This window comes from Rhizobacter sp. OV335 (assembly GCF_900142965.1).
Taxonomy (GTDB): Bacteria; Pseudomonadota; Gammaproteobacteria; order Burkholderiales; family Burkholderiaceae_C; genus Rhizobacter.
Genome location: NZ_FRCQ01000001.1, coordinates 55,321 through 165,856, shown reverse-complemented (window position 1 = coordinate 165,856; position 110,536 = coordinate 55,321). Strand labels below are relative to the sequence as shown.

Here is a 110,536-nt window from a genome sequence, read left to right as displayed (position 1 = left end):
CACACGGCCGTCCATCAGGCGCTCGAGCTCCTGGCGGGCTTCGGAGCCGATGCGCTTCAGGCGTTCGCCGTCGGCGCCGATCACCATGCCCTTGTGCGCATCGCGCTCGACGATGATGGTCGCCGCGATGCGGCGCAGCGCACCCTCTTCCTCGAACTTGTCGATCACGACGGTCGAGGTGTAGGGCAGTTCGTCGCCGGTCAGGCGGAACAGCTTCTCGCGGATGATCTCGCTGGCGAGGAACCTGTCGCTGCGATCGGTCAGCGCATCTTCTTCGTAGAACCACGGCTGCTGCGGCAAGTAGGGCTTCACGATGCCCAGCAGGCGTTGCACGTCGCTGTCTTTCTTGGCGGTCAGCGGCACGAATTCGGCGAACGCGTGGCGGTCCTGCATGCCCTTGAGCCAGGGCACGAGGTCGGCGCGGCGGTGCACCGCATCGAGCTTGTTGGCGATCAGCATCACCGGCTTGCCGGCCGGCATCAGCGCCAGCACCTTCGCGTCGTCGAGCCCGAAGCGGCCGGCCTCGACGACGAACAGCACCAGGTCGACGTCGCCGAGCACGCCGTGCACCGTGCGGTTCAGCGTGCGGTTCAGCGGCGCGCTGTGGCGCGTCTGGAAGCCGGGCGTGTCGACGAACACGAACTGCGTGTCGTCGACGGTGCGGATGCCGGTGATGCGGTGGCGCGTCGTCTGCGCCTTGCTGGACGTGATGCTGACCTTCTGGCCGACCAGCGCATTCAGCAGCGTCGACTTGCCGACGTTCGGGCGGCCGACGATCGCGATCAGCCCGCAGCGGGTGGTCACGGCTTCAGCGGGCGCGGCGGCGTCGCCAGTGCCGGTATCGCCGTCGTCGTCGGCAGGTGTTTCGGGGATGTCGGTCATGCGGGGGGAACCAGGAGGGTCGTCGGGGGCGTCAGGAGCGCAGCGCACTGCCGGGCTTGTCATTCGCCTTCAGCGCGACCAGCATGCCGCGCGCTGCTTCTTGCTCGGCGGAACGGCGCGAACGGCCCTCGCCGGTTTCGGTGAGGCCGAGCGCCGGGACGGCGCATTCGACCTCGAAGGTCTGTGCATGCGCCTGCCCGCGGGTGGTGACGATGCGGTACGCCGGCACCGGCAGGCGGCGCGCCTGCAGCCATTCCTGCAGCTCGGTCTTGGCGTCCTTTGCCCAGCTGTCGAGATCGGTCGTCTCGATGACCTCGCCGAACAGCCGTTGCACCAGCGCCTGCGCCGCTTCGAAGCCGCCGTCGCGGTAGGCCGCGCCGATCACGGCTTCGAGCGCATCGGCCAGGATCGACGGCCGCTGCGCACCGCCGCCGCGGGCTTCGCCTTCGCTCAGGCGCAGCACCTCGGGCAGGCCGATCAGCAGCGCGACCTTGTGCAGGCTGTCCTCGCGCACCAGGTGCGCTCGCACGCGGGTCAGGTCGCCCTCGTCGGAGCCGGCGAAGCGCTCGAACAGCAGGTCGCTGATCGCCAGGCTCAGCACCACGTCGCCGAGGAATTCGAGCCGCTCGTTGTGGTCGACCCCGAAGCTGCGGTGCGTGACGGCGCGTGTCAGCAGGTCCGGCTGGGTGAAGCGGTATCCCAGGCGGTGCTGCAGGGCGGTCAGTCGGGCATCCACGCGCAGGGCCGGTTGATGACGAGAAAGCACGAGCCGGGGCGAACCCTCAGCGCGAACGTCCTTCGTACTTGAGCAGCAAGTAGACCGGCGCCACCAGCTCGATCTCCTTGTTGTAGGCGAAAGAGATCACGACCTTGTCGTTGACCTTCGTGATCATCAGGTCCTTGCTGGTGATCGAGACGATCGAATACTCGACATCCGTCTGTCGGTCGAAGGCGGTGCGGATTTCAGGCACGGTGGAGGCGCCGCTCGTCGCGATCTTCTCGACCGCGCGCTTGATCGTGAAGTACTCGTTGAGGGTCGGCAGCACCTTCAGGCCGATGAGCGAGACGACGCCGATCAGGATGGCCCAGAACATCAGGCCGAACAACGTGACGCCACGCTGCGATCCGCGCCGGTGTGCGAGCTGCCCTGCGTGGCCGCGAGATTCGATCGTCCGTAGTTCCATCGTCATGTACCTGTTGCTCCCGCTCAATTGAACGAACCGATGCGCTTGAGACTGCCGAAATTCATCCAGACAAAGAAGGCCTTGCCGACGATGTTCTGGTCGGGCACGAAGCCCCAGAAGCGCGAGTCCTGCGAGTTGTCGCGGTTGTCGCCCATCATGAAGTAATGGCCGGCCGGCACCTTGCAGCGCACGCCTTCCGCACTGTAGCGGCAGTTTTCCTTGAAGGGAAACTCGAACAGCGGCGCCGCCGAGCTCGGCAGCTTGGTCTCGACCAGGATCCGGTGCGTGGCCGTGCCGAGCTTCTCGGTGTATTGCGGCGCGAAGCGCACGGCATCTTCGTCGTAGAACGGCTCCAGCGGCTGCGTGTCGGCGAGCTTGCCGTTCACGTACAGGTGCTGGTTCAGGTAGTCGATCTGGTCACCCGGCACGCCGACGACACGCTTGATGTAGTCGATGCTCGGATTGGCCGGGTAGCGGAACACCATCACGTCGCCGCGCTGCGGATCGTTGATCTGGATGATCTTCTTGTTGATCACCGGCAAGCGGATGCCGTAGTGGTACTTGTTCACCAGGATCAGGTCGCCGATCAGCAACGTCGGCACCATCGAGCCCGACGGGATCTTGAAGGGCTCGAACAGGAACGAGCGCAGCAGGAACACGACGAGGATCACCGGGAACAGGCCGGCGGTCCAGTCGAGCCACCACGGCTGCATCAGCAAGGTGTCGCGGGCCTGGGCGACGTTGTCGTCGACCTTCGCAATGCCCTGCGAGGCCAGGCGCTCGCGGCGTTCGGCGTCCTGGCGATCGAGCGTGGCGGCGGCCGCCGCGCGGCGCGGCGCGAAGTGGAAGCGCTCGGCCAGCCAGTAGGCCAGCGTCGCGACCGTGAGGATGAACAGCAGCAGCGAGAAGTTGCCTGTCCACTTGCCGAGGTACCAGCCGCCCAGATACACCACCAGGGCGCCATAGAGCACGCCGGTCAGAGAACCCATCAGTGAGCCCATCAATCGTCCACTTGGAGGATGGCGAGAAACGCTTCCTGGGGCACCTCGACGGAGCCGATCTGCTTCATGCGTTTCTTGCCGGCCTTTTGTTTTTCGAGAAGCTTGCGCTTGCGCGAGATGTCGCCGCCGTAACACTTGGCGAGAACGTTCTTGCGCAGCGCCTTGATTGTCTCACGCGCAATGATGTTGGCCCCGATGGCGGCCTGGATCGCCACGTCGTACATCTGGCGCGAGATCAGCTCGCGCATCTTGGCCACCACCGCGCGGCTGCGGTATGCGCTCTGGGTGCGGTGCACGATGATCGACAGCGCATCGACCTTGTCGCCGTTGAGCAGGATGTCGACCTTGACGACGTCGGCCGCGCGGTACTCCTTGAACTCGTAGTCCATCGACGCATAGCCGCGCGACACCGACTTCAGCTTGTCGAAGAAATCCAGCACGATCTCGGCCAGCGGCATCTCGTAGGTCAGCATGACCTGGCGACCGTGGTAGGCCATGTTGATCTGGTTGCCGCGCTTCAGGTTGGCCAGCGTCATCACCGGGCCGACGTAGTCTTGCGGCATGTAGAGATGCACGGTCACGATCGGCTCGCGGATCTCGTTGATGCGGCCGAGGTCGGGCATCTTCGACGGGTTCTCGACCTGGATCACGGTCTGGTCGCCGAGCTCGACCTGGTAGACCACGCTCGGCGCGGTGGTGATGAGGTCCTGGTCGAACTCACGCTCGAGCCGCTCCTGGACGATTTCCATGTGCAGCAGCCCGAGGAAGCCGCAGCGGAAACCGAAACCGAGCGCCTGGCTGACCTCGGGCTCGTAGCGCAGCGACGAATCGTTCAGCTTGAGCTTCTCGAGCGCGTCGCGCAGCTGGTCGTATTCGCTGGCTTCGGTCGGGTACAGACCGGCGAAGACCTGCGGCTGGATTTCCTTGAAGCCCGGCAAGGCCTGGCTGGCCGGGCCCGCGTTGTTCGGCAGCTTCTTCTCGAGCGTGATGGTGTCGCCGACCTTGGCGGCCTGCAGCTCCTTGATGCCGGCGATCACGAACCCGACCTCGCCGGCGCGCAGCGCATCGCGCGACAGCGCCTTGGGCGTGAACACCCCCATCTGCTCGGCGGCGTAGGCGGCCTCGGTGGCCATCATCTTGAAGCGCTCGCCCTTCTTCAGCTCGCCGTCGACCACGCGCACCAGCATCACCACGCCGACGTAGTTGTCGAACCACGAGTCGATGATCATCGCGCGCAGCGGCGCGTCGGGGTTGCCCTGGGGCGGCGGCATGCGGGTGATCACCGCCTCGAGGATGTCGTCGATGCCTTCGCCGGTCTTCGCGCTGCACGGGATCGCGTCGGTCGCATCGATGCCGATCACGTCCTCGATCTCGTCCTTTGCGCGCTGCGGATCGGCCTGCGGCAGGTCCATCTTGTTCAGCACCGGGATCACGTGCACACCGAGTTCGATCGCGGTGTAGCAGTTGGCGACCGTCTGCGCCTCGACGCCCTGGCTCGCGTCCACCACCAGCAGCGCACCTTCGCAGGCCGACAGCGAGCGGCTCACTTCATACGAGAAGTCGACGTGCCCCGGCGTGTCGATCAGGTTCAGCTGGTAGGTCTGGCCGTTGCGCGCCTGGTAGGTGAGCGCCGCGGTCTGCGCCTTGATCGTGATGCCGCGCTCGCGCTCGATGTCCATCGAGTCGAGCACCTGCGCTTCCATCTCGCGATCGCTCAGCCCGCCGCAACGCTGGATGAGCCGGTCGGCCAGCGTCGACTTGCCGTGGTCGATGTGGGCAATGATGGAAAAATTTCGGATGTGATCCATTGAACGATTCCACTGCGTCGCTGTTCGACGCTGCAGCGACTGCGCCGCTGCGTTGATGGCTCATGCCGTGTGCGCTGTCGCGTGACAACGCGCGCTCGACATGATGGGTCGAAGACCCGGGCCGTGAACAAAAAAAAGGCACGTCGAAGAACTGACGCGCCTTCCAACAAAACGTATGGCAACTGCTTGTTGGGCCTTCATTGTAGCCAAAAGCACCCCGCCGGAAACCGCGCCATTGCTTGATTTCTTGTCGTTGCGGGTCACCAACAGCAAAATCTTTCCACAACTTATCCACAAAGCCTTGTGGGTAGCTTGGGGATAGTTTCAGACGCCCCTACTCGTTGACCGGATTGGCAATAAAGCCGATGCGCGACCCCTGAATTGTAGTCAAAAGCACGCTGAATTCGAGTTCCGCAACCGACGAATGCGTGCGCACACTCACTTTTTACCAATTCGATCAAAATCGCCGGGCCGGAAGTTCCTGCCGCAGATTCCACATGGCGGAAGAAGTGTGGCAATCCCTGGGCCGGCACTCGGATATCGGGCCTCTTACTTGATCACCGGGATCCGCAGGAACTGCGCCCAGTCGCCCCGCAGCACCGTGACCGGCAGCGACTTGTTCTTGTCGAGCTTGGCCACCACCGCCTCGAACTGCTTCACGTCGGTGACGTCGGACGTGCCGACCGCCACGATCACATCGCCGGCGCGCAGACCGGCCGCTTCGGCGCCGCCAGTCACCGCGCTCACGCGCACACCGTTCGCACCGCGCAGCGACTGACGCTCCGCATCGGTGAGGTTCGCGACGCTCAAGCCCCACACCTTCGCAGCACCCGCTGCGCGCGGCTCGACCGGCGCCTCCGGCCGCTCCGCCGCCGCAGCAGCGACCTGCGGGTTCAACTCGGCGAGACTCGCCTTGAAATCGAGCAGCTTGCCGCGCCGGTTGCATTGCAGCGTGATCGCGGTGCCCGGCTTCAGCGCGCCCAGCGTGCGCCGCAGGTCGACGGCACCATCGACCGGCTTGCCGTTCACGCTGATCACGACGTCGCCCGGCTGGATGCCCGCCTTGTCGGCCGGCGTGCCGCTGACGACCTGGCGCACGAACGCGCCCTTGGCCTTGCCCTTCGCGAGCCCGTATTCCTCGGCCAGTTCGCGCGGCACGTCGATCGGCTGGATGCCGAGGTAGCCGCGCACGACGCGACCGGTGGCCTTCAACTGGTCGGCCACTCGCATCGCCTCGTCGATCGGGATCGCGAACGAGATGCCGACGAAGCTGCCGACCGGGCTGAGGATCTGCGAGTTGATGCCGACAGCCTCGCCGCGGATGTTCAGCAGCGGCCCGCCGGAGTTGCCCGGGTTCACCGCGACGTCGGTCTGGATGAACGGCACGTCGGAGCCGGTCTCGCGCTGCTTGGCGCTGACGATGCCGGCCGTCACCGTGCTCTCGAGCCCGAACGGCGAGCCGATCGCGAGCACCCATTCGCCGACGCGCAACCGCCCCGCATCGCCGATCTTCAGCGACGGCAGCCCGGTGGCATCGATCTTCACCAGCGCAACATCGGTGCGCTCGTCGGCCCCGATGATCCTCGCCTTGAACTCGCGCTTGTCGGTCAGCGTGACGTAGACCTCGGTCGCACCCTCGACCACGTGGGCGTTGGTCATCACGTAGCCGTCAGCGCTGAGGATGAAGCCAGAGCCCTCGCCGCGCGGCACCTCTTCGCCGGGTTGCTGCGGCGCGGTCGGCGCACGGCGGCGGAACGGCCCGCGCGGCGAGTCGGTCGCGCGCTCGGTGGTGCGGATGTTGACGACGGCCGGGCTGGCGCGCTCGACCAGGTCGGCAAAGTCGGGCAGCAACTGCGTCGGTGCCAGGGGTTGTGCCGGTGCCGATGCTTGCGCCTGGCTTGATGCAGGGTTCGGTGCCTGCGTCTGCGCATCGGCAGGCTGCGCCAGCCACAAGGCCGCGCCCAGCCCCACCGCGGCGGCACGGATGCGCATCGCGCGGCGATCGCGCAGCGTGTTCTCCGGTGCACACCGGCCTGGATCGATCACAGCTTGCATGCCGAGCACTCCCTCGAGACACCTACACGGGCCGCCGCGTGCAGCCGCACGCCGGCAGGCTACTTCTTGCGCTCCAGTCCCGCCGCGAACGCACGCAGCGTCGCCGTGGGCACGTCACCCATCACGGTCACCCACCAGTCGCCCTGACGGCGCATCATCGTCTGCGTCGCACCGATCACGGTCGACATCGGACGCTGGTGGCGCTCGGCGTTGTAGGGCTCGATGAAGACCGACACGAAGGTCAGGCCGTCGGAATAGACCGCCTGCAACACCGGCTCGGTGGAGCCGCGGATCCGCAGCGCACCATCGAACGGCCGCTTGACGCAGCTGACCTGCGTGAAGCCGGGAATGTCGTGCTTCAAGGACCACCCCTCGGATTCGAGCGTGGCCGGCGTGACGGGCGGCCGCACGATGCGGTAGCCGTCGAGCTTGCGCAGCGGCTGCGTGATCAGGTCCGCCTGCGGCTTGACGTTGATGTTGACGTCGGAAAACGCCGACGACTCCAGCACCTCGGCATGCTCGCCCATCACTTCGGTGCGCAGCAGCAGGCCGGTGCTCTTCTCGGCCCACAGGCGGTAGCCGAAGCGGTGCGCATCCTTGGCACGCAGCTGCAGCACGTTGGCCTCGTGGCCGGCCACCCGCTCGACGCCCATCGGCTTGAGTTCGTAGAAGTCGGTCACGTGCTGCGCACCGGCCTGCAGCAGCGCGGGGAACGAGCTCATCGAATCGCGCTGCTCGACCATCGCGACGCGGCTTTGCGGCCACACCGTGTGGACGACGTCGTTCTGCCGCAGCACGTTGCGCATCTGGCCTTCGAGCGAGTCGATGCGCTCGTACTGGTTGCGGCCGTCGCAGAAATGCGCGATGCGCGAACTCGCCACCGTGCCGCCCGCGCTGACGACCACCGTGCCCTGGAAGTTGCGCTTGTTCGCTGCGTCGGTGATGCGGGTGAGCCAGGCCTGGGTCTCGCGCGCCTCGATCAGCGGATCGCCGCTGACCAGCGCGCCTTGCGCCCGGCTGGCCGGGGCAAAGGCGACGAACGCACAACTCACCATCAACGCGGAAAGGCGCAGCAGCATGGGTGGGCGGATCCGGGTCAGCGGGCGGGGGCTTCGGCTGCGGCGTTGCGCAGGAAGCCCGACGGCACACCAGGGGCGGAACTGCCGCCGAACTTCTTGTGCACCGACAGGTACTCGTCGAGGCGCGCATCGCGGATCAGCTGGCCATTCAGCCGCACCGGCTCGGTGTCTTGCGCGACGCTGACGGCGCGCAGTGGCGAGGGGGCCGTCGCCACGGCGGCATTGCCGGTCTGTGCGACGGTCGCCGGGCTGCCGCCGAACGGCAACGAGCCGGGCACCGAGGTGGCCACCAACGCGCCAGCAACGACCACGAACCCGGCGGCTACGGCCACCGGGGTGCGCCAGGCGCGGCGCGCACCGCCCATGGCCGCGACGGCGGCCGGGGCCAGCGGCAGTTCGACCGGTGCCGGCAACTCGGCCGGGGCCAGCACCACCGGCTCATCGGCCAAGCGCGCGCGCAGGCGGGCGAGGAAGGCGCAATCACGATCGACGGGCGAGGCCAGGTCGTCGGAGCGCATCACGTCGCCGATCAACGCATAGGCGTGCCAAGTGGCGCGGGCCTGCGGATCCTCTCGCCACTGCGCGCACACGCGTGCGCCGGCGTCGGATCCGAGTTCCCCGTCGACCAGGGCCGACAGACCCTCCATCGACGCACTGCCTTCAGACGACTGTGACATTTCCAGCTCCAGCATTCATGTTCAGCAAGTGGCTCGACCGCATCACCAGCGGTCGCCTTCCCGGGTATCCAGCAAGGGACGCAGTTTCAGCGCAATCGCCTCGCGCGCACGGAAAATGCGCGATCTGACGGTGCCGATCGGGCAATTCATCACTTCGGCGATCTCTTCGTAGCTCAAGCCCTCGATTTCGCGCAGCGTGATCGCCTGGCGAAGATCTTCAGACAGCGCATCGATCGAAGCGTTCACTGTGGCCGCGATTTCTTTCGAGGCCAGCAGGGCTTCGGGCGTTTCGCCGTCCGTTAGTTCATTTTCGACGCGGGAAGTTTCGTCGTCATCGTCCCGCGAGGCGCGTGCGGATTCCGTCACGATCGGGTCGCGCTTCATCTCGACCAGCGCCTTCTTGGCGGCATTGACCGCAATCCGGTACAGCCAGGTGTAGAACGCGCTCTCGCCGCGGAACTGCGGAATCGCCCGGTAGGCCCGGATGAAGGTCTCCTGGGCGATGTCCTGCACCAGGTCGGTGTCCCGCACCATGCGGCCGATCAGCCGTTCGATGCGGCGCTGGTACTTGACGACCAGCATCTCGAACGCCTTCACATCGCCGCGCTTGATGCGTTCGATCAGCGGCGCGTCTGCGTCCGGGGTGGTCATGCTCATGGCCGACCGTCCTGGCCGAAGGTCTCAGGCATCGCCGCGGGCCGCGCCGTGAACACGGTGCTGCGCAGGTGGTGCCAGTCGTGCTCGAGTCCCGACCGCTGCACCGGCAACCAGCATGCAGCCGACGGATGGTGCGCCACATGATCCGGCACGAAATGCAGCAGCAGCCAGTGGCCGCTGTCGATGGCAACCTGCAAGGACCCGGGCGAGGGTTCCCCGCCGGCATGGCTCAGGTGCCACTGGCCGCCATCCCAGCGCAGCACGAAGCCCGGCAGCCGTGCAAGGGAAAGCAGCGACGCCGTGGCCGCCACGCAGGCCAGCAGCAGAAAGCCGGCGGCCACCGACAGCAGCGGCCGCTCGGTGGTCATCCACCACGCGAGCGCACTGCCCCAGACGACCATCCCCGACACGGCGAGGCCGCCGCGCCAGGCGCCGAAGCGGGAGACGGTGAGCTGGAACTCGGCTGGCGCGTGCATGCCGGGCGCGGATCGGGCCGGTCAGACGCGCTTGAAGACCAAGGTGCCGTTCGTGCCGCCGAATCCGAAGTTGTTCTTCACCGCGTACTCCATCTTCAGGTCGCGCGCCGTGTTGGCGCAGTAGTCCAGGTCGCACTCGGGATCCTGGTTGAAGATGTTGATCGTCGGCGGCACCACCTGGTGGTGCAACGCGAGCGTCGTGAACACCGACTCGATGCCGCCGGCGCCGCCCAGCAGGTGGCCGGTCATCGACTTCGTCGAGCTGACGACCATCTTCTTCGCATGGTCGCCGTAGGCCAGCTTGATCGCGTTGCTCTCGTTCACGTCGCCGAGCGGCGTGGACGTGCCGTGCGCGTTCAGGTACTGGATCTGGTCGGCATTGAGGCCGGCATTGCGCAGCGCCGCCTTCATCGAGCGCTTGGGCCCATCGACGTTCGGCGCCGTCATGTGGAAGGCGTCCGCGCCCATCCCGAAGCCGACCAGTTCGGCGTAGATCTTCGCGCCGCGCTTCTTCGCATGCTCGTATTCCTCGAGCACCACGACACCCGCGCCTTCGCCGAGCACGAAGCCGTCGCGGTCCCTGTCCCAGGGACGCGAGGCCGTGGCCGGATCGTCGTTGCGCGTCGACAGCGCACGCGCCGCCGCGAACCCGCCGATGCCCAGCGGCGACACCGTCGATTCGGCGCCGCCGGCAACCATCACGTCGGCATCGCCGTACTCGATCATGCGACCGGCTTCGCCGATGCAGTGCAAGCCGGTGGTGCAGGCGGTGACGATCGCGAGGTTCGGCCCCTGGAAGCCGAACTTGATCGACACATGGCCCGAGATCATGTTGATGATCGACGCCGGCACGAAGAACGGCGACACGCGGCGCGGACCGCGTTCGACCAGCTCGGCATGGGTTTCCTCGATCATCGGCAAGCCGCCGATGCCCGAGCCGACCAGGCAGCCGATGCGCTCGGCTTCATCTTCGCTCAGCGCGTCGCCGGTGGGCAGGCCCGAATCCTTCACCGCCTGCATCGATGCAGCCAGGCCGTAATGGATGAAGGTGTCCATGTGCCGGGCTTCCTTGGCGGGGAAGTAATCCTCCACCTTGAAGCCCTTCACTTCGCCTGCGAAATGGCAGGCGAACGGCGACGCATCGAACTTGGTGATGGTCGCGATGCCGGAACGCCCGGCCACGATGTTGGCCCACCCCTCGGCCACCGTGTTACCCACGGGACTGATGAGGCCGAGCCCGGTGACGACGACGCGGCGACGGCTCATGCGATGCTGCTCAGTTGGGAACGAAGGCTCAGGCCTTCTGGTGCTTGACGGCGTAGTCGATCGCCAGCTGCACGGTGGTGATCTTCTCGGCTTCTTCGTCGGGGATCTCGATGCCGAACTCGTCTTCGAGGGCCATCACCAGTTCCACGGTGTCGAGCGAATCAGCGCCCAGGTCTGCCACGAAAGCCTTCTCGTTGGACACATCGGCTTCCGGAACGCCCAGTTGTTCGGCGATGATTTTCTTCACACGTGCTTCGATATCGCTCATGACTCCTCCAGGAGGGTTTGCTGAAACAGCCCGAGATTCTAAGGCTTGCAGGGTGTCGGCTCTAAGTCAGGCCTACACGCTGAAATCCAGGTTCCGGTCGGGCCCTTCCGGTCTGTGGGGTAACGCGTTCGACGCAGTTCGGCGTCGTTGGCGTCAATTCATGAACATGCCGCCATTGACATGCAACTCCGCGCCGGTGATGTAGCCGGCCTGGGCCGACGCCAGGAAGGTCACCGCATGCGCAATGTCGCTTGCCTGGCCGAGTCGGCCAAGCGGAATCTGTGCCATCAGCGCGCTGGTCTGCTGTTCGGAGAGCTCGCTGGTCATGTCGGTCTGGATGAAGCCCGGCGCGACGCAGTTGACGGTGATGCCGCGGCTGCCGAGCTCGCGCGCCAGCGCGCGCGTCATGCCGGCGACGCCGGCCTTCGAGGCCGCGTAGTTGGCCTGGCCGGCGTTGCCGCTCGCGCCGACGACCGACGTGATGTTGATGATGCGACCGAAGCGCTGCTTCATCATCGGGCGGATGACCGCGCGGCTGACGCGGAACACCGCCTTCAGGTTGGTGTCGATCACCGCATCCCAGTCGTCGTCCTTCATGCGCATCGACAAGGTGTCGCGCGTGATGCCGGCGTTGTTGACGAGGATCTGCAGCCCGCCGTGTTCCTTGACGATGGCGTCGATCGCCGTCTCGATGCCGGGGCCGTCGTTGACGTTCAGGCACAGGCCGCGGCTGCCGGGGAAGGCGGCCAGCGCCGCGCCGATCGCGTCGGCGCCGGCCTGGGTCGTCGCGGTGCCGATCACCTTGGCACCTTGGGTTGCCAGCGACAGCGCGATGGCGCGACCGATGCCGCGCGACGCGCCGGTCACCAGAGCGACCTGGCCCGCCAGCGTCGAACCGTTGTGGGATTCACTCATGCCAACAGGCCTTTCGCTTCCAGCAGCGTGGCCGGATCGTGGATCGCGGCCGTGACCGCATCGGCGTCGATGCGGCGGATCGTGCTGGCCAGGACCTTGCCCGGCCCGCACTCGAAGATGTGGCGGATGCCGCGCGTGCGAATCGCCTGCACCACCTCGACCCAGCGCACCGGCCCGAAGGCCTGGCGCACCAGCGCGTCGCGGATGGCGTCGGGATCGTCCTGCACCGCGACATCGATGTTGTTGACGAGCGGGATGCGCGGTGCGTTCAGCGTCACGCCGGCCAGGCGCGTCTTCAGCTGCTCGGCCGCCGGGCGCATCAGGCTCGAATGGAAAGGCGCCGACACCGACAACTGCAGCGCCCGCTTGGCGCCCTTGTCCTTCAGCAGGCTGCACGCGAATTCGACACCGGCCTTGGTGCCGGCGATCACGGTCTGCTTCGGGTCGTTGAAGTTGGCCGCCTCGACAATCTCGCCGGACGCCGCCGCGGCTTCGGCACAACCGGCGCGCACGACATCGGCATCGAGCCCGAGGATGGCTGCCATGCCGCCGGCACCGACCGGCACCGCCTGCTGCATGGCCTGCGCGCGAAAGCGCACCAGCGGCAGCGCATCGGACAGGCTGATGACGCCGGCCGCGACCAGCGCCGCGTACTCGCCCAGCGAGTGACCGGCCACCACCGCCGGCTGCAGCCCGGTCTCGGCGAGCCAGGCGCGCAGGCAGGCGACGCCCGCGGTCAGCATCACCGGCTGGGTGTTCTCGGTCAGGTCGAGCGCGTCCTTCGGGCCGGTGTGGATCAGTTGGCCCACGTCGATGCCGAGGGCGGTCGACGCCTCGGCCAGCGTGTCGCGCACGGCCGCGTGGTCGCCCCAGGCGTCGAGCATGCCGACGGCTTGTGAACCCTGGCCGGGAAAGACGAATGCGAACGGAGTCATGTCAGCGCCTTGTAGTCGCGGCAACGCAGAGAAGAGGGGAGAGATCGCGGACGGGCTGCTGGGCGCGTGCTCAGTAGTCGAACAGCACCGCGCCCCAGGTGAAGCCGCCGCCGACGCCTTCGAGCATCACGGTGTCGCCGCGCTTCACCGTGCCGGCGCGCACCGCGACGTCGAGTGCCAGCGGGATCGAGGCGGCGGACGTGTTGCCGTGTTCGTCCACCGTTGCGATCAGCTTGTCCAGCGGCAGCTTCAGCTTCTTGGCCGTGCCCTGCATGATGCGGATGTTGGCCTGGTGCGGGATCAGCCAGTCGATGTCGGATTCGGTGCGGCCGGCCTTCGCGAGCACCGAGCGCGCGACGTCTTCGAGCACGCCGACCGCCAGCTTGAAGACCGCCGGGCCGTCCATCTTCAACAGCGGGTCGCCGGTGATCTTGCCGCCGGACACCGAGCCCGGCGTGCAGAGGATGTCGACATGGCGGCCATCCGCATGCAACTCGCTCGCGAGGATGCCGGGCGTGTCGCTCGCCTCCAGCACCACGGCGCCGGCACCGTCGCCGAACAGCACGCAGGTGGTGCGGTCGTTGAAATCGAGCAGGCGCGAGAAGATCTCGGCACCGATCACCAGCGCCTTGCTGGCCGCACCGGTGCGGATCATCGAATCGGCCACCGTCAGCGCATAGACGAAGCCGGAGCACACCGCCTGCACATCGAAGGCCGCGCAGCCGGCGACGCCGAGCTTGCGCTGCACGATGGTGGCGGTCGACGGAAACACCATGTCAGGCGTCGAGGTGGCGACGATGATCAGGTCGATCTGCGACGCGGCGACACCGGCCGCTTCGAGGGCACGCTGCGCGGCCGGCAGGGCCAGGTCGCTGCACGGCACGTCGGGCTCGGCAAAGTGGCGCGCGCGGATGCCGGTGCGCGCGACGATCCACTCATCGGAAGTCTCGACACCCTTGGCGGCCAGTTCGACGGCCAGGGCTTCGTTGGTCAGGCGCTTCGGCGGCAGGTAACTGCCGGTGCCGGTGATGCGCGAATAGCGGGTCGCAGAGGGTTGGGTCATGCAGCGAGGGCGGCACCGTCGGGCGTTGCACCGCTTGCACTTGCAGGGGTGGGCAAGGCATGCAGCGAATCGCGAATCCGGTCGTGCACCCGATCCAGCAAGTGATTGCGGGCCGCATCATAAGCCCGATTCAAGGCCTGCTCGAACGCATAGGCATCGGACGATCCGTGCGCCTTGAACACCAGGCCGCGCAGGCCGAGCAGCGCGCCGCCGCTGTAGCGGCGGTGGTCGACACGGTGCTTGAAGTGGTTCAGCACCGGCAGCGCCACCAGCGCGGCCATCTTCGTGAAGATGTTGCGCGTGAATTCCTGCTTGATGAAGCTCGACAGCATCGACGCGAGGCCTTCGGCGGTCTTCAGCGCGACATTGCCGACGAAGCCGTCGCAGACGACGATGTCGGTCGTGCCCTTGAAGATGTCGTTGCCTTCGACATTGCCGTGGAAGTTGACGTGGCCGCCTTCGGCCGCGGCGCGCAGCAACTCGCCGGCGCGCTTGATCGTCTCGTTGCCCTTGATGACTTCCTCGCCGATGTTCAGCAGGCCGACGCTCGGGTTCTCCTTGCCGTCGACCGCCGCGACCAGCGCACTGCCCATCACCGCGAACTGCAGCAGGTGTTCCGCGCTGCAGTCCACATTGGCACCGAGATCGAGCACGGTCGTGTAGCCGTCTTTCTGGTTGGGCATCACCGCGGCGATGGCGGGGCGGTCGATGCCCTCGAGCGTCTTCAGCAGGTAGCGCGCGACCGCCATCAGCGCACCGGTGTTGCCGGCGGACACACAGGCATGCGCGCGCGGCGCCTGACCGTCAGCGCCGGCCTTCAGCTGCATCAGTGCCACACGCAGCGACGAATCTTTCTTGCGGCGCAGCGCCACCTCGACCGCGTCATCCATCTCGACGACCTCGGTGGCTGCCACCAGATGGCAGCGCTCCCAGCCAGCGGCCGGCGCGAGCGCCTCGGCACGACCGACCATCACCACCTCGGCCAGCGGGTGGGCGGCCAGAAAGGCGCGGCAGGCGGGCAGCGTGACGGAGGGACCGTGATCGCCGCCCATGCAGTCGACAGACAGGCGAATGACATCGGTCGCGGCGGGCGGCGACATCGGGTTCATGGACACAGGAGCGGCAGCGAACTCAGGCAGCAGCCGCCGAAGCAGCCACCGCCAGAAAGACAAACACCCGGCACTGCGGCGGGCCGCAGGCCGGGTCGGGGCAAGGTCTCGCAGGGTTCACGCATCATGCCTTGGCCGCGACAGGGCGCGGACCGGCGGAAGTGCGCGACAACCGACTCAGGCGTCAGCCTTGGTCTTCAGCACCTTGCGCCCACGGTAGAAACCGGTGGGGCTGATGTGGTGACGCAGGTGCGATTCGCCCGTGGTCGGCTCGATCGCGGTGCCCGGCGTGGCCAGGGCATTGTGCGCACGGTGCATGCCGCGCTTCGAGGGCGACTTCTTGTTTTGCTGAACGGCCATGAAAATTCTCCTTGAGCCTGAGGCTCTGTACACGTCGCGATGCCACATCCCGACACGCTCTCTCAGGAGCCAGGCGGGGCGCGCTGAGGTCTCCAGAGATCTTCCGGGGACGCAATCAACGCTTTGACGAAAAAGCCTACGATTCTAGCATGTGCTCCCAGCCCCGGATCAATTGGGAAGCTGGCCGCGCTTCAAGGCAGCGAGTGCCGCGAACGGGTGAGCCTCTTTCTCAGCCGCCACCTCCTCCTCGGAGACCGGCACCGCCAGCGGCTGCGGGCAGTGCTCGTGGCGCGGCACGATCGGCAGCGCCAGCAGCAACTCGTCTTCCACCAGCGTGAGCAGGTCCAGCTCGCGGGTCAGCGCCAGCACGTCGTGCTCGCTGTCAGCATCGAGCGCCGCGGCCGCGTCTTCGCCGGCCACGAACTGGAATGAACTCTCGATGGCCAGCGGGGCCGTCATCGCCGACAGGCAGCGCTGGCATTGCAAGGTCACCGAGGTTTCGGCTGTCAGATGCAGCCAGTTCTCGGCGGCGCCGCCGCGCGCTTCGCGGCTCTCGCCCTGGACCACCCAGGCGACATCGGCCCGGCTTTCGGGCAAGGTGCTTTGCTTCAGGCGAAGCAGCTCGTCTTGCGGCCAGTGGCCTTCGAGCCGGACGGATTCCTGGGCGAATGCCTCGACTTCCAGGTGGCGGGGATCGGTGACTCGGGACTTCATCCGCCCAGTGTACGGGCGCGCGCGATGGGAGAATCCGCGGCATGACCCCACGCCCCTCGCTGATCCTCGGCTCGACCTCGCGCTACCGGCGGGAACTCCTCGAGCGCCTGCGGCTGCCGTTCGAGGTGCGCGCGCCCGACGTCGACGAAACGCCGCGGGACGGTGAAGCCCCGGCCGCGCTGGCGCTGCGGCTGGCCCTCGCGAAGGCCCACGCCGTCGCGGCCCAGGCGCCGAACGCGGTCGTGATCGGCTCCGACCAGGTGGCCGACCTCGACGGCACGCCGGTCGGCAAGCCCGGCAACCACGAGCGCGCGGTCGCGCAGCTGCGGTCGATGCGCGGCAAGTCGATCGTGTTCCAGACCGCCGTCGCCGTGGTGCATCGGCAGGCCGGCTTCGAGGCCTCGGCGCTGGTGCCGGTGCGGGTGCGCTTCCGCGCGCTGTCGGATGACGAGATCGAGCACTACCTGCGCGCCGAGCAACCCTACGACTGCGCCGGCAGCGCCAAGTCCGAAGGCCTGGGCATCACGCTGCTGACCGCGATCGAATCCGACGACCCGACGGCCCTGATCGGCCTGCCGCTGATCCGTACCGGCGAGTTGCTGCGCCAGGCCGGCATCGACCCGCTGGCCGCCTGATCGATGGCGACGCCCGGTCAGCTTTTCCTGGTGCCCAACACGCTGGATTTCGGCGTGTCGGCCGACTGCGACCTGCGCGAGGTGCTGCCTGCCGGTGTGTTGCGCACGGCTGCGGTCCTGACCCACTGGGTCGCGGAGAACGCGAAAACGACACGCGCCTTCCTGAAGCGGGTGGATGCGATCCAGCCGCTTGCGCGGCCGCTGCAGGAGATCTCGATCGTCGAACTGCCGAGGCCGCCGAAGGGCCGCGACGCCGGCCCGCCGCCCGACCTGAAGTCGCTGCTCGCGCCGGCGATCGACGGACACGACATCGGGTTGATCTCGGAGGCCGGGCTGCCGGCCATTGCCGATCCGGGGTCCGACCTGGTGAGCGCCGCGCATGCGCTGGCTATCCGCGTCGTGCCGCTGTCCGGCCCGAGTTCGCTGCTGATGGCGCTGGGCGCGAGCGGGCTGAATGGGCAGAGCTTCGCGTTCGTCGGCTACGTGCCGGTGGATGCGGCGCAGCGCACGAGCCGCTTGCGCGAGCTGGAAGCGCTGTCGCGCAAGTTCCGGCAGACCCAGCTGATGATCGAGACGCCGTACCGGAATGCGTCGCTGCTGGCAGCCCTGCTCGCCACGCTGAACCCGGACACCCGCCTGTCGGTCAGCTGCGGGTTGACGCTGGCCGGCGCCTGGACGCGCAGCGACACGGTGGCCCGCTGGCGCAGCCAGCCGGCCGAGTTGCCGAACGACGTGCCGGCCGTGTTCTCGCTGCTGGCCGGTTGACCGGCCTTCAGGCCTGCGGCGGCGTGACCTTGGCGCCGAACAGCGCCGCGACCTTCTTCTTCGGCTTGATGTTCGGCGACAGCCGGCCACCGGAGGTCGTCGGCGCGGCCGCAGTCTTGCTCTCCCAGGCCGCCTCGCCGGTGGCGGTGGGCTCGTAGGGCTTGTCGAAGAACGGATCGGCCGGCGGGCGCGGCGGCGCGTAGCTTCGCTGCGGGCGGGCTTCGCGCGGCTCGCGGGATTCGCGCGGTTCGACGGCCTCTCGCGATTCGGCCGGTGCATCGTCCCAGCTGCGGCGCGGCCGCTCGGCGCGGTCGGCCACGCGCGGGCGCGCATCATCCAGCTCGATCGGCTCGATCTCGATCTTCTTCTTGATCAACTTCTCGATGTCGGAGACCAGGCGGGTGTCATCGCGGGTGACGAGCGTCACGGCCAGGCCGGACGCGCCGGCTCGACCCGTGCGGCCGATGCGGTGCACGTAGTCCTCGGCGTTGAACGGCACGTCGAAATTGAACACGGCCGGCAGGTCGGCGATGTCGAGGCCGCGGGCAGCCACGTCGGTGCAGACCAGCACATCGACCTCGCCACGCTTGAAGGCCTCGAGGGCCTTCAGGCGCTCGTCCTGCGACTTGTCGCCGTGCAGCGCGTTGGTCTTCAGGCCTTCACGCTCGAGCGAGCGCGCGAGGCGGGCGCAGCCGAGCTTGGAGTTGACGAACACGATCGCCTGCTTCAGCGCGCGCTCGGTCAGGATCTTGCGGATGGCGGCGCGCTTGTCGTCGGACGACACGCTGTAGAAGCGCTGCTCCACGTTCGTCGCCGTCGCGTTCGGGCGGGCCACCTCGACGAGGATCGGATCCTGCAGGTAGCTCTCGGCCAGCTTCTTGATCTCGGTCGAGAAGGTCGCCGAGAACAGCAGCGTCTGGCGCTGTTTCGGCAGGTAGCTCAGGATGCGCTGCAGGTCGGGCAGGAAGCCGATGTCGAGCATGCGGTCGGCCTCGTCGAGCACGACGTATTCGACCTGGTTCAGCACCGCGTTCTTCGCCTCGATGTGGTCGAGCAGGCGCCCCGGCGTGGCGATCAGCACCTCGACGCCGGCCTTCAGCTCGAGCGTCTGCGGCTTCATGTCGATGCCGCCGAAGACGACCGCCGCACGCAGCTTGGTGTGCTTGGAATACGTCTTGATGTTCTTCGCGACCTGGTCGGCCAGTTCGCGGGTGGGCGCGAGAACCAGCGCACGCACCGGGTGCCGCGCCGGCGACATGCTGGCGTTCTCGTGGCGCAGCATCTTGTGCAGCAGCGGCAGCGAGAAGGCGGCTGTCTTGCCGGTGCCGGTCTGGGCGGCGCCCATCACGTCGCGGCCGGCCAGCACGATCGGGATCGCCTTGGCCTGGATGGGGGTCATCTGCGTGTAGCCCGACTCGGCAATGGCTTTTTCAAGCACTGGCGCCAGACCCAGGGCCGAGAATTCCATCACTGCCGGTACGGCTGCAGGGTCGGCAGCGGTGGATTCGAGGTCGGTGATGGACACGTCAGCTGGGGAAGAGATCATCCACGGATTATCCTCCGGACTGCGTGCAGCCCTTTCCCGAGAAATTCAGGGGTCGCAAAAGCCCTGCGATCAGGCATATAGAATCTGCGTTCAACCCATGAACGCACCCCCTCCCCCTTCCGATCTCGATGCCGGCACGCAGCAAGGGCACATGGAGCTGCTGCGCCTGCTCGAAAGCCATCCGGACTTCTCGCAGCGCCAGTTGGCAGCGGCGATGGGCGTGAGCGTGGGAAAGACCCACTACCTGCTCAAGGCCCTGCTGAAAAAAGGGTGGGTGAAGGCCAAGAACTTCCAACGCAGCGACCACAAGCTCGGCTACCTGTACGTCCTCACACCCAGCGGCGTGAACAGCCGGCTGCAGCTGACACGCTCGTTCCTGGCTCACAAGGAAGCCGAGTACGAAGCGTTGCGCATGCAGATCAAGCTCTTGCGCGACGAACTCACCGCGCAGGCGGACGCCGAGGGGGCCCAACCTCAATCTCGCAAAAGCACAGGAGCACATCCTTGAAGGCAGTCATCCTCGCCGGCGGACTCGGAACGCGCATTTCGGAAGAAACGCACTTGAAGCCCAAGCCCATGGTGGAGGTCGGCGGCAAGCCGATCCTGTGGCACATCATGAAGATCTACTCGGCACACGGCATCAATGACTTCGTCATCTGCTGCGGCTACAAGGGCTACGTCATCAAGGAGTACTTCGCCAACTACTTCCTGCACATGTCCGACGTCACGTTCGACATGGAGAAGAACACGATGCACGTGCACCAGCGCAAGGCCGAGCCGTGGCGCGTGACGCTGGTCGACACCGGCGACGAGACGATGACTGGTGGCCGACTGGGCCGCGTCGCCGAGCATGTGCGCGATGAAGAGGCGTTCTGCTTCACCTATGGCGACGGTGTGGCCGACATCGATATCGGCAAACTGGTGGCCTTCCATCGCACGCACGGCAAGCAGGCGACGGTCACGGCGGTCCAGCCGGCGGGTCGGTACGGTGCGCTCTCGATGGAAGGGTCCACCGTCCGAGGCTTCGTCGAGAAGCCGCGCGGCGACGGTGGGTGGATCAACGGCGGCTTCTTCGTGTTGTCCCCCTCATGCATCGAGCACGTCGCCGGCGACGATACCGTGTGGGAGTCCGAGCCGCTCACACACCTTGCTGAAAGCGGCCAACTGAAGGCCTTCGAGCACAGCGGTTTCTGGCAGCCGATGGACACGCTGCGCGACAAGACCCACCTCGAGCAGCTCTGGGCCACCGGCAATGCCCCCTGGAAGGTGTGGAAGTGAATCCCTCGTTCTGGCGCGACCGGTCGGTCTTCCTGACCGGGCACACGGGTTTCAAGGGCGGTTGGCTGGCCCTGTGGCTGACCAGCCTGGGCGCCCGGGTGCATGGCTTTGCATTGCAGCCGCCGACCGATCCCGATTTCTTCAGCGTGGCACGTGTGGCCGACGGTTTGGCCAGCCACACCATTGGCGACATCCGCGACGCCGACACGCTCGCGAAGGCGTTGCGCAATGCCGAGCCGGACATCGTGCTGCACCTGGCCGCCCAACCGCTCGTGCGCGCGTCCTACCGCGAACCGGTCGAGACCTATGCGGTCAACGTGATGGGCACCGTCCACCTGCTGGAGGCCGTGCGCTCCTGCAAGACCGTGAAAGCGGTGGTCAACGTGACGACCGACAAGTGCTACGAAAACAAGGAGTGGGTCTGGGGCTACCGCGAGTCGGAACCGATGGGCGGCCATGACCCCTACTCCAACAGCAAGGGGTGCGCCGAACTCGTCACCTCTGCCTATCGCGCCTCCTTCCTAGCGAATGCTGGGGTGGCGCTCGGCAGTGCGCGCGCCGGCAACGTGATCGGCGGCGGCGACTGGGCTGGCGATCGCCTGATCCCGGACTTCTTCCGTTCCGCCCAGGCCGGCCGCGCGCTCGAGGTGCGCTTTCCCGACGCGACCCGGCCCTGGCAGCACGTGCTCGAACCGTTGTCGGGCTACCTCGCATTGGCAGAGCACTTGATCACGCACGGCCAGGCGTTCGCCGAGCCCTGGAACTTCGGCCCGGGCGAGGAAGATGCAAAGCCGGTGCGCTGGCTGCTCGACCATCTGACCGCGCAGATGCCCGGTACACACTGGCACCAGCCGGGCGGCGAGCAACTGCACGAGGCAGGCTTCCTGAAGCTAGACAGCAGCAAGGCGCGCGCGCGGCTGCAATGGGCCCCGCGCTGGACATTGCCCGAAGCGCTGCGCCGGACGGTGGACTGGCATCTTGCGTGGACGGCTGGCCGCGACATGCGAGGCTTCAGCCTCGAACAGATCGCCGAGCACCAGGCGCACCCGCCGTCCTGAGACCTGCGCATGCCGAGATTCATGTTCACCCACACGCCGCTGGCGGGCCTGGTGCTCGTCGAGCGGCAGCGTGCGCAAGATGCGCGCGGCTTCTTCAGCCGCTTCTTCTGTGCCGACGAGCTGGCCGAGGCAGGCTTCAGGATGCCGATCGCGCAGATCAACCACACGTTCACGGCTCGCAAAGGCGCGGTACGTGGCCTGCACTTCCAGCACCCGCCACACGCCGAGGACAAGTTCATCAGCTGCCTGCGTGGCGAGATCTTCGACGTCGCGGTCGACCTGCGCCGCGGCTCGCCGACCTTCCTGCAGTGGCACGCCGAGATCCTGTCGGCCGGCAACGCGCACAGCCTGCTGGTACCACAGGGCTTCGCACATGGTTTCCAGACCCTGAGCGACGACTGCGAGCTGATCTACCTGCACTCCCGGCCCTACGCCGCGGCTGCGGAGGCCGCGTTGAACGTTCGCGATCCTCGGCTCGCGATCGATTGGCCGCTGCCGTTCACGGACCTGTCCGATCGCGACGCCAACCACCCGCTCATCACCTCCGAATTCACCGGGATCTGACGATGAAATGCCGCCATTGCCAAGCAGCCGTCACGCTGCAGTTCATTGACCTCGAGACCTCGCCACCGTCGAACTCGTACGTCACCGCGGCCGCCCTGCGCGGCCCCGAGAAGTGGTATCCGCTGCGCGTGTACACCTGCACCAATTGCTGGCTGGTGCAGACCGAGGACTATGCCCACTTCTCCGAGATGTTTTCGAGCGACTATGCGTACTTCAGCTCGTTCTCGACCAGCTGGCTCAAGCATGCCGACGAGTACGTCTCTGCCATGGCACAGCGTTTCGAACTCGGTGCGCAATCGCACGTGATCGAGGTCGCCTCCAACGACGGCTACCTGCTGCAGTACGTGAAGCAGCGCGGCATTCCCTGCCTCGGCGTCGAACCGACCGCGAGCACGGCGGCCGCGGCACGCGAGAAGGGCATCGAGGTGCTGGAAGAATTCTTCGGCGTCGCGCTCGCCGACCGGCTCGTCGCGCAGAGTCGCTCGGCCGACCTCACGGCGGCGAACAACGTCCTGGCCCACGTGCCGGACATCAACGACTTCGTGGCGGGCTTCGCTCGCGTGCTGAAGGCCGACGGGGTGTCGACCTTCGAATTCCCGCACCTGATGCGGCTGGTCGAGCAGTGCCAGTTCGACACGATCTATCACGAGCACTTCTCCTACCTCTCGTTGACGGCCGTCGACACCATCTTCGCCAGAAACGGGCTGCAGGTGTTCGACGTACAGGAACTGCCGACGCACGGCGGCAGCCTGCGAGTGTTTGCACAGCGGGCCGACACCGGCCGCCGCGAACGCACGGCGGCGCTGGCAGCACTGCTGGAACGCGAGAGCGGCGCGGGTGTGGCATCCGCCGGGTACTACGCTGGCTTCCAGGAACGGGCCAACACGATCAAGGACGAGCTGATGAGCTTCCTGATCCAGGCCAAGCGCGACGGCAAGCGCGTCGGTGCGTACGGCGCCGCCGCGAAGGGCAACACGCTGCTGAACTATGCCGGCGTGCGTTCCAACCTGCTGCCCTGGGTCGTCGACCGCAATCCGGCCAAGCAGGACAAGTACCTGCCCGGCTGCCGCATTCCGATCGTCGACGAGGCGCATCTGAAGCAGACCCGGCCCGACTACGTCGTGATCCTGCCGTGGAACCTGCGCACCGAAGTCACTGCCCAGCTTTCTTATATCCGCGACTGGGGCGGCAAGTTTGTCACCGCAGTCCCCCATCTGGAGATCTCATGAGCCGCATCTACTACACGAAGCCTTCGATCACCGAACTGGAAGTCGGCTATGCGACCGATGCCGCCCGCCATGGCTGGGGCGAACGTTGCTATGAGTACATCGGCCGGTTCGAAAACGCGTTCCGCCAGCATCTGGGTGTCAAGCATGCCATTGCCACGTCGAGCTGCACCGGCGCCCTGCACATGGGCTTGGCAGCCATCGGCGTGGGCGCAGGCGACGAGGTGATCATGGGCGACATCAACTGGATCGCATCGGCCGCGCCGATCACGTACCTGGGCGCATCGCCGGTGTTCGTCGACGTTCTGCCCGACAGCTGGTGCCTGGATCCGGCGAAGGTCGAAGCGGCGATCACGCCGCGAACGAAGGCCATCATTGCCGTACACCTCTACGGCAATGTGTGCGACATGGCAGCGCTGCAGGACATTGCGGACCGCCACGGCCTGGCGTTGATTGAAGATGCAGCCGAGGCACTGGGCTCCTCCTGGCACGGGCAGCGCGCCGGGTCGATGGGTGCGTTCGGCGTCTTCTCGTTCCATGGCACGAAGACCTTGACGACCGGCGAAGGTGGCATGCTCGTCACCCAGGACGAGAAGCTGTTCGAGAAACTCGCGGGGTTGAGCAACCACGGCCGAGTCCGCGGCCAATCACGCCAGTTCTGGCCCGACCTCATCGGCTTCAAGTACAAGATGTCCAACCTGCAGGCTGCCGTGGGTTGCGCACAAGTCGAACGCATCGACGAATTGATCGAGGCGAAGCGCCGCATCTTCGACGCGTATGCGGAGCGACTGCAGGATCTGCCGTTGACCATGAATCCGCAGCCCGCGGGCGTCGTGAACGGATACTGGATGCCCACCATCGTGGTCAATGAAGGCGTCGAGTTCGATCGGCAGGCGCTGCTGGATGCGTTCGCGACCGAACAGATCGACGGCCGAGTCTTCTTCTGGCCGCTCAGTTCGCTGCCGATGTTCCAACCTGTTCCTGGCAACACGGTCAGCTACGGGCTGTACGCACGCGCCTGCAACTTGCCCAGCTATCACGATCTGACGACCAGCGAGATCGACCGCGTCTGCGGTGTCGTGCGACGTTTTGTCAAATGAACCAGCGCCGGCCCATCATCTTCTGGGGAGCGACAGGACAGGCCAGGGTCCTGCATGAACTGATTCGCGACAGCGCCTGGCAATTGGTGGCCCTCGTCGACAACCGCGTGATCACGAGCCCGTTTCCGGGCATCGAAGTGCTGGCGGGCGAGAACGGGCTGGACGAGTGGCTGAGCCGCGCGCCGATCACAGTGCCGCTTGTCGGCACCGTGGCGGTGGGGGGGCAGCGCGGCGCGGATCGACTTCAGCTCATGGGCACGTTGCAGGAGCGTGGCATCGCACCGACCACATTGATCCACGCGAGCGCATTCGTGGCCGCCGACAGCGTCGTGGGTCCGGGGTGCCAGATTCTGGCCCAGGCCGCCGTCTGCAGCCACGCGAGATTGGGCACCGGGGTCATCATCAATACCGGCGCATCGGTGGATCACGATGGGGAGATCAGTGACGGCGTGCACATTGCGCCGGGCGCCCGCCTGGCTGGCGAGGTGAAAGTCGGCCGCTGCGCATTCGTCGGCACGGGCGCCGTGATACTTCCGCACGTCACGATCGGCGAAGGCGCCATCGTGGGCGCTGGTGCGGTCGTGATCCACGACGTCTCCAGCCACACCACGGTGGTGGGGAATCCCGCCCGGGAGTTGCGGAGGCCGCATGCTTGATGCCGAGTTCGCTGCCTTCCTGCGGAAATATGTGGGCCTGCAGCTTCAGGCCGTCGCACCTTCGCTGAGCGGCGTATCGGACATTGACGAGACCTGCCTGCGCGTCGCCATCGAGAGGACGAATCACTGCACATCCAGGATCAAGGGATTCGAGGGGCCTCGCTTCAACCACCTCAATTCCGGCCAGTACGCGACCTTCCTGTATTACCTGGCACATCAGCTTGGCGCGAGCGCAGACAAGACCGATGCTGCCCGGGTGTTCCTGCTGAACAAGGCACTCAACGGCATCGACCTGTACTACGAGGTTCAGATGCCCGACGTGTTCCTGATCGGACATACGGTCGGGATGGTGTTCGCGAAAGCGGCGTACGGCAGTGGATGCATCTTCCATCAAGGCTGCACGGTCGGGCGCAACCAGAACGATCGTCCATTGCTCGGCCCGGGAATCATCATGTACCCCCATTCGTCGATCATCGGCAGGTGCCATGTCCGCGAGAACACAGTCCTGTCGCCGGGCGTCCAGCTGATCAACACCGACACGCCGGGCGATTGCCTGGTGTTTCCGGGAGAGGCCGGCCGCCCCGTGTTCAAGCCGATCTCCGAGTACTACGCAGACCGGTACCTGAAGCGCTAGCCGCTCGCACCACCCCATCGCCCGGCTCGGCCTCATTCCACATGTCGGCAGTCAATCGAAACCTGTTCGCCAACTACGTCGGCCAAGGCTGGACCGCGCTCATCAACCTCGCGATCATCCCGGTCTACATCGCCTTGCTCGGCATGGAGTCCTATGGCCTGGTGGGAATCTTTGCGATCGTGCAAACCTGCTTCGCCGCGCTCGATGCCGGCATGACGCCGACTCTCAATCGGGAGATGGCCCGCTACGCAGCAGGCAGCCACACCGCGCAGTCCATCACGGACCTGGTGCGCAGCATCGAGGTGCTCTGCGGAGTGCTGCTGCTGGCCCTCATCTGCTTCGGCCTGCTGAGCGCGGATTGGATCGCCCGGCATGGGATCGGCACGAACTCCCTCCCACATGGGACCGTTGCCAATGCGCTGCGGCTGATCGCAGTGGTCGCCGCACTGCGGATGGCCGAAGGCATCTACAGGGGGGCGATCCTGGGGCTTCAGCGCCAAGTGTGGCTGAACGCATCGACCGCCGGCCTGGCAACACTGCGTGCCGCCGGCGCTGTTGCGATCCTCAAGTGGGTCGAACCCTCCGTGGGCGCGTTCTTCGCTTGGCAGGCGATCGTGTCGCTGCTGGCGGTTGTCGTCTTCGCACGCACCACCCACCAAGCCCTTCCGCGAGCCAAGGCGCGCTTCAGCTTGCCGGCCCTGTCTGGGGTGAAGGGGTTCGCGGGGGGAATCGTCGGTACCTCGCTGTTGGCGCTCGCGCTGTCCCAGTTCGACAAACTGTTGCTCGCCAGGCTGCTGCCGCTGGAGTCCTTCGCGCGCTACTCGCTGGCCGCGACAGTTGCCAACTCGCTCTATCAGCTGGTCAATCCGGTTGCACAAGCCTACTACCCCAGGCTGACCGAACTCGCCACGCTGGAAGACCGCAGCGGGCTCGCATCGAGCTACCACACCGGGGCGCAGTTGCTTGCAGTGGCCGTGCTGCCAGCCGCGATGCTGCTGATCGTGATGGGCGAGCCCATCCTGAAACTGTGGACCGCCGATTCCACACTGAGCACCTCGACGGCGCCGCTTCTCGCATTGCTTGCCGCCGGCTGCCTGTTCAATGGCGTGATGCACATGCCGTACATGCTGCAACTGGCGCACGGTTGGTCCTCGTTCGCGTTTCGCACCAACCTGATCAGCGCCGTCATCTACGTCCCGGCGCTGCTGCTTGCCACACGGCACCATGGAGCGATCGGAGCTGCATCCTGTTGGCTGGCGCTCAATCTTCTGGTCGTGCTCATCTCCGTTCCATTCATGCATCGCCGCCTGCTGCCCCTTGAGATGGGCCGTTGGTACACGCAGGATTTGCTGCTGCCGCTTGCCTGCGTGGCCGTGACGGTGGTGTCGCTCGGGCGGATCGGGCTCACCGGCATGACAGAATCCTTGCAGGCCGCCTACCTTGTGACGATCGGTGCCATGGCAATGGCAGTTTGCGTTCTGGCAAGTTCCCGGCTGCGCCACGGGATGGCACTCCGCCTCAGGCGCCTTGTTCAAAGGCCCTGAAAGATGGCCAATATCGTCAACCCGCTCCCTGCAAAACCCTGATGACCAAGTTCACAGTCATGATTCCCACTCGGGAGCGATGCGAGACTCTGCAGCACACGCTGGCTTCGTGCGTTGCCCAGGACTACCCCGAGTTCGAGATCATCGTTTCGGACAACGCCAGCACTGACAACACCCGTGCCGTCGTTGCAGCGTTCGACGATCCGCGCATCCGCTATATCGAAACGGGCCGCCGCCTGAGCATGGCAGGCAATTTCGAGTTCGCGTTGAACCACGCGACAGGCGACTACATGATGTTCCTGGGTGACGACGATGGCTTGGCGCCGGGTGCGTTACAGCGCGTAGCCCATCTCGTCCGCGAGACACGACAGCAGGCGATCATCTCCAGCCAGGCCCTCTACTACTGGCCGAACGCACTCGACGAAAGCACTCGACATCGCCTTGTCTTTTCTGCGCGCGAAGGCTACGAAATCCGGGTATCGCACGAGATGATCCAGCGAGTTCTCGACTTCCAGGTGGCCTACACGGAACTGCCCGGCCTGTATGTCGGATTCGTCAGCCGCCACATTGTCGAGTCTGCACGTCATGGAGGCGTCTATTTCCACTCGGTGACTCCGGATGCGTACTCCGGGTTCGTCAATGCCGCGGTGCTGGACAGCTACGCCTACGTGCACACGCCGTTCTCGCTGGCAGGTATCTCTGGACGCAGCAACGGAGCCGCACACCTCGGACCCAGACGATCCAACGAGGCCAACCTGTTCGAGGCAGAGAACGATCTTCAATGCCACGCGGCCTTGGTGACAAGCCCATCGTACGAGATCATCACCGCCGAGGCTTTCCTGACCGGTCGCGACCATGTACCGGCGTTGAGCGGATTCGAGCTCGACATCAAGCGGCTTTGCGACATGGCCTTGCTTGAAGCGCCAACTTGGAACTACAACAAGATCGAGGAAACGGTTCGCGAGATCAGGGCGAAACACGGCCTGCAGCACGCCGGCTCGGCGACGGGCGGCAAACCCAAGAGCCTGCAACGCCGCGCGTCGCTCAGGCGTGTACTGCGCGGTACTCGCCGTATGCGCAACGCATACCGCAACATCGACTGCCGCGACTTCCACGTAAGCGATGTCAAGGCGGCTGGCGAACTGGTCTCGATCCTGGCCGCCTACGAGCAACGCGGATATGGCAGCCGACTCAAAGGTCTGGAGCGATGGCTCGCCCGCTTTTAGGCAGCGCCGCATTGGCAATGCGCAAGCCGAGCGCACTGCCGTGGCCGCCCATCGCTTGGTTCCTCGTGGCCCTGCCGCATTTCGCGATCCCACTCTGGGGCCCATATCGTCCGCCCGGCGCGAGCCTGTTCCTGCTGCTGTGGGCCGGCATCGCATGCTGCATGCCGGCCACCCTGCGCCTGCCAGTGACCGACGGCACCGGGCTGCGTTGGAAGCTGCTCGCTTTCCTCTGCTATGGCCTGCTGTCATCGGCATATGGCTATTGGGAATTGTCACGCATGCACCAGCTGACGCTTCACCTGAGCACCGGCGATGTCGGCTATGAAGGCGTCGCCGGGCAGCGCCTCTTCCAGCTGGTGCTGGCCATTCTTGCCTTCGAAGTGGTTCGCCTGAGTCGAACGCCGCCGGTGCGACTGATGCTCTGGTGGCTCACCGGAATGGCGGTTGCGGTCGCGCTGCAGGTGTTCACTTACATGGCCTCGTCCGATTCGCTGGTACAGCGCGCCGGCATCTTCACCGAAGGCAACCAGGGCGGCCTGTACTACCTGCTGTCGGTTTTCGTCGCGCTGGAATACCGTCGCCGTGGTCGTCCGCGTGCAGGGCTGGCCTTCACCGGCCTGGCCACCGCCGGGATCTTGCTGGCCGGCAGCTCGGCGGCCATCCTCGTGCTTGCACTCACGCTCAGCCTCGCCTACGTGCTCAGCGGACACGGCATGGGCGCCAAGCTCCGGCGCACGCTGCTGACCATCGGTACGGTCGCCTCGATCGCCGCATTGATGTACGGGACGGGGTCAGACTTCGGCATCGCCGAGAAACTCTTCGAGGAGGAGGTCACCTCCAAGTCGTTCTCGCGCATTGATCGGCTCGCATCGATCGACACCGCGATCGACCTGTTTCTGCAGTCCCCGTGGCTGGGACACGGCCTGCAGACCTACGGATTCCTGTCCAACGACTACCTGGACGGCCCGTTGCTGGCGATGTACGACGAAAGCTTCCGCCGTATCCCGAACAACATCTACGCAGAGCTGGCATCCGAGATGGGCGTCGTCGGTTTCCTGCTGTTCGGCCTCTTCATGGCCTCGCTGGTGCGCCGCATCGCCACCCATCCTGCCGATAAGGGCAGGAACCTGCTGGCGGCAGTGCTGGCCGTGTTGTGCTACTGGCTGGCATTCCCGACTTACAGCGTGGTGTTCATCTGGGCCTTTTTTGGCTTGGCACTGGTCACGCTGCGCGCCGGTCCCACACCGCAATAGTTCATGAGCCGCATCTTCATCAACGGAAAGTTCACAGCGCAACGTACCACCGGCGTACAGCGGCTCGCTCTCGGCCTGGTCGAAGCACTCGACAACGCGCTCGCGACCCACGGAACGCCGGACCAGTGGGTCCTGCTGTGCCCGCAGGGCGCCAGGCCGCCGGCGTTGCGATGCATCTCGGTCCAGACCTGCGGGCCTCGTCGTTTCGGGTTGCATTTCTGGGAGCAGTTGGTGCTGCCGTGGGCGAGCCGCCATGGTCGCCTGCTGAATCTGTCGGGACCGGCACCGCTGGCAAAGCGTGGACAGGTGTGCATGGTCCCGGATGCGGCAGTCTTCGACCAGCCGGCCGCCTACACAAAGGCATTCGGCACGTGGTACCGGTTCCTCTTCAGGCGCATGGCCACGTCGGCGGCGCTGCTGCTGACGATCTCGCGCTTCTCCCAATCGCGGCTGGTGCAACGGCTCGGCATCGCGCCGGACCGGATGAAGGTGGTTCCGTGCGCTGCGACGCACATGCAGTCCATTGTCCAGGACGACGCCGCACTGCAACGCCTCGACCTTGCCGGGGCGCGGTACCTGCTCGCCGTCGGCAGCGCGAATCCCACCAAGAACCTGTCGGCGCTGATCGAGGCCTTCGCGCGCTTGCCGCATCCGGACCTGCGGCTGGTGCTGGTCGGTGGAACGAACACTGCCGTGTTCGCCGGCGGGGCTGCGCCGCACGAAGATGCGCGCATCGTGCGCACCGGCCCGGTCAGCGACGGGCAACTGAAATCGCTGTATGCAAACGCGCTGGCTTTCGTCTTCCCTTCGCTGTACGAAGGCTTCGGCTTGCCGCCGCTGGAAGCGATGTCGCTGGGCTGTCCTGTCGTGGCTTCCAACGCCGCCTCCGTCCCCGAGGTGTGCGGGGATGCTGCGCTCTACTTCGATCCGTCATCGGTCGCGGAGATGGCGACGGCCATGACCCGTGTCGTTGACGATGCCGGCCTGCGGGGCGACCTCAGCCGGAGAGGCACGCAACGATTCGCCACATTCACCTGGGAGGCTGCTGCACAGTTGCTGCTGCGTCACCTTGAACATGCCGGCCTCGCCGGCCGGAGTCACGCATGAAAATCCTGCAGTTCAGCAAGTTCTACCCCCCCGTGATAGGTGGCATCGAGTCCGTCGCCTTCGAGCTGACGGAGGGAATGAACAAGCAGGGCGTCGAGACCGACGTGCTGTGCGCGCACACCGGCCTCGGCACGCAGCGCGAGCGCAGCGCCGCCGGCTACCGCATCGTGCGAGCCGGCTCGCTGGGCAAGCTGCTGTCGACATCGATGTCGCCGGCGTTGCTGCTGGAGACGCGGCGCATGTGTGGCGACTACGACGTCATCCATGTGCAGATGCCCGATCCGATGGCGGCACTCGCGTTGTGGTTCGCCCGCCCGCGGGCCAAGATCGTGCTGCATTGGCAAAGCGACGTGATCAATCAGCGACGTGCGTTGAAGCTGTACGAGCCGCTGCAGAGTTGGCTGCTGCGCCGCGCCGACGCGATCATTGCGACCACGCCGCCGTACGCCGAGGCCTCGCCCGCGCTGCAGGCCTGGAAATCCAAGGTCGAAGTCATCCCGCTGGGCATCACGCCCATCGACAGTCGTGGCGCGGCGGACAAGGCAGGCGCCCTGCGCCAGCGCTTCGGAGGGCGCAAGATCGTTTTCTCGCTCGGCCGCATGATCTACTACAAGGGCTTCGACGTGCTGATCGACGCCGCGCGCCTGCTGCCAGCCGATGCAGTGGTCGTGGTCGGCGGTGGCGGCGAGCTGTTGCAGACCTACCGCGATCGCGTCGCCGCCGAGGGACTGGCCGGACGCATCGAGTTCGTCGGCCGCATTCCCGACGAGGACATCCCCGGCTATTTCGAGGCCGCATCGGTGTTCTGCCTCAGCTCGATCGTGCGCGCCGAGGCCTATGGCGTGGTGCTGCTCGAAGCCATGGCGATGGGCAAGCCGATCGTGACGACCGACATTCCCGGGTCCGGCGTTCCCTGGGTCAACCAGCACGAGGTCACAGGCCTCAACGTGCCGGTGAGCGACGGCCGCGCGATGGCCGCTGCGCTGACCCGCATCCTGCAGGACGATGCCTTGGCCGCGCGCTTCGGGGCAGCCGGAAAGGACCGCTTCCTGACGCAGCTGACGGCCGAGTCGATGGTGTCGCGCACGCTGTCGCTGTACCGGCGCCTGCTGGCCGGCGCGGTGGAACCACGCGTCTCCCCAAACCTATAATCCTGGCCTCTTGCCTGCTCCGGTCCTTCGATCCTTCGAAACATCCCCATGACACGTACCGCCTTCATCACCGGAATCACAGGCCAGGATGGCGCCTATCTGGCAGAACTCCTGCTGTCCAAGGGCTACCGCGTGTTCGGCGCCTACCGCCGCACCAGCTCGGTCAATTTCTGGCGCCTGAACGAATTGGGCATTGGCAGCCACGCGAACCTGAAGCTGGTCGAGTTCGACCTGACCGATCCTGGTGTCTGCACCTCGCTGATCCAGCGCATCCAGCCTGACGAGGTCTACAACCTGGCGGCGCAGAGCTTCGTCGGCGTGTCGTTCGAGCAGCCCACGACCACCGCGCAGATCACCGGCGTCGGCGCGCTGCACCTGCTCGAGGCGATCCGGCTCGTCAACCCGAAGATCCGCTTCTACCAAGCCTCTACCTCCGAAATGTTCGGCAAGGTGCAGGCGATTCCGCAGTCCGAATCCACCGCGTTCTATCCGCGCAGCCCGTATGGCGTCGCCAAGCTGTACGCGCACTGGATGACGGTGAATTACCGCGAAGCCCATGGCATCTTCGGTTCCAGCGGCATCCTCTTCAACCATGAGTCCCCGCTGCGTGGCCGCGAGTTCGTGACCCGCAAGATCACCGATGCGTTCGCGCGCATCCGCGCCGGCGAACTCGACACGCTCGAGCTGGGCAACCTGGACGCCAAGCGTGACTGGGGCTATGCGCGCGAGTACGTCGAAGGCATGTGGCTGATGCTGCAGGCCGACCATCCCGACACCTACGTGCTCGCCACCAACCGGACCGAGACGGTGCGCGACTTCGTGCGCATGGCCGCCAAGGCGGCCGGCTACGAGTTGCGCTTCGAAGGAGAGGCCGAACGCGAGGTGGCCATCGACGAGGCAAGCGGCCGCACGCTGGTGCGCGTGAACCCGGAGTTCTACCGGCCGGCCGAGGTCGAGTTGCTGATCGGCGATCCGGGCAAGGCCGAGCGCGAGCTGGGCTGGAAGGCGAAGACGACGCTCGAGGAGCTGTGCGCCAAGATGGTCCAGGAAGACATCCGCCGGGTCGAGCGCGGCGTGTCGTTCTGAGATGTCCGCCAACGCGCCGCGAGTCCTGGTCACGGGGCTGAACGGGTTCACCGGACAGCACTTGGCCAGCGTGCTGCAGCGCGCTGGTTACGAGGTCCACGGCACGATCCGCAGCGACGAGGCTCCCGACGCCACCCACCACGTCGCCGACCTGTCGGACATGACTGCCCTGCGCGCGGTGATCGACCGCGTGGCACCTCGCCACGTGGTGCACCTGGCGGCGATCTCGTTCGTCGCACATGACGATGCCGATGCCATCTACCGGACCAACATCGTCGGCACCCGCAACCTGCTGCGCGCACTGTCGGACTCCGGCGCTGTCGCCGCGGGGCTCGGCACCGTGCTGCTGGCCAGCAGCGCCAACATCTACGGCAACGCCCTGGTCGATCCGATCACCGAAGAGCAGCCGGCACAGCCGGCCAACGACTATGCCGTCAGCAAGTCGGCGATGGAGCAGATGGCTGCGCTGTGGACCGGCAAGCTGCCGATCACGGTGGTGCGCCCGTTCAACTACACCGGCGCCGGCCAGTCGAAGCAGTTCCTGATCCCGAAGATCGTCGACGCCTTCGCGCGCCGGGCTGAATCGCTCGAACTGGGAAACCTCGACGTCGATCGCGACTTTTCCGATGTTCGCGATGTCGTCGAGGCTTATGGCCGCCTGCTCGAGGCCTCGCCTCGCGGCACCTTCAACGTTTGCTCCGAGCGCGGCTGCAGCCTGCGTGAGGTCCTTCGCCTCGTGTCCGACCTGTCGGGGCACGAGATCGACGTTCGCGTCAACCCGGCCTTCGTGCGCGCCAACGAGGTCAAAAGCCTGCGTGGCAGCGCCGCGCGGCTGCGTGCACTGCTGCCCGACTGGCAGTCACGCCCATTGCGCGACACGTTGGACTGGATGCTGCAGCAAGCGCCCCCCTGATCGACTCGCGTCGGCGGACCGCACCGGCCGGGCCGGCCCCCGTCACCGAACGACGCCCTTCCAGACACGACTCCATGATCTACTTCGCCAGCTGTTTCCTGGTCGGCCTGCTCGCCACCTTGCTCATCATGCGGTCGTCGATGCGGCATGGCCACCTGTCGGCCGACTACGACCTGAGCGGGCCGCAGAAATTCCATGCCCGCGTGGTGCCGCGTGTCGGCGGTGCGGGCGTGATGGCCGCCGTGCTGGCGGGCGCGGGCATCGCGCAATGGCGCGATGCGGCGGTCGCACCCTGGCTGTGGCTGTTGATCCTCTGCAGCCTTCCCGCGTTCATCGCAGGCATCACCGAGGACCTGACGAAGAACGTCTCGCCGCGTCGCCGCCTGTTGGCGGCAGCCGTCTCGTCTGCCCTCGGCATCTGGCTGCTCGATGCAGCGATCGGCCGCACCGACATCCCCGGCATCGACACGGCGATCCGCTGGCTGCCATTCGCGTGGCTGCTGACCGTCTTCGTCGTGACGGGCGTCTCCAATGCCATCAACATCATCGACGGCTTCAACGGCCTGGCCTCGATGTGCGTGCTGATGATGGTGCTGGCGCTGGCCTACGTGTCGTTCCAGGTCGGCGACACCTTCGTCTTCACGGCCGCGTTGATCACAGCCGGGGCCGTGCTGGGCTTCTTCGTCTGGAACTTCCCGGCCGGCCTCATCTTCCTCGGGGACGGCGGCGCCTATCTGCTCGGTTTCCTGCTGGCCGAGCTGAGCATCCTGCTGGTCCATCGCAATCCCGGCGTGTCGCCGATGTTCCCGCTGCTGCTGTGCGCGTACCCGGTGTTCGAGACGATCTTCACGATGTACCGGCGCAAGTTCGTGCGCGGGGTTGCCACCGGTGCGCCCGACGGCATCCACCTGCACACGCTGATCCACCGCCGCCTGATCCGCTGGACGCTCGAGAACAACCTCGAGCGCCGGCGGCTGACACGGCGCAACTCGATGACCTCGCCCTACCTGTGGCTGCTGTGCCTGCTGTCCATCATCCCGAGCGTGCTGTGGTGGAACAGCAGCGCCATCCTCGCCTGGTTCCTGCTGGTTTTCGTGGTCGTGTACGTGTGGCTGTACTCGCGCATCGTGCGCTTCAAGACGCCACGCTGGATGGTGTTCCGCCGCACGCGATGACCGGCGATGACCGGCTCGCCTCAGTCGGCAAGCCGGAAGATGTCGATGTTCTCGGTGATCGTCGCAAACGCCTTCGGCACCTCGCCCGCCACGATCAGCGGCACCTTGTCGTCGACCATGCTCGGCGGCACCGGGCAACCGCCCTGACGGTACTGGCTGAAGCCGCACCACAGAGCAGGACGCAGCGGGTGGTCCGAGAACACGACGATCGTGAAGCGCCGTTGCGGCTCGCGCGCCGCACGGGCCGCGATGCGATCGATCAGCCGCACCGCACGCGCCAGGTTAGCCTCGTAGTGACTGGCCAGCGTACCCTGCCCGAGTCCGGGGGGATGGGGCAGAGGCACGTGCGCATACAGGAAGCCGCCCTGCTCCCACAACGGAGCACGTTCGATCGCCTGCTCGACGCCCGTCACGAGATCGGACCAGGTGCCACCACCCACCACGCCGCACTGCCGCTCGAAATCGGGACCGACCCAACCGGCCAGCAGCGTCGAGCGGCGCCATATTGCGCAACGCCAGCGCGCCGCATCGAAGAGCGGTGACGCGGGCGACAGGCGCTCGCAGCTGCGCAGGCCCCTGATCGCACAGTACGGCTCGAAGAAGCCGACCACGTCGACGTCGGGCCGGCTGGCGACCACCTTCGAGAAGGCCAGTACCTCGGTGCCGCTGCATATCGTCGCCAGGCCGCAAGGCTTGGCATCGGGAAAGCGCCGGCCGGAAAACATGGCCGGCACCACCTTCGCCGTCCCGTCGCCGACCGGCCGCAATGTCTTCATCACCACCCCACGTCCCGCCTTCGCGAGGGCATCGGCCACCGGTCCGGCCGCGCTCGCATTCAGCTCGTCGAGCAGCAGGAACACCGTGACGTCACGCCCATTCGACGGGCTGCTGTGCGCCTGCGGCCACGAGATCGTCGGTGCGCCGATCGCTGCAACCACCGGCTGGCTGGCGACGAACAGAAACGCGACCGTACTGAGCGCGCGCCGCCATGCCGACCAGCGCCTGTCGTCCGTGCCCAGCACGATCAACGCGCCAATGGCGAACAGCGCGAAAAGGAGACCGTGAACCAGGGTCCGATGGCCTCCGGCCACCGCCATCAGCCAGGCCACCGCCACATCGCCGACACGATCGAGCCACACCGCGAGAGCGATGAAGACGGCAACGCGACCGGCCAGCCGGTGCCGCGCCGGATCGATGTACCGGCCGACCAGGAACAGCACCAGCAGCAGGCTGCTCCAGATCAGGGCCAGGATCAGCGCCCGCGGCAGTTCGGTGAACAGGCGGTAGTACAGCTCCCGCAGGGCGAGCTCGACGGCCACCGATGACAGCACCACCGAGGCGGCAATGACATCCTTGGGGTCGATTCGGGAATGCCGGGAGGTCGTCATTCAGCACCTCGGCGCAGCAAGGCCAGCGTGCGGCCGGCCGGCGCCAGGTCGACTTCCGCCTCGATCCGCAACCCCGCGGCGCGGAACGCGGCACGCTGCCGGTCGACGGAAAACTCTTCCGGCCGGCGCTGGCGCTGGTTGCACAGCGACACCAGCTGCGGATCGGACGCATCGATCAACTCGACGATCAGCGCGTCCCGCGTGCAGCCGGCCGCGAAACGCGCCACCTCCTCCAGCGGCACCGCCGCGCCGATCGCGAGGTGATGCACCAGGGCCAGCATCATCACCAGGTCGAAACGGCCGGCCAGCCGCTGCGCCAGGCCCGGGTGCTCGCCGCCGGCCCAGCCGCGCCCGGCACCGATGTCATCCAGTCGCGCGACGAGCGGGTACAGGCGCGTGCCGGCGGGCGTCTCGCGGTACAGGCGTTCGATGCTGTCGTGATCGGCGTCCAGCGCCACGACCTGCGCTCCGTGCTGCACGGCCATGCGCGAAAACTCGCCGGTGTTGCAGCCCATGTCCAGCACCCAGGCAGGCGCCACGCGCGACAGCCAGTCGGCGACCGTGGCGCGCTTGCGCTGCAGGCTGTCGCCGCCGTAGTGCGGGCGGTCCTGCTCGTAGCCGGCCCAGCCGGCCGCGGCAGCGTCGCGCAACGGCCTTGGCGCGACACCGGCCAGCATCCATTCGAGTGCCGAATGGAGTCCATTGCGGAACGACACGGTGCCGGCAAGTGCTTGTGCGTCCGGCTGCGGCGCGTCGGCCAGTGCCGAATGCCGAGTCGCACCCGAGCCGGATTCACCCAGCAGCAGCGAGCCATAGCGCGTCATGTACAGGCCGCGGCCGAACAGGCGGCGCGCCGTCGGTGCGGCCATGCCGTCGCGCCACATCGTGAACACCTCGTGCGCGCGCAAGCCGCGGCGCCGCGAGGCCAGCAGCGGAAACAGGAAGTGCCGCGCGTACTGGCCCATGGCCCACCACTTGCGCTCGGCCAGCGGCACGAACGACAGCAGGTCGCAGAAGATCGGCTGGCAGCCGTCGAAAAGCACATTCCACGCCGACGCATCCTTCAGGTCGAAGCCTGCGGACACGGCCTCGCGTTGCATCGCCAGCGTCAGCGCCGCCGCATCATGCAATTGCGCATCGCACCATTCGGTGGGCTGGGTCACGAACGGCAGGCGCGGCGACATCAGCGTGGTGTCGTCCTGCCGGTCGAAGGCGACGAGCCGCCGCTCGGCAACCCAACGTGCAGCCAGCGGGGACTGGAGGAAATGATCGGCCGGCAGCGGGCGCACCAACGTGCGCAACACCCGCTCGCCTTCGAAGCGGATGCGGCCCTGCGGGTCTCTCATTTGTGGCGCAACCGCTCGATCAGTCGCTTGATCGCTTGCCACGGACTGCGCACGAACACGATGACCGCCCCGATCGCGGCGATCAGGCCCTGCCACAACAGCATCCCGCTTCCGGGGTCGATGTAGGCGTAGGCAGTGGCGGGCAGACAGCAGACCAGCACGGCCAGGAACAGGAGGCGGTTCTTCACGGCGACGGGGTTTCCTGGAATCGAGCGTTGGATTGTCACAGTTTTGTGACGAGATCCCAAACGGCTCAATCGGGCCGCTTGTATTCGGGCACCAACGCCTGGAGCAAGCGACGGCACTCGGCCGGCGGCGTTGCCGTGGACGTGCTGCCGAGGAAGGCATGCAGCCGCTCCAGCCAGATCCCGCTGGCCGGTTCCTGCAGCTGCGCCACCCGCAACCGTGGGTGTGCCGATGCCAGCGTCGCGTCCGCATCGGCGAGCAATTCCTCGAACAGCTTCTCGCCCGGCCGCAGGCCGCTGAACACGATGCCGATCTCGCCGTCGCGGTGCCCGGACAGCCGGATCAGGTCGCGCGCCAGGTCGACGATGCGCACCGGCTCGCCCATGTCCAGCACGTAGACCTGGCCGCTTTCGGCGAGCGCGGCGGCCTGCAGCACCAGCCGCGCCGCCTCGGGAATGGTCATGAAGTAGCGCGTGATGTCGGGATGGGTGACGGTGACCGGCCCGCCCTTGGCGATCTGCTCCTTGAACTTCGGGATCACGCTGCCGCTCGACCCCAGCACGTTGCCGAAGCGCACGGCCGCGAAGGTCGTCCGCAGCCCCTGGGTCGACAGGTGCGACAGCACCATCTCCGCAGCCCGCTTGCTCGCGCCCATGACATTGGTCGGGTTCACGGCCTTGTCGGTCGAGATCAGCACGAATCGTTCGGCACCGGCCTCGGCCGCTGCGCTGGCGGCCTGAAGCGTTCCCAGCGTGTTGTTGTGCAGCGCCATCCACGCGTTCTCGTCCTCCATCAGCGGCACATGCTTGTACGCCGCGGCATGCAACACCAGCTGCGGCCGCCAGGTGTTGCACGCGTGCCCGATCTGCTCGCGGCTCTTCACGTCGCCGATCAGGCGCACCAGCGGCAGGTGCGGATGCAGCTCGCTGAGCTGCTGCTCGATCTGGTACAGCGCCAGCTCGCTCAACTCGAACAGCACCATGCGGGCCGGACCGTAGCGGGCGACCTGCCGGCACAGTTCCGAGCCGATCGAGCCGCCGGCACCCGTCACCAGCACCGTCTTGCCCGAGATCAAGCCGGCAACGCCCGCTTCATCCAGCAGCACCGGCTCACGGCCGAGCAGGTCCTCCGGTTCGATGTTGCGCACCCGCTCGATGCGCGCGCTGCCGTCCTGCAGTTCGCTGGCCGACGGCACCATCAGCACCGGCAGCCCCGTCGCTGACGCCAGCTCGATGGCGCGGCGGCGCTGGGCCGCCGTGGCGCCGGGCAGCGCCACGATCACGTGCGTCGCGGCGCCGCGGAGCTCTTCGCGTCCCAGGTCCTGCAGCGTGCCAAGCACCGGCACACCGCCGATGCGCGCGCCGCGCTTGGCAGGGTCGTCGTCGAACAGCCCCAACACGATCCAGCCTTGGTGGTGGATCGTCGCGAGGAGCCGCTTGGCCGCCTCGCCGGCGCCGATCACCAGCGCGCGCCGGACCTCGGCATCGCCACCGGTGATCTGCGAGCGCGCGTGCTCATACAGCATGCGGTAGGCCACGCGCACCATGCACAGGCCGATCAGCGACACGAAGGGATGCAGGGCCAGCACCGCCCGCGGCACCTCGGCCAGCTGCGCCATCAGCACCACGGCGGCGCTGAGCATTCCGCTGACCAGGCACGCCAGCGTCAGGCGCTTGACCTCCCCGAAGCCGGAGAACCGCCACATGCCGCGCGGAATCCCAGCCGCCGCGAACACGGCCAGGTAGGCGGCGACCACGAGCGCCATGACCCATCCATCGTAGGAGGGCCGCGCATGCAACCAGCGTTCGAAGCCGAGACGGAACAGGTAGGTGGCGTTCCAGCAGATCGCGACGATCGCGCCGTCGATCAGCAACGACACCGGACGGCGGTACGGGCGCACGCGCGCCAGCGCGAGGTCGAGACGGTGCCAGATGGAAAGATGAGCGCTCATGGGGCAGGCCGGGTCAACCCAGCCACAGGCGGCGCACGGTCCGCGCGATGAGCTGCAAATCGGTCCGCACGGACATGCGGTCGACGTACTCGGCCGCGCTGCGCAACTTCGCCGGCATGACCTGCTCGATGTAGGTGCGCTCCGGATCCGCGGCGCGCGCGAGCAGGTCGCTCTCGTCGCGGAACTCGATGGAGGCGGGGTCGGTGATGCCGGGTCGGACACTGAGCACCTTCTCGCGCAGCGCCGCCGGATAAAGCGCGACATAGCGCGGCACCTCGGGACGCGGCCCGACGAGGCTCATCGTGCCGGCCAGCACGTCGATCAGCTGCGGCAGCTCGTCCAGCTTGTGGCGGCGCAGCACGTGCCCGACCCGGGTGATGCGCGCATCGGCGCCCACCGTGATCTGCGATCCGTGCTCGTGCGGCGCATGCCGCATCGTGCGGAACTTGTGGATGAGAAAGCCCTTCCCCAGCCGCCCGACACGTTCCTGCCGGAAGAACACCGGCCCAGGCGAATCCAGCTTGATCCACGCAGCGATCGCCAGGAAGAACGGAGACAGCACGATCAGCCCGGCGGCCGACAACACCAGGTCGAAGACACGCTTGCCCATCTGCCGGCTCAGGCCACGGTCGCGCGGACCACGTCGGCGACGCGCTTCACGTCGCCATCGGTCATCCGCGTGTACAGCGGCAGGCTCAGCATCTGCTCATACGCCAACTGCGACTTCGGGAACTGCGCCGGTTTCAGGTCGTAGCGATCGCGCCAGTACGGCTGCAGGTGCAGCGGGATGTAGTGCACGCTGCAGCCGATGCCGGCGGCGAACAGGCGTTCGATCAGCACGTCGCGCGACACCTTGGCGTCGTCGGCCAGCCGCAGCACGTACAGGTGCCACGCGTGCTGCTCGCCGGCCGGCGGCTTCGGCGGCAGCAGCACCGGCAAGCCGGCCAGCGCCTCGTCGTAGAGCGCCGCCAGTTCCGTGCGCCGCTGCTGGAACGCACGCGCCCGCTTCAGCTGATGAATGCCCAGCGCCGACGCGATGTCGGTCAGGTTGTACTTGAACCCCGGCGCGACGATCTCGTAGTACCAGCTCGGCACCTTCGCGGTGAAGCGGTCGAACGCATCGCGGCTCATGCCGTGCAGCCGCATCACCTTGATGCGCTTCGCGAGCTCGGCGTCGCGCGTGACGACCATGCCGCCTTCGCCGGTCGTGATGGTCTTGTTGGCGTAGAAGCTGAATACCGTGACGTCGGAATCGAGCGTGCCGACCAGCCGGCCGCCGACCGTCGTCGGCAGCGCGTGCGCCGCATCCTCGACCACCTTCAGTCCGTGCCGCTTCGCCAGCGCCAGCAGCGACTGCATGTCGGCCGCGAGCCCGGCGTAGTGCACCGGCAGGATCGCCTTGGTGCGCGGCGTGATCGCGGCCTCGACCGCGGCGACGTCGATGCACAGCGTGGCCGGATCGATGTCGACCAGCACCACGTCGGCGCCGAGGTAGCGCACCACCTCGGCGGTGGCGGTGAAGGTGTGCGTGGTCGTGATGACCTCGTCGCCCGGGCCGATGCCCAGCGCCTCGAGCGCCAGGTGCAGGCCGGCGGTGGCCGAGTTGACGGCCATCGAGTGCAGGCCCGGGTCGCCGAGGAAGGCGGTGAAGTCTTCCTCGAAGCGCTTGGTCTTCGGGCCGGTCGTGACCCAGCCGGATTTCAGCGTGTCGACGACTTCGGCGATTTCTTCGTCGCCGATCTCGGGCAAGGCGAAGGGGAGGAAGGGCAGGTTGGCAGACATGGTCAGGGCTTGGCAATCCAGGCGAGCACGTGGGTGCGCAACGCCGGCAAGGTGTTGAAGAGAGTGTAGAGCGCAGGGTGCAGCGGCGCGACCGCGCGCGCGATCGGCGGCGCCAGCGTGACGCGCAGCCGGTCGATGCGCCCCTGCGGGAACAAGGCGCGCACGCGCGCCAGCGGCACGCCGCGCACGTCCGGATTGCGCGGGTTGTCGACGGTGAAGTCGTACCACAGCACCGCGCCGCCCGGCTTCACCCAGCGCCACATCGCCTCCGCCAGCCGCTGCTGGAACGCATCGTCGAGCAGCGACGAGAACACGGTGGCGACGAACACCAGGTCTTGCGACGCCTCGGCGATCGGCGCCTGCAGCGCGTCGCCCTCGTGCAGCGCCAGCGCCGCCGGCAGGCAGCGGCGCGCCTCGGCGACGCGATCGGGCAGCAGCTCGATGCCGCTCAGGTGCTCCGGCCGGAAGCCCAGCCGCAGCAGCTCCAGCAGGTTGCCGCCCTGCCCGCAGCCGACCTCCAGCAGGCGCAGCGCCGGCAGCTCGCGCACGCCGTGCCGCGCGAACAGCGTCAGCATCGCGCGCTGCCGCTCGTGCACCGTCTGCCACACCTCGGGGCGCAGCATGCTGTAGCGGTCGCCGACCTGGCGGCGCGCATAGCGTTCGGCGACCCGATCCGGTTCTCGGCTCATGCGTCGCGGCCCTCCTGCATGGCGTCGACGAAGCGGCGCGCCAGCACCGGGTAGCTGTGATGCGCCAGCACGAAGGCGCGGCCGCGCTCGCCCATCGCGCGGCGCGCCTCGGGCCCGACCGCCATCAACTCGTGCAGGCCGCGTACCACCTGCGGCGCATCCTCCGGCGCCACCGTCACGCCGCAGCCGGCCTCGGCCACCGGGTCGTTGCCGGCCTCCACCGAATGCAGCACCGCGCAGCGGGCCATCATGTAGTCCATCAGCTTGTTCGGCGCGATGCCGAAGCGGTAGATCGGCGTGCGCTGCCAGCCGATGTAGGCGATGTCGACCTCGCGCAGCAGCGCCGGGATCTGCGTCTTCGGGATCGGTGCGAACAGCGCGACGTTGTGCAGGCCCTCGGCCGCCACGCGCTGCGCCAGCCGGGCCTTCTCCATGCCGTCGCCGACCAGCACGAAGGCCACCGGCTCGTCGCGCATCAGCGCCGCGGCTTCGAGCAGCACGTCGAGCGCGTTCGGCAGGCCGTGCGAGCCGGCATAGCCGACCACCGCACGGCCCTGCGCCTTCTGCGCCGCGATGTGGGCGGCGAGTGCTGCCTCCAGCGGCACCGGCTCGCCGGCCCAGTCGTCCGGCGAGATGCCGTTCGGCACGATGTGCAGCTTGCGCAGGTCGAGCCCGTGCGCGGCCATGTGCTGCGCCACCTTCGGCAGCATCGAGACGACGCGGTCGGCCATGCGGTACGCATCGTCCTCGGCCTTCTGGCACAGCAGCGCGAACGGATGCCGCGGCGACATGCCCGACAGCTCGATCGGCGACAGCGGCCACAGGTCGTGCACCTCGAACACCAGCGTCGCGCCGGCCCGCCGCGCGATGCGCCGCGCCACCCAGATGTCCATCGGGTAGGTGCTCGACGCGATCACGACGTCGGGCCGGAACTCGTCGACCAGCGCCGCGCTGCGGTGCCAGACCCGCGCCAGGAAGACGGCGATGTTGCGCACCCGGCCGAGCCCGTTGCCCTGGTAGCGCGGCGCGGCGATCCAGTCGTAGTCGATGCCGTCGACCTGCTCGCGGCCCGGTGCCGGCTGGCGCGAGCGCACGTGCGAGACGGTCGCGGCCACGATGCGCACGCGGTGGCCGGCCCGCACCCACTCGCGTGCCAGGTAGTACGGCCGGTACTCCATGCCCAGCGCCGGCGTGCCGGCGTAGTGGTTCAGGTACAGGATGTTCATTGCGCCGGGTCTCCGCGAGTGCCGGGCGCAGACAGCGCCTCCAGCCGGCGCACGTAGGCCGCGACGCTGTCGTCGAACATCGCATGCGCGGCGATCCAGGCGCGCAGGCCGGCCGCCACCTCGTCGGCACGCTCGGCGAGCGGCTGCAGGCGCTGCGATGTGGGCATCTCGCCATCGGCCAGCACGATGCCGTTGCGACCATCCTGCACCAGCTCGCGGTTCGCCGGCAGGTCCGACAGCAGCGGGACGCAGCCGTGGGCCATCGCCTCCAGCACCGAAACCGACACCGAATCGCTGAGCGGCAGGCTGAGGTACCAGCGCGCGCGGCCGTACCACTGCGCTTGCGTCGCCGCGTCGAGCCGGCCGACGAACTGCACGCGCCCGGCGAGGTCGGGCCGGGCCGCGCGCGCCTCCAGCGCAGCGCGCAGCGAACCGTCGTTGGCGACGACCAGGCGCGCCGCGGGCCGGTCGGCGGCGAGCGCCGCGAACACATCGAGCACGCGCTCCGGCGCATAGATCGCTTCCAGCCCGCGGTTCGCGAAGAACAGCTCCGGCTCCTTGGTCGCCGCGACCGGCGGCATCGCCTCGAGCCCGAACGGAAACACCATCACCTCGCCGGCGCCGAGCGCGCGCATGCGCTCGGCCATGTGGGCCGAGTCGCTGGTGGTGAGGCTGCAGGCGGCCAGCACGCGTCGCGTCAGCCAGCGCATCGGCGCACTGCGCACCGGCGCGACCAGGATGTCCGAGCCCCAGGCCGAGCCGGCGATGCGCGCCCGCACGCCGCCCAGCCGCAGCGCCAGCCACGCCAGCGTGCCGTGCGAGCTGAGGTAATGCGGCGCCAGCCAGTCCGGCCCGATCGCGCGCAGCCAGCGGACCACCCGCGGCAGCTGGCGCAGCAGGCCGATGTTGCCGCCGGCGAAGTTCGGCCGCGTGTCCAGCGCCAGCCGCCGCGCGGTCGGCAGCACGGCATCGAAGCCGGCATCGAAACCGCGGCTCGACACCGCCCACAGCTCGACCCGGCCGTGCAGCGCGCGCGCCCACTTCAGCAGGTGCGGGCTCTGGCCGTCGCCGATCAACACCAGCTTCAGCGTCATCGCGGCGGGACCTCGCCGGCCCAGGCCTCGTACAGCGGCCGCAGCGACGGGTAGCGGTCCAGCAGGCGCGCGTCGGCACGCCGCGTATCGCCGACGACGCGCGCCGGCCGGCCTTCGAGCACCGCGAAGTCCGGGTACTCGCCGCGCACGAAGCTGCCGGCGCACACCAGCGTGCCGCGGCCCAGCCGCGTGTTGGCTTCGATCAGGCTGTGCGGGCCGATGAACGAATAGGCACCGATCTCGATCGGCCCGGCGATCCAGCCCGGCCGCGGCTGCGCGGCCGGCCAGTTGGTGTAGCCGTCGCCGAGCAGGCGCTGCGAGCGGTGCGATGCATGCGTCACCAGGCTGCAGTGGCTGGTCACCTGCACGCCGTCGCCCAGCGTGATGCCGCCGCTGGCCTCGATGAAGTTGAACGGCCCGATGTAGACGTGGTCGCCCAGCACCAACCGCTCTTCGTGCTCGATGCAGCTGGCCGGCGAGAGCCGGGTGTTCGCCAGCAGCCGGCCGCCCGAGCGCTCGCCGAACACGATGCGGTACATCAGCAGCCGGGCCACGCGGCGGCGCCAGCGGTTCAGGGTTGCTCGCAGCAGGTTCTTCATCGTGTCGCCGAAGGGTTGGCCGGCACCATGGCGTCCGCGCCGGCCGGCATCGGCCAGCGCGCCAGGCACCAGAAATAAATGCCGAAGTAGCCGGCCATCGCCGCCGACACCGCCCAGCCGGCGCCGGCCAGATCGCCCAGCGCCAGCCCGGCGGCCAGTGCGGCGACGAAGGCCACCTGCCCCACCAGCGCGAGCTTCAGCGCCCAGGCCTGGGCCCGCCACGCCATCGTCACCACCGCCAGCGGGCTGGCGACGAAATGCAGGCCGACGTAGAGCGCAAGCGCGCGGGCCAGCACGCCGGCCTCGCGCCAGGCCGGGCCGAACGCGGCCTCGAAGGCCCACGGACCGGCGAGCCACAGCAGCAGCACCAGCGGCGCGGCCAGCAGCGCCAGCAGGCCCATCACGCGGCGCACCGCGTGGCGGGCTTCGGGCGTGGCGCCGGCCGCGGCGAGCTTCGGGTACAGCGCCTGCGACACCGCGCTGCCGACCAGCGTGGCCGGTGCCTTCAGGTAGCGCAGCGCCAGGCCCCAGAAGCCGGCTTCGGCCGGGCCGAGGACGGCGGCGATCAGCACCAGGCTCAGCGTGTCCTGCAGCGCGCCGGCAAACGCATGCGGCGTGTTCAGCAGCGGAAAGGCCCGGTGCCGGCGCGCCACCTCGGCCAGCGCCGGTGCCTGCGGCAGCGCGCCACGCCACGGCAGGCGCAGCACCGCGGTGGCCACGGCGGCGGCGGCGATCGGCGCGACGATCAGGCCGGTCAGCCCGGCCCCGGCCAGCCCGGCCAGCACTTGCGCCGCCGCGGCGCCGCCGTACTGCAGCACGCGGGCCGCGGCCAGCGCGCGAAAACGCTGCGCCCGCGTGGCCCACAGCGTCGCCAGCGACACCGCGCCGGCCGCCGCCACCGCCAGCGGCAGCCACGCGACCCAGGCGCCGGCGCCGGCCAGCACCCAGCCGACGGCGCCCAGCGCAGCGAGTGCGGTCGTGCCGGCCAGCAGGCGCAGCGCGACCCGGCGCAGCGCATCGGCCTCGCCGTCGTCGGCCGCCATCGGCAGCGCAAATTCATAGCGGCCACAGGCGACGACGCCGAGGTTGGCGGCGACCGCGGCGAACAGGTGGTAGTGGCCGAACTCGGCCGGCGCGAACAGCCGCGTCAGCAACGGCCCGAGCAGCAGCGGCAAGGCCTGCGCCAGCGCGCCGCCGGCGGCCAGCGTCAGGCTCGCCCGCAGCAGGCCGCGCGTCGGCGAAGGCAGCGGCGCGTCGGCCATGCCGTCAGCGGCGCGCAGCGACGGCCAACGCGCCGATCACGCGGTCCTGGTCGGCGGCGCTGAGGTCGGCGCTCATCGGCAGGCTGAGGCAGCGCTCGGCGACCTGGTCGGCCTGCGGGCAGCCGCCGGCCGGCGCATGGGCCGCATAGGCCGGCTGGCGGTGCACCGGGCGCGGATAGTGCACGGCGGTCGGGATGCCTTGCGCGATGAGGGATGCCTGCACGGCCGGGCGGTCGTCGACGAACACGGTGTACTGCGCGAAGACGCTGGTGCGGCCGGGCCGCTGCGCGACCACCGGCAGCCGGCCGGCCAACAGCTCGTTGTAGCGCGCGCCGATCGCGAGGCGCCGCTCGATCTCCCAGTCGAAGCGCTCGAGCTTGGCCAGCACGATCGCGCACTGCAGCGTGTCCATGCGGCCGCCGACGCCGACGCGGGTGTGCGTGTAGCGCGCGCTCTGGCCGTGCACGCGGATCTCGCGGCAGGCCTGCGCGAGGCGGTCGTCGCTGGTGAAGATCGCGCCGCCGTCGCCGTAGCAGCCGAGCGGCTTGCTCGGGAAAAAGCTGGTGCAGCCGAAGGTGCTCAGGTTGCAGCTCTTGCGCGACTTGCCATCGGGGCCTGCGTAGTCGGCCCCGAAGCTCTGCGCCGCGTCCTCGATCACCGGCAGGCCGTGGCGCTGCGCGATCGCGTTGATCTCGTCCATGTCGGCCGCCTGACCGTACAGGCTCACCGGCATGATCGCGCGGGTGCGCGGCGTGATCTTCGCCTCGAGCTGCGAGACGTCGATGTTGCAGGTGTCGGGCTCGATGTCGACAAACACCGGCACGCCGCCGAGCAGCACGATCATCTCGGCGGTGGCCGCGAAGGTGAACGCCGTCGTGACGACCTCGTCGCCCGGCTTCAGGTCGAGCGCCATCAGCGCGATCAGCAGCGCTTCGGTGCCACTGGCCACGGTGATGCAGTGGCGCGCGCCGGTGTACGCGGCGAGCCGCTCCTCGAGCTCGGCGACCTCGGGCCCCATGATGTACTGGCCGTGGTCGAGCACGCGCTGCATGCGCTCGGCGATCGGACCCTTCAGCGCGGCGTACTGCGTCTTCAGGTCGACGAAATCGAGCTTGGGGTTGCTCATGCCTGGACTTCCTCTGCAGGTTGGCACACGCCGTTGCGCAGCACGTAGCGCTCGCCGGTGGCGGGGCAGGCGGCTTCGCCGTCGCCGCTCAACGGCAGGGCGAGCCGCTCGCCGTGCCGGCTCATCCAGCCGGCCTGGCGCGCCGGCACGCCGACCATCAGCGCGAAATCCGGCACGTCGCGGTGAACCACCGCCCCGGCGCCGATGAACGCATAGCGGCCCACCGTGTGCCCGCAGACGATGGTGCAGTTGGCACCCAGCGTCGCGCCCTGGCGCACCAGCGTGCGGCGGTATTCGTTCTTGCGCGTGACCGCCGAGCGCGGGTTGTAGACGTTGGTGAAGACCATGCTCGGGCCGCAGAACACGTCGTCTTCGAGCGTCACCGCGTCGTAGACCGACACGTTGTTCTGGATCTTGACGTTGTGGCCGATGCGCACGTCGTTGCCGACGTAGACGCCCTGGCCCAGCGAGCAGCCGTCGCCGATGCGGGCGCCGGCGCACACATGGGCGAAGTGCCAGACGCGGGTGCCGGCACCGAGCTGGGCGCCCTCGTCGACGATGGCGGAGGAGTGAATCATCAAAACACCAGCGGCAAGCCGACCCGCACGCCGTCGCGCGCCGAGCGGTAGCCGGCGATCAGCACCTCGAGCGAGCGCAGGCCCTCGTAGCCGTCGACCTCGGCATGCGCCTCGCCGCGCAGCGTGTTGATCACGTTGTCGTAGTACAGCGGGTGGCCGGGGCCGTAGACCGAGGTGATGCCGTAGCTGGCGTCGGCCACCTTGGCGTCGTCCTCGTGCGGCGTGTCGAATTCCCAGTGCTCGATCTTGTTGACGGCGACACCGCCGACCCGCACCGTGCCGCGCTCGCCGAGCAGCGTGATGCTTCCTTCGAAGTTCTTGTTGTGCGTCAGCATCGTCACGTTGATCGACGCCAGCGCGCCGTTGCGCAGCCGCAGGCTCATCACGCCGGTGTCTTCGGCCTCGATGTTGCGCGACAGCGTCGCGGTGTAGGCGTGCACGTTGTCGACCGGGCCGACCAGCCAGTCGACCATGTCGACGTAGTGGCTGGCCTGGTTCATGAAGGCGCCGCCGTCCATGTCCCAGCGGCCGCGCCACGGCGCCGCATCGTAGTAAGCCTGCGGCCGGGTCCAGAACACGTTGACGGCCACCATCGCCAGCTTGCCGAAGCGGCCCTGATCGACCGCGCGCTTGACCAGCTGCAGCGTCGCGTTGAGCCGGTTCTGCTTGACGACGAACAGCTTGACGCCGGCATCCCGGCAGGCCCGCACCATCGCGACGCCCTCGTCCCACTTGGTGGCCATCGGCTTCTCGCTGAGCACGTGGCGGCCGGCCTGCGCGACCTTGATCGCCTGGCGCGGGTGCAGGCCGCTGGGCGTGGCCAGCACGACCAGGTCGGCATCGCTGCCCGCCAGCAGCGCGTCGAGCGACGCGAAGCCCTGGGCGCCGGTCAGCGCGACCGCCTTGGCCAGCAGCTCGGGCTGGTTGTCGCAGACCGCCACCCATTCGGCGCGGTCGGCATGCTGCTTCAGCGCGGCGAAGTGGTTCTGGGCGATGCGCCCGCAGCCCACCAGCGCCAGGCGCAGCTTGCGGTCACGGATGATGGAGGGTGTCGGCATGGGGTCTCGAAGTCAGGTGCCCGGCGGGGCAAACGGGCGATTTTATTCGGCCAGGGGCGCCCCGGCCGGGGAATCCCGGGCCGTCCGCCTAAAATTGCGGCGCATTTCCAGAGCCCCCACAATGACCCAGACCACCCCGCCCCAGCCGCCCGACGACGAAAACAAGCTGATCGCCGAACGCCGCGAGAAGCTGTCCGCGATCCGCCAGCAGGGCGTCGCGTTCCCGAACGACTTCAAGCCGAAGCACCATGCGCTCGACCTGGTCCGCAAGTATGGCGAACTGCCGAACGAGGAGCTGGAGCCGCAGGGCATCGTCGTCAGCCTGGGCGGGCGGATGATGCTCAAGCGGATGATGGGCAAGGCCAGCTTCGCGACGCTGCAGGATTCGACCGGCCGGCTGCAGCTGTTCGTCACGAAGGACGCGCTGGGCGACGAGGTCTACGCCGCGTTCAAGCACTGGGACCTGGGCGACATCCTCGGCGCCGAGGGCACGCTGTTCCGCACCAAGACCGGCGAGCTGTCGGTGCGCGTGACCACGCTGCGCCTGCTGACCAAGAGCCTGCGCCCGCTGCCGGACAAGTTCCACGGCATGGCCGACCAGGAGCAGAAGTACCGCCAGCGCTACGTCGACCTGATCACCGATGAAGAGGCGCGCAAGCGCTTCGTCGCGCGCAGCAAGGCGCTCGGCTCGATCCGGCACTTCATGCTCGAGCACGGCTTCATGGAGGTCGAGACGCCGATGCTGCACCCGATCCCGGGCGGCGCGAACGCCAAGCCCTTCGTCACGCACCACAACGCGCTCGACCAGGAGATGTTCCTGCGCATCGCGCCCGAGCTGTACCTGAAGCGGCTGGTGGTCGGCGGCTTCGAGCGGGTGTTCGAGGTGAACCGCAACTTCCGCAACGAAGGCATCTCGGTGCGCCACAACCCCGAGTTCACGATGATGGAGTTCTATGCGGCTTGGTGGAACCACCATGACGTGATGGACTTCACCGAGCAGGTGCTGCGCCACGCCGCGCGCCAGGCGACCGGCTCGGCCAGCCTCAGCTACGCCGGCAAGCCGGTCGATCTCGACAAGCCGTTCACGCGGCTGACGGTGCGCGATTCGCTGGTGGTGCATGCCGGGCTGAGCGAGGCCGAGGCGGGCGATGCCGAGGTGCTGCGCGCGAAGCTGAAGGCGCTCGGCGACGAAGCGCCGGCGCACTGGAAGCTGCCGGAGCTGCAGTTCGGCCTGTTCGAGGCTGCGGTCGAAGAGAAGCTGTGGCACCCGACCTTCATCATCGACTACCCGGTCGAGGTGTCGCCGCTGGCCCGCGCCTCGGATGCCAACCCCGGCGTCGCCGAGCGCTTCGAGCTCTTCATGACCGGCCGCGAGTACGCGAACGGCTTCTCGGAGCTGAACGATGCCGAGGACCAGGCGGCGCGCTTCCACGCGCAGGCGGCCAACAAGGAGGCCGGCGACGAGGAGGCGATGTTCTACGACGCCGATTTCATCCGCGCGCTCGAATACGGCATGCCCCCGACCGGCGGCTGCGGCATCGGCATCGACCGGCTGATGATGCTGATCACCGACAGCCCGAGCATTCGCGACGTGATCCTGTTCCCGTCGCTGCGCAAGGAAGGCTGAACCCCACCAGGAGCACCCCATGCCCGGCTACCGCATCCCAGGACCTCAGTGCGTGACCAGCGGCGAGGTGCCCGACAGCGGCACCACCACCCTCACGCGCATGCCGGCGCCGAGGCCGCTCGATGCCGGCGGTTCGAAGGGGCTGGATGCCACAGGTCGCATCGCCGAGGCCATCCAGCGCGCGATCCGCTCGCTGCCGACCGAAGTGGGGGGCCACCTGAGTGCACTGCTGACGCCCGGCACGCTGGCCATGCTGGCCGGGGTGCTCGTGGTCTGGGCGGGCTCGCATGCCTTCGGCGTCGGCGAAGTCGTCGACGTGCTGCTGCTGGCGACCGGCTTCATCTTCCTCGGGCGCGAGGCGGTCGAAGCGGTCGAGCACCTGGTGTCGTTCGCGAAGCTGGCATTGAATGCGCAATCGGACAACGACCTGACGCTGGCCGGCTCGCACCTCGCGCGGGCCGTCACCATCATCGGCGTCGATGCGGTGCTCGCGCTGCTGACGCGCGGTGGCGTCAAGCTGAACAGGGGCCGCTACCGGCCGCAGGTGAAGGGTGACGCCTCGCTGGCGGCGGGCGAAGGGTGGACCACCAAATTCGGCGACATCACCTACTCGACGGCCGGTTCGGCAACCGACCGGGCGCTGGTGCTCCATCACGAAAAGGTGCATTCGCTGCTGTCGCCGAAGTTGATGCCGCTGCGCGAGTTGCGCGCCGACCTCGGCATGGCCGGGTACCAGCGCTCGTCCTTCCTGCGCTACCTTGAAGAAGCGATGGCCGAGAGCTACGCCCAGTTGCGCGTGAACGGCATCAAGGGCTTGCCGGCCGGGCTGCGATTTCCGATCGCCAACGGCTATGTGACGCTGCGCGCCGTGCTGACCGAGGTGGCCGTCGGCGCGACGGTGATGACCATCACGGTCGCCGGCATCGTGTACGTCGTCGACTTCGTGGAGAGCCAGCCGTGACGAGCGACGAAGCGCTGGCCATCGCTCGCCGGATTGCCACCGAGCGCGGCTGGGCATTTCTCGATCCGGTCAGCGTTCGCAAGCGCCGCCCGTGGTTCGAGAAACCTCGCTGGCAGGTCATGTCCAACCACGAGTCTCGTGGCATGAACGTGCTGATCGAGATCGACGACAGGACAGGCGAAATTCTTCACCAGGCCTTCCTGCCACGCTGAACCCGCAAGGGGTTTTTCGCCGGCACCTACACTGCCGGATGCCTGGATATCTGGTCAAGCACGAGGACATCGCCATCGACGGCGCGGCCGACCTGCACATTCGCTCGTTGCTGGACCGCCAGCAGTTCTCCGATCCCCACGACCTCGCCCTCCAGCAGGGCATCTCGTCGGCGGCCTGGCCGCTGTTCGGGCTGCTGTGGCCCTCGGGCCTGCAGCTCGCGGCGCGCATGGCGGTGCGCACGATGGTGCCGCACGAACGCATCCTCGAGATCGGCTGCGGCCTCGCGCTCGCGAGCCTGGTCAGCCACCGCCGCGGCAGCGACGTCACCGCGAGCGATTGCCACCCGCTCGCCGCCGGCTTCCTCGCCGAGAACCTGCGGCTCAACGGCCTGCTGCCGATGGACTACCGCCACGGGCAGTGGTCCGAATCGGCGGCCGACCTGTTGCCACCGGTGGCGCAGGACCAGCAGACCCTCACCGGCCGCTTCAACCTGCTGATCGGCAGCGACATCCTCTATGAGCGCGATGACGGCGGCCTGCTCGCCGGCTTCATCGGCCGCCACATCGCGGCCCGCGCCGAGGTCTGGATCGTCGACCCGAACCGCGGCAACCGCGCCAAGTTCAGCAAGCAGATGGCGGGGATGGGGTTCTCGCTGCAGGAAGAGCGGCTGCAGCAGGTCGCCGATGCAACGCACGCGGCGTACAAGGGGCGCCTGCTGGTGTACCGCAACTTCGACTGAACGCCCTCAGCGGTGCTTGAAGACCGGCTTGCGCTTGTTGACGAACGCGTCCATGCCTTCCTTCTGGTCCTCGGTCGCGAACAGCGCATGGAACATGCGGCGCTCGAACTGGATGCCCTCGGACAACGGGCCTTCGTAAGCGCGGTTCACCGCCTCCTTGGCCATCATCACGCTCGGCCCGCCGAACTCGCAGATCGCCTGCGCCGCCGCCAGCGTCACGCTCAGCAGCTCGGCCGCCGGCACCGCGCGCGACACCAGGCCCGCGCGCTCGGCCTCGGCGGCGTCCATCATGCGGCCGGTCAGCACCATGTCCATCGCCTTCGCCTTGCCGATCGCCCGCGGCAGGCGCTGCGTGCCGCCGGCGCCGGGGATGATGCCGAGCTTGATCTCGGGCTGGCCGAACTTCGCGGTGTCGGCCGCGATGATGAAGTCGCACATCATCGCGAGCTCGCAGCCGCCGCCCAGCGCGAAGCCGCTGACCGCGGCGATCACCGGCTTGCGCACGCTGCGGATGGTCTCCCAGTTGCGCGTGATGTAGTCGCTCTTGTAGACGTCCATGAAGTTCCAGCCCGCCATCGCGCCGATGTCGGCGCCGGCCGCGAAGGCCTTCTCGCTGCCGGTGACCACCATGCAGCCGATCGACTCGTCGGCATCGAAGGCCTTCAGCGCCGTGCCCAGCTCGTTCATCAGCGTGTCGTTCAGCGCGTTCAGCTGCTTCGGCCGGCTCAGCGTGACGACGCCGATGCGCAGCGGGCCGCTGCCCTGGACGTCGGTGAGGATGCATTCGTAGCTCATGGTGTCCCCTTCGGTGTGATGTTCCGGCACGAGTGTAGGCACGTCTCGCCGCCAGAGCGCGCTCACGACGCGGCCAGCTCCGGCTTGCGCTTGATCATCAGATCGACCCAGGTGTCCGCGTCCTGGTGGATGCGGATGCGCAGCGGCAGGTAGCGCATGCTCGGCGCGATCCACATTTCGGGGATCAGGTCGCCGCCGCGCGGCTGCCGGCGCGGCTTCACGCGGAAGGCCTGCACCTCGCCGAACGTCGTGTACAGCGTCTCCTCCTCCAGCACGTCGTAGGTCCACGGCTCGACGCGGTACGGCAGCGCCAGCGGGATCTCGACGCTCTCGCCGGTGCGCAGCTTCTGCGGCTGGGTCGTGAACAGCCAGGTCAGCTGCACGAACTGGCTCGCGGTGTCCTGCACGCCCGGCCAGCGGATGCGGCGCTGCCCGTTGGCCAGCACCACTGCATCGGGCAGCAGCTGCATCGCCACGCGCTGGTCGTCGCGCAGCATCACGTGCGTCAGCTGGTCGTAGCGCGTCGGGTACAGGCCGTCGGCGGTCAGCTGGCCTTCGCTGCTCAAGCGGCGCGAGGCGGTCGGCGCGAACGACAGCCCGATGATCACGTCGACGTTCACCTGGTAGCGGTTGCCGTCGCGGATCCACTCGACCTGCGCCTCGCCGTCGACGTGGCCGCGGAAGTTGCCGGTCAGCACGTAGCTGAGGCGGGTCGAGCCGGGCCATTCGAACGCGGCCGGGGCGGACGCCGCGTTGTCGACGGCGACCGGCGATGGTTCAGGCGTCGGCGCGGAGGCCGCAGCATCGGGTGTCGAGGCGGCGGGCTCAACTGCGGCGACGACGACGTCGGGAACCGGTTCGGACGCGGCGGGCTCGGCCGGCACCGCCGACGCGGCCGCTTCGGAGGGCGGTACGGCCTCAGGCGACGCGACGGCCGCGCGTGCCACCCGCTTCGGCGGCGGCGGTGGTTTGGGCACGGCCGCGATCACGACCGGCGCCGTCGGCTGCAACTCGCGCACATACGCGACCTGCAGGCGCTGCGGCATCGGCACCACCGAGAACGCACCCATGCGATCGGCCAGTTGGCGCGTCACGCAACCGTGCACCCCCAGCACGCCGAGCACCAGCGCCAGCAGCGCCGCGCGGCGTCGGGGCGTCGCGCGCAAACGTCCGGTCAGCCGCGCATCCATGCCTGCCGCAGGGACTGCGCGGCGGTGGCGGCGGGGTTGTCGGCGGGCGCCGGTGCAGGAGACAGCGCGACTGCACCGCTGTCGGCCGCCGCAGCCGCCACGAGCGGCAGGTGCAGCAGGCGCTGGTCGCGCGACACCAGCAGCGTCGCGCTGCCGTCTTCCGGCAGCAGGCGCAGCAGCTCGTCGAGCCGGCGCAGGCGCCAGTCGTCGACGCCCAGCAGCTCGTCGCCGGCCGCCAGCCCGGCGGCTTCGGCCGCACCGCCCCGCAGCACGTGGCTCACCTTGATGCCGGTCAGCGCGCTCTCCGACACCCGCAGGCCCAGCCGCTGCACCAGCGTCGGCGCCTGCTGCGTCCAGCTGACGCCGGCGCGCTGCAGCAACTCCTTCAGCGGCAGGTCGCCGGTGCCGTGCACCCAGGCCTGCAGCTCCTTCGCCATCGAGCGGCCGCCCACCTCGTGCAGCACGGCCGCGATGTCGTCCTGCGAGATCGGCCCGCCGTCGCTGCGGGCCCACAGGCCGCGCATCACGTCGTCGAGCGTGCCCTGGCCGCGCGTGCGCAGCGTCAGGTCGAGCGCGAGCGCGACCAGCGAGCCCTTGGCGTAGTAGCTGATCGTCGCGTTCGGCGTGTTCTCGTCGCCGCGGTAGTACTTGACCCAGGCATCGAAGCTCGACTGCGCGACGCTTTGCACCTGGCGGCCCGGCGCGGCCAGCACGCCGGTCACCGTCTTGGCCAGCAGCTTCAGGTAGCGCGCGTCGTCGATCAGGCCGGCGCGCAGCAGCAGCAGGTCGTCGTAGTACGAGGTGAAGCCCTCGAAGAACCACAGCAGCTCGGTGTAGTTCTCCTGCGTGTAGTCGTAGCGGGCGAACTCGGCCGGCCGCAGGCGCTTGACGTTCCAGGTGTGGAAATACTCGTGGCTGATCAGGCCGAGCAGCGTGACGTAGCCCTCGCTCAGCTCGGCACGCGCCTCGGTTTTCGCCGGGGCCGGCGTGCGCTGCGGCAGGTCGCGCCGCGCGGCGATCAGCGCGGTGCTGGCCCGGTGCTCCAGCCCGCCGTAGCCGTCGTCCACCGCGTTCAGCATGAACACGTAGCGCTTGAAATGCGGCTTCTTGCGGCCGTGCCAGAACGCGATCTCGGCCTCGCAGATGCGGCGCGCATCGGCGAGCAGGCGTTCGCCGTCGAAGTCGGGCAGCGCGCCGGCCACGATGAACTCGTGCGGCACGCCGGCCGCCTTGAACTCGCCGCGCCAGAAATCGCCCAGCTCGACCGGGTGGTCGACCAGCTCGTCGTAGTCGGCCGCCCGGTACAGCCCCTGGCCGCGTGCATCGGTCTTGAGCGCCGGCAGCGCGGTGCCGACACGCCAGCCCTTCGGCAACCCGCGCATCTCGACGGCCTGCGGCTCGGCCTCGCGCCCTGCGACCCGCAGGAACACGCTGGTGCCGTTGAAGAAACCGCGCCGCGCATCGAGGAAGGCGGTGCGCACCGAGGTGTCGAACGCGTAGACGAGGTAGCTGACGGTCAGCGCGCCGCGACCGTCGCAGGCGGCCAGCCAGGTGGCCTTGTCCAGCTGCTGCAGCGCGATCTCGCGCGAGCCCTGGCGCGCCTGCAGCTGCGAGAGGTGGCGTGCGAACTCGCGCACCAGGTAGCTGCCGGGAATCCACGCCGGCAGGCTCAGGCGCTGCTGCGCCGCCGGCTGCGGTACGGTGAGCGTGACGCGGAACTGGTGCGCGTGGGCATCGGCGATCTCGATGCGGTGGAGAATCGACGAGGTCACTTGGCGATGGTCGTGGTGGCGGTGGTGTTGGTGCTCGCGATCAGTTGCTTCTCGATCTGCTCGAGCGGCATCGCGCCGGGGAAGCGCGTGCCGTCAGCGAACACCAGCGCCGGCGTGCCGTTGATGCGGTATTTCTTGCCCATCGCGAGGTTGCGATCGAACGGCGTCTCGCAGTTGCCCATCGAACGCGGCGGTTGCTCGCTGCGCAGCATCCAGCCGAGCCAGGTCTTGCTCGGCTCCTTCGAGCACCAGATGTCGCGCGACTTCTGCGGCGAATCACCGCCGAGGATCGGGTACAGGAAGGTGTAGACGGTGACGTCCTTGATCTTCTGCAGGTCGGCCTCGAAGCGGCGGCAGTAGCCGCAGTTCGGGTCGGCGAAGACGGCGATGCGGCGCGCGCCGGTGCCGTTCTTCCAGACCATCGCGTCCTTCAGCGGCAGCGTCGCGAAGTCGATCGCGGTCAGCTTGTTGATGCGCGCCTCGGTCAGGTTGGTGCGCGCCTTGGTGTCGATCAGCGCGCCTTCGATCAGGTAGTTGCCCTGCTCGTCGGTGTAGAGGATCTCGGTGCCCATGCGCACTTCGTAGACGCCCGGGATCGGCGTCTTGCCGACCTCGTCGATCTTCGGCAGGTTGGTCAGGCGCTCGGCGAGGTTCTTGCGGATCTGCGCCTCGTCGGCGTGGACCAGCGGGGACAGCAGCAGCGCGGCCACGGCAATCGGGACGGCGAGGCAGGAACGGATCAGCGGGATGCGCAGCATGGCGGGGCCTTCAATCAGGTGTCGAGCGCCCGGGCGGTGAGCCAGCGCTTCAGCGGGGAAAGGTGGTTGACGAGAGTCATGCCGCGGTTGCGAAGTTCCCGCACCGCCGCCTGATCCGTGGAAAACAACCGCCACAGACCGCCGGTCAATTCTCCCATCGCCCGGGTGGGGGCCAGGCGTGAGCGTTCGTAACGGCGCAGCAGCTTGGCGTCGGACAGCTCGCGCCACGGCTCCCGCTCTGCCAGCACCTGCGACAGCGAGGCCACGTCGGCCAGCCCGAGGTTCAGGCCCTGCCCGGCCAGCGGGTGCACGACATGCGCCGCATCGCCCAGCAGCACCCAGCCGGGGCCGCACCAGGCGCTGGCGCTGGCCTGCACCAGCGGCCAGCCGGCGCGCGCCGAGGCCAGGCTCAGCCGCCCGCAGGCGCCGCCGGTGGCGTCGTTGAGTTCCTGCTCGAAGGCCGCGGCATCGAGCGCCAGCAACGCCTGCGCGCGCGCCTGCGGCAGCGACCAGACCAGCGCATGCGAGCAGCCCGGCTGCGGCAGGTCGAACGGCAGCAGCGCGAGGACGTCGGGGGCGCGGAACCATTGGCGCGCGGTGTGGCGGTGCGGCTGGTCGGCGACCAGCCGTGCCGCGATCGCGACCTGGCCGTAGTCGTGGCGCTCGAAGCGCACGCCCAGCGCGGCCCGCGAGGCCGAGGCCTTGCCTTCGCACAAGGCCGTCAGCGGCGCCTGCACCTCGGCATCGGCCCCCAGCAGCTCGACATGCGGCGAATAGCGCGCCGCGGTGGCGAGCGCCTGCTCCAGCGCCGCCACGTCGGTGATGAAGGCCAGCTCGGCCACGTGCTGCTGCCAGGCTGAGAATTCGAGCGCGGACCCGGCCGCATCGCCTTCGACGCGCATCTCGTGCACCGCGGTCGCCGCGCCGGGCGGCAGCGCCTCCCAGACCTTCAGCGACTTCAGCAGCGCGACCGAGCCGGGGTTCAGCGCATAAGCGCGCACATCCTCGCCGGCGTGGGCCGCGGCATCGGGCACCAGGGCCACGCGCAAGCCCTGGCGGGCGAGCGACAACGCGAGCGCCTGGCCGACGATGCCGGCCCCTCGGACACACAGATCGAAGCGTTTCATGAGGTTTCATTGTAGGGATCGGCACCACCCTGGCGCCCTTGAGGGCAGAATCGGTGCCCCCACGCTGCACCCATGCGGTCACCGATTCGATGAAACCCTGGATCCGCAAACTCCTGCTGGCACTGGCGGTGCTGGTGCTGCTGCTCGGTGCCGTGCTCGCCTGGCTGGTCTCGACCTTCGACCCGAACGCCTACAAGGGCCTCGCGATCGACTGGATGAAAACCCACCGCGCCCGCACGCTCGCGATCGACGGGCCGATCAAGCTGTCGGTGTTCCCGCGCCTGGCGGTGCAGCTGTCGGCCGTCAAGCTCAGCGAGAAAGGCCGCACCGACGAATTCGCCGCGCTCGACGAGGCCTCGCTGTCGGTCGCGGTGCTGCCGCTGCTGCGCCAGCAGCTGGTGGTCGACCACGTCAGCGCCCGCGGGCTGCGGCTGGTGTACCGCCGCGACGCACAGGGCAAGACCAACATCGACGACCTGATCGCCGGCGACACGCCGCCCGGGGCTCCCGCATCGCCGGCCAGCCAGGCGGCCTCGGGCGCGCCGCTGCGCTTCGACGTCAGCAGCGTGCAGCTCGACGACCTGCGGCTGAGCCTGCGCGACGAGCGCGACCAGCTCTCCGGCGAGATCACGCTGAACTCGCTGCACACCGGCCGGCTGGCCGACCAGGTGGAGTCGCCGGTCAAGCTGCAGGCCGAGCTCGCGATGAAGGCGCCGGCCGTCAAGGGCCGCTTGAGCGGCGAGACCAGGCTGACGCTGCTGCTCGCGCAGCAGGGCGTGAAGCTGCGCGACATGCAGCTCGGCTGGCAGGGCGACGCGTTCGGCGTGCAGGCGATGGACGTGAAGATCCAGGGCGCGCTCGGCTACGACGGCCAGCACGGCACGCTCGATGCACAAGACCTCGACCTGGGGCTCGGCGCGACGCTCGGCTCGCTGAAGCTGGCCGGCAGCCGGGTGCAGATCAAGCACTTCGCGTTCGACCCGGCAGCGCGCAACCTGTCGCTCAGCGCGTTGCAGGTCAAGCTGGCCGGCACGCAAGGCGGCCAGCCGCTGTCGGCCACGCTCGACTGGCCCGAGCTGAACGTGAAGGGCGAGGCGCTGACCGGCAGTGCGCTGAGCGGCAAGCTGTCGCTCGAAGGGCCGACCGCGATCGATGCCAGCTTCAAGTCGGCGGCGCCGGGCGGTAGCTTCGACATGGTCAAGGTGCCCGGCTTCGAGGCCACGTTCAAAGGCAGCATGAAGGGAACCGGACCTGGCAACACCGGTCAACGTGAGCTGGCCGGCACGGTGCGCGCCGACCTGCAGCTGCAACCGGCCAAGAGCGCGTTCGCGCTCGACGCGCTGGCGGCCCAGCTGAAGATCCAGGAACCCTCGCTGCAGCCGCTGGTGCTCGACATGCGCGGCAGGGCCGATGCGTCGTCGCAGGCGGCGCACTGGTCGCTGGCCGGGCAGATCAATGCCAACCCGTTCCGCAGCGAGGGCGCCATCACGCTCGCCGGCACGCCGATCACGGTGAAGGCCTCGGCCAACTTCGAGGCGCTGGACCTGAACCGGCTGCTGCCACCGTCCAGCACCGCACCCGCCCCGGCGCCTGCCGCCACCGAGAAGCCGGGCGCCGACACGCCGGTCGACCTGTCGCCGCTGCGCGCGCTGCAGGGCGAGTTCAGCCTGCACATCGGCAACTTCGCATACCAGACCTACCGCGTCAGCGATGCCGCGCTCGAGGCCTCGCTGCAGGGCGGCATGCTGCGCGTCAGCAAGCTGTACGGCAAGACCTGGGGCGGCGTGCTCGACGCGACCGCATTCGCCGATGCGCGGGCGAGCCGCATCGCGGTGAAGGCGACGGCCACCGGCGTCAACGTCAACACGCTGCTGAAGGACGTGGCCAAGAAGGACATCCTCGAAGGCACCGGCCGCGTCGCCGCCGACATCGAGACGGCCGGGCGCAGCGTCAACGAGATGAAGGCGCGGCTGAAGGGCACGGCTGCGCTGCAGCTGCGCGACGGCGCGATCAAGGGCATCAACCTCGCGAAGAGCCTGCGCCAGGCCAAGGCGGCGCTGGCCATGAAGCAGGACAGCTCGCAGAAGGCGACGCAGGCCGAGAAGACCGATTTCTCTGAGCTGACGGCCAGCTTCGTGATCACCGACGGCATTGCGCGCAATGCCGACCTCGACGCCAAGAGCCCGTTCCTGCGGTTGAACGGCTCGGGCATGCTCGACATCGGCCGCGGCCGCATCGACTACACCGCGCGTGCGACGGTCGCCAACACCACCAAGGGCCAGGACGGCGCCGACCTCGCGGCGCTGAAGGGCGTCACGGTGCCGGTGCTGCTGACCGGGCCGTTCGACGCGATCGACTGGAAGATCCAGTGGTCGCAGATCGCGACCCAGCTGCTGAAGAACGAGGTCACCGGCAAGGCCGAGGAGAAGCTCAAGGAGAGCCTGCGCGGCAAGCTCGGGCTGCCGTCGGCGGCGAGCGGTGCGGCCTCGGGGCCGCAGCCGTCGACCAAGGACCAACTGAAAGACAAGCTGAAGGGGCTGTTCAAGTGAGCGAGCTGGCCGAGGGGGAAGTTCAGGTCACGCTGCGCAGCGTGCACGTGTACCCGGTGAAGAGCTGTGCCGGCGTCGCGCTCGACGAATCGCTGCTGATCGAGACCGGGCTCGAATTCGACCGCGCCTGGATGGTGGTCGACGCCGCCGGCCGCTTCGTGAGCCAGCGCGAGCTGCCGCGCATGGCGCTGATCCGCACGACGCTGAAGCACACCGAACTGGTGCTGCGCGCGCCCGGCATGCTGGCGCTGCACCTGGCGCTGGATGCGGTCGAGGCGCCGCGCCAGGTCACCGTGTGGAACGACACCGTCGCGGCCTACGACATGGGCGACCTCGCGGCGCAGTGGTTCAGCGATTTCCTCGCCGCGCCCGACAGCGGCGTGACCTTCCCGCTGCGCCTAGCGCGCTTCGACCCGGAGCACAAGCGGCTGTCGAACAAGCAGTGGAGCGGCGACATCGACGCCGAGAACGCGTTCAGCGACGGCTTCCCGCTGCTGGTGGTCTCGCAGGCCTCGCTCGACGAGCTCAACGAGCGCCTCGCGCGCAAGGGCGTCGCGGCGATGACGATGGCGCGCTTCCGGCCGAACCTGGTGCTCGACGGGCTCGACGCGCACGGCGAGGATTTCCTCGACGAGATCCGCTTCGACACGCCCGAGGGGCCGGTGCGGCTGCGCCTGGTGAAGCCCTGCCCGCGCTGCCCGATCCCGAACGTCGACCTCGAGACCGGCGAGCCGGGACAGGAGCCGGGCGACACGCTGTCGACCTACCGGGCCGACGAACGCCTCGACGGCAAGATCACCTTCGGCATGAACGCGGTGATCGTCGAGGGCATCGAATGCGGACTGCGCAGCGGGCTGCTCGGCAGCGCCAACATCAAATTCTGAGGTGGCGCGCCTTCGAAACTGGCAGCTGTTCGCAGTCTGCGTGCTGACCTGGGGCACGACCTGGCATGCGATCACGTACCAGGTCGGCGTCACGACACCGGAGTTCGGTGTCGCGCTGCGCTTCGCGCTGGCCGGCGCGGTGATCCTCGCGTTCGCCGCGGCGCGCGGCATCTCGCTGCGCTTCGCGCCGCGCCAGCATGCGTGGTTCGCGCTGCAGGGCGTGTTCCTCTACGGCGTGTCGTACCTGTGCGTCTACCACGCCGAGCGGCTGCTGCCGTCGGGGCTGGTCGCGGTCGGCTACTCGGCGTCGCCGCTGATCGCCGGGCTCGGCGCACGCTGGCTGTTCGGTGTCGCGATCACGCCGCGCTTCATCGCCGGCGGCCTGCTCGGGCTGGCCGGCGTCACGCTCGTCTTCTGGCCGGAGTTCGGCCATGCGCGCGATGCCGCGGGCACCACGCTCGGCGCGCTGTTCACGGTCGGCGCGGTGTTGCTGTCGGGGGTCGGCAGCCTCGCGGCCAGCCGCAACGGCGCGCGCGGATTGCCGTTCTGGCCGGCCCTCGGCTTCGGCATGCTGTACGGCGCGCTGTGCTGCTTCATCGCGGTGCTGGCCGGCGGGCAGCCGATGGCGCTGCCGGCCGTCGCGTCATGGTGGATCGCGCTGCTGTACCTGTCGCTGGCCGGCTCGGTGCTGACCTTCGCCTGCTACCTGACACTGATGCAACGCCTCGGGCCCGGCCCGGCCGGCAGCATCGGCGTGATGACGCCGCTGCTGGCGCTGCTCGTCTCGATGGCCTTCGAGCACTACCAGCCGGATGTGCTGACCGCCGTCGGCGCGGCGCTGGCGGTGGCGGGCAACGTGCTGATGCTGCGCCGCGGCACGCCGCCCGCAGCCGCCGCCGAACTCAAGGGCGGCGCTCCGGCAGCGGAATGAACTCGGTCTCGCCGGGCACGACAGCGAAGCGCTGCGCCGCCCAGTCGTCGGCGGCCTCGGCGATGCGGTCTTTGCGGCTGGACACGAAGTTCCACCACATGAAGCGGTGGCCGAGCGGCTCGCCGCCGATCAGCATCACGCGCGCGCCCTGCGGCGCCTCGAGCAGCGGCTGAGCGCCTGCCGGCAGCACGACCATCTCGCCCGCCGGCACCGCCTGGCCATCGAGCGTGAAGCCGTTGTCCACGCCGTACAGCGCCCGCTGCGGTGCCGCCGCGGGCACCTGCAGCCGGCCGCCGGGCGGCAGCGCCAGGTCGACATAGAGCGTCGGCGACAGCGTGGGCGTCGGCGAGGCCGCACCGAACGCGCTGCCGATCAGCACGCGCACCGCGGTGTCGCCGACCGACACCGACGGGATCGCCGCGGCCGCGGTGTGCGAGAAGCTCGGCGCGTCTTCCTCGTGCTCGGCCGGCAATGCGGCCCACAGCTGCAGCCCGTGGCTGCGGCGCGTCACGTGGCGCAGGTCGTCGGGCGCGCGCTCGGAGTGGGTGATGCCGCGGCCGGCGGTCATCCAGTTGATTGCGCCGGGCTCGATGCGCTGCACGATGCCGGTGCTGTCGCGGTGCAGCATCGCGCCTTCGAACAGGTAGGTCACGGTGGCCAGGCCGATGTGCGGGTGCGGGCGCACGTCGTGGTTGTCGCTCGGCTGGGCGGTGATCGGCCCGAAGTGGTCGAAGAACAGGAACGGACCGACCGATTGCTGCTGCGCCGACGGCAGCAGCCGGCGCACGGTGAAGCCGCCGCCGAGGTCCTTGGTGTGCGGATTCAGGCGCAGGAGTTCGAGCATCGGGGATCCCTCGAAGGGGGTTGGAAAAGGCGGGAACGGGCAGTGTAGAGGGAGCGCTTAAAATTCGCCCTCTCTCTCGACCTGCGAAAGCCCCCTCCATGAGCCTCAAATGCGGCATCGTGGGCCTGCCCAACGTCGGCAAGTCCACCCTTTTCAACGCGCTGACGAAAGCCGGCATCGCGGCCGAGAACTACCCGTTCTGCACGATCGAGCCGAACGTCGGCATCGTCGAGCTGCCCGATCCGCGCCTGCAGGCGCTGTCGGCGATCGTGAAGCCCGAGCGCATCGTGCCGGCGATCGTCGAGTTCGTCGACATCGCCGGGTTGGTGGCCGGCGCGTCGAAGGGCGAGGGCCTGGGCAACCAGTTCCTGGCCCACATCCGCGAGACCGACGCGATCGTCAACGTGGTGCGCTGCTTCGACGACGAGAACGTGATCCACGTCGCCGGCAAGGTCGACCCGATCTCCGACATCGAGGTGATCCAGACCGAGCTGTGCCTGGCCGACCTGGCCACCGTCGAGAAGACGCTGCAGCGCTCGATCAAGGCGGCGAAGTCGGGCAACGACAAGGAAGCGGCCAAGCTGGTCGACGTGCTGCAGAAATGCCAGGCCGCGCTGAACGAGGCGAAGCCGGTGCGCGGCATCGCGTTCAGCAAGGAAGAGCAGGTGATCCTGAAGCCGCTGTGCCTGATCACCGCGAAGCCGGCGATGTTCGTCGGCAACGTCGACGAAGGCGGCTTCGAGAACAACCCCTACCTCGACAAGCTGCGCGCGTATGCCGAGGGCCAGAAGGCGCCGGTGGTGGCGATCTGCGCGAAGACCGAGGCCGAGCTGGCCGACATGCCCGATGACGACCGGCTGATGTTCCTGCAGGAGATGGGCCAGAGCGAGCCGGGCCTGAACCGCCTGATCCGCGCGGCGTTCGGCCTGCTCGGGCTGCAGACCTACTTCACCGCCGGCGTGAAGGAAGTGCGCGCCTGGACCATCCACATCGGCGACACCGCGCCGCAGGCGGCCGGTGTGATCCACACCGACTTCGAGCGCGGCTTCATCCGCGCCCAGACCATCGGCTTCGACGACTTCATCGCGTTCAAGGGCGAGCAAGGGGCGAAGGACGCCGGCAAGATGCGGGCGGAAGGCAAGGAGTACGTGGTGAAGGATGGGGACGTGATGAACTTCCTGTTCAACGTCTGAGATCAGCAAACGTCGATGTCGACTTCCGTATAGCGGGATGGCGAACCCGAAGATCGTCATCATCGCCGGCCCGAACGGCGCCGGCAAGACGACTTTTGCCTCGGCGTTTCTTCCGCAGGAGGCAGGTTGCCCACGCTTCATCAACGCGGATCTCATTGCCGCCGGACTGTCCCCCTTCGCCCCCGAGACTGCGGCGATCAGGGCAGGCCGGTTGATGCTGGAAGAGATCGACAGTTGTGTGCGCCGCGGAGACAATTTCGCCTTCGAAACGACGCTCTCCGGGCTGGGGTACCTTCGCAGGATTCGTGACTGGCGCCGCTGCGGCTATCACGTCAGCCTGTTCTTCCTCTCGCTGCCGTCCGTGGATCTCGCCATTGCGCGGGTGGCGGAACGGATTCGTCAAGGAGGCCATGCCATTCCGCAAGACGTCATACGGCGGCGCTTCGTCGCAGGCAGGCGAAACCTGGATGAACGCTACCGCAACGCGGTGGATGTCTGGGCCCTCTACGACAACGCAGGCGACGAACCCGTCCTTCTCGAATGGAGCGAAACAGCATGAACCAGGATCAGGTCGGCCAAGCGAGAGACAAGGACTTGCCGTCGTCGTTGATCGCGATTCGACGGGCCGCGCAGGCAGCTCGCGATACGGCGATGCGGACCGGCACGGCCATCGTCGTGTGGCGCAACGGGCAGGTGGTGCGGATCTCGGCGAGCGAACTGCGGCAGGCTGAGCCCAAGTAGCGTGCCACAGGGCGCTGCGCGCCCTACTCCGCCCCCGCCTCCCACGGCCCCGCCTTCAGCCACCGCCGCCACCAGCGCGGCCGCTGGCGCTGCGGGGTGATCGTCGTCAGCTGGCGCAGCCGCGCCCCGCTGCCCGGGCGCATGCGGCCGATGTGGGACACCAGCGCGTCGACCAGCGCCTGCGGCGTGTCGCGCCGGTCTTCCGGCAGGTGCGCTACCACCGCATGCATCTGCAGCGTCTCGGCGCCCGGCAATTCGCCGGTGTAGTGCTGGGCCTGGTGGATGATGCGGTGCACGATCATCAGCACCTCGCCCGGGTTGGCCACGCCGTCCAGCAGCGCGACCACCCGCTGCTCGTTGAAGCGCACCACCAGGTCCGACGCGCGCATGCCCTGCTGCACCTGCCGGCCGGCCATCAGCAGCGCCTGCTCGGCGATCGACGCGCCCTGGCGCAGCCGGATGTCGCGCAGGTTGACGACCTCGAACATCACGACCGCGCTGCGGATGCCGTGCCGCTGGCTGCGGAACTTCATCTGCGCGAGCCGCGGCAGCAGGTCCTTCGGGCGCAGCAGGCCGGTCAACGGGTCGTACTGCGCGGCCTCGCGCAGGCGCGCCGACACCACGTCGTGGTCGCGCCGCAGCAGCGACATCGCGTACAGCAGCAGCGGCAGGTCGATCGCGCTCGCGAACAGCAGCCCGTACTGCGAGAACAGGCCGCTCGGCACGACGCCGAATCCCTTCAGCAGCGGCAGCGCGGCCCCCGCCCCGAGCACGATCTGGCCGGCCGCCAGCCAGCGCACATGCGGCAGCTGCCAGCGCAGCGAACGCACCAGCAGCCCGCCGCCCACCAGCATCGACAGCGCACCGAACGACCGCGTCAGGAACCAGCGCTCGGCCAGGTCGAGGAACGGGTAGGCCACCGTCAGCACCACGGCCAGCACGATGCACAGCCACACCAGCAATCGCTCGAGCGGGCCGATCACCGCCTGCGGCACCGCCGAGCGCAAAAAGCCCAGCCCGACCGCGCCGAGCAGCACCGGGCTCAGCATCAGCAGCGCGACGCTCAACGCCGGCTCCTCGCCGAGCAGCGTCTGGTGCACCTGGCCGCTCAGGCAGGCCAGCGTCAGGATCATCGCGACCAGGTAGGCGCTGCACCAGCCGAGCGCGCCGTCGCGGTGCACCACCGCCTGCACCACCACGTACAGCAGCGCCAGCAGCGCGAGCCCGAAGTAGGCGCCGATGAAGAGCTGGGCCGTGCCCTGGCTTTCGAGCAGGTCGCGCGGGCTGCGGATCAACGGTGCACCGCCGAGCGTGGCGGGATGCTCCAGGCGCAGCAGGTAGGTCGTCGCCCGCTGCGCATCGGCATGCAGCTGGAACACCGGCAGCGACGCGCGCACCGGCCACTGCGAGATCGGCGTCAGCACGCCGCTCGCCTGCGGCGACCCGATGCGCGCCTCGGGCCCGACGCGAAACACCTCGGCGCGCATCAGCGTCGCGTGCGGCAGCTCAAGGAACCAGTCGGCCTCGCTGCCCGCTCCCACCTGTACGCTGAAGCGCACCCAGGTCACGGCCGGCCAGCGCGCACCGAACAGCTCGTCATCGGGCAGCGGCTGCCAGCCGCCGGTCTCGACCAGCACCGCCTGGGGCGTCTGCTGCCCGGTCGGGTCGACGCGGAACTCCGCCCCCTCGGCCAGGCTGCGCGCCGGGCCGTGCACCGTCAACTGCAGCGTCGCCGCAGCGCAGCACGCCGGCCATGCCGCGACCAGCACGGCCAACAGCATCGCCCACAGCGGTGGCCATGGCAGGCGGGGGGATCGGGGGCAGCGGAATGGCAAGAGGGGATCCCTGGAGTCGGTGGAGTCTGGACGGGGCGGCGCGCATTCTGGCGTCGATATCGTCGGGATTCGCCCCATGCAACGCAAGCGAAACGGACTGTTACGCTCTGACTTTCCGCGACGCGCGGGCGCACACTGCTGACCCGCGCCTTCGCGCCGCCCCCCTTTACTGCTGCCGACAGCCTGCCGCCATCATGAGCCCCGTCATCCCCCCCAACCTCGCCCTCTCCCCGATCGTCGCCGGCGCCTGGCGCATGGCCGACTGGGGCTGGAACGCCGAACAGCGCGTGCGCTGGATCGAGCAATGCATGGAGCTCGGCGTGACGAGCTTCGACCATGCCGACATCTACGGCGGCTACCGCGTCGAGGCGCTGTTCGGCGAGGCGCTCGCGCTGAAGCCGATGCTGCGCCAGCACATGCAGCTGGTCGGCAAGTGCGGCATCAAGCTGGTCGGCGAGGCCCGGCCCGAGCACCGGGTCAAGCACTACGACACCTCGGCAGCGCACATCACGCGCAGCGTCGAGGCCTCGCTGCGCGCGCTGCAGACCGACCACCTCGACTTGTTGCTGATCCACCGACCCGACGCGCTGATGGATGCCGACGACGTCGCCGAGGCCTTCACCTCGCTGCGCCAGGCGGGCAAGGTGCGGGCCTTCGGGGTGTCCAACTTCACGCCGGCGCAGTTCGACCTGCTGAACAGCCGCATCGCGCTGGCCACCAACCAGATCGAGCTGCACCCGCTGCACCTGTCGCCGCTGCACGACGGCACGCTCGACCAGTGCCAGCGGCTGCGCTTGCGCCCGATGATCTGGTCGCCGCTGGCCGGCGGCGCGCTGCTGACCGGCGGCGACGAGCGCTCGCGCCGCGTGCAGGCCGCGCTGCAGGCGGTCGGGCAGCGCCACGGCGTCAGCGCGGCGACCGTCGCCTACGCCTGGCTGCTGCGCCACCCGACCCGCCCGCACCCGCTGACCGGCTCGCAGCGCCTGGAGGCGATCCGCGAGGCGCTGGCCGCGCTGCAGCTGAAGCTGGACGCCGAGTCCTGGACCGAGATCTGGCAGGCCGGCAGCGGCCACGAAGTGGCCTGACGATGGGTGTGACCTCGCTTCACGCCGGCTGAGCACCGCAACGAGGTGATAGGCTCCCCCTGCCCCCACCTCGCCCCATCGATTCGATGACGCCAGCGACGCCCCGCACCACGCCGCACTGGCCGCTCGCGCTGGCGGGCACCGCCGTCGCCTATGCCGTGGTCGGTTGGGCTGCGCTGGCACTGGCGATCCCGCCCAGCCTCGCGTCGCCGCTGTACCCGTCCGCCGGCATCGCGCTGGCCTGCCTGCTGGTCTACGGATGGCGGGTGCTGCCGGGGGTGCTGATCGGCTCCTTCGTCGTCAATGCGGGCGTCGCCATCGACCAGGCCGGGCTGAGCCTCGCGGGCCTGGCGGTGCCGGCCGCGATCTCGGTCGGCGCCATGCTGCAGGCGGCGCTGGCCACGCTGCTGGTGCGGCGTTTCGTGCATCAGCCGGTCACGCTCAACGAACCGCGCGACATCGCGGTCTTCTTCGGTCTCGGCGCGATCGCCGCGTGCCTCGTCAGCTGCAGCGTCGCGACGCTCGCGCTGTGGCTGGCCGGCCACGCGCCGCTGGGCGAGCTGGCCTTCAGCTGGTGGACCTGGTGGGCCGGCGATGCGCTGGGCGTGCTGATCGGCACCCCGATCGCGCTGACGCTGATCGGCCTGCCGCGCGACGAGTGGACCGCGCGGCGCCGCACCGTCGGCCTGACGCTCGGCATCGCCACGCTGCTGATGGCGCTCGGCGTGCGCCAGGTCGCGCAATGGGAAGACGCCCGCGTGCAGGCCGCCTTCGACCGCGATGCGATCCACGCCTCGTCCAACCTCGCCGCGCAGCTGCAGTACCCGCTGCATGCGCTGGAAGCGCTGCGCGGCGTGATGATCTCGTCCGACGACGTGACGCGCGAAGAGATGCACCGCGCCGCTGCCGCCTGGCTCGAGGTCGGCGGCCACCTGCAGGCGCTCGGCTGGACCGAGCTGATGCCGCGCTCGCAGGTGCCGGCCTTCGAGGCCCGCGTGCGCGCGGCCGGCCTGCCGGGCTACCGGGTGTTCGACCGCTTCGACTCCGGCTTCAGGCCGGCGCCCGACGACACCGTGGCGGCGATCCGCTACATCGAGCCGCAGGCGTCGAACGCCGCGGCGCTCGGCGTCAACACCCGCTCGATCGCCGCGGCGCGCATGGCCATCGATTCGGCGGTGCGCACCGACCGGCCGGCCGCCAGCGCCGGCTTCCTGCTGACGCAGGACGGTGCCGGCACGCAGACCGGCGTCGTGATCTACCAGGCCGTCTACGCCGGCATGCCGACCACCGTCAGCGACCGGGTCGCGGCGGCCCGCGGCGTGGTGTTCGTGACGCTGCGCATGGACGATGCGCTGCAGTCGTTCAAGAGTTCGCTGCCGCATTACCTCGACGTGTGCATCGTCGACACCGACCCGATCGCCGAACGGCGGCGCCTGGCCGGCACCAACGGCTGCGAAACGCTGTCGGCCGACCTGTCGCACGTGCGCTCGTTCGCATTCGCCGGGCGGCAATGGGACCTGCGCGTGACGTCCACGCGCGCCGCGGTGCCGCACGTGCGCGAGCGCAACGCGCTGCTGTTCTCGCTGGTCGGCCTGCTCGCCACCTCGATGCTCGGCGCGCTGATGCTGACGGTGACCGGCCGCACGCGCCGCATCGAGGCGGCGGTCAGCGACCGCACCGCGGCGCTGCAGCGCGAGATCGCCGAGCGCCAGCGCACCGAGGCCGACCTGCGCGAGAGCGAGCAGCGCTTCCGCAACATCCTGAACCACGTGCCGATCGGCGTCGTCTACACCGACCTGCACGGCAACGTGAAGCAGGTCAATCCGCAGTACTGCGACCTGACCGGCTACGGCGCCGAGGCGCTGGTCGACATGAACGTCGCCGCGCTGACGCACCCCGACGACCGCGCTCAGGACCTCGAGATGACGAGCCAGCTGCTGCGCGGCGAGATCCCGATGTACCGGCGCCAGGGCCGCTACGTCACGCGCGACGGGCGCCAGGTGTGGGTGCAGACCATCGTCACGCTGCTGCGCGACCTGCAGGGCCAGCCGCGGCGCATCGTCGGCGTGGTCGAGGACATCACCGAGCACCTGCGCCTGGCCGAGGCCGAGCGGGCGCGCGAGCTGGCCGAGGCGGCGAACCGCGCGAAGAGCGATTTCCTGTCGCGCATGAGCCACGAGCTGCGCACACCGCTGAACGCGATGCTCGGCTTCGCGCAGCTGCTCGAGCTGGACCAGAACCACCCGCTGCCGATCGCGCAGCGCCCCTGGGTCACGCAGATCCAGAGCGCCGGCTGGCACCTGCTCGACATGATCAACGACGTGCTCGACCTGTCGCGCATCGAATCCGGCACGCTGAACCTGCAGGCCGACGCGCTCGACCTGCACGAGGCGGCCGCCGCGGCGCTGTCGCTGGTCGAGCAGGACGCGCGGCGCCGCGGCATCACGATCACGCAGGAGCTGGCCGACAACGCCGAGCGCGTCACCGGCGACGCCACGCGGGTGAAGCAGATCCTGATCAACCTGCTGAGCAACGCGGTGAAGTACAACACCGAGGGCGGGCGCATCCACATCGCGTCACGCCGCAGCACGGCGGGCGGGCAGCGCGACTGCGTCGAGATCACGATCACCGACACCGGGCTGGGCATGACGCCGCAGCAGCTGTCGCAGCTGTTCCAGCCGTTCAACCGGCTCGGGCGCGAGCGCTCGTCGCTCGAAGGCACCGGCATCGGCCTGGTGATCAGCCAGCGGCTGGCCGAGCTGATGGGCGGTTCGGTGCGCGCGCGCAGCACCGCCGGCGAGGGCTCGTCGTTCATCCTGACGCTGCCACGGGCCAACCCGGCCGAGAGCACGCCGGCCGGGCTGGACGAGATCGCGCCCGCGACCGGCAGCTACCACCAGCGCATCGTCCACTACGTCGAGGACAACGAGACCAACGTCGAGGTGATGCGCGGGATCCTGGCGCGCCGGCCGCAGGTGCAGTTCGATGTCTCGGTGACCGGGCTGGACGGGCTGGCGGCGATCCGCGCGCGCCGGCCCGACCTGATCCTGCTCGACATGCACCTGCCCGACATCGACGGCATGGAGCTGCTGCGCCACCTGAAGGCCGACCCGGGCACCGCGAGCATCCCGGTGGTGGTGGTGTCGGCCGACGCGCTGGCCAGCCAGATCGAGACCGCGATGGCCGCCGGCGCCCGGCAGTACCTGACCAAGCCGGTCAGCGTGAGCCAGCTGCTCGGCGTCGTCGATGCGGTACTCGACGACGTCGAGACTCGCTTCGGTTAGTAGCCTCCGGCCAGGCCCGTGTTGCGGCGCGGATCGTTCGCCCCGTAGAACCGGTTCTTGCCGATCGGCTTGCCGCCCAGCGCCGGCGCACCCACCAGGATCGCCGCCACGTGGTTGGCCGGTTGCGGGTTGCCCAGCTTGTGGCCCATGTCGGTCAGGATCTTGCGCGTGTCGGGGCTCAGCGCGTTGACCTCGACATTGGTGGTCTCCGGCAGCCACTGCTGGTGGAAGCGCGGCGCATCGACCGCTTCCTGCACGTTCATCCCGTAGTCGACGACGTTCAGGATCGTGTGCACCACCACCGTGATGATGCGGCTGCCGCCGGGCGTGCCGGTGACCATCACCGGCTTGCCGTCGCGCGACATGATGGTCGGCGACATCGAACTGAGCGGGCGCTTGCCCGGGGCGATCGCGTTCGCCTCGCCCTGCACCAGGCCGTACATGTTCGGCACGCCGATCTTCGCGGTGAAGTCGTCCATCTCGTCGTTCAGGATCACCCCGGTCTTCGCCGCGGTGACCTTGGCGCCGAACCAGTCGTTCAGCGTGTAGGTCACGGCCACCGCATTGCCGTCCTTGTCGACGATCGAGTAGTGCGTGGTGTTGCTGCCTTCGTGCGGCTCGACGCCGGGCTTGATGTCCTTCGACACACCGGCCTTGGCCGGGTCGATCACGCCGCGGATCTTTTCGGCATAGCCCTTGTCGAGCAGCCGGTCGAGCGGGTTCTTGACGAAATCCGGATCGCCCAGGTAGCTGTTGCGGTCGACGTAGGCATGCCGCATCGCCTCGATCTGGTAGTGCACCGACTGCGCCGAGCGGAAGCCGAGGTCCTTCAGCGGATAGCCTTCGAGCACGTTCAGGATCTCGCAGATCACGACGCCGCCCGAGCTCGGCGGCGGGGCCGAGACGATGCGGTAGCCGCGGTAGTCGCACTCGACCGGCGCGAGTTCGCGGGTCTTGTACTGGTCGAGGTCGGCCTGCGTCAGGATGCCCTTGCCTGCCAGGCTGGAGGCGACGATGGCCGCGCCAACACTGCCCTTGTAGAAGCCGTCCTCGCCCTTCTGCGAAATCAGGCGCAGCGTCTTCGCGAGGTCCTTCTGCACCAGCTTCTGGCCCGGCGCGAACGGCTCGCCCTTGTTCAGGAAGATGGCGCCCGAGGCGGCGTCCTTGCGAAAGTCTTCGGTGGACGTGAGCAGCATGTCGACGTCGCCCTGGTCCAGCACGAAGCCCTTGTCGGCGAACTGGATCGCCGGGGCGATCAGCTGCGCCCGCTTCATCGTGCCGTACTTGGCCCGCGCCATCTCCAGCCCCGACACCGTGCCGGGCACGCCGACCGCGAGGTGGCCGGTGGTGCTGAGGCCCTTGATCACGTTGCCGCTGGCGTCGAGGTACATGTTCGCCGTGGCGGCCAGCGGGGCCTTCTCGCGGAAGTCGAGGAAGGTCTTGCGGCCATCGGCCAGCTGGATCGTCATGAAGCCGCCGCCGCCCAGGTTGCCCGCGGCCGGGTACACCACCGCCAGCGCGTAGCCCACCGCGACCGCGGCATCCACCGCGTTGCCGCCCTTCTTCAGCACGTCGACGCCGACCTGGGTCGCGTAGTGCTGCGCGGTGACGACCATGCCGTTCTCGGCGGCGGCCGGCGCGATCGACGCGGCATGCACGGTCCAGCAACACACTGTTGCGGCGGATACCACGAAACTCTTCAGCAAACGACAGGTCTTCATCGTGACGTTCTCCTGGAAGGCACCGGGGTGGCACCAGTGGTTGGAATCCGGCAGGATAGTCGCAAAGCCTTGCAGCGAGTGGGGATAGGCACATGATTTGCCGCCGCTTTGTTGCAAGTATCCACTCACATTGACCCTCTGACGGATGGACGCCCCGGCGTCGTCAGCACTCTCGGAAGTCGAGTGCTAATATCAAGGGAACGAAAGGAATTTCAGCATGTCTGATGCTTCCATGACCCTCACGAACACCCTGACCCCTGACAACGCCCTGACCCTGCGCGACCCGTTCGCGGTGGTGCCGTCGCTCGGCAACCTCGACGCGTACATGTCCGCGGCCAACCGCATCCCGCTGCTGACGCACGAAGAAGAAGTCTCCTTCGCGCGCCGGCTGCGCGAGCACGGCGATGTCGAAGCCGCCGGCAAGCTGGTGCTGTCGCACTTGCGCCTGGTGGTGTCGATCTCGCGCCAGTACCTCGGCTACGGCCTGCCGCACGGCGACCTGATCCAGGAAGGCAACGTCGGCCTGATGAAGGCGGTCAAGCGCTTCGACCCTGACCAGGGCGTGCGCCTCGTCAGCTACGCGATGCACTGGATCAAGGCCGAGATCCACGAGTACATCCTGAAGAACTGGCGCATGGTCAAGGTCGCGACGACCAAGGCCCAGCGCAAGCTGTTCTTCAACCTGCGCTCGATGAAGCAGAGCATGAAGGAAGACGCCGCCGACGGCACGACGCACCGCGCCACGCTGACCCAAGCCGAGATCGACCGCGTCGCCCAGCAGCTGAACGTCAAGCGCGAGGAAGTGCTCGAGATGGAGACCCGCCTGTCCGGCGGCGACATCGCGCTCGAGCCGCAAGGCGATGACGGCGAGGAAAGCTACGCGCCGATCGCCTACCTGGCCGACGACAGCAGCGAGCCGACCCGCGTGATCGAGGCGCAACGCCGCGACTGGCTGGCCGGCGACGGCATCGCCCACGCGCTCGATGCGCTCGATGCCCGCAGCCGCCGGATCGTCGAGGAGCGCTGGCTGAAGGTGAACGACGACAGCTCGGGCGGCATGACGCTGCACGACCTGGCCGGCGAGTACGGCGTCAGCGCCGAGCGCATCCGCCAGATCGAAGTCACCGCGATGAAGAAGATGCGCAAGGCACTGTCCGAAGCCGTCGCCTGACGGTTGGCGGACAGCAGAAAGGGCCCCTCGGGGCCCTTTTCTTTTGTGCGCGCCTTTTCTACACGCGCTCTTTCAAGCCGTCGCCAGCAGGGCCTTCAAGTCGGCCTGCAGCGCCTCGGTGCCGCTGCCGTAGCGGGTGAACAAGCGCAGCTTGCCGGTGGTGTCGAACACGTACGAGCCGGCGGTGTGGTCCATCGTGTAGCTGCCCTCGGTCTTACCCGGGACCTTGGCGTAGAACACCTTGAACGACTTGGCCACCGCCGCCGTCTGCTCGAGCGTGCCGCGCAGCGCGACGAAGCTCGGGTCGAAGCTGCCCATGTAGGCCTTCAGGATCTCCGGCGTGTCGCGCTCCGGGTCGATCGTGATGAAGACGCCCTGCACCTTGTCGCCGTCTGCGCCGAGCGCCTTCTTGACCTGCGCCAGCTCGGCCATCGTGGTCGGGCAGACGTCGGGGCACTGCGTGTAGCCGAAGAACACGACCGCCAGCTTGCCCTTGAAATCGGCCAGCGTGCGGGTCTTGCCGTTCTGGTCGGGCAGCGACAGGCCGCTGCCGTAGTCGGCACCGGTGATGTCGACCGCCTTGAAGGCCGGCGTCGATGACGCGAGCTGGGGCAGCTTGTCGCAGGCGGCCAGCAGGCCGGCACCGGCGAGCACGAACAGTCGGCGTTGCATCATGAGAACAGGGGACTCAGGTAGTGGTCCACCAGCAGCGCGCTGAACAGCAGCGACAGGTGGTAGATCGAAAAGAGGAAGGTGCGGCGCGCCAGCGCATCCGAATAGGCCCGCCACAGCTTCCACGCGTAGCCGCAGAACATGGCACCCAGCACCACGGCCGCGGCCAGGTAGATCCAGCCGCTCATGCCGAACACGAAGGGCAGCAGCGTCGCGGCGAACAGCACGAAGGTGTACAGCAGCACCTGCAGCCGGGTGAACTCGTTGCCATGCGTGACCGGCAGCATCGGCAGGCCGGCCTTGCGGTAGTCCTCGACGCGGTACAGCGCGAGCGCCCAGAAGTGCGGCGGCGTCCACAGGAAGATGATCAGGCACAGCATCAGCGCCTCGGGGCCGACCTCGCCGCGCATCGCGGCCCAGCCGAGCACCGGCGGCATCGCGCCCGAGGCGCCGCCGATCACGATGTTCTGCGGCGTCAGCGGTTTCAGCACCACGGTGTAGATCACCGCATAGCCGACGAAGGTGGCGAAGGTCAGCCACATCGTCAGCGGGTTCACCAGCAGGTAGAGGATCGCGCTGCCGGCCGCGCACAGCGCACCCGAGAACAGCAGCGTCTGCGTGTTGGTCAGCTCGCCCTTGGCTGTCGGCCGCCACGCGGTGCGGGCCATCCTGGCGTCGATGTGCTGCTCGACCAGGCAGTTGAAGGCGGCCGCGGCCGCGGCGACCAGCCAGATGCCGGCCGTGCCCGCCAGCGCGAGGCGCCAGTCGGGCAGCCCCGGCACGGCGAGCAGCATGCCGATGACGGCGCAGAACACGATCAGCTGCACCACGCGCGGCTTGGTCAGCGCGTAGAACTGCCGCCAGCGCGGCGGGTGCGCGACGGGGGCGGTCGTGACGGCGGGGGGGGTCAAGGTGTTGGACATGGGCAGCGAACCATCGATTTTACGAGGCATGCCCCATCGCCGCCGACGCGGGGGAACGCCGCGCGGCGGACAAAACGTCCACATGCGCACGCGCGAGCAGGGCCGCGAGCAGCGTGAGCAGCGCCGCGGCGCCACCGGTGTGGGCCAGCGCCGCCACCAACGGCCAGCCGAGCACCACGTTGCCGAGGCCGCTGGCCAGCTGCCAGCCCGCCACCGCCGCGAAGCGCAGTGCCCAGCGGCGCAGCGCCGGCTCGCCGCTCGCGTGCAAGCGCCAGGCGAGCAGCACCAGCGCCGACAGCGTCACGAAGGCGCCGATGCGGTGCACCACGTGGATCGCCGTCAGCGCGGCGAACGGCAGGTAGCCGCCGTCCTTGCCGGCGCCGAGTTCGCGCCAGATCGCGAAGCCGTGGTCGAAGTCCATCGCCGGCCACCATTCGCCCTGGCAGGTCGGGAAATCGGTGCAGGCGAGCACCGCGTAGTTCGTGCTGACCCAGCCGCCGAGCGTGACCTGCGCGATGCTGATCGCCAGCACCGCCCACACGGCACGGCGCAACGCACCCGGCAACGCGAGCGGCGGCCGGTCATCGGCCTGCGCCTGCACCGCCAGCAGCATCAGCAGGCCGAGCCCGCCGAGCAGGTGCAGCGTGACGATGGCGGGGAACAGCTTCATCGTGACGGTCAACGCGCCGAAAGCGCCCTGCAGGCAGACCCAACCCAGCGTCGCCGTCGCCCACCACAGCGACAGCGCGCGCGCATCCCGTGGCTCGCGTCGCCGCTGCCGCCATGCCGCGACCGTGATCGCGATGATCAACACGCCGACCGAGGTCGCGAGGTAGCGGTGCACCATCTCGACCCAGGCCTTGCCGTGCGTCACCGGGCCGCTCGGCATCGCCGTCTGCGCCGCCTCGATGTGGCCCTGCGCGCCCAGCGGACTGGCATTGCCGTAGCAGCCGGGCCAATCGGGGCAGCCGAGACCGGAATCGCTGAGCCGCGTGTAGGCGCCGAACAGCACCAGGTCGAAGGTGAGGAACAGCGTCATCACCGTCAGCGCGCGCAGCCGCGTCGCCGGGTGCGCGCGGCGGTGCCGCAGCGCGATCCACACCAGCGGGCCGGTCGCGAGCAGCAGCGCCACCAGCGCCATCGCGGCCAGCGGGCTCAGGTCATAGGAAGCAACGACGCCCATCGACCGAACTCAGCGTGCCGGGCGGCCGGGCTGGTCCCAGGACGCCGACGCGCGCAGCAACTTCTCGATGTCGCGCTTCAGCTTCGCGGCATCGGGGTTCGGCGGCACCCGCATCATCCACAGCCCCATCGGGTCGACGAGGTAGATGTGCTGCGCAAGCGCCTGCCCCTGGGCCGGTGCGAGCCACGCCGACAGCCGTTCGCGCGAGACGCGCAGCACCGCGGCCGGCGTGCCGATCGAGATCGCCCGCATCACCTCCGGCCGCGGCGTGCCCGCGTCGGTGACGAGCCAGAGCTTGTCGACGCGTTCCTTCTCGCGCCCGAGCGCCTCGCGGATCTGGCGCTGCAGGTAGAGGTGGTCCTCGCAGGTCTTGTCGCAGGCCGCATCGCCGACGACGACGATCAGCCACTGGTCGCGCAGCGCCGCGGCCGCGACCGGCTCGCCGCCCAGCGTGCGCAGCCCGAGCTCGGCTGGGATCGGCCGTCCGGGGGTGATCAGTTCGCTGTAGTTGGTGCGGCCCTCGGGGCGGATCACGAAGTAAGTGACGTACGACGCGATCACCGGCGCGGCACACACCGCCAGCACCAGCAGCATGCGCAGCCGGCCGGCCGCGGTGCGGCGCTGCCCGTCGGCCAGGTCGGGCGACGGCAGCGAATGCACGCTGAAATTCAGCGGCGAGTCAGGCACGGCGCCGGAGCCGGGGGCGGACGAGTTGGAACCAGACATACAAACCTGCCATCAGTGCGCACATCGCGAACCACTGGAACGCGTAACCGTAGTGCTTGTGGATGTCGACCGCGGGGGCCGGCCAGCGGCGCGCAAGGCCGTCGCCGGCTGCGCCCGGGGTGTCCTGCTGCTGCACCGACAAGGGCCGCAACCTGACACCGATCTCCTGCGCAAACGCCGCGGGTTCGAGATTCTGCCGGATGGTAGCGGCCACGCCGCCGGCAAAGTCGAACAGCCGGGCGGGCGGCGGGGCGATCAGGCCGCTCAGCTCGACCTCGCCGGCCGGCGTCGGCACCGCGGGCACGCGGGTGCGGTCGGCCATGTCGCGCGGCGCCCAGCCGCGTTGCACCAGCACCGCATCGCCGCCGGGCAGCAGCAGCGGCGTGACGACGAAGAAGCCCGGGCGGCCGTCCATCTGGCGGTTGTCGAGGTAGACGGTGTTCTGCGCGCGCCACGTGCCGCGCAGGCGCACCGGGCGGTAGTGCTGCAATTCGGCCTGCGCCGCGGTGGTGGCGAGCGACGCGTCGTCGAGCGGTGCCAGGTGGCCACGCTCGTCGAGCGCCGACTGCAGCGCGCGCTTCTGCGCCGCGCGGTCGAGTTGCCACACGCCGAGCCGCGCGGTGACGGCCATGCCGACCAGCGTCGCGAGCAGCACGATCGCTGCCCGCTGGCGGGCGCTGCTCATGCCTCACCCCTGCCGATGGCAAAGGGCTGCGCGGTGGAATAATCGTGGCCCATGAAATACCTGATCGGCGTCGCCTTCGTTCTGATCATCGGTGCGCTCGCGTTCGCCGGGGTCTTCATGATGCGCGACGGCCGCGATGGCAAGCCGAAGAGCGGCAACATGATGCGGGCGCTCGCGGTGCGGGTCGGGCTGTCGGTGCTGCTGTTCGCGATCATCCTGTTCAGCTACTGGATGGGCTGGATCCATCCGACGGGCATTCGCACCGGCTGATGATGACAAATGAAAAGAGCGCCGCGAGGCGCTCTTTTTTCATCGGACGTCGCTCAGAGCCAGTACACGACGATGTACAAGCCCAGCCACACCACGTCGACGAAGTGCCAGTACCACGCGGCGCCTTCGAAGCCGAAATGGCGCTGCGGCGTGAAGTGCCCGCGCTGCAGGCGCAGCGTGATGAACAGCAGCATCAGCATGCCGACGAACACGTGGAAGCCGTGGAAGCCGGTCAGCATGAAGAAGGTCGAGCCGTAGACGCCCGACGACAGCTTCAGGTTCAGCTCGGTGTAGGCGTGGTGGTATTCGTAGCCCTGCAGCGTCAGGAACAGGATGCCCAGCAGCACCGTGACCCACATGAAGCCGATGGTCTTCACGCGGTGGCCGGCGATCAGCGCATGGTGCGCGATCGTCAGCGTGACGCCCGAGCTCAGCAGCAGCGCGGTGTTGATGGTCGGGATCGGCCAGGGGCCCATCGTGCGGAACGGCTCGACCGTGCCGGCCGGTGCGGCCGTCATGCCGATGCCCGAACTCGGCCAGATCGCCTTGAAGTCGGGCCACAGGATCGCGTTGTCGAAGCTGCCGAGGTTGGGCACCGCATGCAGCCGGGCCCAGAACAGCGCGCCGAAGAACGCGCCGAAGAACATCACCTCGGAGAAGATGAACCAGCTCATGCTCCAGCGGTACGAGACGTCGATGCGGTCGCTGTACAGCCCGCTCTCGCTCTCGCCGATGGCGTCGCCGAACCACTGCTTCAGCACGAAGGCCCACCACAGCAGCCCGAACAGCACCAGCCAGGCCGCCCAGCCATGGCCGTTGACCCACTGGCCGCCGCCGAAGATCACCATCAGCAGGCCGAAGGCCGCCATGACCGGATGCCGCGAGGGCGCCGGAACGAAGTAGTGGGGCGCCTGGCCCGAATGCGTCGCTGACGACATGTTTTCTCCTGCTGATTCGATCTGTATGGCTTGTGCCGACTCTTTTGAACTTCAGCCCGCGGCGGCGACACCGCTGGACAACACCCATTGCACCAGCACCACGAGCACGATCACGAACAGCGCGGCGCCGAGGATGCCCGCGATGACCAGGTGCACCGGGTTCAGCTGCTCCACATCCTTCTCGTAGTCGCCCGACTTGCGCACCCCGAAGAACGACCAGGCGACCGCCTTCATCGTCATCAGGAACGAGCCGCGGCGCTTGACCGCGTCTTTCAAGCCATCGCTCATGAGCCCCCCTTCACGGTCGAGGGCTCCTTCGGCGCGGCCGCCACCTTGCCGCCCGCCACCTCGAAGAAGGTGTACGACAAGGTGATGGTCTTCACGTCCTTCGGCAGCTTCGGGTCGATCACGAACACCACCGGCCACTGCTTGGATTCGCCCGGCTGCAGCGTGTGCTCGCTGAAGCAGAAGCACTCGAGCTTGTTGAAGTGCGGCGAGGCCTGCTTGGGCGCATAGCTCGGGATCGCCTGCGCGGTCATCGTGCGGTTCTGCACGTTGCGGAACTCGTACATCACCGTCGCGAGTTCGCCCGGGTGCACGTCGATCGAGCGCCGCATCGACTTGAATTCCCACGGCCCGTGCGCGTTCGCATCGAACTCGACCGTGATGGTGCGGCTCGCATCGACCTGCGTGTTCTTGTGCGTCGCATCCGAATTGCCCGGCACCGCGCGCTCCGACAGCGACAGCACGTTGACGCCGAGCGCCTCGCAGATCGAGCGGTACATCGGCACCATCGCCAAGCCGAAGCCTGCCATCGCGACGGCCACGACGACCAGCTTGCCGGCCATGCGGAGGTTGTCGGTCTTCAGGCCAGGGTCGCTCATGGTGTCAGAGTCCGAAGAACGCTGCCTTGGCCATGAAGCCGATGAAGAAGACGATCGCCACCGAGGCCAGGATCCAGCCCATGCGGCGGTTGTTCTTCTTCTGCTCCGGCGTCATCAGGCGATCACCTTGGTGGCGGCCGCGTTCAGCTTGGGCGGCGTCTCGAAGGTGTGGAACGGCGCCGGCGACGGCACTTCCCACTCGAGGCCTTCGGCGGCTTCCCACGGCTTCTGCGGCGCCTTCTCGCCCTTGCCGCGCATGCACGGCAACACGACGAAGAGGAAGAAGTAGACCTGCATCAGCCCGAACCAGAACGCGCCGATCGACGCGAGCATGTTGAAGTCGGCGAACTGCATCGGGTAGTCGGCATAGCGGCGCGGCATGCCGGCGAGACCCAGGAAGTGCATCGGGAAGAACGTGACGTTGAACGAGATCAGCGAGCCCCAGAAGTGGATCTTGCCGCGCGTCTCGTTGTACATCACGCCGGTCCACTTCGGCACCCAGTAGTAGAAGCCGGCGAACATCGCGTACAGCGAGCCGGCCACCAGCACGTAGTGGAAGTGCGCCACCACGTAGTAGGTGTCCTGCAGCTGGATGTCGACCGGCGCCATCGCCAGGATCAGGCCGGTGAAGCCGCCCATCGTGAACACGAAGATGAAGCCGACCGCGAACAGCATCGGCGTCTCGAAGGTCATCGAGCCGCGCCACATCGTGGCGATCCAGTTGAAGATCTTCACGCCGGTGGGCACCGCGATCAGCATCGTCGCGTACATGAAGAACAGCTGGCCGGTGACCGGCATGCCGGTCGTGAACATGTGGTGGGCCCACACGATGAACGACAGGATCGCGATCGACGCGGTGGCGTACACCATCGAGGTGTAGCCGAACAGGCGCTTGCGGGCGAAGGCCGGCACGATGTGGCTCACGATGCCGAAGGCCGGCAGGATCATGATGTACACCTCGGGGTGGCCGAAGAACCAGAAGATGTGCTGGTACATCACCGGGTCGCCGCCGCCGGCGGGGTTGAAGAAGCTGGTGCCGAAGTGGCGGTCGGTCAGCGTCATCGTGATGGCACCGGCCAGCACCGGCATCACCGCGATCAGCAGGTAGGCGGTGATCAGCCAGGTCCAGCAGAACATCGGCATCTTCATCAGCGTCATGCCGGGGGCGCGCATGTTGAGGATGGTCACGATGATGTTGATCGAGCCCATGATGGAGCTCGCGCCCATGATGTGCATCGCGAAGATGCCGGCGTCCATCGACGGGCCCATCTGCAGCGTCAGCGGCGCATAGAGCGTCCAGCCGGCGGCCGGCGCACCGCCGGGCATGAAGAACGAACCCACCAGCATCAGCGCGGCCGGGATCAGCAGCCAGAAGCTCAGGTTGTTCATGCGCGCGAAGGCCATGTCGGCCGCGCCGATCTGCAGCGGCACCATCCAGTTCGCGAAGCCGACGAAGGCCGGCATGATCGCGCCGAACACCATGATCAGCCCGTGCATCGTCGTCAGCTGGTTGAACAGCTGCGGGTTGACGATCTGCAGCCCCGGCTGGAACAGCTCGGCGCGGATCAGCAGCGCGAGCGTGCCGCCGACGATCAGCATCGTGAACGAGAACAGCAGGTACAGCGTGCCGATGTCCTTGTGGTTGGTCGCGTAGACCCAGCGGCGCCAGCCGTGCGGATGGTGGTGGGCCTCGTCGTCGTGCGCGTCGTGCGCATCGTGGGAATGGCCGTGCGGATCGAGAACTGCGCTCATGGGTAGGTTCCTTTGGGCGGCTTGGCTTATTGCTTGCGCTCAGCGAGCACTTCGGACGGCTGCACGGTCTGGCCGGTCTTGTTCGACCAGTTGTTTTTCGTGTAGGTGATGACCGCGGCGATGTCGGTGTCGGACAGCTGCTTCCACGATGGCATCGCGCCGTTGTTCTGGCCGTTCAGCACCACGTGGATCTGCTTGGTCTTGTCGGCGTCAAGCACGACCGGCGACTTGTCGAGCGGCTTGATCGGGCCGCCGCCGAGGCCGCTGGCCTGGTGGCAGGCGGCGCAGTTGGCGGCATAGACCTTCTCGCCGCGGGCCAGCAGCGCGGGCTGCTCCCAGACCTTGGCCGGATCGTCGGCCAGCGCGGCCATTTCCTTCTTCTTGCCATCGACCCACTTGGTGTAGTCGGCGGCCGAGACCACCTTCACGTGGATCGGCATGTAGGCGTGCTCCTTGCCGCACAGCTCGGCGCACTGGCCGTAGTAGTCGCCGATCTTTTCGGCGCGGAACCAGGTGTCGCGCACGAAGCCGGGGATCGCGTCCTGCTTGATGCCGAACGACGGCACCATGAAGGCGTGGATCACGTCGGTGGCAGTGGTGATCACGCGCACCTTCTTGTCGACCGGCACCACCAGCGGGTTGTCGACCTTCAGCAGGTAGTCGTCGCCCGACGGCTTGCCGGAATCGGACATCTCGCGCTGCGTCACGTCGAGCGTCGAGACGAAGCCGATGCCCTCGCCTTCGCCCTTCAGGTAGTCGTAGCCCCACTTCCACTGGATGCCGGTGGCCTTGATGGTCAGGTCGGCGGCGCTGGTGTCCTTCATCGCGACCACCACCTTGGTGGCGGGCAGCGCCATCAGGATCACGATGACGAACGGCACGATGGTCCAGATGATCTCGACCGTGGTGCTCTCGTGGAAGTTGGCCGGCTTGGCGCCCTTGCTCTTGCGGTGCATGATGATCGAATAGAACATCACGCCGAACACGCCGAGGAAGATCACCACGCAGATGATCAGCACGAAATAGTGCAGCCAGCGCTGCTCGGCGGCGATCGCGGTGACCGGCGGATGCAGGTCCAGCTGGTTGACGGCCGGCCCTCCCGGCAGGCTGTTGACGGCCATGGCAGCCGATGTGGCCAACGCGGCGCCCAGGCCAAGGCTGATCTGTCCCGCCCGCTGCCAAAGTGTTTTCGTCTGCTTCATCATGGTCGTTTCAGTTATCCCAAAATCACACCGGAAAAATCACACCGGAGACAGCCGCGCCGCCCCTTGTTGCCAGCGCCGCAGCGCATGGCGCAACTCTTGCGCCAGCTGGCTGCGCAACTCGGGCCGCACGAAGCGCCCCACCGCAATCCGACGCCCCTGGCCCGACAACTCGATCAGCGACTGGTCGCCATGCGCCGGCTCCACCCGCACCCAGGCGGGCTGGAACTCCACCCGCTCGACCTGCTGTCCGTTCGCGACCTCCACCGTCAGCCGGTCATTGCGCAGCACGATGCTCTCGCTGTCGGTCGCGTGGCGTGCATACACCCACAGCGCCAGGCCGACGGCCGACAGCTCGATCCAGGCGAAGGTCATGATCATTCGCGCCCCCTGGAACCAGAACATCGCGGCAATGCCCAGCGACAGGACGCACAACGACAGGTAGAACGCGAGCAACTGCCTGGGCGCCATCGAGCAGTTGCGCTTCAGCAGCCAGTCGATCGACCAGCCGGCCGGGCCACCCTCCCCGCGGGATTCGTGACCGAAGCGAAACTCTGCCCGGGGTGCCGAGGGCTGCCACGCCGCCGACGAGCTTGTGGACATACTGCGCCTTCTCCAGTTGCCTCCAGAGATCTGTTCTTCGACGGTCCCGTCCGACCCGCGCTGCCGCACCCTGGCCGCGCACCCCGGACGAAACCGCATTTTTCAAGCCCGCGAGTTTAGCGCAGGCGGCCGCTGCAAGCCCCTCAGCGCGAACCCTGTCGCGCGCGCACCAACGCACGCATGTCGTCCAGCGACACCGTCGTCTGCGCGGCCAGCGGCACGCGCGGCGGCGCCTTGAACGCATGGCCGTAGGCCACTTCGAAGGTCATCGAGATGCGCCCGTCCGGCCCCGCCAGGCCCTGCAGCGCGGCCAGCAGGCGCGCGCGCCAGCGCGGCGTGCGCAGGCCGGCGAAGCGCTGCGGCGCTGCATTGCCGCCCAGGCTGCGCAGCTCGGCGAGCAGCGCCTGCGGGTCAGCCCAGGTCAGCGTGATCAGCTCCTGGTCCATCACCGGATCGGCGAAACCGGCCTGTACCAGCATGTCGCCCAGGTCGTGCATGTCGACGAAATCGGCGGCCGGCGCCGGCCAGCCGAGCTGGCGGTACAGCGCGCGCAGCTCCTTCAGCGTGTCGGGGCCGAAGCACGAGAACATCGCGAAGCCGTCGACCGCCAGCGCGCGCTGCCACTGGCCGAGCACCACCGGCGGGTCGAACACCGCCTGCAGCATCATGTTGGCCCAGACCAGCTGCACGCTGCCGGGCTCGACCTGGTCGGCGGACAAGACCGTGACGGGTGCGCCGCTCCAGCGCTTCGGCGACCACCACGGCGCCTTCGCGAGCTCGGCGCTGCGCTCGCGCAGCGCCGGCGTCGGCTCGATCGCGATGCGGCGCGCCTGCGGGTAGGCGCGTGCCAGGTGCTCGGCGCCGGCACCGCCGAAGCTCCACCAGTCGGCGATCGCCTCCGGCTGCTTGCGCACGATCGACAGCCGCTCGGCCATGCGCCGCGCGATCTCGCCGTGCAGCCAGGGCGCCTGCGGCGCGCCGGCCAGGCGGCGCAGCGCCTGCACGACGACCGCGCGGTCGAAGTGCCGCGAGGTGCCGGCCGAAGGGGAATCGCTCATCGGCGGGCAGTATATTGAGCCGGTGATCTTCTCGCGCCTGCTCCGCCACATGCCCTCGCTGTGCGCGGTGTGCCAAGGTTGGGATGCCGGCGCCGCGGCCCGGGTGTGCCGGGCCTGCGTGCAGCGCTTCGCCGACACCGCGCCGCGCTGCAGCCGCTGTGCGCTGGAGGTGCCGGCGGGCGTCGCGGCCTGCGGTGCCTGCGTGCTGGCGCCGCCGCCGTTCGACGCCGCCTTTGCCGGCACCGGCTATGCGCACCCGTGGTCCGGGCTGGTCGCGCGCTTCAAGTTCAACGGCGCGCTCGACCTGGCCGACGCGCTGGCCGCGCGCATTCACGCGGCACGGCAGCGCGATGCGGCGCCGTGGCCGCAACTGCTGCTGCCGGTGCCGCTGGCGGTCGAACGCCTGCGCGAGCGCGGCTTCAACCAGGCCTGGGAGCTGGCACGGCGGCTCGCCGCCGGCGGCCCGGCACGCGCCGATGCCGGGCTGCTGCTGCGGGTGCGCGCGACCGCGCACCAGCTCGACCTGCCGCCGGACCGGCGAGCGGCGAATGTGCGCGGGGCGTTCGCGGTCGAGCCGCTGCGGCGCGCCGAACTGGCGGGCCGGCAGGTCGCGCTGGTCGACGACGTGATGACCAGCGGCGCGACGCTGGCCGAGCTGGCGCGGGTGCTGAAGCAGGCCGGCGTCGCGCGCGTCGAGGCCTGGGTCGTCGCGCGCACGCCTCGCCCCACGACGAGTGCCTGAGGCCCGCGACAATCGCGCCCATGTTCAACATCGTCCTCGTCCACCCGGAGATCCCGCCGAACACCGGCAATGTGATCCGGCTCGCGGCCAACACCGGCTGCGCGCTGCACCTGATCCAACCGCTCGGCTTCTCGATGGAGGACCGGCTGCTGCGGCGCGCCGGGCTGGACTATCACGAGTTCGCGCCGGTGCGGCGGCATGCCGACTGGCAGGCCTTCGTCGACGCCACGCAGCCGGACCCGGCACGCCTGTTCGCGTTCACGACGCGCGGCAGCCGGCCGTTCGCCGAGGTGGCATGGCAGGCCGGCGACTGGCTGGTCTTCGGCTCCGAAACCGCGGGACTTCCCACCGAACTGCGCGATGGTTTCCCGACGGAGCAACGCGTGCGACTGCCGCTGCGCGCGGGTCAACGCAGCCTGAACCTCAGCAATGCGGTCGCCGTGGCGGTGTTCGAGGCGTGGCGGCAAAACGGCTACGCCGACGGCGCCTGACCTACTCCGGTTGCACGCCGGCCGCCTTGATGACCTTGGCCCAGCGCTCGCGCTCGGTCTTCATCAGGCTGGCCAAGGCCTCCGGCGCCGTGCCCGCCGCGCTGAAGTACTGCCCGAGGATCTTGCCGCGCACGTCGTCGGTCTTGATGATGCGCACCAGCTCCGCCGACACCCGGTCGATCACGCCCTGCGGCGTGCGGGCCGGCGCGAGCACCGCCTGCCACGAGATCGCCTCGAAGCCGGCGTAGCCCTGCTCGACGAAGGTCGGCATGTCGGGCAACGCACCGAAACGGCCGAGCGTCGTGACGCCCAGTGCCTTCAGCTTGCCGGCCTTCACCTGGCCGATCGCGATGCCGGGCACCATGAAGCCGGCCTGCACCTGGCCGCCCAGGATCGCGTTGACCACCTGCGGGAAGCCCTGGTACGGCACGTGCACGATGTCGAGTCCGGCGCGCGCCTTGAACGATTCCATCGCCAGGTGCGCCGCGCTGCCGTTGCCGACGCTGCCGTAGTTCAGCTGGCCCTTCTTCTGCTTCGCGACGCGCACGAAATCGGCCAGCGTGTCGACGCCGAGCCTCGGGTCGACCACCAGCACGTTCGGCGAGGTCGCGACCAGCGTCACCGGCACCAGGTCTTTCAGCGGGTCGTAGCCGAGCGATTTCGACAGCAGCGGCGCGGTCACCAGCGGCCCCTGGATCGTGAACAGGAAGGTGTAGCCGTCGGGCTCGGCCTTCGCGACCAGGCCGGTGCCGAGGTTGCCGCCGGCGCCGGGCTTGTTGTCGACCACGATCGGCTGGCCGAGGGCCTGCGCGAGCGGCTCGGCCACCAGCCTCGCGATGATGTCCGGCGAGCTGCCGGGCGGGAACGGCACGACCAGCCGGATCGGGCGAGCGGGCCAGGCCTGGGCACGCGCCGGCAGTGCGCCCGACAGGGCGGCGGCCACGCCGGCCGCCAGGACATCGCGACGTTGCAGGCTCATCGGTTCAGCTTTCAGGACGCGCGTCGCGCCCCATCAGGAGGCGCATCGATTGCTCGGGGGTTCCGCGCCCTTCGAGCACGTTGACCACCGCTTCGGTGATCGGCATGTCGACCGAACGCGCACGCGCGCGCCGCAGCACGGTCGCGGCGCAGGCCACGCCTTCGGCCACGTGGCCGAGTTCGACCAGGATCCTCGACAGCGGCAGCCCTTCGGCCAGCAGCAGCCCGACCTTGCGGTTGCGCGACAGGTCGCCGGTGGCGGTGAGCACCAGGTCGCCAAGGCCGGACAGGCCCATGAAGGTGTCGGGCCGCGCACCGAGCGCGACGCCCAGCCGCGTGATCTCGGCCAGCCCGCGCGTGATCAGCGCGGCCCGCGCATTGAGGCCGAGCTCCATGCCGTCGGCGATGCCGGTGGCGATCGCCATCACGTTCTTCACCGCGCCACCGACCTCGACGCCCACCAGGTCGCTGGAGGTGTAGATGCGCAGGTTTTCGGTGTGCAGCGCCGCCACGGCCTGCTCGCAGAGTTCGGCATCGGCGCTCGCGGCCACCAGGGCCGTCGGCCGGCCGAGCGCGGCCTCGAGCGCGAAGCTCGGGCCCGACAGCACGCCGACGCGGCGATCGGTCGGCCGCACCGCGCGCGCGACCTCGTGGCCGAGCCAGCCGGTGCCATCCTGGAAGCCCTTGCACAGCCACAGCACGCCGCTCGCGTCGGCCGGCAGGCGGCGCAACACCTCGGCGAGGCCCGCCATCGGTGTCGCGATGATGATCAGGCCGCCGCGCGCGTGCTCGACGCAGCTGTCGAAATCGGACGACACCACCAGCGCTGGAGGCAGCGCGATGCCCGGCAGGTAGAGCAGGTTCTCGCCGCGCGTCTGCAGGCGCTCGCACTGCTGCGGATCGCGCACCCACAGGCGGGTGTCGTGGCGCATCGAGCTGCTCACGGCGAGCGCCGTGCCCCACGCGCCTGCCCCGAGGACGGCGAGCTTCACCGCGATCCGTGCGTCAGTTGAGGGACGGCGTCGCGGCGCCGTTCGCGGCCTGCTGCTGTTGCTGCGCCTCGAACATCGCCTGGAAGTTCACCTCGGCCAGCAGCACCGGCGGGAAGCCGGCACGCGTGCAGATGTCGGAGACGACGGCGCGCAGGTACGGGTAGATGATCTGCGGGCAGGCGATGCCGATGATCGGCTGCAGCTGGTCTTCGGGGATGTTGCGGATCTCGAAGATGCCGGCCTGCTTGGCCTCGACCAGGAACAGCGTCTTGTCGTTGACCTTGGTGGTGACGGTGGCGGTGACGCTCACTTCGTAGACGCCGTCGGCGACCGGCTCGGCCGCCAGGCCGAGGTTGATGTCGACCTGGGGCTGCGTCTGCTCCAGCAGGATCTGCGGCGAGTTCGGCTGCTCGAGCGACATGTCCTTCAGGTACAGGCGCTGGATCTGGAACACGGGGGTTTGAGTGTCGTCGGACATGGTGTTCTCGCGATTGACGAAGACGAGTGAAAAAAGCCCGCGAGCGGGATGTGCGGGCTGCGGCGCGGATTATGTCCGAGGCGCCAGGGGCGAATTGAAACGCCTGGTGTGTCAGGCGGCGGCGGACAGCAGCGGCGTCAGGCCGCCGCGCTGATCGAGCGCGATCAGGTCGTCGCAGCCGCCGACGTGCGTGCTGCCGATGAAGATCTGCGGCACGGTGCGGCGCCCGGTGCGCTCGATCATCTCGTCGCGCAGCCCGGGCTGCAGATCGACGCGCACTTCGTCGATCTGGTCGACGCCGCGCGACTTCAGCAGCTGCTTCGCACGGTGGCAGTAGGGGCACACCATCGAGGTGTACATCTTCACGGCTTGCATCGCTTCGCTCCAACGACGGGCCTGCGTGGCACAGGCCCTGGATCCCTCAGGTCGACCTCAGGCCGATTTCTCGACCGGCAGGCTCGCTTCGCGCCACGCCTTCAGGCCACCGGCCAGTGCGCGAGCATTCTCGTAGCCTGCCTTGCGAAGGATACCGATCGCGCGGGTGGCGCGTGCGCCGCTCGCGCACACCACCACGAGGGGCAAGGCCTTGTTCTTGGGCAGCGCGTTCGAGGTCTCGATCTGTGCCAGCGGCACGTTCTTCGCGCCGGCAGGGTGACCGGCGGCGAACTCCGCGGGCTCGCTGACGTCGATCAGCACGCCCTTTTCACGGTTGATCAGGTGCACCGCGTCGACGGTGGACAGCGACCCGCCCTGCGTGCCGCGCCGAACCGTCGGCCACAGCAGCAAACCGCCGGACACCAGGGCCACCGCGAACAGGTACCAATTGTCGAGAAGGAATTTCACAGGCGTGGCCCAAGGGTTGGAAGCAAACGCGAATTATAGAATTCGGCGGTATGCCTCCCCGGGGCCGCGCCCCGCCCGCCCCACAACCACTGCCTGCCATGTACAAACTCGTGCTGATCCGCCACGGCGAATCGACCTGGAACCTGGAAAACCGCTTCACCGGCTGGACCGACGTCGACCTGACGCCGACCGGCGTCGAGCAGGCCAAGCAGGCCGGCCGGCTGCTGAAGGCCGAGGGCTACGACTTCGACGTGGCCTACACCTCGGTGCTGAAGCGCGCGGTCTGGACGCTGTGGCACGCGCTCGACCAGATGGACCGCACCTGGCTGCCGGTGGTGCACAGCTGGCGCCTCAACGAGCGCCACTACGGTTCGCTGCAGGGGCTCAACAAGGCCGACATGGCCAAGCAGTACGGCGACGAGCAGGTGCTGATCTGGCGCCGCAGCTACGACACGCCGCCGCCGGCGCTCGATGCCACCGACCCGCGCGGCCAGCGCCAGGACATCCGCTACGCGAAGCTGCGTCCCGAAGATGTGCCGCTGACCGAATGCCTGAAGGACACCGTCACGCGCGTGCTGCCGTTCTGGAACGACAGCATCGCGCCGGCCATCAAGGCGGGCAAGCGCATCGTGATCGCCGCGCACGGCAACAGCATCCGCGCGCTGGTGAAGTACCTCGACGGCATCGCCGATGCCGACATCGTCGGCGTCAACATCCCGAACGGCATCCCGCTCGTCTACGAACTCGACGAGAACCTGAAGCCGATCAAGAGCTACTACCTGGGCGACGCCGAGGCCGCGGCAGCCGCGGCGGCTGCCGTCGCCAACCAGGGCAAGAAGGCCTGATCAGGCCGGCAGCCCGTACAGCCGCTCCGGCAGCAGCCGCGCCGCGAGCGACTTGTCGGGCAGCGCCGCGACGATCGCGAATTCCTGGCACGCGGTGTCGCGCCGCGTCGTGTGCACCACCGGCATGCCGCTGCGGTCGGTGATGCTGGCAGCGATCGGCGTGCTGGCGCTGTCGCCGCGCCGCACCACCACCGCGCGCTCGCCGCTCTTCAGCTGCACGAACTCGCCCGGCGGATAGATGCCCAGCTCCTTGATGATGGCCATCGCGAGCGGGCCACCGCCGTCTTCGCGGAACACATGCCGTGCGGCCTCCTGCGCGCTGATGGCGGGTCGGCTGCCACGTGGCGAGATGCGCGCCATGAAGACATCGGCCAGCCGCAAGGCCCACGCCATCTCGCACGGGTCGCGCAACCCGCCCGGGTAGCCGCGCCCACCCGGGCATTCATGGTGCTCGGCCACCGCCTGCAGCCACTCGGCATCGTCGATGCCGGCCGCTTCCAGCAGCTCGACCGCCTGCTGCGGGTGCTGCGCCACCAGCTCCAGCTGCGGCGGCATCGCCGGCACGCCCTGGGCGGCCAGGCGGCCCTGCAGGTCGAGCATCGCGATGTTCATCGTCAGCGCCGCCTTCACGAGGCTCTGCGTGCGCGCGGCGCTCCAGCCGAGGCGGCGCGCCATCAGGCAGCACAGCAGCGCGGTGTGCAGCGAGTGCGTGAGGCCGTACAGCATCATGCGCGGCCTGTCCTTGCGCACCGACAGGAAGATGCCGATGTCGGGGTCGCGCTCGATCAACGCGACAAGACTCGCCGCGAACTCGTCGATGCGCGCCGGAAAGCCCCGGTCGGCCAGGCTTTTCAGCAGCAGGTCGAGCCGCCACAGCGTCTTTTCCCACTGGTCGAACAGGTTGGGCGGCCGTGCATCCCGGGGTTGCGCCGCACGTGCCGCGGCCTTGACCTCTCTCAGGTCGACACAGGCACCACGCCGCAGCAGCGCCTGCACCTGATCGTCGTCGACCACCACATGGCCGCGGGCCAGCAGCAGCACGCCGGCCTCGTCCCGCACGCCCCAGGGCAGCGGGGCCCCCAGGCGGACCTGGGATTGCACCAATCTGAGCAGTTCCATCTCTCGACCTCCACGCAGCCCTCGCGGTGCGGAGGCACCGGGGCATGCGGGGATGTCGACACCGCCAGCAAGGGCGGCAAGGGAACATGCGTCACCTCCCGGTGCGCATGCTCCCGCCCGGTCAGACGCCGGTGTAGGCCGTCTTCACGATGGTGTAGAACTCGCGGGCATAGCTGCCCTGCTCGCGCGGGCCGTAGCTCGATCCCTTGCGGCCGCCGAACGGCACGTGGTAGTCGACGCCGGCGGTCGGCAGGTTGACCATCACCATGCCGACCTGCGCGTGGCGCTTGAAATGCGTCGCGTACTTCAGCGAGCTGGTCGCGATGCCGGCCGACAGGCCGAACGGCGTGTCGTTGCTCACCGCGAGCGCCTCGTCGTAGTCCTTCACGCGGATCACCGACGCCACCGGGCCGAAGATCTCCTCGCGGTTGATCGTCATGGCTTGCGTCGAATCGACGATCAGCGCCGGTGCGAGGAAGAAGCCGTCGGTTTCGGCCTTCACCCGCTGGCCGCCCGCCAGCAGGCGCGCGCCCTCGGCCTGGCCGAGCTCGATGTAGCGCTCGTCCTGCTCGAGCTGCGCCTTCGAGACCACCGGGCCGATGTCGATGCCGGCGCCCAGCGCATGGCCGACCTTCAGGCCGCGCACGCGTTCGGCCAGCGCCTCGACGAAGCGGTCGTGGATGCCGGCGGTCACGATCAGCCGGCTCGACGCGGTGCAGCGCTGACCGGTCGAGAAGAACGCGCTCTGCGCGCACAGCTCGACCGCCTGCTTCAGGTCGGCATCGTCGAGCACGATCTGCGGGTTCTTGCCGCCCATCTCGAGCTGCACCTTCGCGCCGCGCGCGACCGCGGCCTGCGCAACCTGCTTGCCCACGCTCTGCGAACCGGTGAAGCTGATCGCATCGATGCCCGGGTGGTCGACGATGGCCTGCCCGACCTCGCGGCCGGCGCCCATCACCAGGTTGAACACGCCCGCCGGCAGGCCGGCGCGCGTGATGATCTCGGCCAGCGCCCAGGCCGAGCCCGGCACCAGGTCGGCGGGCTTGAACACCACGCAGTTGCCGAAAGCGAGCGCCGGCGCGATCTTCCACGCGGGAATCGCGATCGGGAAATTCCACGGGCTGATGATGCCGACCACACCGACCGGCTCGCGCGTGATCTCGATGCCGATGTTCGGCCGCACCGACGGCAGCAACTCGCCCGGCGTGCGCAGGCATTCGCCGGCGAAGAACTTGAAGATGTTGCCGGCACGCGCGGCTTCGCCGATGCCTTCCGGCTTGGTCTTGCCTTCCTCGCGCGCGAGCAGCGTGCCGAGTTCTTCGCGGCGCGCGAGGATCTCGTTGCCGATGCGGTCGAGCGCGTCGGCGCGGGCCTGCACGTTGAAGAGTGCCCAGGCGGGCGCCGCGGCACGGGCGGCCTGCACCGCTTCACCGACCTGCGCGGCGGTCGCGCTCGCGAACAGGCCGACGGTGTCGGCAAGATCCGACGGGTTGATATTCGGCACGAAGCGCGAACCGGCGACCCAGGCGCCGTTGATGTAGTTCAGGTGTTCGCTCATCGCGTGCTCCTTACTGCGGGCCGAGGCGCTTGATCAGCGCGGACAGCATCTCGACTTCTTCACCCGTCAGGTCCGTCAGCGGCGGGCGCACCGGCCCGGCCGGGTGGCCGACCAGCGTCGCGCCGGCCTTGATGATGCTGACCGCGTAGCCCGCCTGGCGGTTGCGGATGTCGAGGTAGGGCAGGAAGAAGTCGTCGATCAGGCGGCTCTGCGTCGCCCGGTCGTCGGCCGCGACGGCACGGTAGAAATCCATCGCGGTCTTCGGCACGAAATTGAACACCGCCGACGAGTACACCGGCACGCCCAGCGCCTTGTAGGCCGCGGCATAGACCTCCGCGGTCGGCAGGCCGCCCAGGTAGGCGAAACGATCGCCCAGCTTCTGGCGCACCGTCACCATCGCCTCGATCTCGCCGACGCCGTCCTTGAAGCCCACCAGGTTCGGGCAGCGGTCGGCCAGCTGCTGCAGGCTGGCCGCGCTGAGCTTGCACACCGCGCGGTTGTAGACGATCACGCCGATCTTCACCGACTTGCACACCGCCTCGACGTGCGCGACCAGCCCGGCCTGGCCGGCTTCGGTCAGGTAGTGCGGCAGCAGCAGCAGGCCCTTGGCACCCAGGCGCTCGGCCTCTTGCGCCATCGCGATCGCCTGGCGGGTCGGGCCGCCGACGCCGGCGATGATCGGCACGCTGTGCTTGCAGGTGTCGACCGCCACCTTGATGACCTGGCCGTATTCCTCGCCGACCAGCGAGAAGAACTCGCCGGTGCCGCCGGCCGCGAACAGCGCGGTCGCGCCATAGGGCGCCAGCCACTCGAGCCGCTTCGCATAGGTCGACGGCTTGAAGTTGCCCTCGGCGTCGAAGTCCGTCACCGGGAAGGACAGCAGGCCGGACGAAATGGTGGTTTTGAGTTCCTGGGGTGACATGCGCGTCTCCAATGAAGTTCTGGCGATCGGATCAGGTTGTCAGTCATCGTACAACATGGGCCGCGCAGATTCAAGAGGGCCGACCCGCCGTGCTTCTAGGGCGTGGGGCCGCCGTCGGCCCGGCGCAGGCGCTCGCGGCTGTTGGCCAGGTGCGTGCGCATCGCGGCGCGGGCCGCCTCCGGGTCGTGCCCGGCGATCGCGTTGACGATGCTTTCGTGTTCGACGTTCACGCGCTGCAGGTATTCGCGCCGGCCCTCGCCGGCGACCTTCGCGGTGTTGAGCCGGGCGCGCGGAATGATCATCGTGCCCAGGTAGGTCATCAGCTCGACGAAGTGCACGTTCTGCGTGGCCCGCGCGATCTCCATGTGGAGCTGGAAGTCGGGCGCGATCGCATCGCCATCGTGCTCGATGGCCGCTGCGAACGCGTCCAGCGCGCCGCGCATCACCTCGATGTTGGCGTCGGTGCGGCGCACCGCGGCGAGCCCCGCCGCCTCGACCTCGAGCCCGATGCGCAGGTCGAGCACCGCGATCACCTCGCGGGCGGTCGCGATCTGCTCGGGATCGATGCGGAAATTCAGCGTGCCGCCGGCGCCGACGACGAAGGTGCCGACGCCATGCCGCGTCTCGACCAGCCCGCCGGCCTGCAGCTTCGACAGCGCCTCGCGCACCACGGTGCGGCTGACGCCGAACTCATCCATGATCGCGGCCTCGGTGGGCAGCTTGTCGCCCGATCGCATCACGTTGTCGCGGATGCGCGCGCTCAGCGTCTCGACCAGGCCGATGGCCAGGCTGCGCGGCCGGCGGCGCGGCAGGTCGGTCGCAGCGGGAGAAGACGGAACGTGCATCGAACGGCTCATGACAGGGTCGTTGAAAGGGCTTTCACTGTACGACACGCGCCCCTCGGCGGTCCGCGGGCTTCCGCGGGTCGACAAAGGCAGTTCGTCGTCGTACAACAATGTACGTCGTCGACGACACCGTTTGGCCACCGGGCGCGGCGCGGCAGCCTCGGGATTACCCTCATCCCGTCGGCTTGACAAGCCCCTGTCCGTCACGAATCATTCGGCATGTTGTACGACAACTGATGACGTACGTGTTGCCGACAGCGAAGACCCGCGGTCGGCCGTGAAAGATGCCTTCGATGACGACCCCGCCGACCTCCACCACCTCCCTGCGCTTCAAGCGCCTGCTGCTGACCGGCGCTGCCGGCGGCCTCGGCCGCGTGCTGCGGCCACGCCTGAAGGCCTATTGCGATGTGCTGCGCCTGTCCGACCTCGCCGACCTGGGCAGCGCCGCCGCCGGCGAGGAGCTGAGCCAGGTCCCGCTGCAGGACGGCGCCGCGGTGCACCAACTGCTGGAAGGCGTCGACGCCGTCGTGCACCTGGGCGGCGTGTCGGTCGAGGCGGCGTTCGACCCGATCCTGCAGGCCAACATCGTCGGCACCTACAACCTCTATGAAGCGGCGCGCAAGCACGGCGTGAAGCGCGTGCTGTTCGCGAGCTCGAACCACGTGACCGGCTTCTACCGCCAGGACGAAGTGCTCGACACCAACGCGCTGCCGCGCCCCGATGGCCTGTACGGCCTCAGCAAGGCCTTCGGCGAGAACCTCGCGCGCTTCTACTTCGACCGCCACGGCATCGAGACCGCCTGCCTGCGCATCGGCTCGTCGTTCGCCGAGCCGAAGGACCGCCGGATGCTGGCCACCTGGATGAGCTTCGACGACCTGGAGCGGCTGGTGGTGTCGTGCCTGACGGCGCCGCTGGTCGGCTACAGCGTCGTCTATGGCATGTCGAACAACCGCACGCAGTGGTGGGACAACACCAAGGCCAAACATCTCGGCTACGTGCCGCAGGACAGCTCCGAGCCGTTCCGCGCCGCGGTCGAGGCGCGGCAGCCGCCGCTCGACTACAACGACCCGGCCGTGCTCTACCAGGGCGGCGCCTTCGTGCGCACCGGCCCGTTCGAATGACCACGGCGATGCGCATGGACAAGCTCGACGCCTCGCGCGACCAGGTCGGCGAAAGCCCGCTGTGGTCGGTGGCCGAGCAGGCGCTGTACTGGGTCGACATCGAAGGCCGCCAGGTGCGGCGCTTCGACCACGCCACGCGCCGCGTCGAGAGCTGGGCCTGCGCCGAGCGCGTGGCCTGCATCGCACTGCATGCGCAGGGCGGGCTGGTGGCGGCGATGGAGAGCGGCGTGTTCCACCTGCTCCTGTCGGCCGCGGGCCTGACCTCGACGCGCCTGTGCAGCATCACGCACCCGCGCGACGGCATGCGCTTCAACGACGGCCGCTGCGACCGCCAGGGCCGCTTCTGGTCCAGCACGATGGTGCGCGACATGTCGCTCGCATCGCCCTTCGGCGCGCTGTTCCGGCTCGACGGCAACGGCCTGTCGGCGCCGCTGGTGTCGGGCCTGATCACCGGCAACGGCCTCGCGTTCAGCCCGCGCGGCGACGTGATGTACCTGTCGGACTCGCACCCGAGCGTGCGCCGCATCTGGGCCTTCGACCTGGACGCCGACGGCACGCCCACCGACCGCCGCGAGTTCGTCGACATGAACCGCCACCCGGGCCGCCCCGACGGCGCCGCGGTCGATGCCGACGGTGGCTACTGGATCTGCGCCAACGACGCCGGCCTGGTGCACCGCTTCACGCCCGACGGCCGGCTCGACCGCTCGCTGACCGTGCCGGTGCCCAAGCCGTCGATGTGCGCGTTCGGCGGCCCGCAGCTGCGCCAGCTGTTCATCACCACGATCCGGCTGCCGAGCGCGGCCGACGATGCCCTCGACGGCTCGGTGTTCGTCGCCGAGCCCGGCGTGGCCGGCCTGCCCGAGACCGCCTTCGCTTTCTGACGATTTCGCTAGACCCATCCACCCCGGAGACAAGACCATGACCCACAAGATCCGCACCCTGGCCGCCGTGATGGCGCTGGCCGCGCTCGGCACGGCCCAGGCCACCGAGTTCCGCTCGACCGACATCCACCCCGACGACTACCCGACCGTGCTGGCCGTCAAGCACATGGGCGAGACGCTGTCGAAGCTGACCAACGGCAAGCACAGCATCAAGGTGTTCAACAACGGCTCGCTCGGCGCTGAGAAGGACACCATCGAGCAGACCAAGATCGGCGCGATCCCGATGACGCGCGTCAACATCGCGCCGATGAACAACATCTGCCCGGCCACCGTGGTGCCGACGATGCCCTTCCTGTTCCGCTCGAAGGAACACATGCGCGCGGTGCTCGACGGCCCGATCGGCGAAGAGATCCTGAAGAGCTGCGAAGCGCAGGGCTTCATCGGCTTGGCCTACTACGACAGCGGCGCGCGCTCGATGTACACGGTGAAGAAGCCGATCAAGACGCTGGCCGACGCCAAGGGCCTGAAGATCCGCGTGCAGCAATCCGACCTGTGGGTCGCGCTGCTCGAGGCGATGGGCGCGAACGCGACGCCGATGCCCTTCGGCGAGGTCTACACCGCCCTGAAGACCGGCCTGGTCGACGGCGCCGAGAACAACTTCCCGTCGTACGAGAGCTCGCGCCAGTTCGAGGTGGCCAAGTACTACTCGAAGACCGAGCATTCGATGGCGCCCGAGGTGCTGCTGTTCTCGAAGCGCGTGTTCGACGCGCTGAGCCCGGACGACCAGAAGGCGATCCGCCAGGCCGCGAAGGAATCGGTGCCGTTCATGCGCAAGCTGTGGGACGAGCGCGAAGAGAAGTCGCTGGCCACCGTGAAGGCGGCCGGCGCGCAGATCATCGACGTCGACAAGACCTCGTTCCAGGCCGCGATGAAGCCGGTGTACGACAAGTTCCTGGCCGACCCGAAGCTGCGCGACCTGGTCAAGCGCATCCAGGACACGAAGTAATCCAAGCTCTCCACTGAACCCACCGCGGCGGCCCGCGCCGCCGCGGTGAAGGAATCCCCGATGTACACGAAATTCTGCGCAGCCGTCGCCAAGGCCTGCCTGCGGCTCGGCGTGGCCGGCCTGGTGCTGCTGCTCGCGGCGGTGCTCTACCAGGTGTTCGGCCGCTACGTGCTCAACAGCACGCCCACCTGGGCCGAGAGCCTGGCGCTGGTGCTGGTGCTCTACGTGACCATGCTCGGCTGCGCCGTCGGCGTGCGCGACGCCGGCCACATCGGCATGGAGCTGCTCGGCTTCCTGCTGCCCGAGAAGGCGAAGCTGCCGACCGAGATCCTGATCCACCTGCTGACCCTGCTGTTCGGGGCCCTGATGGCCTGGAACTGCGCGCTGATGTTCGACTCGGTGGGCGACTACAAGATCCCGACGCTCGGCATCTCCGAAGCCTGGCGCTACGTGCCCTTCATCGCGGCCGGCGTGCTGATCATTCTTTTCTCCATCGAACACATCGTGGCACTGCTGCGTGGCACCGAGGTTGAACCCGCATGGCACTGACCATTCTCTGCATCACGTTCTTCGGGCTGCTGATCCTCGGCGTCCCGGTGGCGTTCTCGATCGGGCTGTCGGCGCTCGCGACCATCCTGTACGAAGGGCTGCCGATGGCGGTCATCTTCCAGCAGATGACCTCGGGCATGAACGTGTTCTCGTTCCTCGCGATCCCGTTCTTCATCTTCGCCGGCGAGCTGATGCTGTACGGCGGCATCGCCGACAAGATCGTCAACTTCGCGAACGCGGCGGTCGGCCACATCCGCGGCGGGCTGGGCATGTCGAACGTGGTGGCCTGCACGCTGTTCGGCGGCGTCTCCGGCTCGCCGGTGGCCGACGTGTCGGCGATGGGCGCGGTGATGATCCCGATGATGAAGAAGCAGGGCTATCACGCCGACTACGCGGTCAACGTGACGACCCATGCGGCGCTGGTCGGCGCGCTGATGCCGACCAGCCACAACATGATCATCTACACGCTGGCCGCCGGCGGCAAGGTGTCGATCGCCAAGCTGATCCTGGCCGGCCTGATCCCGGCGCTGGTGCTGACGCTGTGCAACCTGGCTGCCGCCTACCTGGTGGCGGTGAAGCGCGGCTACCCGGCCGGCACCTTCCCCGGCTGGAGCATCGTGGCGCGCACCTTCGCGGCCTCGCTGCCGGGGCTGTTCGTCGTCGTGCTGATCCTCGGCGGCATCCTGTCGGGCGTGTTCACCGCGACCGAATCGGCGGCGGTGGCGGTGCTGTACTCGCTGATCCTCAGCGTGGTGGTCTACCGCTCGCTGAAGTGGGAGCAGTTCCTGAAGGCGGCCGCGAAGGCGGTGAAGACGACCGGCGTCGTGCTGCTGCTGATCGGCATCTCCGCCTCGTTCGGCTACATCATCAGCCTGTACGAGGTGCCCGCGCTGACCGGCCAGGCGCTGTCGGCGGTGACCTCGAGCCCGTGGGTGATCTTCCTGCTGGTCAACATCATCCTGTTCCTGCTCGGCACCTTCCTCGACATGGCCGCCACCATCCTGGTGTGCACGCCGATCTTCCTGCCGATCTGCCAGCACTACGGCATGAGCGAGATCCAGTTCGGCATGGTGATCCTGATCAACTGCGCGCTCGGGCTGAACACGCCGCCGGTGGGCACGACCCAGTTCGTCGGCTGCGCGATCGGCGGCGTCTCGGTCGGCACCGTGATGAAGACGATCTGGCCGTTCTACGGCGCACTGATCGCCGCGCTGATGCTGGTCACCTACGTGCCGGCGTTCTCGCTGTGGCTGCCGGGCGTGGTGCTGCGCTGATCGGCGACATCAGACTTTCGTTCCGAGACCCTTCCAGGAGACATTCCATGATCATTCGCCGAACCCTTCTTGCACTCGCAGCCGCAGCCGCCGCAGGCACCAGCCTCGGGGTGCAGGCCGCGCCGGCCTGGCCCGAGAAGCCGGTGCGCATCGTCGTGCCGTTCGCGGCCGGTGGCACCTCCGACATCCTCGCGCGCCTGCTGGCCGACAAGCTGCAGGTCGAGCTGAAGCAGACGGTGCTGGTCGAGAACAAGGCCGGTGCCGGCGGCGTGATCGGTGCCGACTCGGTCGCCAAGTCGGCACCCGACGGCTACACCTTCCTGCTCGGCACCATCGCCAGCCACGCGATCAACCCGGTGCTGCAGCCGAAGATGCCGTACGACGCGGCCAAGGACTTCGCACCGGTGATCCTGCTGGGCAGCATCTCCAACGTGCTGCTGGTCGGCACCGAGGCGCCGTACAAGACCGTCAAGGAGCTGATCGCGGCGGCCAAGGCCAAGCCGGGCGACATCGCCTTCGCATCGTCCGGCCAGGGCAGCTCGCAGCACATGTCGGGCGAGACCTTCAAGCTGCTGACCGGGGCCGAGCTGACGCACGTGCCGTACAAGGGCAGTGCGCCGGCCATCCAGGACGTGATCGGCAACCAGATCCCGATGAGCTTCGAGACGGTGACGGTGGCGCTGCCCTTCGTGCAGAGCGGCAAGGTGCGCGCGCTGGCGGTGACGTCCGCCAAGCGCAGCATCGCGATGCCCGACGTGCCGACGCTGCAGGAAGCCGGCGTGCCGGGCTTCGACGTGGCCAGCTGGCAGGCCTTCTATGCGCCGGCCGGCACGCCGCCGGCGATCGTCAAGCGCATGAACGCCGAGGTCGCGAAGATCATCGCGATGCCCGACGTGAAGGCGCGGATGGAAGGCCTGGGCCTGCAATACAACCCCAACACGCCGGAGCAGTTTGCGGCGTTCGGCCGCAGCGAACTGGTGAAGTGGGCGAAGATCGTGAAGGACGGGAACGTCAAGCCCTGACGTTGCGCAACAGGTGAGCAGCATGGCCGAGGTGAAGAAACCCCTGACGATCAAGATGCACGATCTCGACAACGTCGCGATCGTCGCCAACGACGGCGGGTTACCGGCCGGCACCGTGCTGGCCGACGGCCTCGTGCTGCGCGATGCGGTGCCGCAGGGCCACAAGGTGGCGCTGGTCGACCTGCCGGCCGGCTCGCCGGTGCTGCGCTACCACGTGAGCATCGGCCTGGCGGCCAAGGACATCCCGGCCGGCAGCTGGGTGCACGAGCGGCTGCTGCAGATGCCCGAGGCCCGCGAACTCACCGGCCTGCCGATGGCCACGCGGGCCGCGCCGCCGATGCCGCCGCTGGCCGGCTACAGCTTCGAGGGCTTTCGCAATGCCGACGGCTCGGTCGGCACGCGCAACATCCTCGCGATCACGACGACGGTGCAGTGCGTGGCCGGCGTCGTCGATTTCGCGGTGCAACGCATCAAGGCCGAGCTGCTGCCGCGCTACCCGAACGTCGACGACGTGGTCGGGCTGGAGCACACCTACGGCTGCGGCGTGGCGATCGACGCGCCCGACGCGATCATCCCGATCCGCACGCTGCGCAACATCAGCCTGAACCCGAACTTCGGCGGCGAGGTGATGGTGGTGAGCCTGGGCTGCGAGAAGCTGCAGCCCGAGCGGCTGCTGCCGCCGGGCACGATCTCGATCCGCGACGAGCGCGGGGCCGTGACCGGACCCGACACGCTGGACGTCGTGTGCCTGCAGGCCGAGGCGCACGTCGGCTTCATGTCGATGATCGACTCGATCATGACGACCGCGCGCGCGCACCTGGAGCGGCTGGACCGCCGCCGCCGCGAGACCTGCCCGGCCAGCGAGCTGGTGGTGGGCGTGCAGTGCGGAGGCAGCGATGCGTTCAGCGGCGTCACCGCGAACCCGGCGGTGGGCTTCGCGACCGACCTGCTGGTGCGCGCCGGCGCCAGCGTGATGTTCTCGGAGACCACCGAGGTGCGCGACGGCATTGCCCAGCTCACCGCGCGCGCCTCGACCCCCGAGATCGCCGAGGCGATGGTGCGCGAGATGGCCTGGTACGACGCCTACCTGCAGAAGGGCCGGGTCGACCGCAGCGCGAACACGACGCCGGGCAACAAGAAGGGCGGGCTGTCGAACATCGTCGAGAAGGCGATGGGCTCGATCGTCAAGAGCGGCAGTGCGCCGATCACCGGCGTGCTGTCACCGGGCGAGAAGCTCGCGACCAAGGGACTGACCTACGCGGCCACGCCGGCCAGCGACTTCATCTGCGGCACGCTGCAACTGGCGGCCGGCATGAACCTGCACATCTTCACGACCGGCCGCGGCACGCCGTATGGGCTGGCGGAGTGCCCGGTGATCAAGGTGGCGACCCGCAGCGACCTGGCGCGGCGCTGGCATGACCTGATGGACGTCAACGCCGGGCGCATCGCCGACGGCGACGCGACGATCGAGGACGTGGGCTGGGAGCTGTTCCGCCTGATGCTCGACGTGGCCAGCGGCCGCACGAAGACCTGGGCCGAGCGCTGGAAGCTTCACAACGCGCTGGTGCTGTTCAACCCCGCCCCGGTGACCTGAACGGCGCGGCGCTGTCGTGATGGCTGTCGAGGCGGCCTTCGCGACGATCGCGCAACGCCTGCTTGAGCTTCGACAGCAGCCCGGCGCCGGCCAGTGCGCAGAGCACCGCCGTGATGGCGAAGATGCCGGAACTGTTGACGAGGCCCAGGCAGTGGAGCTGGTTGAAGGGTTCCTCATCGCGATAAAAGAAGATGCCGGCATGCATCGCGGCGAGAACGCCGAAGACGATGCTGAACAGCAGCCGGGGAACCACGCGCCACAAGGTCGGCGGCGGTTCGGGCTCGGGATCCCGAACCGGCAGCGGCTCCAGCAGCGGGAGCAGTTCGCCCAGTTCCAGCACCGTCAATCCGGAGGGTCCGCGGAGTTCCTCTTCGGGGGGTTCATGCGATGACATCGTTCTGCTCCCTGGTGGTTGTGGAGAAGATCGAGTGTCCGAATGGATGGTGCAGAAAGTATGCAGAGGGGCGGCGGCTATCGAAAACCCCGAGGGCGTGCGCTTGATGAACAGGCGCTCTGCTTCTCAGCTTTGAACCCGTCGGCGGTCGCATCGATCGGCTTGAAATCCAATTCAGATGCGAGATGCTGAGGTGAGATCGTTGTCATGCCGTGAATCCCGAGCGCGTAGGAATCGGCTGGCGGGCTACATCGAACCGCCGAATCATTGGCTTTGCTTGAGATGACCCACCCAGGCGTGCTTGATCGACCCACTCGCCGCGTTCGTCGTGATGCTGGTGATCCGATCGTTCTGGTCGCAGCTGAGCGCTTGGTCCAGCGCAGGCTGCGCCATGCCGTCCGCGCTCAGGTGCGCGAAGCCGCACGATGCGGCTCGTCTCGTCGTAGCACAGGTCCCGCAGCGGGTATCCGCAGGCCAACGCGGGCTCGCCATTCGGGGTGTTCGGGCCGGCTGGCACGCCGGCAGCGGTGGCAATCGGCTGAACGCAGAACTCGACCGGCTGCTGGCGAGCGGTCGCGGGAGTTGCTGGATTAGCCCTTCCGCACCTTTGCAGCAAGTTGAACATCACTAATTATTTTGTTCTTAACATGGGAAATGTCCGCACCAAGCGCGATCGGATCAAACACTGCCCAAGCGCCATCCCTGCGAGAATCCTCATCAGATTGAGTTGATATCTCAATAATTGATTCACTCCCATAAGAATAGATGGCGACTTGGCCAACCCTGCTGTCCAAGAGGGACAAAACAATTGCCCTCTCATACTCGACCTCATCATCTGGGAGGCTGCAATCCTCTTTCAATCTCCACCAGTATCCTGCCATCCAGTCGGACCACCTGCCTGGAGCAACTTCAGGTATCAAAGCAGGGAGGGCTGGTGGCCGAGCGATTCGCTTCTGAATTTCATTCAGATCTTCTATGAAGTTTCCAGGATTTGTCGCCGGAATAACCAGATTGGCAGATTCACCCTGTACCAGCCAAATCTCAACAACTGCAAACACGTAACTCGGATTTCCTCGCCCGAACTGAAGCGTCTTATTGATCGATTCCTGTACATTGAGCTTGAACTGCAGCCTCAGGTCAGCAATTGATACTTGATATAAAAAAACTATATTCGTCATTTTGGTTTCCTTGGCCAATTGGGAAAGCCTGCATCACGCCCTGCCTTCCATTGTTGCGGAGTCAAGTCACGTTGGTACACGACATATCCGTGCCAATACTTGATGCACTTTTGTTCGTCTGTTCTTGTTAGGCGAAAGACCACGATCTGACCAGCCAAGCCGTCGTAGCCAATTCGAGACCGCCCTGCGCCGACAGAATGTGTCAACGCGAGGGTTGGATTCGCAGGTTCAGCGGAGATATCTCCACGTGGAATATCACCATGCTTTCCATCGTTTGTTTCATAGACATCTTCGTATGCTGTGCAACATTCTTGGGTGTTCGGCTGTGATCCAGTGCCAGGAATATATCTATCTTGAACAGGATCATATCTTCCAGGATCTATAACACTTTGCGTTGGCAGACCAGGAAGAGGAATCGGCACCGGACCGAAAGGACTTGGCGCGAGTTGAAGTCCTTGGGCGTCCACGAAACTTAGCGGATTCCCTCCGACATACCCATACGTCGTCAGACTCCCACCCGCCAACCCGATCGGATCGCTCTGCGTGTACTGCCCACCCTCAGCCGCGTAGTACCGGTGGTAGTTGTAGAACAGCCCCGACTCCTGGTCCGCATACTGCCCCGGGAACCTCAGGTTCTGCGTAAAGACCCCCAGCCCGCTCGGGTTGGTCTCCGGCGCGCTCGTGCCGAAGGGCTCGCCCAGCCAGCGCCAGCGCACCTGGTTGTTGCGGTCCACCACCACCCGCGGCGTGTTCAGGTGATCGCTGTGGATGAAGTACACCAGCGGCCCGCCACTCGGGTTCGCCGGGTCCGGCGTGAACATCGCCATCGGCGTGTCGCGCAGCCACACGTATTCGCGCAGCGCCGCACCGTTGCGGTCGTACTCGCCCAGCAGGTGCCCAGCCTGGTCGTACACGAACACCACCGTGCTGTCGGGTCCCGTGCTGCTCACCTTGCGCACCCGCTGCCCTGCGGCGTTGTACGTGTAGCGCGTCGTCACGCCCGCCTTGGTGAGCGTCGCGAGCTGGCCTCGCAAGTTGTACGTCGCCGCATACCCCGTGCCACCTGCTGCGCTGTCTTGGGTCGTGTTCCCCGCGCTGTCGTACCCGAAGCTCCGCGCCGGGTTCGTGGTGCCGGTGACCCGGTTGCTCGTCGCCTCCACGGTGTACGCGCTCAGGCTGCCGTTCAGGCCCAGCCCCGTGCGGTTGCCGTTCGGGTCGTAGGCGATGGCCCAGCTCGCCGCGTTCGTCGTGATGCCCGTGATCCGATCGTTCTCGTCGTAGCTGAACGCCTGGTCCAGCGCGGGCTGCGCCGTGCCGTCCGCGCTCAGGTGCGTGAAGCTCACGATGCGGCTCGCCTCGTCGTAGCGCACATCGCGCAACGCATCCCCCAGCGGGTAGCGGATCGCCCGGCCCGCGAGGTCGAAGTAGCGCTCGTTCGCCTTCGGGCCTGCGGCCATCGCCCAGCGCCAGCGCTTGACCGCACCCGCGAACGGCGTCCACTCGATCTGCGTGATCAGCGGCGCACCGCCCAGCGTGATGCCGGTCACTCGCCATCCACCCAGGTCAGCCCCAGCTGCCGGCCCGACGGGTAGTTGATGCCGCTCAGGTTGCCCAGCGTGTAGCCATAGCCCACCGTGTGCGTCAGCTGCGTGGTGTTGCTGCCGGTACTGGCGTCGACGCGCTGCACGTCGTTGACCACCTCGCCCTGGTCGTCGTAGCCGTACTGCGCCGAGCCGCCCGGGTAGCTGCTGCTCGTCAGCCGCCCCATCCCGTAGCTGAAGCCCGCACCTGTCTGGCTGTAGGCCAGCGTCACGGTCTCCGTCGGCTGGCCGGCCTGCGTGTACACCGCGCCGGTCAGCCGGTCGCTCACGTCGTAGCCGTAGGTCGTCAGCACGCCCCGGCTGTCGGTGCGGGTCTTCAGGTTCCGCGCGGCGTCGTAGCTCAGGTTCTCGATCCCCGTGTCCGGGCTGATCACCTGCGTCGCGTCGCCCAGGCCGTTGCGCGGGTACTGCGTCACCAGGTTCCTCGGGTCGGTCACCTGCGTCGTGCGGTGCCCACCGTCGTACTCGAAGCTGGTCTTGCCGTTCTTCGCGTCGGTCGCCTCCTTCACCCGCTCCAGCGCGTCGTAGGTCAGCCGCGTCTGCAGGTTCAGCGTGCCGGCCCCGCGCGTGATCTTCGTGCGGTTGCCCTGCGCGTCGTACTCGTAGCGCTCCAGCGGCAGCGGTGAGTTCGGCAGCGGCGGGAAGGCGTTTGATGCCGGAGCTTGATCCGTCACGCCGGCCTGCTGCTGGCGGCCCAGCGCATCCATCAGCGCGTTCAGGCTCTGCGTCAGCTCACCGGCCGGGTCCTTGAGCCGCTGGTCGATTCGGTTGCCCGCGTTGTCCAGCACATAGTCGATGCGGTTGCCCTTCTTGTCCGTCACTGCCACCGCGCGGTGTGCGTCGTCGTACTCGTAGCCGACCCAGCTGCCGTCACCCAGCGTCACCTTCTTGAGCTGGCCGACAGCGTCGTACTCATAGGCGGTCGTCTTGGTGCCCACCGTGCGGCTGAGCATGCGCTGGCGCAGGTCGTAGGTGTAGGTCGTCACCACGCCTTCGCGGGTGCTCTGCAGCACCTGGCCGTACTTGTTGTACCGATCGAAGGTGGTGACTTCACCGTTCGGCGCCGTGACGCGCAGCAGGTCGCCCTTCGAGTAGTCGGCGGTGGTGGCCGGCGCGCGCAAGTATTGCGTCGTGCCGGAGCCAATATTGGCCGTCAGCACCCGCCCGTCCGCGTCATAGGTCCACGTGCGCACCGTGTCGATGGTGCCCGGCTGCAGCGCGGCACCGAACCCCAGGTGCCCGTCTGCATCGGTCGTCGCTTGCGTCACCTGCTTGCACAGCACCACGATCGGCTTGCCGTCCCGCAGTGGCGCCGTCCCTGGCTCACAGCTCGCGGTGGCGTTGCCGTTCAACGGATCCGGCTGGCCGTTGTAGACGCTCGTCGTGATCTGGTTCGGCTCGGCCACCCGGGTCGGCAGGCTCCAGTCCGGATGCCACTGCGTGCTCGTCTTCAGCGCCCCGGTCGGCAGCGCCGCGTTCACTTGCGTCACTGCCGCACAGGCCTGCCCTTGGCTCACTCCCGAGACCGATGCCACTTGCAGGTGGCGCACCAAGTCGCTCACGAAACAGCTGCGCGTGCCGTTGAAGTCGTCGCGGCTCGCGAGGTTCCCACCCGCGTCATAGTCCTGGCTGCTCGTGCTCGCCGAGCAACCTGCCCCGGCCGGCTGGCTCTGCCCGGCCAGAACGTTCTTGTTCAGCAGCGTCGCAGCCGTCCACGTTGTCGTCGTACCCGCTGCATCCACCAGGGTCGTGCCCGCCGGAGGCAGCCAGTCGAAGTAGTGATACACAATGCTGGCCGCCTCGTCGTATTGCTCGCTCACCACGATGCTCGGTGGCGTTGCATAGCTCACGCTGAAGCTGTCGACACCACCCGCCAGCGCTGTGGAGGTCGCCCGCCAGCCGGCGTCGTAGCCGTAGCTCGAGTAGCGCACGCCCGATTCGTCGACGATCCCGGTGAGCGCGCCGTCGTTGCCGCTCTCGTACAGGAAGACTCGGCGCCTCCCATCGGGCCAGTCGATGCTGAGGAGATTGCTCGCGTAGCCCAACATCACCACACGACCAGCGACGTCGGTCACGCTGTGGATGCGCGCATCGCCGGGTTGTCCGGCGTACGTGAAGACGATGCTGCGCCCATCGTTGTCCGTCGCCTGGATCAGGTAGCCCGGCATCGGTGCCACGTCCACGGGCGTGCTGGCGTCGCTGTAGATCAGGCTGACCGACGATCCGTCCGCCCAGGTCAGCGCCGTCAATCGCCCGGTCGCGGCGTCATAGCGCTCCTGGGCACCGGTCTGCACGTCGTCGTAGCGCAATCCGCCGCCGGGCACGGCCACCAGCCGGTCGGCCGTGTGGGCCTCGGGCGTGAACTGCCCCGTCCCATCGCGCGAGAAGCTCACCACCTTGCCGTCGCCCCGGTTCACCTGCGCCGCCGCAGGGCTCGCCGCCGCACTGCTGAGGACCGGCCCACTCACGCGCCGGTGCAGGTTGCTCGACCACATCCGCCCCAGCACGCCCCCGGCATGCACGGCGGCTTCCGGCAGCCGGATCACCTCCTCGGGGCCCGTCTGCACGAGGGCCGTGCTGTCATAGGTGAACGTCAGCGCCAACCGCCCGATCCGCACGCCGGTGTCCACCGACTCCCGGCGCACGCCCCGCAGCGGGTGGATCGGATCGCTGCGCGGCGGATCGGCCGGACAACTCCTGGGCGGGTTCGATGCGCGCGGCACATTGATCAACGACGCGCAGGCCGGCATTGCGCGGCCGGTTCGCCCGACCCCCTGCGGGCACACACACTCGCCGCTCGCTATCTCGACCGATGGGTAGGGGCAGGCATTCACCTCTTGCTCGTGGTAGCCCATGCTTGCGGTGGGCGACGGCAGAAGGTCGCCGCTTGCATTCGTCGCATAGCAGCGTGCCTTCACAGGCGAGTCGACGAAGTAGGTCACCGCGCCGGACCAGTGCTGCACCGACATCGCGTCCTCGCACGCGGCCTGGTAGCTGCTGAACGGCCCGTTGCCGGCCCATTCCCACCACGAGGTACTGGTCAGCACCTTCGAAACCACGCCTTCTGCCTGCGCCACCGGCGCGATGCACAGGCTCAACACCATCCACACCGCGCACGCAGCCGCGCGCCACGCCACGCGACCACGCGCGTGCTCTGCCAATGACATGAACTCCTCCTGGACCGACACGATTCATGCCGTATCGGTCCGCCCTCTTCAGGGGACTCCTGACTGCTTCGGCGACGCGGCGGGCGGATTAGACGTGAGCGAAATGACCGTGGCAAGGGCGGCAAGCCGCCGGCATCGTTGCCGCGTCACCAAGTTGACAGTTGTTCACTTTCCCAGCGAACCCACGATTCCCGCGCGCACCGCCTCCGACAACTCTCGCCGCTGCGCATGCGCCGAGTAGTGCGCCGGCAGCACCGTGACCTGCGCGGTCAGCCCCTCGGCCATCACCACCCACCACAGCGATTGCAGCAGGCTGGTGTCGCCGATGTAGGCCGCGGCCGGGCTCACCGCGTGCGTCGCGTCGGCATAGCGCAGCGCGACCGGCTGCACCGGCGTGCCGGTCGTGATCGCGGCCTGCAGCAGGTTCGCGTGGAACGGCAGCACGCCATGCCCGTCGCTGGTCGTGCCTTCCGGAAACACCGCGATCACGCTCCCCTCCTGCAGCGCCTGCGCCACCTGGTGCACCACGCGCATCGCGTCGCGCTTGCGTTCGCGCTCGATGAAGAGCGTGCCGCCGCACGCCACCAGCCAGCCCAGCACCGGCCAGCGGCGGATGTCGGCCTTCGACACGAAGCGCACCGAGCCCGCCGCATTGATCGCGAGGATGTCGATCCACGACACATGGTTGGCGACGACCATCACCGGCGCCGCATGCCATTCGCCGCGCACCACCACGCGGATGCCCAGCAGGCGCAGCATCGCCGCGCACCACGGCCCGACGCGCGCAGTGCGCGCCGCCGGCCGCAGGAACGGGAAGATGAACCCGCAGATCATCAGGCCGCGCAGCACATGCGCCACGCAGGCGGCAATGCGCCAGGCGGCGCGCAGCTTTCGCACGGCCTCAGCGACCTGCGCCGGCAGCTTCGAACGCCACCTGCCCGGCCACGATGGTCGTGGCCACGCGGCCCG

111 protein-coding genes (2 of these 111 running past the window's edge) are annotated in these 110,536 nt (G+C 68.3%); 42 read left to right on the top strand and 69 right to left on the bottom strand.

Annotation, left to right across the window (positions count from 1 at the left end; genetic code table 11):
• The 18 genes from era to BUE42_RS00725 all read right to left on the bottom strand — a co-directional run.
• A protein-coding gene (gene era, locus BUE42_RS00810) for a GTPase Era (protein ID WP_073462197.1) crosses the window boundary here: on the bottom strand, positions 1-882 show its 5' portion. Its footprint begins 78 nt before the window's first position; the window shows 882 of its 960 coding nt (coding positions 1-882); the start codon lies at positions 880-882; the stop codon falls past the left edge of the window.
• A gap of 31 nt (positions 883-913) precedes the next feature.
• Positions 914-1,618 (bottom strand): ribonuclease III, encoded by a 705-nt coding sequence (gene rnc / locus BUE42_RS00805; protein ID WP_073462196.1) that lies wholly within the window; start codon positions 1,616-1,618, stop codon positions 914-916.
• A gap of 46 nt (positions 1,619-1,664) precedes the next feature.
• Positions 1,665-2,066: a DUF4845 domain-containing protein gene (locus BUE42_RS00800; RefSeq protein WP_083613810.1), complete on the bottom strand. Its 402-nt coding sequence runs from the start codon at positions 2,064-2,066 to the stop codon at positions 1,665-1,667.
• A gap of 23 nt (positions 2,067-2,089) precedes the next feature.
• Positions 2,090-3,055 carry a signal peptidase I gene (lepB, locus tag BUE42_RS00795; RefSeq protein ID WP_073462389.1) on the bottom strand — a complete coding sequence of 322 codons (966 nt, stop codon included), beginning with the start codon at positions 3,053-3,055 and terminating at the stop codon, positions 2,090-2,092.
• Positions 3,056-3,066: 11 nt separating this feature from the next.
• Positions 3,067-4,875, bottom strand: coding sequence for a translation elongation factor 4 (gene lepA, locus BUE42_RS00790; protein ID WP_073462195.1), 1,809 nt, complete (start codon positions 4,873-4,875; stop codon positions 3,067-3,069).
• 549 nt (positions 4,876-5,424) lie between these two features.
• Positions 5,425-6,930: a Do family serine endopeptidase gene (locus tag BUE42_RS00785; RefSeq protein ID WP_083613809.1), complete on the bottom strand. Its 1,506-nt coding sequence runs from the start codon at positions 6,928-6,930 to the stop codon at positions 5,425-5,427.
• 59 nt (positions 6,931-6,989) lie between these two features.
• Positions 6,990-8,009, bottom strand: a complete 1,020-nt coding sequence (locus tag BUE42_RS00780; RefSeq protein WP_073462194.1) for a MucB/RseB C-terminal domain-containing protein — start codon at positions 8,007-8,009, stop codon at positions 6,990-6,992.
• A gap of 17 nt (positions 8,010-8,026) precedes the next feature.
• Positions 8,027-8,686, bottom strand: coding sequence for a sigma-E factor negative regulatory protein (locus tag BUE42_RS00775; protein WP_159445348.1), 660 nt, complete (start codon positions 8,684-8,686; stop codon positions 8,027-8,029).
• Between the two features lie 42 nt (positions 8,687-8,728).
• Complete coding sequence (gene rpoE / locus BUE42_RS00770; RefSeq protein ID WP_083613781.1) at positions 8,729-9,337, bottom strand: RNA polymerase sigma factor RpoE; 609 nt, start codon at positions 9,335-9,337, stop codon at positions 8,729-8,731.
• A 2-nt stretch (positions 9,338-9,339) separates the two neighbouring features.
• Positions 9,340-9,819: a hypothetical protein gene (locus BUE42_RS00765; protein WP_073462192.1), complete on the bottom strand. Its 480-nt coding sequence runs from the start codon at positions 9,817-9,819 to the stop codon at positions 9,340-9,342.
• Between the two features lie 21 nt (positions 9,820-9,840).
• Positions 9,841-11,085, bottom strand: a complete 1,245-nt coding sequence (fabF, locus tag BUE42_RS00760; RefSeq protein ID WP_073462191.1) for a beta-ketoacyl-ACP synthase II — start codon at positions 11,083-11,085, stop codon at positions 9,841-9,843.
• 28 nt (positions 11,086-11,113) lie between these two features.
• Positions 11,114-11,353: an acyl carrier protein gene (gene acpP / locus BUE42_RS00755; RefSeq protein ID WP_009552529.1), complete on the bottom strand. Its 240-nt coding sequence runs from the start codon at positions 11,351-11,353 to the stop codon at positions 11,114-11,116.
• 153 nt (positions 11,354-11,506) lie between these two features.
• Positions 11,507-12,268, bottom strand: coding sequence for a 3-oxoacyl-ACP reductase FabG (gene fabG / locus BUE42_RS00750; RefSeq protein ID WP_073462190.1), 762 nt, complete (start codon positions 12,266-12,268; stop codon positions 11,507-11,509).
• Entirely contained in the window at positions 12,265-13,203 is a 939-nt protein-coding gene (gene fabD, locus BUE42_RS00745) for an ACP S-malonyltransferase (RefSeq protein WP_073462189.1), read from the bottom strand. The genes fabG and fabD overlap by 4 nt, the downstream gene beginning before the upstream one ends.
• 70 nt (positions 13,204-13,273) lie before the next feature.
• A complete protein-coding gene (locus BUE42_RS00740) occupies positions 13,274-14,266 on the bottom strand; it encodes a beta-ketoacyl-ACP synthase III (protein ID WP_073462188.1) in 993 nt (330 codons plus the stop codon).
• On the bottom strand, positions 14,263-15,366 hold the full coding sequence (gene plsX, locus BUE42_RS00735; RefSeq protein WP_073462386.1) for a phosphate acyltransferase PlsX: 1,104 nt from the start codon (positions 15,364-15,366) through the stop codon (positions 14,263-14,265). The genes BUE42_RS00740 and plsX overlap by 4 nt, the downstream gene beginning before the upstream one ends.
• Before the next feature lie 186 nt (positions 15,367-15,552).
• A complete protein-coding gene (gene rpmF / locus BUE42_RS00730) occupies positions 15,553-15,735 on the bottom strand; it encodes a 50S ribosomal protein L32 (RefSeq protein ID WP_073462187.1) in 183 nt (60 codons plus the stop codon).
• A gap of 168 nt (positions 15,736-15,903) precedes the next feature.
• Positions 15,904-16,449, bottom strand: a complete 546-nt coding sequence (locus BUE42_RS00725; protein ID WP_073462186.1) for a YceD family protein — start codon at positions 16,447-16,449, stop codon at positions 15,904-15,906.
• A 41-nt stretch (positions 16,450-16,490) separates the two neighbouring features.
• Between BUE42_RS00725 and BUE42_RS00720 the strand changes: the two genes are divergently transcribed.
• Complete coding sequence (locus BUE42_RS00720; protein WP_073462185.1) at positions 16,491-17,084, top strand: Maf family nucleotide pyrophosphatase; 594 nt, start codon at positions 16,491-16,493, stop codon at positions 17,082-17,084.
• A 3-nt stretch (positions 17,085-17,087) separates the two neighbouring features.
• The gene (locus tag BUE42_RS00715) at positions 17,088-17,849 is read left to right on the top strand and encodes an SAM-dependent methyltransferase (protein ID WP_073462184.1); all 762 of its coding nucleotides are present in this window, start codon (positions 17,088-17,090) and stop codon (positions 17,847-17,849) included.
• A gap of 7 nt (positions 17,850-17,856) precedes the next feature.
• Here the strand turns inward: BUE42_RS00715 and BUE42_RS00710 are convergent, their stop codons facing one another.
• Positions 17,857-19,317, bottom strand: coding sequence for a DEAD/DEAH box helicase (locus tag BUE42_RS00710; protein ID WP_073462183.1), 1,461 nt, complete (start codon positions 19,315-19,317; stop codon positions 17,857-17,859).
• Between the two features lie 175 nt (positions 19,318-19,492).
• On the opposite strand from BUE42_RS00710, the gene BUE42_RS00705 reads away from it, so the two are divergent.
• The 16 genes from BUE42_RS00705 to BUE42_RS00630 all read left to right on the top strand — a co-directional run bounded on the left by BUE42_RS00705 (position 19,493) and on the right by BUE42_RS00630 (position 35,366).
• A complete protein-coding gene (locus BUE42_RS00705) occupies positions 19,493-19,903 on the top strand; it encodes a MarR family EPS-associated transcriptional regulator (RefSeq protein WP_073462182.1) in 411 nt (136 codons plus the stop codon).
• Positions 19,900-20,673 (top strand): glucose-1-phosphate cytidylyltransferase, encoded by a 774-nt coding sequence (rfbF, locus tag BUE42_RS00700; RefSeq protein WP_073462181.1) that lies wholly within the window; start codon positions 19,900-19,902, stop codon positions 20,671-20,673. The genes BUE42_RS00705 and rfbF overlap by 4 nt, the downstream gene beginning before the upstream one ends.
• Positions 20,670-21,731 (top strand): CDP-glucose 4,6-dehydratase, encoded by a 1,062-nt coding sequence (gene rfbG / locus BUE42_RS00695; RefSeq protein WP_073462180.1) that lies wholly within the window; start codon positions 20,670-20,672, stop codon positions 21,729-21,731. Before rfbF ends, rfbG begins: the two co-directional genes overlap by 4 nt.
• 9 nt (positions 21,732-21,740) lie before the next feature.
• Positions 21,741-22,295: a dTDP-4-dehydrorhamnose 3,5-epimerase gene (gene rfbC / locus BUE42_RS00690; RefSeq protein WP_073462179.1), complete on the top strand. Its 555-nt coding sequence runs from the start codon at positions 21,741-21,743 to the stop codon at positions 22,293-22,295.
• A 2-nt stretch (positions 22,296-22,297) separates the two neighbouring features.
• Entirely contained in the window at positions 22,298-23,524 is a 1,227-nt protein-coding gene (locus BUE42_RS00685) for a class I SAM-dependent methyltransferase (protein ID WP_073462178.1), read from the top strand.
• The gene (locus BUE42_RS00680; protein ID WP_073462177.1) at positions 23,521-24,621 is read left to right on the top strand and encodes a DegT/DnrJ/EryC1/StrS family aminotransferase; all 1,101 of its coding nucleotides are present in this window, start codon (positions 23,521-23,523) and stop codon (positions 24,619-24,621) included. Before BUE42_RS00685 ends, BUE42_RS00680 begins: the two co-directional genes overlap by 4 nt.
• Positions 24,618-25,277, top strand: a complete 660-nt coding sequence (locus tag BUE42_RS00675; protein WP_073462176.1) for an acetyltransferase — start codon at positions 24,618-24,620, stop codon at positions 25,275-25,277. The genes BUE42_RS00680 and BUE42_RS00675 overlap by 4 nt, the downstream gene beginning before the upstream one ends.
• Positions 25,270-25,911 (top strand): LbetaH domain-containing protein, encoded by a 642-nt coding sequence (locus BUE42_RS32885; protein WP_159445347.1) that lies wholly within the window; start codon positions 25,270-25,272, stop codon positions 25,909-25,911. Before BUE42_RS00675 ends, BUE42_RS32885 begins: the two co-directional genes overlap by 8 nt.
• A gap of 41 nt (positions 25,912-25,952) precedes the next feature.
• Positions 25,953-27,455 carry a lipopolysaccharide biosynthesis protein gene (locus BUE42_RS00665; protein ID WP_073462175.1) on the top strand — a complete coding sequence of 501 codons (1,503 nt, stop codon included), beginning with the start codon at positions 25,953-25,955 and terminating at the stop codon, positions 27,453-27,455.
• Between the two features lie 41 nt (positions 27,456-27,496).
• Positions 27,497-28,681, top strand: coding sequence for a glycosyltransferase family 2 protein (locus BUE42_RS00660; protein ID WP_073462174.1), 1,185 nt, complete (start codon positions 27,497-27,499; stop codon positions 28,679-28,681).
• Positions 28,663-29,934 carry an O-antigen ligase family protein gene (locus BUE42_RS00655; RefSeq protein WP_083613779.1) on the top strand — a complete coding sequence of 424 codons (1,272 nt, stop codon included), beginning with the start codon at positions 28,663-28,665 and terminating at the stop codon, positions 29,932-29,934. Before BUE42_RS00660 ends, BUE42_RS00655 begins: the two co-directional genes overlap by 19 nt.
• Positions 29,935-29,937: 3 nt before the next feature.
• Entirely contained in the window at positions 29,938-31,041 is a 1,104-nt protein-coding gene (locus BUE42_RS00650) for a glycosyltransferase family 4 protein (RefSeq protein WP_073462172.1), read from the top strand.
• The gene (locus tag BUE42_RS00645) at positions 31,038-32,192 is read left to right on the top strand and encodes a glycosyltransferase (RefSeq protein WP_073462171.1); all 1,155 of its coding nucleotides are present in this window, start codon (positions 31,038-31,040) and stop codon (positions 32,190-32,192) included. Before BUE42_RS00650 ends, BUE42_RS00645 begins: the two co-directional genes overlap by 4 nt.
• Positions 32,193-32,240: 48 nt before the next feature.
• Entirely contained in the window at positions 32,241-33,278 is a 1,038-nt protein-coding gene (gene gmd, locus BUE42_RS00640; protein WP_073462170.1) for a GDP-mannose 4,6-dehydratase, read from the top strand.
• Position 33,279: 1 nt separating this feature from the next.
• Positions 33,280-34,191, top strand: a complete 912-nt coding sequence (locus BUE42_RS00635) for a GDP-mannose 4,6-dehydratase (RefSeq protein ID WP_073462169.1) — start codon at positions 33,280-33,282, stop codon at positions 34,189-34,191.
• Between the two features lie 74 nt (positions 34,192-34,265).
• Positions 34,266-35,366: an MraY family glycosyltransferase gene (locus tag BUE42_RS00630; protein WP_073462168.1), complete on the top strand. Its 1,101-nt coding sequence runs from the start codon at positions 34,266-34,268 to the stop codon at positions 35,364-35,366.
• A gap of 20 nt (positions 35,367-35,386) precedes the next feature.
• On the opposite strand, the gene BUE42_RS00625 is transcribed toward BUE42_RS00630, so the two are convergent.
• From BUE42_RS00625 to BUE42_RS00560, 14 genes are all read right to left on the bottom strand, one after another.
• Positions 35,387-36,754: a hypothetical protein gene (locus BUE42_RS00625; RefSeq protein WP_143171229.1), complete on the bottom strand. Its 1,368-nt coding sequence runs from the start codon at positions 36,752-36,754 to the stop codon at positions 35,387-35,389.
• Positions 36,751-38,100 (bottom strand): class I SAM-dependent methyltransferase, encoded by a 1,350-nt coding sequence (locus BUE42_RS00620; RefSeq protein WP_073462166.1) that lies wholly within the window; start codon positions 38,098-38,100, stop codon positions 36,751-36,753. Before BUE42_RS00620 ends, BUE42_RS00625 begins: the two co-directional genes overlap by 4 nt.
• A complete protein-coding gene (locus BUE42_RS32880) occupies positions 38,097-38,288 on the bottom strand; it encodes a hypothetical protein (protein ID WP_073462165.1) in 192 nt (63 codons plus the stop codon). The genes BUE42_RS00620 and BUE42_RS32880 overlap by 4 nt, the downstream gene beginning before the upstream one ends.
• A 65-nt stretch (positions 38,289-38,353) precedes the next feature.
• A complete protein-coding gene (locus BUE42_RS00610) occupies positions 38,354-40,237 on the bottom strand; it encodes a polysaccharide biosynthesis protein (protein ID WP_073462164.1) in 1,884 nt (627 codons plus the stop codon).
• A gap of 13 nt (positions 40,238-40,250) precedes the next feature.
• Positions 40,251-40,847: a sugar transferase gene (locus BUE42_RS00605; protein WP_073462163.1), complete on the bottom strand. Its 597-nt coding sequence runs from the start codon at positions 40,845-40,847 to the stop codon at positions 40,251-40,253.
• Positions 40,848-40,855: 8 nt separating this feature from the next.
• Positions 40,856-42,019 carry a DegT/DnrJ/EryC1/StrS family aminotransferase gene (locus tag BUE42_RS00600; RefSeq protein WP_073462162.1) on the bottom strand — a complete coding sequence of 388 codons (1,164 nt, stop codon included), beginning with the start codon at positions 42,017-42,019 and terminating at the stop codon, positions 40,856-40,858.
• A gap of 2 nt (positions 42,020-42,021) precedes the next feature.
• Entirely contained in the window at positions 42,022-42,708 is a 687-nt protein-coding gene (locus BUE42_RS00595) for a class I SAM-dependent methyltransferase (RefSeq protein WP_073462161.1), read from the bottom strand.
• The gene (locus BUE42_RS00590; RefSeq protein ID WP_073462160.1) at positions 42,705-43,934 is read right to left on the bottom strand and encodes a glycosyltransferase family 4 protein; all 1,230 of its coding nucleotides are present in this window, start codon (positions 43,932-43,934) and stop codon (positions 42,705-42,707) included. The genes BUE42_RS00595 and BUE42_RS00590 overlap by 4 nt, the downstream gene beginning before the upstream one ends.
• Positions 43,931-45,028 carry a glycosyltransferase gene (locus tag BUE42_RS00585; protein ID WP_073462159.1) on the bottom strand — a complete coding sequence of 366 codons (1,098 nt, stop codon included), beginning with the start codon at positions 45,026-45,028 and terminating at the stop codon, positions 43,931-43,933. Before BUE42_RS00585 ends, BUE42_RS00590 begins: the two co-directional genes overlap by 4 nt.
• Positions 45,025-45,627, bottom strand: coding sequence for an acyltransferase (locus tag BUE42_RS00580; protein WP_235002002.1), 603 nt, complete (start codon positions 45,625-45,627; stop codon positions 45,025-45,027). The genes BUE42_RS00585 and BUE42_RS00580 overlap by 4 nt, the downstream gene beginning before the upstream one ends.
• Positions 45,624-46,889, bottom strand: coding sequence for a lipopolysaccharide biosynthesis protein (locus tag BUE42_RS00575; protein ID WP_073462158.1), 1,266 nt, complete (start codon positions 46,887-46,889; stop codon positions 45,624-45,626). Before BUE42_RS00575 ends, BUE42_RS00580 begins: the two co-directional genes overlap by 4 nt.
• Before the next feature lie 4 nt (positions 46,890-46,893).
• Positions 46,894-48,015 carry a DegT/DnrJ/EryC1/StrS family aminotransferase gene (locus tag BUE42_RS00570; protein WP_073462157.1) on the bottom strand — a complete coding sequence of 374 codons (1,122 nt, stop codon included), beginning with the start codon at positions 48,013-48,015 and terminating at the stop codon, positions 46,894-46,896.
• Entirely contained in the window at positions 48,012-48,596 is a 585-nt protein-coding gene (locus BUE42_RS00565) for an acyltransferase (RefSeq protein ID WP_073462156.1), read from the bottom strand. The genes BUE42_RS00570 and BUE42_RS00565 overlap by 4 nt, the downstream gene beginning before the upstream one ends.
• Positions 48,593-49,651, bottom strand: a complete 1,059-nt coding sequence (locus BUE42_RS00560) for a Gfo/Idh/MocA family protein (RefSeq protein WP_073462155.1) — start codon at positions 49,649-49,651, stop codon at positions 48,593-48,595. The genes BUE42_RS00565 and BUE42_RS00560 overlap by 4 nt, the downstream gene beginning before the upstream one ends.
• Positions 49,652-49,772: 121 nt before the next feature.
• Between BUE42_RS00560 and lysS the strand changes: the two genes are divergently transcribed.
• The 4 genes from lysS to BUE42_RS00540 are packed head-to-tail and all read left to right on the top strand — an operon-like array spanning position 49,773 to position 53,191.
• Positions 49,773-51,278: a lysine--tRNA ligase gene (gene lysS / locus BUE42_RS00555; protein ID WP_073462154.1), complete on the top strand. Its 1,506-nt coding sequence runs from the start codon at positions 49,773-49,775 to the stop codon at positions 51,276-51,278.
• A gap of 19 nt (positions 51,279-51,297) precedes the next feature.
• Positions 51,298-52,239, top strand: coding sequence for a hypothetical protein (locus BUE42_RS00550; RefSeq protein WP_143171226.1), 942 nt, complete (start codon positions 51,298-51,300; stop codon positions 52,237-52,239).
• Entirely contained in the window at positions 52,236-52,451 is a 216-nt protein-coding gene (locus BUE42_RS00545; RefSeq protein WP_073462152.1) for a hypothetical protein, read from the top strand. Before BUE42_RS00550 ends, BUE42_RS00545 begins: the two co-directional genes overlap by 4 nt.
• A 38-nt stretch (positions 52,452-52,489) precedes the next feature.
• Positions 52,490-53,191 (top strand): class I SAM-dependent methyltransferase, encoded by a 702-nt coding sequence (locus BUE42_RS00540; protein ID WP_073462151.1) that lies wholly within the window; start codon positions 52,490-52,492, stop codon positions 53,189-53,191.
• Positions 53,192-53,197: 6 nt separating this feature from the next.
• On the opposite strand, the gene BUE42_RS00535 is transcribed toward BUE42_RS00540, so the two are convergent.
• From BUE42_RS00535 to BUE42_RS00515, 5 genes are all read right to left on the bottom strand, one after another.
• Positions 53,198-53,986, bottom strand: a complete 789-nt coding sequence (locus BUE42_RS00535) for an enoyl-CoA hydratase (protein WP_073462150.1) — start codon at positions 53,984-53,986, stop codon at positions 53,198-53,200.
• A gap of 62 nt (positions 53,987-54,048) precedes the next feature.
• Positions 54,049-55,176, bottom strand: a complete 1,128-nt coding sequence (locus BUE42_RS00530) for a DUF3108 domain-containing protein (protein ID WP_083613778.1) — start codon at positions 55,174-55,176, stop codon at positions 54,049-54,051.
• Entirely contained in the window at positions 55,161-56,948 is a 1,788-nt protein-coding gene (locus BUE42_RS00525) for a M61 family metallopeptidase (RefSeq protein ID WP_073462148.1), read from the bottom strand. Before BUE42_RS00525 ends, BUE42_RS00530 begins: the two co-directional genes overlap by 16 nt.
• The gene (locus BUE42_RS00520) at positions 56,945-57,706 is read right to left on the bottom strand and encodes a DsbC family protein (RefSeq protein ID WP_073462147.1); all 762 of its coding nucleotides are present in this window, start codon (positions 57,704-57,706) and stop codon (positions 56,945-56,947) included. Before BUE42_RS00520 ends, BUE42_RS00525 begins: the two co-directional genes overlap by 4 nt.
• 14 nt (positions 57,707-57,720) lie before the next feature.
• Positions 57,721-58,833, bottom strand: a complete 1,113-nt coding sequence (locus tag BUE42_RS00515) for an FAD-dependent monooxygenase (protein WP_073462146.1) — start codon at positions 58,831-58,833, stop codon at positions 57,721-57,723.
• Between the two features lie 89 nt (positions 58,834-58,922).
• Between BUE42_RS00515 and BUE42_RS00510 the strand changes: the two genes are divergently transcribed.
• From BUE42_RS00510 to BUE42_RS00500, 3 genes are read left to right on the top strand one after another with little or no spacing between them, the layout of a single operon-like run.
• Positions 58,923-61,382 (top strand): AsmA family protein, encoded by a 2,460-nt coding sequence (locus BUE42_RS00510; RefSeq protein ID WP_073462145.1) that lies wholly within the window; start codon positions 58,923-58,925, stop codon positions 61,380-61,382.
• Positions 61,379-62,266, top strand: a complete 888-nt coding sequence (locus BUE42_RS00505) for an MOSC domain-containing protein (RefSeq protein WP_073462144.1) — start codon at positions 61,379-61,381, stop codon at positions 62,264-62,266. Before BUE42_RS00510 ends, BUE42_RS00505 begins: the two co-directional genes overlap by 4 nt.
• Position 62,267: 1 nt before the next feature.
• Positions 62,268-63,197, top strand: coding sequence for a DMT family transporter (locus BUE42_RS00500; protein WP_073462143.1), 930 nt, complete (start codon positions 62,268-62,270; stop codon positions 63,195-63,197).
• Here the strand turns inward: BUE42_RS00500 and BUE42_RS00495 are convergent.
• Positions 63,169-64,041, bottom strand: coding sequence for a pirin family protein (locus BUE42_RS00495; RefSeq protein WP_073462142.1), 873 nt, complete (start codon positions 64,039-64,041; stop codon positions 63,169-63,171). The genes BUE42_RS00500 and BUE42_RS00495 overlap by 29 nt on opposite strands.
• A gap of 98 nt (positions 64,042-64,139) precedes the next feature.
• On the opposite strand from BUE42_RS00495, the gene ychF reads away from it, so the two are divergent.
• Genes ychF through BUE42_RS00480 form a run of 3 tightly spaced genes read left to right on the top strand, consistent with a single transcriptional unit; the run spans position 64,140 to position 65,975 of the window.
• The gene (ychF, locus tag BUE42_RS00490; protein ID WP_073462141.1) at positions 64,140-65,234 is read left to right on the top strand and encodes a redox-regulated ATPase YchF; all 1,095 of its coding nucleotides are present in this window, start codon (positions 64,140-64,142) and stop codon (positions 65,232-65,234) included.
• Between the two features lie 37 nt (positions 65,235-65,271).
• Positions 65,272-65,793, top strand: coding sequence for a zeta toxin family protein (locus BUE42_RS00485; RefSeq protein ID WP_073462140.1), 522 nt, complete (start codon positions 65,272-65,274; stop codon positions 65,791-65,793).
• The gene (locus tag BUE42_RS00480; RefSeq protein ID WP_073462139.1) at positions 65,790-65,975 is read left to right on the top strand and encodes a hypothetical protein; all 186 of its coding nucleotides are present in this window, start codon (positions 65,790-65,792) and stop codon (positions 65,973-65,975) included. Before BUE42_RS00485 ends, BUE42_RS00480 begins: the two co-directional genes overlap by 4 nt.
• 23 nt (positions 65,976-65,998) lie before the next feature.
• Here BUE42_RS00480 and BUE42_RS00475 read toward each other — a convergent pair whose 3' ends face one another.
• A complete protein-coding gene (locus tag BUE42_RS00475) occupies positions 65,999-67,756 on the bottom strand; it encodes a sensor domain-containing diguanylate cyclase (protein WP_073462138.1) in 1,758 nt (585 codons plus the stop codon).
• 248 nt (positions 67,757-68,004) lie between these two features.
• Here BUE42_RS00475 and BUE42_RS00470 point away from each other — a divergent pair, with 248 nt between their 5' ends.
• Positions 68,005-68,895 carry an aldo/keto reductase gene (locus BUE42_RS00470; RefSeq protein WP_073462137.1) on the top strand — a complete coding sequence of 297 codons (891 nt, stop codon included), beginning with the start codon at positions 68,005-68,007 and terminating at the stop codon, positions 68,893-68,895.
• 86 nt (positions 68,896-68,981) lie between these two features.
• The gene (locus tag BUE42_RS00465) at positions 68,982-72,179 is read left to right on the top strand and encodes a CHASE domain-containing protein (RefSeq protein ID WP_073462136.1); all 3,198 of its coding nucleotides are present in this window, start codon (positions 68,982-68,984) and stop codon (positions 72,177-72,179) included.
• On the opposite strand, the gene ggt is transcribed toward BUE42_RS00465, so the two are convergent.
• Entirely contained in the window at positions 72,176-73,795 is a 1,620-nt protein-coding gene (gene ggt, locus BUE42_RS00460; RefSeq protein WP_235002021.1) for a gamma-glutamyltransferase, read from the bottom strand. The two genes, BUE42_RS00465 and ggt, sit on opposite strands and share 4 nt — an antisense overlap.
• A gap of 322 nt (positions 73,796-74,117) precedes the next feature.
• On the opposite strand from ggt, the gene rpoH reads away from it, so the two are divergent.
• On the top strand, positions 74,118-75,071 hold the full coding sequence (gene rpoH / locus BUE42_RS00455) for an RNA polymerase sigma factor RpoH (RefSeq protein ID WP_073462134.1): 954 nt from the start codon (positions 74,118-74,120) through the stop codon (positions 75,069-75,071).
• Between the two features lie 72 nt (positions 75,072-75,143).
• Here the strand turns inward: rpoH and BUE42_RS00450 are convergent, their stop codons facing one another.
• From BUE42_RS00450 to BUE42_RS00430, 5 genes are read right to left on the bottom strand one after another with little or no spacing between them, the layout of a single operon-like run.
• On the bottom strand, positions 75,144-75,746 hold the full coding sequence (locus tag BUE42_RS00450) for an SCO family protein (protein WP_083613775.1): 603 nt from the start codon (positions 75,744-75,746) through the stop codon (positions 75,144-75,146).
• Entirely contained in the window at positions 75,743-76,666 is a 924-nt protein-coding gene (cyoE, locus tag BUE42_RS00445) for a heme o synthase (RefSeq protein WP_073462133.1), read from the bottom strand. Before cyoE ends, BUE42_RS00450 begins: the two co-directional genes overlap by 4 nt.
• A gap of 19 nt (positions 76,667-76,685) precedes the next feature.
• On the bottom strand, positions 76,686-77,849 hold the full coding sequence (locus tag BUE42_RS00440; protein ID WP_073462132.1) for a COX15/CtaA family protein: 1,164 nt from the start codon (positions 77,847-77,849) through the stop codon (positions 76,686-76,688).
• A 9-nt stretch (positions 77,850-77,858) separates the two neighbouring features.
• Complete coding sequence (locus BUE42_RS00435) at positions 77,859-78,575, bottom strand: SCO family protein (RefSeq protein ID WP_073462131.1); 717 nt, start codon at positions 78,573-78,575, stop codon at positions 77,859-77,861.
• Positions 78,529-79,260, bottom strand: a complete 732-nt coding sequence (locus BUE42_RS00430; RefSeq protein WP_073462130.1) for an SURF1 family protein — start codon at positions 79,258-79,260, stop codon at positions 78,529-78,531. Before BUE42_RS00430 ends, BUE42_RS00435 begins: the two co-directional genes overlap by 47 nt.
• A 51-nt stretch (positions 79,261-79,311) precedes the next feature.
• On the opposite strand from BUE42_RS00430, the gene BUE42_RS00425 reads away from it, so the two are divergent.
• Positions 79,312-79,530 (top strand): twin transmembrane helix small protein, encoded by a 219-nt coding sequence (locus BUE42_RS00425; protein WP_056815959.1) that lies wholly within the window; start codon positions 79,312-79,314, stop codon positions 79,528-79,530.
• 53 nt (positions 79,531-79,583) lie between these two features.
• Here BUE42_RS00425 and BUE42_RS00420 read toward each other — a convergent pair whose 3' ends face one another.
• The 8 genes from BUE42_RS00420 to BUE42_RS00390 form a co-directional block, all read right to left on the bottom strand.
• Positions 79,584-80,468, bottom strand: a complete 885-nt coding sequence (locus BUE42_RS00420) for a cytochrome c oxidase subunit 3 (RefSeq protein WP_073462129.1) — start codon at positions 80,466-80,468, stop codon at positions 79,584-79,586.
• Positions 80,469-80,519: 51 nt separating this feature from the next.
• The gene (locus BUE42_RS00415; RefSeq protein ID WP_073462128.1) at positions 80,520-80,756 is read right to left on the bottom strand and encodes a DUF2970 domain-containing protein; all 237 of its coding nucleotides are present in this window, start codon (positions 80,754-80,756) and stop codon (positions 80,520-80,522) included.
• The gene (locus tag BUE42_RS00410) at positions 80,753-81,352 is read right to left on the bottom strand and encodes a cytochrome c oxidase assembly protein (RefSeq protein ID WP_073462127.1); all 600 of its coding nucleotides are present in this window, start codon (positions 81,350-81,352) and stop codon (positions 80,753-80,755) included. Before BUE42_RS00410 ends, BUE42_RS00415 begins: the two co-directional genes overlap by 4 nt.
• Before the next feature lie 4 nt (positions 81,353-81,356).
• Complete coding sequence (locus BUE42_RS33575) at positions 81,357-81,467, bottom strand: cytochrome oxidase small assembly protein (protein ID WP_235001999.1); 111 nt, start codon at positions 81,465-81,467, stop codon at positions 81,357-81,359.
• Positions 81,467-83,104 carry a cytochrome c oxidase subunit I gene (gene ctaD / locus BUE42_RS00405; RefSeq protein WP_073462126.1) on the bottom strand — a complete coding sequence of 546 codons (1,638 nt, stop codon included), beginning with the start codon at positions 83,102-83,104 and terminating at the stop codon, positions 81,467-81,469. Before ctaD ends, BUE42_RS33575 begins: the two co-directional genes overlap by 1 nt.
• Before the next feature lie 26 nt (positions 83,105-83,130).
• The gene (gene coxB / locus BUE42_RS00400; protein WP_083613806.1) at positions 83,131-84,306 is read right to left on the bottom strand and encodes a cytochrome c oxidase subunit II; all 1,176 of its coding nucleotides are present in this window, start codon (positions 84,304-84,306) and stop codon (positions 83,131-83,133) included.
• A 39-nt stretch (positions 84,307-84,345) separates the two neighbouring features.
• On the bottom strand, positions 84,346-84,909 hold the full coding sequence (locus BUE42_RS00395; RefSeq protein WP_083613774.1) for a DUF2244 domain-containing protein: 564 nt from the start codon (positions 84,907-84,909) through the stop codon (positions 84,346-84,348).
• Between the two features lie 143 nt (positions 84,910-85,052).
• Positions 85,053-85,967, bottom strand: a complete 915-nt coding sequence (locus BUE42_RS00390) for a class I SAM-dependent methyltransferase (RefSeq protein ID WP_073462124.1) — start codon at positions 85,965-85,967, stop codon at positions 85,053-85,055.
• Positions 85,968-86,016: 49 nt separating this feature from the next.
• Between BUE42_RS00390 and BUE42_RS00385 the strand changes: the two genes are divergently transcribed.
• On the top strand, positions 86,017-86,709 hold the full coding sequence (locus BUE42_RS00385) for a ComF family protein (RefSeq protein WP_073462381.1): 693 nt from the start codon (positions 86,017-86,019) through the stop codon (positions 86,707-86,709).
• 20 nt (positions 86,710-86,729) lie between these two features.
• A complete protein-coding gene (gene trmL, locus BUE42_RS00380) occupies positions 86,730-87,200 on the top strand; it encodes a tRNA (uridine(34)/cytosine(34)/5-carboxymethylaminomethyluridine(34)-2'-O)-methyltransferase TrmL (protein WP_073462123.1) in 471 nt (156 codons plus the stop codon).
• A gap of 1 nt (position 87,201) precedes the next feature.
• On the opposite strand, the gene BUE42_RS00375 is transcribed toward trmL, so the two are convergent.
• From BUE42_RS00375 to BUE42_RS00355, 5 genes are all read right to left on the bottom strand, one after another.
• Complete coding sequence (locus BUE42_RS00375) at positions 87,202-88,179, bottom strand: Bug family tripartite tricarboxylate transporter substrate binding protein (protein ID WP_073462122.1); 978 nt, start codon at positions 88,177-88,179, stop codon at positions 87,202-87,204.
• Between the two features lie 4 nt (positions 88,180-88,183).
• Complete coding sequence (locus BUE42_RS00370) at positions 88,184-89,170, bottom strand: NAD(P)H-dependent glycerol-3-phosphate dehydrogenase (RefSeq protein ID WP_073462121.1); 987 nt, start codon at positions 89,168-89,170, stop codon at positions 88,184-88,186.
• A 13-nt stretch (positions 89,171-89,183) separates the two neighbouring features.
• A complete protein-coding gene (secB, locus tag BUE42_RS00365) occupies positions 89,184-89,648 on the bottom strand; it encodes a protein-export chaperone SecB (RefSeq protein ID WP_073462120.1) in 465 nt (154 codons plus the stop codon).
• 111 nt (positions 89,649-89,759) lie between these two features.
• A complete protein-coding gene (gene grxC, locus BUE42_RS00360) occupies positions 89,760-90,023 on the bottom strand; it encodes a glutaredoxin 3 (RefSeq protein WP_073462119.1) in 264 nt (87 codons plus the stop codon).
• 57 nt (positions 90,024-90,080) lie between these two features.
• Positions 90,081-90,491 carry a rhodanese-like domain-containing protein gene (locus BUE42_RS00355; protein WP_073462118.1) on the bottom strand — a complete coding sequence of 137 codons (411 nt, stop codon included), beginning with the start codon at positions 90,489-90,491 and terminating at the stop codon, positions 90,081-90,083.
• Between the two features lie 98 nt (positions 90,492-90,589).
• On the opposite strand from BUE42_RS00355, the gene gpmA reads away from it, so the two are divergent.
• Positions 90,590-91,336: a 2,3-diphosphoglycerate-dependent phosphoglycerate mutase gene (gpmA, locus tag BUE42_RS00350; RefSeq protein ID WP_073462117.1), complete on the top strand. Its 747-nt coding sequence runs from the start codon at positions 90,590-90,592 to the stop codon at positions 91,334-91,336.
• On the opposite strand, the gene BUE42_RS00345 is transcribed toward gpmA, so the two are convergent.
• The 4 genes from BUE42_RS00345 to BUE42_RS00330 all read right to left on the bottom strand — a co-directional run bounded on the left by BUE42_RS00345 (position 91,337) and on the right by BUE42_RS00330 (position 95,792).
• Positions 91,337-92,455, bottom strand: a complete 1,119-nt coding sequence (locus tag BUE42_RS00345) for an HD-GYP domain-containing protein (protein WP_073462116.1) — start codon at positions 92,453-92,455, stop codon at positions 91,337-91,339.
• Between the two features lie 121 nt (positions 92,456-92,576).
• Positions 92,577-94,013: an aldehyde dehydrogenase family protein gene (locus BUE42_RS00340; RefSeq protein WP_073462115.1), complete on the bottom strand. Its 1,437-nt coding sequence runs from the start codon at positions 94,011-94,013 to the stop codon at positions 92,577-92,579.
• A gap of 10 nt (positions 94,014-94,023) precedes the next feature.
• Positions 94,024-94,935, bottom strand: a complete 912-nt coding sequence (gene kdgD, locus BUE42_RS00335; RefSeq protein ID WP_073462114.1) for a 5-dehydro-4-deoxyglucarate dehydratase — start codon at positions 94,933-94,935, stop codon at positions 94,024-94,026.
• 95 nt (positions 94,936-95,030) lie between these two features.
• Complete coding sequence (locus BUE42_RS00330; protein WP_235001997.1) at positions 95,031-95,792, bottom strand: FadR/GntR family transcriptional regulator; 762 nt, start codon at positions 95,790-95,792, stop codon at positions 95,031-95,033.
• 281 nt (positions 95,793-96,073) lie between these two features.
• On the opposite strand from BUE42_RS00330, the gene BUE42_RS00325 reads away from it, so the two are divergent.
• From BUE42_RS00325 to garD, 7 genes are read left to right on the top strand one after another with little or no spacing between them, the layout of a single operon-like run.
• Positions 96,074-96,901 (top strand): NAD-dependent epimerase/dehydratase family protein, encoded by an 828-nt coding sequence (locus tag BUE42_RS00325; protein WP_073462378.1) that lies wholly within the window; start codon positions 96,074-96,076, stop codon positions 96,899-96,901.
• Positions 96,898-97,782, top strand: coding sequence for an SMP-30/gluconolactonase/LRE family protein (locus BUE42_RS00320; RefSeq protein ID WP_200798882.1), 885 nt, complete (start codon positions 96,898-96,900; stop codon positions 97,780-97,782). The genes BUE42_RS00325 and BUE42_RS00320 overlap by 4 nt, the downstream gene beginning before the upstream one ends.
• 37 nt (positions 97,783-97,819) lie before the next feature.
• Positions 97,820-98,788, top strand: coding sequence for a TRAP transporter substrate-binding protein (locus BUE42_RS00315; RefSeq protein WP_073462113.1), 969 nt, complete (start codon positions 97,820-97,822; stop codon positions 98,786-98,788).
• Positions 98,789-98,848: 60 nt separating this feature from the next.
• Positions 98,849-99,337 carry a TRAP transporter small permease gene (locus tag BUE42_RS00310; RefSeq protein ID WP_073462112.1) on the top strand — a complete coding sequence of 163 codons (489 nt, stop codon included), beginning with the start codon at positions 98,849-98,851 and terminating at the stop codon, positions 99,335-99,337.
• A complete protein-coding gene (locus BUE42_RS00305; protein ID WP_073462111.1) occupies positions 99,328-100,611 on the top strand; it encodes a TRAP transporter large permease in 1,284 nt (427 codons plus the stop codon). The genes BUE42_RS00310 and BUE42_RS00305 overlap by 10 nt, the downstream gene beginning before the upstream one ends.
• Before the next feature lie 47 nt (positions 100,612-100,658).
• Positions 100,659-101,633, top strand: coding sequence for a tripartite tricarboxylate transporter substrate binding protein (locus tag BUE42_RS00300; protein ID WP_073462110.1), 975 nt, complete (start codon positions 100,659-100,661; stop codon positions 101,631-101,633).
• Between the two features lie 55 nt (positions 101,634-101,688).
• Positions 101,689-103,227 (top strand): galactarate dehydratase, encoded by a 1,539-nt coding sequence (gene garD, locus BUE42_RS00295; RefSeq protein WP_369822931.1) that lies wholly within the window; start codon positions 101,689-101,691, stop codon positions 103,225-103,227.
• Here the strand turns inward: garD and BUE42_RS00290 are convergent.
• The 6 genes from BUE42_RS00290 to BUE42_RS00270 all read right to left on the bottom strand — a co-directional run.
• On the bottom strand, positions 103,205-103,621 hold the full coding sequence (locus BUE42_RS00290) for a hypothetical protein (protein WP_143171225.1): 417 nt from the start codon (positions 103,619-103,621) through the stop codon (positions 103,205-103,207). The two genes, garD and BUE42_RS00290, sit on opposite strands and share 23 nt — an antisense overlap.
• A 590-nt stretch (positions 103,622-104,211) precedes the next feature.
• A complete protein-coding gene (locus BUE42_RS31885) occupies positions 104,212-104,817 on the bottom strand; it encodes a hypothetical protein (RefSeq protein ID WP_143171224.1) in 606 nt (201 codons plus the stop codon).
• The gene (locus BUE42_RS00285; RefSeq protein ID WP_073462107.1) at positions 104,796-106,346 is read right to left on the bottom strand and encodes an RHS repeat-associated core domain-containing protein; all 1,551 of its coding nucleotides are present in this window, start codon (positions 106,344-106,346) and stop codon (positions 104,796-104,798) included. Before BUE42_RS00285 ends, BUE42_RS31885 begins: the two co-directional genes overlap by 22 nt.
• On the bottom strand, positions 106,343-109,567 hold the full coding sequence (locus BUE42_RS00280; protein WP_143171223.1) for an RHS repeat domain-containing protein: 3,225 nt from the start codon (positions 109,565-109,567) through the stop codon (positions 106,343-106,345). The genes BUE42_RS00285 and BUE42_RS00280 overlap by 4 nt, the downstream gene beginning before the upstream one ends.
• 165 nt (positions 109,568-109,732) lie before the next feature.
• The gene (locus tag BUE42_RS00275; protein WP_073462105.1) at positions 109,733-110,464 is read right to left on the bottom strand and encodes a lysophospholipid acyltransferase family protein; all 732 of its coding nucleotides are present in this window, start codon (positions 110,462-110,464) and stop codon (positions 109,733-109,735) included.
• A 4-nt stretch (positions 110,465-110,468) separates the two neighbouring features.
• Positions 110,469-110,536 carry the 3' end of a dihydroorotase gene (locus BUE42_RS00270; RefSeq protein ID WP_073462104.1) on the bottom strand. It continues 1,240 nt past the right edge of the window, so the window shows 68 of its 1,308 coding nt (coding positions 1,241-1,308); its start codon lies beyond the right edge, outside the window; it ends in the stop codon at positions 110,469-110,471.

Excerpts from the sequence above, each read along its gene's own strand:
- BUE42_RS00800 (WP_083613810.1), bottom strand. The coding sequence starts at position 2,066 with ATGGAACTACGGACGATCGAATCTCGCGGCCACGCAGGGCAGCTCGCA.
- lepB (WP_073462389.1), bottom strand. The coding sequence starts at position 3,055 with ATGGGTTCTCTGACCGGCGTGCTCTATGGCGCCCTGGTGGTGTATCTG.
- lepA (WP_073462195.1), bottom strand. The coding sequence starts at position 4,875 with ATGGATCACATCCGAAATTTTTCCATCATTGCCCACATCGACCACGGC.
- BUE42_RS00785 (WP_083613809.1), bottom strand. The coding sequence starts at position 6,930 with ATGCAAGCTGTGATCGATCCAGGCCGGTGTGCACCGGAGAACACGCTG.
- BUE42_RS00780 (WP_073462194.1), bottom strand. The coding sequence starts at position 8,009 with ATGCTGCTGCGCCTTTCCGCGTTGATGGTGAGTTGTGCGTTCGTCGCC.
- BUE42_RS00775 (WP_159445348.1), bottom strand. The coding sequence starts at position 8,686 with ATGTCACAGTCGTCTGAAGGCAGTGCGTCGATGGAGGGTCTGTCGGCC.
- rpoE (WP_083613781.1), bottom strand. The coding sequence starts at position 9,337 with ATGACCACCCCGGACGCAGACGCGCCGCTGATCGAACGCATCAAGCGC.
- BUE42_RS00765 (WP_073462192.1), bottom strand. The coding sequence starts at position 9,819 with ATGCACGCGCCAGCCGAGTTCCAGCTCACCGTCTCCCGCTTCGGCGCC.
- fabF (WP_073462191.1), bottom strand. The coding sequence starts at position 11,085 with ATGAGCCGTCGCCGCGTCGTCGTCACCGGGCTCGGCCTCATCAGTCCC.
- acpP (WP_009552529.1), bottom strand. The coding sequence starts at position 11,353 with ATGAGCGATATCGAAGCACGTGTGAAGAAAATCATCGCCGAACAACTG.
- fabG (WP_073462190.1), bottom strand. The coding sequence starts at position 12,268 with ATGAGTGAATCCCACAACGGTTCGACGCTGGCGGGCCAGGTCGCTCTG.
- fabD (WP_073462189.1), bottom strand. The coding sequence starts at position 13,203 with ATGACTCCGTTCGCATTCGTCTTTCCCGGCCAGGGTTCACAAGCCGTC.
- BUE42_RS00740 (WP_073462188.1), bottom strand. The coding sequence starts at position 14,266 with ATGACCCAACCCTCTGCGACCCGCTATTCGCGCATCACCGGCACCGGC.
- plsX (WP_073462386.1), bottom strand. The coding sequence starts at position 15,366 with ATGTCGCCGCCCGCCGCGACCGATGTCATTCGCCTGTCTGTCGACTGC.
- rpmF (WP_073462187.1), bottom strand. The coding sequence starts at position 15,735 with ATGGCCGTTCAGCAAAACAAGAAGTCGCCCTCGAAGCGCGGCATGCAC.
- BUE42_RS00725 (WP_073462186.1), bottom strand. The coding sequence starts at position 16,449 with ATGAAGTCCCGAGTCACCGATCCCCGCCACCTGGAAGTCGAGGCATTC.
- BUE42_RS00720 (WP_073462185.1), top strand. The coding sequence starts at position 16,491 with ATGACCCCACGCCCCTCGCTGATCCTCGGCTCGACCTCGCGCTACCGG.
- BUE42_RS00715 (WP_073462184.1), top strand. The coding sequence starts at position 17,088 with ATGGCGACGCCCGGTCAGCTTTTCCTGGTGCCCAACACGCTGGATTTC.
- BUE42_RS00710 (WP_073462183.1), bottom strand. The coding sequence starts at position 19,317 with ATGGAATTCTCGGCCCTGGGTCTGGCGCCAGTGCTTGAAAAAGCCATT.
- BUE42_RS00705 (WP_073462182.1), top strand. The coding sequence starts at position 19,493 with ATGAACGCACCCCCTCCCCCTTCCGATCTCGATGCCGGCACGCAGCAA.
- rfbC (WP_073462179.1), top strand. The coding sequence starts at position 21,741 with ATGCCGAGATTCATGTTCACCCACACGCCGCTGGCGGGCCTGGTGCTC.
- BUE42_RS00685 (WP_073462178.1), top strand. The coding sequence starts at position 22,298 with ATGAAATGCCGCCATTGCCAAGCAGCCGTCACGCTGCAGTTCATTGAC.
- BUE42_RS00680 (WP_073462177.1), top strand. The coding sequence starts at position 23,521 with ATGAGCCGCATCTACTACACGAAGCCTTCGATCACCGAACTGGAAGTC.
- BUE42_RS00675 (WP_073462176.1), top strand. The coding sequence starts at position 24,618 with ATGAACCAGCGCCGGCCCATCATCTTCTGGGGAGCGACAGGACAGGCC.
- BUE42_RS32885 (WP_159445347.1), top strand. The coding sequence starts at position 25,270 with ATGCTTGATGCCGAGTTCGCTGCCTTCCTGCGGAAATATGTGGGCCTG.
- BUE42_RS00665 (WP_073462175.1), top strand. The coding sequence starts at position 25,953 with ATGTCGGCAGTCAATCGAAACCTGTTCGCCAACTACGTCGGCCAAGGC.
- BUE42_RS00660 (WP_073462174.1), top strand. The coding sequence starts at position 27,497 with ATGACCAAGTTCACAGTCATGATTCCCACTCGGGAGCGATGCGAGACT.
- BUE42_RS00655 (WP_083613779.1), top strand. The coding sequence starts at position 28,663 with ATGGCTCGCCCGCTTTTAGGCAGCGCCGCATTGGCAATGCGCAAGCCG.
- BUE42_RS00650 (WP_073462172.1), top strand. The coding sequence starts at position 29,938 with ATGAGCCGCATCTTCATCAACGGAAAGTTCACAGCGCAACGTACCACC.
- BUE42_RS00645 (WP_073462171.1), top strand. The coding sequence starts at position 31,038 with ATGAAAATCCTGCAGTTCAGCAAGTTCTACCCCCCCGTGATAGGTGGC.
- gmd (WP_073462170.1), top strand. The coding sequence starts at position 32,241 with ATGACACGTACCGCCTTCATCACCGGAATCACAGGCCAGGATGGCGCC.
- BUE42_RS00635 (WP_073462169.1), top strand. The coding sequence starts at position 33,280 with ATGTCCGCCAACGCGCCGCGAGTCCTGGTCACGGGGCTGAACGGGTTC.
- BUE42_RS00630 (WP_073462168.1), top strand. The coding sequence starts at position 34,266 with ATGATCTACTTCGCCAGCTGTTTCCTGGTCGGCCTGCTCGCCACCTTG.
- BUE42_RS00625 (WP_143171229.1), bottom strand. The coding sequence starts at position 36,754 with ATGACGACCTCCCGGCATTCCCGAATCGACCCCAAGGATGTCATTGCC.
- BUE42_RS00620 (WP_073462166.1), bottom strand. The coding sequence starts at position 38,100 with ATGAGAGACCCGCAGGGCCGCATCCGCTTCGAAGGCGAGCGGGTGTTG.
- BUE42_RS00610 (WP_073462164.1), bottom strand. The coding sequence starts at position 40,237 with ATGAGCGCTCATCTTTCCATCTGGCACCGTCTCGACCTCGCGCTGGCG.
- BUE42_RS00605 (WP_073462163.1), bottom strand. The coding sequence starts at position 40,847 with ATGGGCAAGCGTGTCTTCGACCTGGTGTTGTCGGCCGCCGGGCTGATC.
- BUE42_RS00600 (WP_073462162.1), bottom strand. The coding sequence starts at position 42,019 with ATGTCTGCCAACCTGCCCTTCCTCCCCTTCGCCTTGCCCGAGATCGGC.
- BUE42_RS00595 (WP_073462161.1), bottom strand. The coding sequence starts at position 42,708 with ATGAGCCGAGAACCGGATCGGGTCGCCGAACGCTATGCGCGCCGCCAG.
- BUE42_RS00590 (WP_073462160.1), bottom strand. The coding sequence starts at position 43,934 with ATGAACATCCTGTACCTGAACCACTACGCCGGCACGCCGGCGCTGGGC.
- BUE42_RS00585 (WP_073462159.1), bottom strand. The coding sequence starts at position 45,028 with ATGACGCTGAAGCTGGTGTTGATCGGCGACGGCCAGAGCCCGCACCTG.
- BUE42_RS00580 (WP_235002002.1), bottom strand. The coding sequence starts at position 45,627 with ATGAAGAACCTGCTGCGAGCAACCCTGAACCGCTGGCGCCGCCGCGTG.
- BUE42_RS00575 (WP_073462158.1), bottom strand. The coding sequence starts at position 46,889 with ATGGCCGACGCGCCGCTGCCTTCGCCGACGCGCGGCCTGCTGCGGGCG.
- BUE42_RS00570 (WP_073462157.1), bottom strand. The coding sequence starts at position 48,015 with ATGAGCAACCCCAAGCTCGATTTCGTCGACCTGAAGACGCAGTACGCC.
- BUE42_RS00560 (WP_073462155.1), bottom strand. The coding sequence starts at position 49,651 with ATGCCGACACCCTCCATCATCCGTGACCGCAAGCTGCGCCTGGCGCTG.
- lysS (WP_073462154.1), top strand. The coding sequence starts at position 49,773 with ATGACCCAGACCACCCCGCCCCAGCCGCCCGACGACGAAAACAAGCTG.
- BUE42_RS00550 (WP_143171226.1), top strand. The coding sequence starts at position 51,298 with ATGCCCGGCTACCGCATCCCAGGACCTCAGTGCGTGACCAGCGGCGAG.
- BUE42_RS00540 (WP_073462151.1), top strand. The coding sequence starts at position 52,490 with ATGCCTGGATATCTGGTCAAGCACGAGGACATCGCCATCGACGGCGCG.
- BUE42_RS00535 (WP_073462150.1), bottom strand. The coding sequence starts at position 53,986 with ATGAGCTACGAATGCATCCTCACCGACGTCCAGGGCAGCGGCCCGCTG.
- BUE42_RS00530 (WP_083613778.1), bottom strand. The coding sequence starts at position 55,176 with ATGGATGCGCGGCTGACCGGACGTTTGCGCGCGACGCCCCGACGCCGC.
- BUE42_RS00520 (WP_073462147.1), bottom strand. The coding sequence starts at position 57,706 with ATGCTGCGCATCCCGCTGATCCGTTCCTGCCTCGCCGTCCCGATTGCC.
- BUE42_RS00515 (WP_073462146.1), bottom strand. The coding sequence starts at position 58,833 with ATGAAACGCTTCGATCTGTGTGTCCGAGGGGCCGGCATCGTCGGCCAG.
- BUE42_RS00510 (WP_073462145.1), top strand. The coding sequence starts at position 58,923 with ATGAAACCCTGGATCCGCAAACTCCTGCTGGCACTGGCGGTGCTGGTG.
- BUE42_RS00495 (WP_073462142.1), bottom strand. The coding sequence starts at position 64,041 with ATGCTCGAACTCCTGCGCCTGAATCCGCACACCAAGGACCTCGGCGGC.
- ychF (WP_073462141.1), top strand. The coding sequence starts at position 64,140 with ATGAGCCTCAAATGCGGCATCGTGGGCCTGCCCAACGTCGGCAAGTCC.
- BUE42_RS00485 (WP_073462140.1), top strand. The coding sequence starts at position 65,272 with ATGGCGAACCCGAAGATCGTCATCATCGCCGGCCCGAACGGCGCCGGC.
- BUE42_RS00480 (WP_073462139.1), top strand. The coding sequence starts at position 65,790 with ATGAACCAGGATCAGGTCGGCCAAGCGAGAGACAAGGACTTGCCGTCG.
- BUE42_RS00475 (WP_073462138.1), bottom strand. The coding sequence starts at position 67,756 with ATGCTGTTGGCCGTGCTGGTCGCGGCATGGCCGGCGTGCTGCGCTGCG.
- BUE42_RS00470 (WP_073462137.1), top strand. The coding sequence starts at position 68,005 with ATGAGCCCCGTCATCCCCCCCAACCTCGCCCTCTCCCCGATCGTCGCC.
- BUE42_RS00465 (WP_073462136.1), top strand. The coding sequence starts at position 68,982 with ATGACGCCAGCGACGCCCCGCACCACGCCGCACTGGCCGCTCGCGCTG.
- ggt (WP_235002021.1), bottom strand. The coding sequence starts at position 73,795 with ATGGTCGTCACCGCGCAGCACTACGCGACCCAGGTCGGCGTCGACGTG.
- rpoH (WP_073462134.1), top strand. The coding sequence starts at position 74,118 with ATGTCTGATGCTTCCATGACCCTCACGAACACCCTGACCCCTGACAAC.
- BUE42_RS00450 (WP_083613775.1), bottom strand. The coding sequence starts at position 75,746 with ATGATGCAACGCCGACTGTTCGTGCTCGCCGGTGCCGGCCTGCTGGCC.
- cyoE (WP_073462133.1), bottom strand. The coding sequence starts at position 76,666 with ATGTCCAACACCTTGACCCCCCCCGCCGTCACGACCGCCCCCGTCGCG.
- BUE42_RS00440 (WP_073462132.1), bottom strand. The coding sequence starts at position 77,849 with ATGGGCGTCGTTGCTTCCTATGACCTGAGCCCGCTGGCCGCGATGGCG.
- BUE42_RS00435 (WP_073462131.1), bottom strand. The coding sequence starts at position 78,575 with ATGTCTGGTTCCAACTCGTCCGCCCCCGGCTCCGGCGCCGTGCCTGAC.
- BUE42_RS00430 (WP_073462130.1), bottom strand. The coding sequence starts at position 79,260 with ATGAGCAGCGCCCGCCAGCGGGCAGCGATCGTGCTGCTCGCGACGCTG.
- BUE42_RS00425 (WP_056815959.1), top strand. The coding sequence starts at position 79,312 with ATGAAATACCTGATCGGCGTCGCCTTCGTTCTGATCATCGGTGCGCTC.
- BUE42_RS00420 (WP_073462129.1), bottom strand. The coding sequence starts at position 80,468 with ATGTCGTCAGCGACGCATTCGGGCCAGGCGCCCCACTACTTCGTTCCG.
- BUE42_RS00415 (WP_073462128.1), bottom strand. The coding sequence starts at position 80,756 with ATGAGCGATGGCTTGAAAGACGCGGTCAAGCGCCGCGGCTCGTTCCTG.
- BUE42_RS00410 (WP_073462127.1), bottom strand. The coding sequence starts at position 81,352 with ATGAGCGACCCTGGCCTGAAGACCGACAACCTCCGCATGGCCGGCAAG.
- BUE42_RS33575 (WP_235001999.1), bottom strand. The coding sequence starts at position 81,467 with ATGACGCCGGAGCAGAAGAAGAACAACCGCCGCATGGGCTGGATCCTG.
- ctaD (WP_073462126.1), bottom strand. The coding sequence starts at position 83,104 with ATGAGCGCAGTTCTCGATCCGCACGGCCATTCCCACGATGCGCACGAC.
- coxB (WP_083613806.1), bottom strand. The coding sequence starts at position 84,306 with ATGAAGCAGACGAAAACACTTTGGCAGCGGGCGGGACAGATCAGCCTT.
- BUE42_RS00395 (WP_083613774.1), bottom strand. The coding sequence starts at position 84,909 with ATGTCCACAAGCTCGTCGGCGGCGTGGCAGCCCTCGGCACCCCGGGCA.
- BUE42_RS00390 (WP_073462124.1), bottom strand. The coding sequence starts at position 85,967 with ATGAGCGATTCCCCTTCGGCCGGCACCTCGCGGCACTTCGACCGCGCG.
- BUE42_RS00385 (WP_073462381.1), top strand. The coding sequence starts at position 86,017 with ATGCCCTCGCTGTGCGCGGTGTGCCAAGGTTGGGATGCCGGCGCCGCG.
- trmL (WP_073462123.1), top strand. The coding sequence starts at position 86,730 with ATGTTCAACATCGTCCTCGTCCACCCGGAGATCCCGCCGAACACCGGC.
- BUE42_RS00375 (WP_073462122.1), bottom strand. The coding sequence starts at position 88,179 with ATGAGCCTGCAACGTCGCGATGTCCTGGCGGCCGGCGTGGCCGCCGCC.
- secB (WP_073462120.1), bottom strand. The coding sequence starts at position 89,648 with ATGTCCGACGACACTCAAACCCCCGTGTTCCAGATCCAGCGCCTGTAC.
- grxC (WP_073462119.1), bottom strand. The coding sequence starts at position 90,023 with ATGCAAGCCGTGAAGATGTACACCTCGATGGTGTGCCCCTACTGCCAC.
- gpmA (WP_073462117.1), top strand. The coding sequence starts at position 90,590 with ATGTACAAACTCGTGCTGATCCGCCACGGCGAATCGACCTGGAACCTG.
- BUE42_RS00345 (WP_073462116.1), bottom strand. The coding sequence starts at position 92,455 with ATGGAACTGCTCAGATTGGTGCAATCCCAGGTCCGCCTGGGGGCCCCG.
- BUE42_RS00340 (WP_073462115.1), bottom strand. The coding sequence starts at position 94,013 with ATGAGCGAACACCTGAACTACATCAACGGCGCCTGGGTCGCCGGTTCG.
- kdgD (WP_073462114.1), bottom strand. The coding sequence starts at position 94,935 with ATGTCACCCCAGGAACTCAAAACCACCATTTCGTCCGGCCTGCTGTCC.
- BUE42_RS00330 (WP_235001997.1), bottom strand. The coding sequence starts at position 95,792 with ATGAGCCGTTCGATGCACGTTCCGTCTTCTCCCGCTGCGACCGACCTG.
- BUE42_RS00325 (WP_073462378.1), top strand. The coding sequence starts at position 96,074 with ATGACGACCCCGCCGACCTCCACCACCTCCCTGCGCTTCAAGCGCCTG.
- BUE42_RS00320 (WP_200798882.1), top strand. The coding sequence starts at position 96,898 with ATGACCACGGCGATGCGCATGGACAAGCTCGACGCCTCGCGCGACCAG.
- BUE42_RS00315 (WP_073462113.1), top strand. The coding sequence starts at position 97,820 with ATGACCCACAAGATCCGCACCCTGGCCGCCGTGATGGCGCTGGCCGCG.
- BUE42_RS00310 (WP_073462112.1), top strand. The coding sequence starts at position 98,849 with ATGTACACGAAATTCTGCGCAGCCGTCGCCAAGGCCTGCCTGCGGCTC.
- BUE42_RS00305 (WP_073462111.1), top strand. The coding sequence starts at position 99,328 with ATGGCACTGACCATTCTCTGCATCACGTTCTTCGGGCTGCTGATCCTC.
- BUE42_RS00300 (WP_073462110.1), top strand. The coding sequence starts at position 100,659 with ATGATCATTCGCCGAACCCTTCTTGCACTCGCAGCCGCAGCCGCCGCA.
- garD (WP_369822931.1), top strand. The coding sequence starts at position 101,689 with ATGCACGATCTCGACAACGTCGCGATCGTCGCCAACGACGGCGGGTTA.
- BUE42_RS00290 (WP_143171225.1), bottom strand. The coding sequence starts at position 103,621 with ATGTCATCGCATGAACCCCCCGAAGAGGAACTCCGCGGACCCTCCGGA.
- BUE42_RS00280 (WP_143171223.1), bottom strand. The coding sequence starts at position 109,567 with ATGTCATTGGCAGAGCACGCGCGTGGTCGCGTGGCGTGGCGCGCGGCT.